Origin of the sequence: Vreelandella janggokensis (genome assembly GCF_031451615.1) — a bacterium.
Taxonomy (GTDB): Bacteria; Pseudomonadota; Gammaproteobacteria; order Pseudomonadales; family Halomonadaceae; genus Vreelandella; species Vreelandella janggokensis.
In genome coordinates, this window is record NZ_JARWAJ010000002.1 from 115,343 (window position 1) to 228,524 (window position 113,182).

Annotated in this window: 111 protein-coding genes and 1 pseudogene (2 of these 112 cut by a window edge); 68 read left to right on the forward strand and 44 right to left on the reverse strand. The window is 58.3% G+C overall.

Annotated features, from left to right (window positions below):
• Window positions 1-406, reverse strand: the 5' portion of a protein-coding gene (locus tag QC816_RS07270) for an extensin-like domain-containing protein (RefSeq protein WP_309781490.1). 290 nt of this gene lie to the left of the window's left edge; the window shows 406 of its 696 coding nt (coding positions 1-406); its start codon is at window positions 404-406; the stop codon falls past the left edge of the window.
• Window positions 407-522: 116 nt separating this feature from the next.
• Here QC816_RS07270 and gmk point away from each other — a divergent pair, with 116 nt between their 5' ends.
• The 4 genes from gmk to QC816_RS07290 all read left to right on the forward strand — a co-directional run bounded on the left by gmk (window position 523) and on the right by QC816_RS07290 (window position 4,152).
• Window positions 523-1,155, forward strand: a complete 633-nt coding sequence (gene gmk, locus QC816_RS07275; protein ID WP_309781491.1) for a guanylate kinase — start codon at window positions 523-525, stop codon at window positions 1,153-1,155.
• A gap of 90 nt (window positions 1,156-1,245) precedes the next feature.
• Window positions 1,246-1,506, forward strand: coding sequence for a DNA-directed RNA polymerase subunit omega (rpoZ, locus tag QC816_RS07280; RefSeq protein WP_230445492.1), 261 nt, complete (start codon window positions 1,246-1,248; stop codon window positions 1,504-1,506).
• A gap of 28 nt (window positions 1,507-1,534) precedes the next feature.
• Entirely contained in the window at window positions 1,535-3,664 is a 2,130-nt protein-coding gene (locus QC816_RS07285) for a RelA/SpoT family protein (protein WP_309781492.1), read from the forward strand.
• Window positions 3,665-3,762: 98 nt separating this feature from the next.
• The gene (locus QC816_RS07290; protein ID WP_085920016.1) at window positions 3,763-4,152 is read left to right on the forward strand and encodes a RidA family protein; all 390 of its coding nucleotides are present in this window, start codon (window positions 3,763-3,765) and stop codon (window positions 4,150-4,152) included.
• Between the two features lie 68 nt (window positions 4,153-4,220).
• Here the strand turns inward: QC816_RS07290 and QC816_RS07295 are convergent, their stop codons facing one another.
• Window positions 4,221-5,102, reverse strand: coding sequence for an SDR family oxidoreductase (locus tag QC816_RS07295; protein ID WP_085920017.1), 882 nt, complete (start codon window positions 5,100-5,102; stop codon window positions 4,221-4,223).
• A gap of 182 nt (window positions 5,103-5,284) precedes the next feature.
• On the opposite strand from QC816_RS07295, the gene QC816_RS07300 reads away from it, so the two are divergent.
• Together QC816_RS07300 and recG are read left to right on the forward strand one after the other, a co-directional pair.
• Window positions 5,285-6,214, forward strand: a complete 930-nt coding sequence (locus QC816_RS07300; RefSeq protein ID WP_085920018.1) for a hydrogen peroxide-inducible genes activator — start codon at window positions 5,285-5,287, stop codon at window positions 6,212-6,214.
• On the forward strand, window positions 6,211-8,289 hold the full coding sequence (gene recG, locus QC816_RS07305) for an ATP-dependent DNA helicase RecG (protein ID WP_268901820.1): 2,079 nt from the start codon (window positions 6,211-6,213) through the stop codon (window positions 8,287-8,289). The genes QC816_RS07300 and recG overlap by 4 nt, the downstream gene beginning before the upstream one ends.
• Here recG and yccS read toward each other — a convergent pair.
• From yccS to QC816_RS07325, 4 genes are all read right to left on the reverse strand, one after another.
• Window positions 8,286-10,484: a YccS family putative transporter gene (gene yccS, locus QC816_RS07310; RefSeq protein WP_309781493.1), complete on the reverse strand. Its 2,199-nt coding sequence runs from the start codon at window positions 10,482-10,484 to the stop codon at window positions 8,286-8,288. The genes recG and yccS overlap by 4 nt on opposite strands.
• 202 nt (window positions 10,485-10,686) lie before the next feature.
• Window positions 10,687-11,043, reverse strand: coding sequence for a hypothetical protein (locus tag QC816_RS07315; protein WP_085920021.1), 357 nt, complete (start codon window positions 11,041-11,043; stop codon window positions 10,687-10,689).
• On the reverse strand, window positions 11,043-11,354 hold the full coding sequence (locus QC816_RS07320) for an HU family DNA-binding protein (RefSeq protein ID WP_172822115.1): 312 nt from the start codon (window positions 11,352-11,354) through the stop codon (window positions 11,043-11,045). Before QC816_RS07320 ends, QC816_RS07315 begins: the two co-directional genes overlap by 1 nt.
• Before the next feature lie 69 nt (window positions 11,355-11,423).
• Window positions 11,424-12,593 carry an NAD(P)/FAD-dependent oxidoreductase gene (locus tag QC816_RS07325; RefSeq protein ID WP_309781494.1) on the reverse strand — a complete coding sequence of 390 codons (1,170 nt, stop codon included), beginning with the start codon at window positions 12,591-12,593 and terminating at the stop codon, window positions 11,424-11,426.
• Between the two features lie 156 nt (window positions 12,594-12,749).
• Between QC816_RS07325 and QC816_RS07330 the strand changes: the two genes are divergently transcribed.
• The 4 genes from QC816_RS07330 (at window position 12,750) to phoR (ending at window position 16,284) form a co-directional block, all read left to right on the forward strand.
• On the forward strand, window positions 12,750-13,247 hold the full coding sequence (locus QC816_RS07330; protein WP_422823735.1) for a chorismate--pyruvate lyase family protein: 498 nt from the start codon (window positions 12,750-12,752) through the stop codon (window positions 13,245-13,247).
• A 35-nt stretch (window positions 13,248-13,282) separates the two neighbouring features.
• Window positions 13,283-14,191: a 4-hydroxybenzoate octaprenyltransferase gene (gene ubiA / locus QC816_RS07335; RefSeq protein ID WP_309781496.1), complete on the forward strand. Its 909-nt coding sequence runs from the start codon at window positions 13,283-13,285 to the stop codon at window positions 14,189-14,191.
• A gap of 78 nt (window positions 14,192-14,269) precedes the next feature.
• Window positions 14,270-14,959, forward strand: coding sequence for a phosphate regulon transcriptional regulator PhoB (gene phoB, locus QC816_RS07340; RefSeq protein ID WP_085920025.1), 690 nt, complete (start codon window positions 14,270-14,272; stop codon window positions 14,957-14,959).
• Between the two features lie 2 nt (window positions 14,960-14,961).
• On the forward strand, window positions 14,962-16,284 hold the full coding sequence (phoR, locus tag QC816_RS07345; protein ID WP_309781497.1) for a phosphate regulon sensor histidine kinase PhoR: 1,323 nt from the start codon (window positions 14,962-14,964) through the stop codon (window positions 16,282-16,284).
• 520 nt (window positions 16,285-16,804) lie between these two features.
• Here phoR and cysZ read toward each other — a convergent pair.
• From cysZ to QC816_RS07375, 6 genes are all read right to left on the reverse strand, one after another.
• A complete protein-coding gene (gene cysZ, locus QC816_RS07350; protein WP_264824955.1) occupies window positions 16,805-17,539 on the reverse strand; it encodes a sulfate transporter CysZ in 735 nt (244 codons plus the stop codon).
• 82 nt (window positions 17,540-17,621) lie between these two features.
• On the reverse strand, window positions 17,622-18,350 hold the full coding sequence (phoU, locus tag QC816_RS07355; protein WP_085920028.1) for a phosphate signaling complex protein PhoU: 729 nt from the start codon (window positions 18,348-18,350) through the stop codon (window positions 17,622-17,624).
• A 28-nt stretch (window positions 18,351-18,378) separates the two neighbouring features.
• Window positions 18,379-19,194 carry a phosphate ABC transporter ATP-binding protein PstB gene (gene pstB, locus QC816_RS07360; RefSeq protein ID WP_085920029.1) on the reverse strand — a complete coding sequence of 272 codons (816 nt, stop codon included), beginning with the start codon at window positions 19,192-19,194 and terminating at the stop codon, window positions 18,379-18,381.
• A complete protein-coding gene (gene pstA, locus QC816_RS07365) occupies window positions 19,188-20,585 on the reverse strand; it encodes a phosphate ABC transporter permease PstA (protein WP_254902967.1) in 1,398 nt (465 codons plus the stop codon). The genes pstB and pstA overlap by 7 nt, the downstream gene beginning before the upstream one ends.
• Window positions 20,582-21,694 carry an ABC transporter permease subunit gene (locus tag QC816_RS07370; protein ID WP_309781498.1) on the reverse strand — a complete coding sequence of 371 codons (1,113 nt, stop codon included), beginning with the start codon at window positions 21,692-21,694 and terminating at the stop codon, window positions 20,582-20,584. Before QC816_RS07370 ends, pstA begins: the two co-directional genes overlap by 4 nt.
• Window positions 21,695-21,795: 101 nt before the next feature.
• Window positions 21,796-22,725: a PstS family phosphate ABC transporter substrate-binding protein gene (locus QC816_RS07375; protein ID WP_085920048.1), complete on the reverse strand. Its 930-nt coding sequence runs from the start codon at window positions 22,723-22,725 to the stop codon at window positions 21,796-21,798.
• 133 nt (window positions 22,726-22,858) lie between these two features.
• On the opposite strand from QC816_RS07375, the gene QC816_RS07380 reads away from it, so the two are divergent.
• Complete coding sequence (locus tag QC816_RS07380) at window positions 22,859-23,272, forward strand: acyl-CoA thioesterase (protein ID WP_085920031.1); 414 nt, start codon at window positions 22,859-22,861, stop codon at window positions 23,270-23,272.
• Between the two features lie 89 nt (window positions 23,273-23,361).
• On the opposite strand, the gene QC816_RS07385 is transcribed toward QC816_RS07380, so the two are convergent.
• From QC816_RS07385 to hexR, 4 genes are all read right to left on the reverse strand, one after another.
• Entirely contained in the window at window positions 23,362-24,456 is a 1,095-nt protein-coding gene (locus tag QC816_RS07385) for a TRAP transporter substrate-binding protein (protein WP_085920032.1), read from the reverse strand.
• Between the two features lie 107 nt (window positions 24,457-24,563).
• On the reverse strand, window positions 24,564-25,043 hold the full coding sequence (locus QC816_RS07390; protein WP_066316467.1) for a phosphate-starvation-inducible PsiE family protein: 480 nt from the start codon (window positions 25,041-25,043) through the stop codon (window positions 24,564-24,566).
• A 65-nt stretch (window positions 25,044-25,108) separates the two neighbouring features.
• On the reverse strand, window positions 25,109-27,307 hold the full coding sequence (gene uvrD, locus QC816_RS07395; protein ID WP_309781499.1) for a DNA helicase II: 2,199 nt from the start codon (window positions 27,305-27,307) through the stop codon (window positions 25,109-25,111).
• Window positions 27,308-27,372: 65 nt separating this feature from the next.
• A complete protein-coding gene (gene hexR, locus QC816_RS07400) occupies window positions 27,373-28,227 on the reverse strand; it encodes a transcriptional regulator HexR (protein ID WP_066316464.1) in 855 nt (284 codons plus the stop codon).
• 213 nt (window positions 28,228-28,440) lie between these two features.
• Here hexR and QC816_RS07405 point away from each other — a divergent pair, with 213 nt between their 5' ends.
• Entirely contained in the window at window positions 28,441-28,659 is a 219-nt protein-coding gene (locus tag QC816_RS07405) for a PA3496 family putative envelope integrity protein (RefSeq protein WP_085920034.1), read from the forward strand.
• Between the two features lie 115 nt (window positions 28,660-28,774).
• Here QC816_RS07405 and QC816_RS07410 read toward each other — a convergent pair whose 3' ends face one another.
• Both QC816_RS07410 and QC816_RS07415 read right to left on the reverse strand, forming a co-directional pair.
• Window positions 28,775-30,118, reverse strand: a complete 1,344-nt coding sequence (locus QC816_RS07410) for a sodium-dependent transporter (protein WP_085920035.1) — start codon at window positions 30,116-30,118, stop codon at window positions 28,775-28,777.
• 162 nt (window positions 30,119-30,280) lie between these two features.
• A complete protein-coding gene (locus QC816_RS07415; protein ID WP_085920036.1) occupies window positions 30,281-31,135 on the reverse strand; it encodes a DUF72 domain-containing protein in 855 nt (284 codons plus the stop codon).
• Between the two features lie 188 nt (window positions 31,136-31,323).
• Here QC816_RS07415 and hglS point away from each other — a divergent pair, with 188 nt between their 5' ends.
• Window positions 31,324-32,712 (forward strand): 2-oxoadipate dioxygenase/decarboxylase HglS, encoded by a 1,389-nt coding sequence (hglS, locus tag QC816_RS07420; protein ID WP_309781500.1) that lies wholly within the window; start codon window positions 31,324-31,326, stop codon window positions 32,710-32,712.
• On the opposite strand, the gene QC816_RS07425 is transcribed toward hglS, so the two are convergent.
• Entirely contained in the window at window positions 32,668-33,462 is a 795-nt protein-coding gene (locus QC816_RS07425) for an IclR family transcriptional regulator domain-containing protein (RefSeq protein WP_309781501.1), read from the reverse strand. The genes hglS and QC816_RS07425 overlap by 45 nt on opposite strands.
• A gap of 175 nt (window positions 33,463-33,637) precedes the next feature.
• Here QC816_RS07425 and aroQ point away from each other — a divergent pair, with 175 nt between their 5' ends.
• Window positions 33,638-34,081: a type II 3-dehydroquinate dehydratase gene (gene aroQ / locus QC816_RS07430; protein WP_066316454.1), complete on the forward strand. Its 444-nt coding sequence runs from the start codon at window positions 33,638-33,640 to the stop codon at window positions 34,079-34,081.
• Window positions 34,082-34,092: 11 nt separating this feature from the next.
• Here aroQ and QC816_RS07435 read toward each other — a convergent pair whose 3' ends face one another.
• From QC816_RS07435 to QC816_RS07460, 6 genes are all read right to left on the reverse strand, one after another.
• Complete coding sequence (locus tag QC816_RS07435; RefSeq protein ID WP_309781502.1) at window positions 34,093-35,043, reverse strand: AEC family transporter; 951 nt, start codon at window positions 35,041-35,043, stop codon at window positions 34,093-34,095.
• 66 nt (window positions 35,044-35,109) lie between these two features.
• Window positions 35,110-35,988: a shikimate dehydrogenase family protein gene (locus QC816_RS07440; RefSeq protein ID WP_309781503.1), complete on the reverse strand. Its 879-nt coding sequence runs from the start codon at window positions 35,986-35,988 to the stop codon at window positions 35,110-35,112.
• A complete protein-coding gene (locus QC816_RS07445) occupies window positions 35,985-37,871 on the reverse strand; it encodes a bifunctional sugar phosphate isomerase/epimerase/4-hydroxyphenylpyruvate dioxygenase family protein (protein WP_309781504.1) in 1,887 nt (628 codons plus the stop codon). Before QC816_RS07445 ends, QC816_RS07440 begins: the two co-directional genes overlap by 4 nt.
• A 28-nt stretch (window positions 37,872-37,899) precedes the next feature.
• A complete protein-coding gene (locus QC816_RS07450) occupies window positions 37,900-39,165 on the reverse strand; it encodes a TRAP transporter large permease (protein WP_309781505.1) in 1,266 nt (421 codons plus the stop codon).
• Window positions 39,162-39,659 carry a TRAP transporter small permease gene (locus tag QC816_RS07455; protein WP_066316440.1) on the reverse strand — a complete coding sequence of 166 codons (498 nt, stop codon included), beginning with the start codon at window positions 39,657-39,659 and terminating at the stop codon, window positions 39,162-39,164. Before QC816_RS07455 ends, QC816_RS07450 begins: the two co-directional genes overlap by 4 nt.
• An 88-nt stretch (window positions 39,660-39,747) precedes the next feature.
• The gene (locus QC816_RS07460; protein ID WP_309781506.1) at window positions 39,748-40,788 is read right to left on the reverse strand and encodes a DctP family TRAP transporter solute-binding subunit; all 1,041 of its coding nucleotides are present in this window, start codon (window positions 40,786-40,788) and stop codon (window positions 39,748-39,750) included.
• A 168-nt stretch (window positions 40,789-40,956) separates the two neighbouring features.
• Here QC816_RS07460 and QC816_RS07465 point away from each other — a divergent pair, with 168 nt between their 5' ends.
• The 9 genes from QC816_RS07465 to mscL all read left to right on the forward strand — a co-directional run bounded on the left by QC816_RS07465 (window position 40,957) and on the right by mscL (window position 49,326).
• Window positions 40,957-41,634 carry a TetR/AcrR family transcriptional regulator gene (locus QC816_RS07465; RefSeq protein ID WP_309781507.1) on the forward strand — a complete coding sequence of 226 codons (678 nt, stop codon included), beginning with the start codon at window positions 40,957-40,959 and terminating at the stop codon, window positions 41,632-41,634.
• 180 nt (window positions 41,635-41,814) lie between these two features.
• Window positions 41,815-43,152, forward strand: a complete 1,338-nt coding sequence (locus QC816_RS07470; RefSeq protein WP_199284308.1) for a class-II fumarase/aspartase family protein — start codon at window positions 41,815-41,817, stop codon at window positions 43,150-43,152.
• Window positions 43,153-43,330: 178 nt separating this feature from the next.
• On the forward strand, window positions 43,331-44,152 hold the full coding sequence (locus QC816_RS07475) for a CoA transferase subunit A (RefSeq protein WP_066316433.1): 822 nt from the start codon (window positions 43,331-43,333) through the stop codon (window positions 44,150-44,152).
• Window positions 44,149-44,922, forward strand: coding sequence for a CoA-transferase subunit beta (locus QC816_RS07480; protein WP_264824948.1), 774 nt, complete (start codon window positions 44,149-44,151; stop codon window positions 44,920-44,922). The genes QC816_RS07475 and QC816_RS07480 overlap by 4 nt, the downstream gene beginning before the upstream one ends.
• A gap of 25 nt (window positions 44,923-44,947) precedes the next feature.
• A complete protein-coding gene (gene pcaF, locus QC816_RS07485) occupies window positions 44,948-46,150 on the forward strand; it encodes a 3-oxoadipyl-CoA thiolase (protein ID WP_309781828.1) in 1,203 nt (400 codons plus the stop codon).
• Between the two features lie 11 nt (window positions 46,151-46,161).
• Entirely contained in the window at window positions 46,162-47,358 is a 1,197-nt protein-coding gene (locus QC816_RS07490; RefSeq protein WP_309781508.1) for an alpha/beta fold hydrolase, read from the forward strand.
• A gap of 33 nt (window positions 47,359-47,391) precedes the next feature.
• Window positions 47,392-48,114 (forward strand): protocatechuate 3,4-dioxygenase subunit beta, encoded by a 723-nt coding sequence (gene pcaH / locus QC816_RS07495; RefSeq protein WP_199284305.1) that lies wholly within the window; start codon window positions 47,392-47,394, stop codon window positions 48,112-48,114.
• Window positions 48,115-48,130: 16 nt separating this feature from the next.
• The gene (gene pcaG, locus QC816_RS07500) at window positions 48,131-48,775 is read left to right on the forward strand and encodes a protocatechuate 3,4-dioxygenase subunit alpha (protein WP_309781510.1); all 645 of its coding nucleotides are present in this window, start codon (window positions 48,131-48,133) and stop codon (window positions 48,773-48,775) included.
• 62 nt (window positions 48,776-48,837) lie between these two features.
• Window positions 48,838-49,326 carry a large conductance mechanosensitive channel protein MscL gene (gene mscL, locus QC816_RS07505; RefSeq protein ID WP_309781511.1) on the forward strand — a complete coding sequence of 163 codons (489 nt, stop codon included), beginning with the start codon at window positions 48,838-48,840 and terminating at the stop codon, window positions 49,324-49,326.
• Between the two features lie 61 nt (window positions 49,327-49,387).
• Here the strand turns inward: mscL and QC816_RS07510 are convergent, their stop codons facing one another.
• The 4 genes and pseudogenes from QC816_RS07510 to hemC all read right to left on the reverse strand — a co-directional run bounded on the left by QC816_RS07510 (window position 49,388) and on the right by hemC (window position 53,852).
• On the reverse strand, window positions 49,388-50,647 hold the full coding sequence (locus QC816_RS07510) for a heme biosynthesis HemY N-terminal domain-containing protein (RefSeq protein ID WP_264824945.1): 1,260 nt from the start codon (window positions 50,645-50,647) through the stop codon (window positions 49,388-49,390).
• Complete coding sequence (locus QC816_RS07515) at window positions 50,644-52,116, reverse strand: uroporphyrinogen-III C-methyltransferase (RefSeq protein WP_264824944.1); 1,473 nt, start codon at window positions 52,114-52,116, stop codon at window positions 50,644-50,646. Before QC816_RS07515 ends, QC816_RS07510 begins: the two co-directional genes overlap by 4 nt.
• Before the next feature lie 16 nt (window positions 52,117-52,132).
• Window positions 52,133-52,911: pseudogene (locus QC816_RS07520) on the reverse strand (uroporphyrinogen-III synthase).
• Window positions 52,908-53,852, reverse strand: a complete 945-nt coding sequence (hemC, locus tag QC816_RS07525) for a hydroxymethylbilane synthase (protein WP_085918070.1) — start codon at window positions 53,850-53,852, stop codon at window positions 52,908-52,910. The pseudogene QC816_RS07520 and the gene hemC overlap by 4 nt, the downstream one beginning before the upstream one ends.
• A 138-nt stretch (window positions 53,853-53,990) precedes the next feature.
• Between hemC and QC816_RS07530 the strand changes: the two genes are divergently transcribed.
• The 8 genes from QC816_RS07530 to QC816_RS07565 all read left to right on the forward strand — a co-directional run bounded on the left by QC816_RS07530 (window position 53,991) and on the right by QC816_RS07565 (window position 62,167).
• A complete protein-coding gene (locus QC816_RS07530) occupies window positions 53,991-56,042 on the forward strand; it encodes a putative bifunctional diguanylate cyclase/phosphodiesterase (protein ID WP_309781513.1) in 2,052 nt (683 codons plus the stop codon).
• Between the two features lie 104 nt (window positions 56,043-56,146).
• On the forward strand, window positions 56,147-57,553 hold the full coding sequence (gene argH, locus QC816_RS07535; protein ID WP_199284267.1) for an argininosuccinate lyase: 1,407 nt from the start codon (window positions 56,147-56,149) through the stop codon (window positions 57,551-57,553).
• Complete coding sequence (lptM, locus tag QC816_RS07540; protein WP_082925969.1) at window positions 57,550-57,660, forward strand: LPS translocon maturation chaperone LptM; 111 nt, start codon at window positions 57,550-57,552, stop codon at window positions 57,658-57,660. The genes argH and lptM overlap by 4 nt, the downstream gene beginning before the upstream one ends.
• Window positions 57,661-58,932 carry a diaminopimelate decarboxylase gene (gene lysA / locus QC816_RS07545; protein WP_309781514.1) on the forward strand — a complete coding sequence of 424 codons (1,272 nt, stop codon included), beginning with the start codon at window positions 57,661-57,663 and terminating at the stop codon, window positions 58,930-58,932.
• Window positions 58,932-59,765 (forward strand): diaminopimelate epimerase, encoded by an 834-nt coding sequence (gene dapF / locus QC816_RS07550; RefSeq protein WP_309781515.1) that lies wholly within the window; start codon window positions 58,932-58,934, stop codon window positions 59,763-59,765. The genes lysA and dapF overlap by 1 nt, the downstream gene beginning before the upstream one ends.
• 56 nt (window positions 59,766-59,821) lie before the next feature.
• Window positions 59,822-60,535 (forward strand): DUF484 family protein, encoded by a 714-nt coding sequence (locus QC816_RS07555; RefSeq protein WP_085918075.1) that lies wholly within the window; start codon window positions 59,822-59,824, stop codon window positions 60,533-60,535.
• On the forward strand, window positions 60,528-61,433 hold the full coding sequence (locus QC816_RS07560) for a tyrosine recombinase XerC (protein ID WP_309781516.1): 906 nt from the start codon (window positions 60,528-60,530) through the stop codon (window positions 61,431-61,433). Before QC816_RS07555 ends, QC816_RS07560 begins: the two co-directional genes overlap by 8 nt.
• Complete coding sequence (locus QC816_RS07565; RefSeq protein WP_085918077.1) at window positions 61,430-62,167, forward strand: HAD family hydrolase; 738 nt, start codon at window positions 61,430-61,432, stop codon at window positions 62,165-62,167. Before QC816_RS07560 ends, QC816_RS07565 begins: the two co-directional genes overlap by 4 nt.
• On the opposite strand, the gene yihA is transcribed toward QC816_RS07565, so the two are convergent.
• The gene (gene yihA / locus QC816_RS07570; RefSeq protein WP_085918078.1) at window positions 62,161-62,796 is read right to left on the reverse strand and encodes a ribosome biogenesis GTP-binding protein YihA/YsxC; all 636 of its coding nucleotides are present in this window, start codon (window positions 62,794-62,796) and stop codon (window positions 62,161-62,163) included. The two genes, QC816_RS07565 and yihA, sit on opposite strands and share 7 nt — an antisense overlap.
• A gap of 216 nt (window positions 62,797-63,012) precedes the next feature.
• Here yihA and QC816_RS07575 point away from each other — a divergent pair, with 216 nt between their 5' ends.
• From QC816_RS07575 to dtd, 10 genes are all read left to right on the forward strand, one after another.
• Window positions 63,013-63,633 (forward strand): c-type cytochrome, encoded by a 621-nt coding sequence (locus QC816_RS07575; protein WP_085918079.1) that lies wholly within the window; start codon window positions 63,013-63,015, stop codon window positions 63,631-63,633.
• Between the two features lie 108 nt (window positions 63,634-63,741).
• Complete coding sequence (locus tag QC816_RS07580; RefSeq protein ID WP_085918080.1) at window positions 63,742-64,374, forward strand: thiol:disulfide interchange protein DsbA/DsbL; 633 nt, start codon at window positions 63,742-63,744, stop codon at window positions 64,372-64,374.
• A gap of 35 nt (window positions 64,375-64,409) precedes the next feature.
• Complete coding sequence (locus QC816_RS07585; RefSeq protein WP_309781517.1) at window positions 64,410-65,216, forward strand: endonuclease/exonuclease/phosphatase family protein; 807 nt, start codon at window positions 64,410-64,412, stop codon at window positions 65,214-65,216.
• Window positions 65,217-65,319: 103 nt separating this feature from the next.
• A complete protein-coding gene (locus tag QC816_RS07590) occupies window positions 65,320-65,877 on the forward strand; it encodes a TRAP transporter small permease subunit (RefSeq protein ID WP_085918082.1) in 558 nt (185 codons plus the stop codon).
• A complete protein-coding gene (locus QC816_RS07595; protein ID WP_085918083.1) occupies window positions 65,877-67,286 on the forward strand; it encodes a TRAP transporter large permease in 1,410 nt (469 codons plus the stop codon). The genes QC816_RS07590 and QC816_RS07595 overlap by 1 nt, the downstream gene beginning before the upstream one ends.
• Window positions 67,287-67,463: 177 nt before the next feature.
• The gene (locus QC816_RS07600) at window positions 67,464-68,576 is read left to right on the forward strand and encodes a TRAP transporter substrate-binding protein (RefSeq protein WP_199284263.1); all 1,113 of its coding nucleotides are present in this window, start codon (window positions 67,464-67,466) and stop codon (window positions 68,574-68,576) included.
• Window positions 68,577-68,692: 116 nt separating this feature from the next.
• The gene (gene thiD, locus QC816_RS07605) at window positions 68,693-69,523 is read left to right on the forward strand and encodes a bifunctional hydroxymethylpyrimidine kinase/phosphomethylpyrimidine kinase (RefSeq protein WP_085918085.1); all 831 of its coding nucleotides are present in this window, start codon (window positions 68,693-68,695) and stop codon (window positions 69,521-69,523) included.
• Between the two features lie 103 nt (window positions 69,524-69,626).
• Entirely contained in the window at window positions 69,627-70,469 is an 843-nt protein-coding gene (locus QC816_RS07610) for a universal stress protein (protein WP_309781518.1), read from the forward strand.
• A 70-nt stretch (window positions 70,470-70,539) separates the two neighbouring features.
• Complete coding sequence (locus QC816_RS07615; RefSeq protein ID WP_199284262.1) at window positions 70,540-71,133, forward strand: chalcone isomerase family protein; 594 nt, start codon at window positions 70,540-70,542, stop codon at window positions 71,131-71,133.
• Window positions 71,134-71,184: 51 nt separating this feature from the next.
• On the forward strand, window positions 71,185-71,622 hold the full coding sequence (gene dtd / locus QC816_RS07620; RefSeq protein ID WP_199284261.1) for a D-aminoacyl-tRNA deacylase: 438 nt from the start codon (window positions 71,185-71,187) through the stop codon (window positions 71,620-71,622).
• Window positions 71,623-71,630: 8 nt separating this feature from the next.
• Here the strand turns inward: dtd and QC816_RS07625 are convergent, their stop codons facing one another.
• Window positions 71,631-73,577 carry an ABC-F family ATP-binding cassette domain-containing protein gene (locus QC816_RS07625; protein WP_309781519.1) on the reverse strand — a complete coding sequence of 649 codons (1,947 nt, stop codon included), beginning with the start codon at window positions 73,575-73,577 and terminating at the stop codon, window positions 71,631-71,633.
• A gap of 29 nt (window positions 73,578-73,606) precedes the next feature.
• On the opposite strand from QC816_RS07625, the gene QC816_RS07630 reads away from it, so the two are divergent.
• The 7 genes from QC816_RS07630 (at window position 73,607) to QC816_RS07660 (ending at window position 79,898) form a co-directional block, all read left to right on the forward strand.
• Window positions 73,607-74,194 carry a TIGR02444 family protein gene (locus QC816_RS07630; protein ID WP_309781520.1) on the forward strand — a complete coding sequence of 196 codons (588 nt, stop codon included), beginning with the start codon at window positions 73,607-73,609 and terminating at the stop codon, window positions 74,192-74,194.
• Window positions 74,195-74,364: 170 nt separating this feature from the next.
• On the forward strand, window positions 74,365-75,387 hold the full coding sequence (locus QC816_RS07635; protein ID WP_085918091.1) for a TRAP transporter substrate-binding protein: 1,023 nt from the start codon (window positions 74,365-74,367) through the stop codon (window positions 75,385-75,387).
• 257 nt (window positions 75,388-75,644) lie between these two features.
• A complete protein-coding gene (locus QC816_RS07640) occupies window positions 75,645-76,223 on the forward strand; it encodes a TRAP transporter small permease (RefSeq protein WP_085918092.1) in 579 nt (192 codons plus the stop codon).
• A 30-nt stretch (window positions 76,224-76,253) separates the two neighbouring features.
• The gene (locus tag QC816_RS07645) at window positions 76,254-77,537 is read left to right on the forward strand and encodes a TRAP transporter large permease (protein WP_085918093.1); all 1,284 of its coding nucleotides are present in this window, start codon (window positions 76,254-76,256) and stop codon (window positions 77,535-77,537) included.
• Between the two features lie 21 nt (window positions 77,538-77,558).
• Entirely contained in the window at window positions 77,559-78,002 is a 444-nt protein-coding gene (locus tag QC816_RS07650) for a universal stress protein (protein ID WP_066316329.1), read from the forward strand.
• 150 nt (window positions 78,003-78,152) lie between these two features.
• Entirely contained in the window at window positions 78,153-78,833 is a 681-nt protein-coding gene (locus QC816_RS07655; protein ID WP_309781521.1) for a BamJ family beta-barrel-assembly machinery protein, read from the forward strand.
• Between the two features lie 3 nt (window positions 78,834-78,836).
• Entirely contained in the window at window positions 78,837-79,898 is a 1,062-nt protein-coding gene (locus tag QC816_RS07660) for an alpha/beta fold hydrolase (protein WP_309781522.1), read from the forward strand.
• Here QC816_RS07660 and QC816_RS07665 read toward each other — a convergent pair.
• Window positions 79,895-80,488: an SCO family protein gene (locus tag QC816_RS07665; protein ID WP_085918096.1), complete on the reverse strand. Its 594-nt coding sequence runs from the start codon at window positions 80,486-80,488 to the stop codon at window positions 79,895-79,897. The genes QC816_RS07660 and QC816_RS07665 overlap by 4 nt on opposite strands.
• Before the next feature lie 116 nt (window positions 80,489-80,604).
• Between QC816_RS07665 and QC816_RS07670 the strand changes: the two genes are divergently transcribed.
• The 15 genes from QC816_RS07670 (at window position 80,605) to QC816_RS07740 (ending at window position 95,741) form a co-directional block, all read left to right on the forward strand.
• Window positions 80,605-81,522, forward strand: coding sequence for an AEC family transporter (locus QC816_RS07670; protein WP_199284258.1), 918 nt, complete (start codon window positions 80,605-80,607; stop codon window positions 81,520-81,522).
• Window positions 81,519-81,869 (forward strand): hypothetical protein, encoded by a 351-nt coding sequence (locus QC816_RS07675; RefSeq protein WP_309781523.1) that lies wholly within the window; start codon window positions 81,519-81,521, stop codon window positions 81,867-81,869. The genes QC816_RS07670 and QC816_RS07675 overlap by 4 nt, the downstream gene beginning before the upstream one ends.
• Window positions 81,821-82,807, forward strand: coding sequence for a 2-hydroxyacid dehydrogenase (locus QC816_RS07680; RefSeq protein WP_199284256.1), 987 nt, complete (start codon window positions 81,821-81,823; stop codon window positions 82,805-82,807). The genes QC816_RS07675 and QC816_RS07680 overlap by 49 nt, the downstream gene beginning before the upstream one ends.
• Window positions 82,808-83,374: 567 nt before the next feature.
• Window positions 83,375-84,298, forward strand: coding sequence for a 5-dehydro-4-deoxyglucarate dehydratase (gene kdgD, locus QC816_RS07685; protein WP_264825016.1), 924 nt, complete (start codon window positions 83,375-83,377; stop codon window positions 84,296-84,298).
• A 24-nt stretch (window positions 84,299-84,322) separates the two neighbouring features.
• Entirely contained in the window at window positions 84,323-85,315 is a 993-nt protein-coding gene (locus QC816_RS07690; protein ID WP_264824933.1) for a TRAP transporter substrate-binding protein, read from the forward strand.
• 52 nt (window positions 85,316-85,367) lie between these two features.
• Window positions 85,368-85,895, forward strand: coding sequence for a TRAP transporter small permease (locus QC816_RS07695; RefSeq protein WP_309781524.1), 528 nt, complete (start codon window positions 85,368-85,370; stop codon window positions 85,893-85,895).
• Window positions 85,896-85,904: 9 nt separating this feature from the next.
• Window positions 85,905-87,185, forward strand: a complete 1,281-nt coding sequence (locus tag QC816_RS07700; RefSeq protein WP_066316311.1) for a TRAP transporter large permease — start codon at window positions 85,905-85,907, stop codon at window positions 87,183-87,185.
• A gap of 40 nt (window positions 87,186-87,225) precedes the next feature.
• On the forward strand, window positions 87,226-88,362 hold the full coding sequence (locus tag QC816_RS07705) for a mandelate racemase/muconate lactonizing enzyme family protein (RefSeq protein WP_309781525.1): 1,137 nt from the start codon (window positions 87,226-87,228) through the stop codon (window positions 88,360-88,362).
• A 1-nt stretch (window position 88,363) separates the two neighbouring features.
• A complete protein-coding gene (locus QC816_RS07710; protein ID WP_309781526.1) occupies window positions 88,364-89,227 on the forward strand; it encodes an amidohydrolase family protein in 864 nt (287 codons plus the stop codon).
• Between the two features lie 54 nt (window positions 89,228-89,281).
• A complete protein-coding gene (locus tag QC816_RS07715; protein WP_309781527.1) occupies window positions 89,282-90,079 on the forward strand; it encodes an NAD-dependent epimerase/dehydratase family protein in 798 nt (265 codons plus the stop codon).
• A 30-nt stretch (window positions 90,080-90,109) separates the two neighbouring features.
• Window positions 90,110-91,126: an Ldh family oxidoreductase gene (locus tag QC816_RS07720; protein ID WP_309781528.1), complete on the forward strand. Its 1,017-nt coding sequence runs from the start codon at window positions 90,110-90,112 to the stop codon at window positions 91,124-91,126.
• Between the two features lie 98 nt (window positions 91,127-91,224).
• Window positions 91,225-92,550 carry an enolase C-terminal domain-like protein gene (locus QC816_RS07725; protein ID WP_309781529.1) on the forward strand — a complete coding sequence of 442 codons (1,326 nt, stop codon included), beginning with the start codon at window positions 91,225-91,227 and terminating at the stop codon, window positions 92,548-92,550.
• A 72-nt stretch (window positions 92,551-92,622) separates the two neighbouring features.
• The gene (locus tag QC816_RS07730; RefSeq protein ID WP_233337301.1) at window positions 92,623-93,363 is read left to right on the forward strand and encodes a FadR/GntR family transcriptional regulator; all 741 of its coding nucleotides are present in this window, start codon (window positions 92,623-92,625) and stop codon (window positions 93,361-93,363) included.
• Between the two features lie 49 nt (window positions 93,364-93,412).
• Complete coding sequence (locus tag QC816_RS07735) at window positions 93,413-94,990, forward strand: aldehyde dehydrogenase (NADP(+)) (protein WP_309781530.1); 1,578 nt, start codon at window positions 93,413-93,415, stop codon at window positions 94,988-94,990.
• Between the two features lie 148 nt (window positions 94,991-95,138).
• A complete protein-coding gene (locus QC816_RS07740; RefSeq protein ID WP_309781531.1) occupies window positions 95,139-95,741 on the forward strand; it encodes a glutathione S-transferase family protein in 603 nt (200 codons plus the stop codon).
• A 16-nt stretch (window positions 95,742-95,757) separates the two neighbouring features.
• Here the strand turns inward: QC816_RS07740 and trmB are convergent, their stop codons facing one another.
• From trmB to thiS, 3 genes are read right to left on the reverse strand one after another with little or no spacing between them, the layout of a single operon-like run.
• Complete coding sequence (trmB, locus tag QC816_RS07745; RefSeq protein WP_309781532.1) at window positions 95,758-96,486, reverse strand: tRNA (guanosine(46)-N7)-methyltransferase TrmB; 729 nt, start codon at window positions 96,484-96,486, stop codon at window positions 95,758-95,760.
• Window positions 96,487-96,498: 12 nt separating this feature from the next.
• On the reverse strand, window positions 96,499-97,293 hold the full coding sequence (locus QC816_RS07750; RefSeq protein ID WP_309781533.1) for a thiazole synthase: 795 nt from the start codon (window positions 97,291-97,293) through the stop codon (window positions 96,499-96,501).
• Between the two features lie 11 nt (window positions 97,294-97,304).
• Window positions 97,305-97,526: a sulfur carrier protein ThiS gene (thiS, locus tag QC816_RS07755; RefSeq protein WP_085919509.1), complete on the reverse strand. Its 222-nt coding sequence runs from the start codon at window positions 97,524-97,526 to the stop codon at window positions 97,305-97,307.
• Window positions 97,527-97,667: 141 nt separating this feature from the next.
• Here thiS and QC816_RS07760 point away from each other — a divergent pair, with 141 nt between their 5' ends.
• Window positions 97,668-98,078: a DUF423 domain-containing protein gene (locus tag QC816_RS07760; RefSeq protein WP_309781534.1), complete on the forward strand. Its 411-nt coding sequence runs from the start codon at window positions 97,668-97,670 to the stop codon at window positions 98,076-98,078.
• Here QC816_RS07760 and QC816_RS07765 read toward each other — a convergent pair.
• The 4 genes from QC816_RS07765 to QC816_RS07780 form a co-directional block, all read right to left on the reverse strand.
• On the reverse strand, window positions 98,029-99,771 hold the full coding sequence (locus tag QC816_RS07765) for an HD domain-containing phosphohydrolase (protein ID WP_309781535.1): 1,743 nt from the start codon (window positions 99,769-99,771) through the stop codon (window positions 98,029-98,031). The two genes, QC816_RS07760 and QC816_RS07765, sit on opposite strands and share 50 nt — an antisense overlap.
• Before the next feature lie 179 nt (window positions 99,772-99,950).
• A complete protein-coding gene (locus QC816_RS07770) occupies window positions 99,951-100,706 on the reverse strand; it encodes a glutaredoxin (protein WP_309781536.1) in 756 nt (251 codons plus the stop codon).
• A 190-nt stretch (window positions 100,707-100,896) separates the two neighbouring features.
• Window positions 100,897-102,399: a methyl-accepting chemotaxis protein gene (locus QC816_RS07775; protein ID WP_309781537.1), complete on the reverse strand. Its 1,503-nt coding sequence runs from the start codon at window positions 102,397-102,399 to the stop codon at window positions 100,897-100,899.
• 111 nt (window positions 102,400-102,510) lie between these two features.
• Window positions 102,511-105,021, reverse strand: coding sequence for a bifunctional diguanylate cyclase/phosphodiesterase (locus QC816_RS07780; RefSeq protein ID WP_309781538.1), 2,511 nt, complete (start codon window positions 105,019-105,021; stop codon window positions 102,511-102,513).
• Between the two features lie 261 nt (window positions 105,022-105,282).
• Between QC816_RS07780 and QC816_RS07785 the strand changes: the two genes are divergently transcribed.
• Window positions 105,283-105,432, forward strand: a complete 150-nt coding sequence (locus QC816_RS07785) for a hypothetical protein (protein ID WP_309781539.1) — start codon at window positions 105,283-105,285, stop codon at window positions 105,430-105,432.
• Window positions 105,429-105,872, forward strand: coding sequence for a DUF411 domain-containing protein (locus QC816_RS07790; RefSeq protein WP_085919480.1), 444 nt, complete (start codon window positions 105,429-105,431; stop codon window positions 105,870-105,872). Before QC816_RS07785 ends, QC816_RS07790 begins: the two co-directional genes overlap by 4 nt.
• 12 nt (window positions 105,873-105,884) lie before the next feature.
• On the opposite strand, the gene QC816_RS07795 is transcribed toward QC816_RS07790, so the two are convergent.
• Both QC816_RS07795 and QC816_RS07800 read right to left on the reverse strand, forming a co-directional pair.
• Window positions 105,885-106,301: a PaaI family thioesterase gene (locus QC816_RS07795; protein ID WP_085919479.1), complete on the reverse strand. Its 417-nt coding sequence runs from the start codon at window positions 106,299-106,301 to the stop codon at window positions 105,885-105,887.
• A 66-nt stretch (window positions 106,302-106,367) separates the two neighbouring features.
• Window positions 106,368-108,542, reverse strand: a complete 2,175-nt coding sequence (locus QC816_RS07800; RefSeq protein ID WP_199284241.1) for a malate synthase G — start codon at window positions 108,540-108,542, stop codon at window positions 106,368-106,370.
• 230 nt (window positions 108,543-108,772) lie between these two features.
• Here QC816_RS07800 and QC816_RS07805 point away from each other — a divergent pair, with 230 nt between their 5' ends.
• Both QC816_RS07805 and QC816_RS07810 read left to right on the forward strand, forming a co-directional pair.
• Window positions 108,773-109,804 (forward strand): alpha/beta hydrolase, encoded by a 1,032-nt coding sequence (locus tag QC816_RS07805; protein WP_085919477.1) that lies wholly within the window; start codon window positions 108,773-108,775, stop codon window positions 109,802-109,804.
• Between the two features lie 105 nt (window positions 109,805-109,909).
• Complete coding sequence (locus QC816_RS07810; RefSeq protein WP_085919476.1) at window positions 109,910-110,491, forward strand: NADPH-dependent FMN reductase; 582 nt, start codon at window positions 109,910-109,912, stop codon at window positions 110,489-110,491.
• A 101-nt stretch (window positions 110,492-110,592) separates the two neighbouring features.
• On the opposite strand, the gene QC816_RS07815 is transcribed toward QC816_RS07810, so the two are convergent.
• The 3 genes in view from QC816_RS07815 to QC816_RS07825 are tightly spaced (at most 51 nt apart) and all read right to left on the reverse strand, a layout consistent with a single transcriptional unit that may run on beyond the window.
• Window positions 110,593-110,853 (reverse strand): HigA family addiction module antitoxin, encoded by a 261-nt coding sequence (locus QC816_RS07815; protein WP_309781540.1) that lies wholly within the window; start codon window positions 110,851-110,853, stop codon window positions 110,593-110,595.
• 51 nt (window positions 110,854-110,904) lie between these two features.
• On the reverse strand, window positions 110,905-111,648 hold the full coding sequence (locus QC816_RS07820; protein ID WP_309781541.1) for a hypothetical protein: 744 nt from the start codon (window positions 111,646-111,648) through the stop codon (window positions 110,905-110,907).
• Window positions 111,636-113,182: the 3' portion of an HsdM family class I SAM-dependent methyltransferase gene (locus tag QC816_RS07825; RefSeq protein ID WP_309781542.1), read on the reverse strand. It continues 1,444 nt past the right edge of the window; only the last 1,547 of its 2,991 coding nucleotides appear in the window; its start codon lies off the right edge, out of view; its stop codon occupies window positions 111,636-111,638. The genes QC816_RS07820 and QC816_RS07825 overlap by 13 nt, the downstream gene beginning before the upstream one ends.

A 113,182-nucleotide genomic window follows, 5' to 3' on the forward strand; every position in this document is an offset into this window, starting at 1 on the left:
CTTGGCGTACCCGGGTGCCGAGAAGGGTCTCGGCGCTGGGTTGCAGCGCGTGGCGCTCGAACATCACCCAGGCAAGCGCCAAGGGGCAGCTGGCTACAAACGATTGGTTGAAGGCGACGCTGCTGTCTTCAAGGCGCACCACGTTCTCAAGCGGGCAGCTATCAACGGGGGTGTAGTCGGCCAGAGGGGAATAGCGCAGCGCATCATCCGGCACGCTGTCCAGTGCGGCCAGGCAGCCGTCACGGTCATGTTCCAGGCGGCGCAGTTTTAGCGACGTGACCGGTGTTATCGGGTCGTCGACGTATAGCGGTGCCCACGGTGACCAGTGGCGGGGAATGTCGATGACGCCCTTTTGCAGGGCAACGGCTAACGCGATCAGTGCCAGTATCAGCCAGCTACTTCGCATCGTGACCTCCCTGTTCTGCGAAACGCTACAGTCGTCGCGACGGGTGTGCGATACTGCGTCCCTTTTCTACACTGCTCTAATTGCATGAGTTTACCTCGCCAACAAGGGAAGCGCGTATGTCCCAAGGTACACTGTTTATCGTTTCTGCCCCATCGGGGGCGGGTAAAACCAGCCTGGTGCGCGAGCTGATCGAAAGCCTCGATGGCATTCAGGTGTCGGTATCGCACACCACCCGGGCCAAGCGCGAGGGGGAGGTCGATGGTGTGAATTACCACTTCACCGATGCGGCAACCTTTGAGGCGATGATTGCGCGTGGCGAGTTTTTTGAGTACGCCAAGGTTTTCGATAATTATTACGGTACCTCGCGCCTGGCCGTCCAAACGGTACTTGATGCCGGCCAGGACGTGATTCTCGAAATCGACTGGCAGGGCGCGCGCCAGGTGCGCGAACAAATGCCCGAGGCCGTGTCGATTTTTGTCCTGCCACCGTCGCGCACCGAGCTGGAGCGTCGCCTGGCCAGCCGGGGAACCGATGAGCACGCCATCATTGCGCGACGCATGCGTGATGCGATCAGCGAAATGTCGCACTACGACGAATACGACTACCTGGTAGTCAACGATGACTTCACCACTGCCCTGCAGGAATTGCAGTCGCTGGTTATTAGCCGCCGCCTGGCGCGCCCGTTAATGAGCGAACGCCACGCGCCCTTGCTGGCAACGCTCTTGTCACAGGCGCCCGGCGTCGAGTAATCTACACGGTTCTACTACCCTCTTTAGCTGGATCGACCCGTTTGACCCCTTACGGACGCGATCCAGCGTCGTTATTACAGGAAGGCACCCATGGCTCGCGTCACCGTTGAAGACTGTCTTGAAAATGTGGAAAACCGTTTCAAGCTCGTGATGATCTCCACCCAGCGTGCCCGTCAGCTGGCGCGGGGCACCCGTGATTCCCAACTGGCCTGGGAAAATGACAAGCCCACGGTCTTGGCACTGCGTGAAATTGCAGCGGGTCTGGTCGATCACACGATACTGGACGAACCGGTCGAAGCGCCCGTTCGCACGCGCCCGGCGATGGCTCCCAGCGCACAAATCGACGACTAGGGTTCACGACCGATTAGAGGCGCGGTGAATGTTTACCATTGATGACCTGGCCGACCGACTCGGCGGCTACTTACCCCCCGACGAGATTCAACAGGTCAAACGCGCCTTTTACTACGCCGAACAGGCCCATGATGGTCAGCGGCGGCGCTCCGGCGAGCCTTACGTCACCCACCCGCTGGCGGTGGCCAACATCCTCGCCAACATGCACATGGATCATCAGAGCCTGATGGCCGCCATGCTGCACGATGTCATTGAAGATACCGGGGTGTCGAAAAAAGCCCTCGGCGCCCAGTTCGGCGAGCCGGTGGCGGAACTGGTTGACGGGGTTTCCAAGCTGACCCAGATCACCTTCGAGGATAAAGCCGTCGCCCAGGCGGAAAATTTCCAGAAGATGGTCCTGGCGATGTCCCGGGATATCCGCGTGATTATCGTCAAGCTCGCTGACCGGCTGCATAACATGCGCACCCTGGGCGCGCTGCGCCCCGATAAAAAGCGCCGCATCGCCCGCGAAACCCTCGAAATCTATGCCCGCATCGCCGGACGGCTGGGGATCAACACCATCCGCGTCGAGCTCGAAGACCTTTCCTTTCAGGCGATTCATCCAATGCGCTCCGAGCGCATCAAGCGCGCCGTCTCCAACGCTCGGGGGCATCGGCGCAGTGCCATGCGGGAAGTCCAGGCGACGCTGCAACAAAGCGTCGACGACGAAGGCTTGAGCGGTACGGTCGTCGGCCGCCAAAAGCATCTGTTGTCGATTTATCGCAAGATGCGCGACCAGCGCAAACCCTTTGTCGAAATCATGGATGTGTTCGGTTTTCGCATCATTACCGACGATGTGGCCAGCTGCTACCGCATTCTGGGTGTGGTGCATAACCTATATAAGCCGGTGCCGGGCAGGTTCAAGGACTACATCGCGATTCCCAAGGCCAACGGCTACCAGAGTCTGCATACCACCCTGTTTGGCGCGCGGGGGATGCCGATAGAGGTGCAGATTCGCACCCGCGAAATGGAGGCCATGGCCAATAACGGCATTGCCGCCCACTGGTTGTATAAAGCCGGGCAAACCTCGCACCCGATCGCCGAAGGCAGCCACGCCCGCGCCCGCGCCTGGGTGAAAGGGCTTCTGGAGATGCAGCGCCACGCCGGGGATTCCCTGGAGTTTATCGAGCACGTCAAAAACGATCTGTTTCCCGACGATATCTACGTGTTTACCCCCAAGGGCGATATCATGGAGCTGCCCCAGGGCGCTACGGTGATCGACTTCGCCTATACGGTGCATACCGATATCGGCAACCACTGTATCGCCTGCCGTATTGATCGCCATCTGGCGCCGCTTTCCACGCGTCTGGAGAGCGGCCAGACGCTGGAAATTATCACGGCGCCGGGGGCGCGCCCCAATCTGGCGTGGCTGAACTTCGTCACCACGGCCAAGGCGCGCTCGGCCATTCGTCATGCCCTCAAGCATCAGCGGCATACCGAAGCGGTGATGCTCGGGCGGCGGTTGCTGAACAAGGCACTGGCCCCCTTCAATACCAGCCTGGAAGAGCTGGAACCGACGGTATTAAACCGCGCCTTCGAGCAACTCGACGTGGCGTCAGAAGAAGCGCTGCTGGAGTCGTTGGGCCTTGGCAACCGCGTTGCCCACGTCGTGGCACGACGGCTGGTGGATGTGGCGGACGGCCATCCCAACGAGCTGATCAATGAGGGCACCAGCCAAAAGGCGGTGGTGATAAGCGGCAGCGAGGGCATGGTGATTAACTTTGCCCGCTGCTGTCACCCGCTGCCCGGTGATAGCATTATTGGCCATCTTTCGATGGGTAAAGGGCTTGTGGTTCACCGGTCTGAATGTAAAAACCTGCTGGACAGAGACGACCCTGACAAAGTCTTTGCGCTGGAATGGTCAGAGAACATCGACGAAGACTTCCCGGTTGTCCTGCGCATTGAAATCGAAAGTCGCCGAGGGATCGTGGCGCAACTCGCCGGGCTGGTCACCGATGCGGATGCCAACATCGAGCGCATCGGGATTGAAGAGCGCGATGCGCGCCTTGCCACTGTGAACCTCACGCTTTCGGTAAAGGGCCGCGTTCACCTTGCCCGCATCATGAAACGTATTCGCAACCTGCCTAACGTCAGCAAAATAACCCGCATGGCCAATTAAGTGCCCGCTGTGGCAACCTGCTGGCCCATGGCTGGCAGCGTTAGCGATGGCGAGACCACCATGATCAACGTTGAGTGCACCAAGGAGCATGACATCCAATGAGCAACAAAGCTGTTATCAACACCGAGAAAGCCCCCGCCGCCATCGGCCCTTACTCTCAGGCGGTTAAAGCAGGCAATACCGTGTACCTGTCGGGCCAGATTCCGCTGGATCCGGCCACCATGGAAATCGTGTCAGACGATTTTGAAATGCAGGCTCGTCAAGTATTTACCAACCTTCAGGCGGTCTGCGAAGAAGCTGCCGGGACGCTTGGCGATATCGTCAAACTGAACCTGTACCTGGTCGAGCTGGATAACTTTGCGATCGTGAACAAGGTGATGGAAGAGTTTTTCGACATGCCGTTCCCGGCCCGCGCCGCGGTAGGGGTAAAAGCGCTGCCGAAGGGGAGCCAGGTGGAAGCCGAAGCCGTCATGGTCATTGGCGATTAAGGCAGAAAAAACACCTGCCATGAGCAAGCTGGAGACTCATGGCAGTGTTGTGAGCATGTGGCGGACGGTTAAGCCTTTTGCACGCGCCAGAAGCCACCTTTTTTCAATACCTGAGCGTAGCCCTCGCGGAACGTTGGGTAGCGGAATTGATACCCGGTTTCCAGGATACGCCGGTTATCGCAACGCTTGCTGGTGCGACGACGCAGCGGCGATTGCATCGTGTCAGTGGACGTGACTTTGAGTTGCTGGGCAATCCAGTCCATCACGTTGTGCATCGTGACCGGTTCGCAATCGCTGCCCAGATAGAGGTCCGCCAATGGCTGGCTGTTTTCCTGGCAGTGAATCAGATGGGCCAGAATGCCGGTACAGTCGTCGCGGTGAATGCGGTTGGAATAGATCACCGGGGTAACCGCGGCGATCCGACCTTCGGCGACCTGGTGGATAAGCCGGTCGCGGCCAGGACCGTAGATGCCTGAAAAACGCACCACGGTGCCGGGTAGCGGGTGGTTGATAAGCGCCTGCTCGGCTTCGCACATCAGGGTGCCGGAGAAGCTTGTCGGTTCGGTTGGGCTTTCCTCGTTGACCACCTCGCCTTCCTGCTGGCCGTAGACGCTGGTCGACGACACGAAAAACACGCGGCGGGGCGGCGTGGCGTGTTGTTCCATGACGCTCAATACCCGCTTCAAGCCCTCGGGGTAAGCACTCTGGTAGGCACTTTCTTCAAAGTGGTCGGCGCTTACCGTGTAAATGACGTAATCCGCCTCGGGGAGTGCCTTGGCGTCGGCGTCTTCGAGCTCATTGAGATCCAGTGCCAAGGGCTCGATACCGGTATCTTGTAGAGCATCGACATGGCGACGAACCCCAATCACGCGATGTCCTTCGCTAAGCAGTTCGCGACCGAGCGTTATGCCGATATCGCCACAGCCAATAATCAGTACGGTTAGCGTCACTTGCTCGCTCCTGTTGATAAATAATCCCTATTAGATACAAGGTCCCTGATCTACAATTCCTTATATATAGAAGCAATCGTAGAGACGACATCGTCAGCAGGGCTTGTTTGTCCGTTGCCTACCCGCTAACTGTCGCGATCGCTAGTCACAAGCTGCTACGAGAGGATGCCACTGGCACCACTATGACTTTAACAGAACTTCGCTACATCGTAACCCTTGCCCAGGAGCGCCACTTTGGCCGTGCCGCCGAGCGCTGCCATGTTTCCCAACCCACCTTGTCGGTGGCCGTCAAAAAGCTCGAGGATGAACTGGAAACGCCGTTGTTCGAGCGTTCCAAGGCGACGGTCCAGGTAACGCCGTTAGGTGAAAAGATCATTGCCCAGGCACAGCGTGTGCTTGAGCAGAGTAGTCTTATCTTTGATATGGCCAGTGCGGGTAAAGACCAGCTTGCCAATCCACTGCGGATCGGGGCCATTTACACCATCGGCCCCTATCTGTTTCCGCACCTGGTACCCGAGCTTGCCAAGGCTGCGCCGCAAATGCCCCTGTATATTGAAGAAGGGTTGACCGGCGGGCTACGCACCAAGCTGCGCAGCGGTGAGCTGGATGTCATCATCGTGGCGTTGCCGTTCACCGAGACCGACGTGGTGACCAAGCCGATTTACGATGAAACCTTTGAAGTCCTGCTGCCTGCCAAGCATCGCTGGGAAGCGCGGAAGGCGATCCATAAAGAAGAGCTATTGGAAGAGCGCCTATTGCTGCTGGGCGAGGGCCACTGCTTCCGCGACCAGTTGTTGGAAGCCTGTCCCGCGATCACGCAAAAGCTCAATAACCCCGATAACACGCTTATCGCCGAAGGTGGCTCGCTGGAGACAATCCGGCATATGGTGGCTTCCAAGCTGGGCATCACCGTACTGCCTCAGTCGGCGCTGGGTACCGACCAGTATGAAAACGCCATGCTGGTCAGTCGCCCCTTTGTCAGCCCCGCGCCTTCGCGAACGGTCGCGATTGCCTGGCGGGCCAGCTTTCCGCGCCCCAAAGCCATTGATGCGTTGATCAACGCCATCAATCATTGTCGTCAGCCAACCCAGGCGTCGACGGTTGCCTCATGACGGCGCTTTCGGCACCGGTCACCGCCCTTAAAGGCGTTGGTGAAGCACTGGCGCTGAAGCTCGGCCGCCTGGGGATCGAGCAGGTCAGCGACTTGCTGTTTCATTTGCCATTGCGCTACCAGGACCGCACCCGGCTGACACCTATCGGCGAGCTACGCGCGGGCAGCGAGGCGGTCATCGAGGGCGAGGTCACCGCCTGCGATGTGGTCAAAGGGCGCCGACGCAGCCTGCTGGTGAGGCTGCGCGATAATAGCGGCATTTTAAGCCTGCGTTTTTTTCATTTCTCCCCCGCCCAGCAGCAACAACTTAGGCCCGGGGCCACCGTACGAGCTTTTGGCGAAGCGCGCGCCGGGGCGACGGGTCTGGAAATCTATCACCCCGAATATAGGCTGAGCGGTGGCAGCGAAACGCCGGTCGACGAGTACTTTACGCCGATTTATCCCACCACCGAAGGGTTGCATCAAACGCGCCTGCGCGCGTTGACCCAGCAGGCGCTGGGACTGCTGGAAAATCAGCCCAAGGCGCTGCCCGACGTTATTCCCGACGCCCTGCGCCAGCGCTTTCAGCTACCCGGACTGCACGCCAGCCTGAAGCTTCTCCACCAGCCGCCGCCGGATGCCGACCTGGAGCAACTCACCCACGGCCAGCACCCGGCGACGCGGCGTCTGGCGTTGGAAGAGCTATTGGCTCACCAGCTAAGCCTGCGCGAGGTACGTTTGCGCATTCAGTCAGATGGCGCCCCTGAGTTACCTTCCGGGCGAAGCCTTCAGGCGCGTTTTCTTGCCCAACTGCCTTTCGCCCTGACGGGTGCCCAGGGGCGGGTGCTGGAAGAAATTGCTCTGGACCTTGCCCGTCCTGCCCCCATGTTGCGATTGGTACAAGGCGATGTGGGCTCGGGCAAGACCGTGGTCGCCGCCATGGCGGCGTTGTCGGCGTTGGCAGGGAACTGCCAGGCGGCCATCATGGCACCCACTGAAATCCTCGCCGAGCAGCACTACCGCTCGTTTAAAGCCTGGTTTGAGCCACTGGGCATCGAAGTGGCCTGGCTGGCGGGAAAGCTCAAAGGCAAAGCGCGGCTGGATACCAAGGCGGCGATTGCCGATGGCCGTGCGCGCATGGTGGTGGGTACCCATGCGCTGTTTCAGGACGATGTGCATTTCCAATGCCTGGGGCTGGCGATTATCGACGAGCAGCACCGTTTTGGCGTGCACCAGCGCCTGGCGCTGCGTGAAAAAGGCGAAGCGGGCGGGCTGACACCCCATCAGTTGATCATGACCGCCACGCCCATTCCCCGCACGCTGGCCATGAGTGCCTACGCGGACCTGGATGTCTCGGTGATCGACGAACTGCCTCCCGGCCGCACGCCGGTAAAGACCGTGGTGGTCTCCGACGAGCGCCGCCCGGAAGTGGTCGAGCGTATCCGGCGCGCCTGCAGCGAAGGCCGCCAGGCCTACTGGGTGTGCACACTGATCGAAGAGTCCGAAGCGCTGCAGTGCCAGGCGGCGGAAGTCACCCGCGACGAGCTTACCGAGGCGCTGCCGGAGCTTGCCATTGGCCTGGTGCACGGGCGCATGAAGTCCAGCGAAAAAGCCGAGGTGATGGCGGCGTTTAAAGAAGGCGAGCTGGACCTTCTGGTCGCCACGACCGTGATCGAGGTGGGCGTGGACGTCCCCAACGCCAGCCTGATGATTATCGAAAACCCCGAACGCCTGGGGCTTTCCCAGTTGCACCAGCTGCGCGGCCGCGTGGGGCGCGGCAGTACCGAGAGTTTCTGCGTGCTGCTCTACCACCCGCCGCTGTCCAAAACCTCCCGTCAGCGTTTGGCGGTGATGCGCGAAACCGCCGATGGTTTCCGCATCGCCGAGAAAGACCTGGAAATTCGTGGCCCCGGCGAAGTCCTCGGCACCCGCCAGACCGGCCTGGCGCAGATGAAAATTGCCGACCTGGAACGCGATGCTGACCTGCTGGACCAGGTCACGGCGCTGGCCCAGGCGCTGCAAGGCAACAAGGACATCACCACCGTGCTGGTGCGCCGCTGGCTGGGCGAAGCCGCCGGGCGCTATGGGCAGGTTTAACTCAAGCCAGGGTCGTCAGTTCCGTTAGTGCTGATAAGACGACTCGCCGCGTCGCTCAGCGGTGCCAACTGGTTCGCAATCAGGCGCAGTTGGCTCTGGATCGGCCGGTAACGTGTGACGGCGTTTTCCTCTTTGGGCGGGCCTTGCTCATCGAGCTGCGCGATCAGCGCCTCGGCCTGGGCCGACAGCGGGGTTATTGGCTGGCGGTTTTGTAGCTGCTCGGCGAGTTGGTCGAGCAGTTCGCACATGCGCTTGGCGGCGGGCACGGACGCGCTGTCGTCCTCGTCGTCGGCTAGCTGGTGGCGATGGGCGCCGAGGGCCGAAAGGTGGCTCAGCAGGGTGTTGGAAAGCACCAGAAAGCGCAGCCCGTTGTCGGCATCCTGCTTACGGTAATGCCCCGGCTCGTGAAGCATATTGGTCAGCAGCGTGGACAACGCCGCATCGGTATTATGCGCATTGCGTCGTGCCAGGCGATACGCTAAATCGTCCTGCTTGCCTTCTTCGTACTGGTGAATGATTTCTTCCAGGTAGCGGCGATGGTTGGTCAGCGCATGTGCAGCCTCACGGTTAAGCCGGCGCCCTTGCCAATCGGGCAGAATAAAGAACACCGCCAGGCCGGCTATCAGGGCGCCAATCAGCGTATCGAACAGGCGCGGCCAGATAAGATCGAAGCCGTCACCTACCTGATTGAAACTACACAGCACCAGCAGGGTGATCGAGGCGGTGGCGATCACGTAGTGCTTTTCACGATTGGCAAAAAACGACACCCCCGCCGCCACCGCGATCATGCTTTGCACCAGCGGGTGGGGAAACAGGCTGATGGATGCCCAGCCGACGACTAACCCCAACACCGTGCCGATGATCCGCTGAGAAAGAAACCGTCGTGTGGTGGCAAAGTTGGGTCGGCAGACAAACAGCGTGGTCAAGAGGATCCAGAAACCCTGCTCCGGATCAAGCCAGTGCAGTAGCCCATAGCCTGCCACGAGCGCGGTACTCAGCCTGACGGCGTGGCGAAAGGTGGGCGAGCCCAGGGTAAAGTTGAGCCGCACTCGTCTCCAGGCTTCCAGCAGGCTAGAGGGTGAGCGGTCGTAAAGCGCGCTGTCACGGCGTTCGCTGCCGGTGTCCGGGTTGTGGGCGCTGGCAATCTGCGCTTCCAGGGTGGTCAGGTTATCCGCCAGGGCGTTGAGCGGGCGCATAAGCGGTTGCCACTCGGGTTTCCCTTGGTCGCCCAGGTTATCGATCGAGGCGCGCAAGTCGGCCAGTGCCTGTTCGCTCTGTTCGTGGCCGAACGGGCGGTTGAGTAGCAGCGACTTGGCTAACTGACGGCAGGCACGACCCTGTTGATCGAGCAGCCGCTGGCAGCGAAACAGCACGTCATGGTGAAAGAACGCATCGGTCAGGGCGCTATACGGGTAGTGGGTTGAGCTTGCCCGTTCGTGGATATCCTGGGCGATAAAGTAGATGCGTAGATACCGGTTGAGCTTCTGGTCACCCCGCTGGCCTTCCAGGCGGCGAAAGATCATCTCCTTGGCCTGATTAAGCGCGGTAACGACCTTACCGTTCTGGCGTGCCAGCGCCACGCGGCGGGCTTCGACATCCACACCCCGGACCGGCTCGAACAAGGCCGACTTCAAGATCAGAAATTCGCCCAGTGCCTTGTATACCCTCGCCATGCTCTGCTTGACCGGCTGGCGCGAAAAAAGCGCGCACCAGATGACCGAAATGACGCCGTACCAGGCAGCACCCGCCAGGAGCAGAAGCTGGCGGTAGGCGACGTCTTCATCCACCCCGCCATGCTGTTCAATGTTGATCATCGAATAGATCGACAGAATCAGCGTACCCGAGGCGATGGTGGCGTAGCGTTGGCCAATGGCCCCGAGCATGATCAGGGTAAACGTCGAAATCGCCAGCCCCAGGGCAAACAGCCACGGCCACGGGAACAGCCACTGCACGATGAACGACGCCGAGGCAAAGCAGGCAAGTGTGACCAGCAGGGCCTGGAAACGGCCCTCCCAGCTGTCGTCGGTTTCCGACAGTGCGCAGGCGATAATGCCCAGAAACAGCGGGATGACCAAGGCGACATCGCCCAGCAGCGCGCTGAGCAGTAGCGCACCGCTGAAGGCGATAAACACGCGCACGCTGTAGGCGAACTTATCCAGCGTCCAGAGGCGGCGCAGCGGTAATGCAATGGGCATAGGGTCTCTTGGTGGTCGCTTTTATTAGACTTTAGTCGAGACCATAGTATAGAGGGTTTGGGTAGCGCCTGTCTGCAACGCTGATCTATCAGTGACCGGCGAGGGGGTAACCTAGCAGCGGGGTGGGCGAGTCACCGGCGGTATCCGGACAGGGTGACGTGACTGGCCCCTCGAGCGCTAGCAGTGCTGTCGGGGCCGCAAACTACAAATGCTTGAGCAGTTTCTGTAGCTTGTTCATATCGGCAGAGTCGCCTACCAGGCGGACCTCGCCGTTGATCATGCCGTCGAGGAAGGCTTGCTGCGTGGGCTTCTTGAGGATGCGTAAAGCGGCCTCGTCGTCGCGAAAGCGCAGTTCAAGGTCCAGGTCGACCGGCAACCCTTTACCACTGGTAACGCTGGTTGGCGTCATCCGGTAGTAACGGGCAGTACTCAAATCTTCTGTGGCAATGCCCCAGTCCAGGCCGCGCATGCGTTCCAGCTGTTCGCGAAAGCGCGGCTTGCGGCGCAGGGCACGTTTGAGCAAGAAGCCCAATAGCCACAGCGTCAGTTTGAGCTTCATCAGGAAACAGCGTCCTTGAGCGCTTTACCCGGCTTGAAGGCGACATTTTTGCTGGCCGGAATCTGCAGCGGCGCACCGGTCTGTGGGTTTTTGCCGGTACGCGCAGCGCGTTCGCGGACGGTAAAGGTGCCAAAACCGATCAGGGCAACGTCTTCGCCTTTGGACACGCTGTTGGTAATTTCATCAAGAATGACGTTGAGGACTTGGCCCGCTTTATCTTTGGACAGATCAGCATTTTCCGCAATGGCGGCTGCAAGTTCAGGTTTACGCATAAGGAAACTCCCTTTGTTTAATGATCGTGCAAGATACACTGTCGTGTTGTTGGTAAGGACACTGTAGGCGCGGCCGTCGTTTCAGCCAAGCCGCGAGCGCCGCGGAATTCAGCCTAGCAGCGTAGGGGCTGCTCTGGAAAGCTCCACTTTCCTTCTCACGCAGTTGCCTGTCAATGCAAAACCAATCAAACGTCTGTCTTTATCTTCAGCGATTGCCGTCATATCAACGCCTTCGCCTTCGATCCGCCAACGTTCAGGGGCCTCGACCGGTGGGTAGGCAACCACCGGTAGCAGGGGCGTTTTGACGATCACCGGCCAGGCCCCGAAGCTGACCTGTGTGGGTGTGCCGACCAGGGTGGCGGCGAGCGCCTGGGCGCTGGCTTGCAGGGGCTGAACGTACATGGCGTTGATGCCGTCGACGCAGGCAACGTCGCCCAGCGCATCGATATCCGGGTGAGAGGTGCGCAGTTGCCGGTTCACCAGGATACCGCTGGCGGAAACCGTGAGCCCTGCTGTCTCAGCCAGAGCGGTACGCGGGGTCAACCCCGTCGCCATCAAGATGACATCGACGTTGAACGTGTCGTCGTTATCCAGCGTCAGCGTCACGCCGGGGTCATCATTAAGGGCCATGGTCTTGATGGTTCTGCCCAGGGCAAGGTGGATGCCTGCGTCAACAAACGCCTTGCCGAGTGCTCGGCCCAGGGGGCCAGGCAGCAAGCGGGAAAGCGGTGTGGCATCGGGGGCAATAACGGTGACGTCATGACCGCCCGCGTGCAGATCATTGGCAAACTCGCAGCCGACGAGGCCTGCGCCGATCACCGCCACGCGAGCAGGCGCTGTCCCCAGCGCACGATGAAAACGGCGATAGTCGTCAAGATCGTTGACGGTAAAGCAATGCGCTTTGACGGAATCGGGTATCGCCATGGGCACCCTTGGTTCGGCGCCGGTGGCTAACACCAGGCGGTCGTAGCCAAGCGCTTGGTCATCTTCCAGCCGCAGCGAGCGGTTAGCCACGTCAATCTGGCGGACAGGGGTGTGGGTGATCACTCGAGCGTCAAGTGATTCGGCAAGCGCCGCGGCGTTGCGCTGTGCGAGCTTTTCGGGCGGGAGGCGTTTGGCGAAGCCGGTAGACAGCAGTGGTTTGGTATAATCGTCGCCGCTATCGGCGCTGATCAAGTGCAGGGTGCGCGTATCGCCTTTGCGGCGCAGCGCACGGGCAAGACCAACGCCCGCCATGCCAGTGCCAACGATAACGAGCTCAGCGTGTGATGAGGGCATCCGGGTATCCAGTGGTCAGTGGGACAAAAGCCTGTAAAGCCCACATGTTACACTAGGTGATCGTTTAATTGCCTGGAGGCTCTGGTGTCGCGTCACTGTGTTGAAACTGCCCCTGACTTGCCATGTTGGCGTCCCATTAGAGCGCTGCGTCCGGCGATGAGCGCGCCGTGGTGGCAATGGGTTGCCTCCACGGACTCACTCACGGCGCGTATTGTGTCCGCAGGGGGCGAGCGGCCTTTCCGCGTGCGTCTGTTACGCCAGGGGGTTGGCTTTCCACAGCCGCATGAGGCCCTGGCGCTGGGTATGGCCGCCCGGCGCTATGCGTGGCGCCGGGAGGTCGCCCTGTGTGTGGATGAAACACCATGGGTAGTGGCGCGTTCGGTGGCTCCCCTCAAGGCGCTCAGAGGCCAGTGTCTGGAAAACCTGGGTGAGCGTTCATTGGGCAGCTGGCTGTTTCGCCAGCCGGACCTGGTGCGTGGCCCGCTGTACGCCACGCGTCATGCGCCTGGTTTTACCTTCCCTGGCGATGCCAGCAGCCTGTGGGGGCGCCGCTCGGTATTTCAGCACGGCTGTAAGCACGGCGGGTTATCGCTGCTGGTACAGGAATACTTTTTATCGACCATGGCGGATGATCTTGCGCTGCCTTCGCGCTAGGCTAACGCTGCGTCTCTTGGATGGGTGAGGTAAGCATGGATCGTTCTTTATTACGGCCAACCGGGTTGAGTCGGCTGGCGGATTTTATACAGCTGATGCGTCTGGATCGGCCGATCGGTACCTGGCTGCTGATGTGGCCAACGTTGTGGGCCTTATGGGTCGCCGGCGAAGGGGTACCCGGGCGCAACGTACTGCTCATCTTTATCGCCGGGGTATACGTCATGCGCGCAGCGGGCTGCGTGGTCAATGATTATGCCGATCGTCACGTCGATGGCCACGTCAAACGTACCCGACAGCGCCCGCTGGCAACCGGGCGGATCAGTGAAACCGAGGCCCAGCTGCTGTTTATCGGGCTGGTGACGGCGGCCTTCATGCTGGTGCTGTTGACCAATTGGTTTACCGTGTTGCTGTCGGTGGGTGGCGTGGTATTGGCGTTTATCTACCCGTTCATGAAGCGCTACACGCATTTTCCCCAGGTAGTGCTAGGGGCGGCGTTTTCCTGGGCGATTCCGATGGCGTTCGGTGCGGTCCTTGGCCATGTGCCGGTAGAGGCATGGCTGCTGTTCTTTGCCAATGTGCTGTGGACAGTTGCTTATGATACCCAGTACGCCATGGTTGATCGTGATGACGATATCAAGATTGGCATTAAATCGACGGCCGTGTTGCTGGGTAATTCCGACCGGCTGGTGATCGGGCTGCTTCAGCTGGCCACGCTGGCATTGCTGGCCTGGGTGGGCGCGCGCCTCGGGCTGGGCGGTTTTTTCTGGCTCGGCCTGGCGGGGATGGCGGCGACGTTTATTCACCAGCAGCGCTTGATCCGTCACCGTGAGCGGGATGCCTGTTTTCAGGCGTTTCTGAATAATCACTGGTCGGGCCTGCTGGTGTTTGCCGGTATTGCGCTGAGTTGGTGGCCAACGGCTGGCGAATCTCTGTCAATGTCATAGAATTGTCATCAAGTCATGGTGTGATCGTCATGTACCTGTCACTGGATTACTTTCTATCGGACACCGTGAGGCTCTGGAATGACCGCCAAGACCGTCTTGATCGTCGATGATGAAGCATCCATTCGCGAGATGATCGCGGTGGCGCTGGAAATGGCCGACTACCGTGTTCTTGAAGCGGACAACGCTCAGGATGCCCACGCCATGGTCGTTGATCATCAGCCTGACCTGCTATTGCTCGACTGGATGATGCCCGGTACCAGCGGCATCGAGTTGGCTCGGCGCCTCAAGCGCGAGGAAACCACCGCCGAACTGCCGATCATCATGCTCACCGCCAAGGGTGAAGAAGACAATAAGATACAGGGGCTTGAAGCGGGGGCCGACGATTATATCACCAAGCCGTTTTCGCCCCGTGAACTCGTGGCACGCCTCAAGGCCGTGCTGCGTCGTGCGACCCCACGTGGCGTGGAAGATCCCATCGAAATTAATGGGTTGCTGCTTGATCCGGTGGGCCACCGGGTAAGTGCCTACGGTAAAGCGCTGGATATGGGGCCGACCGAATACCGGCTGTTGCAATTCTTCATGACCCATCAGGAAAGGGCCTACACACGTAGCCAGTTACTCGACCAGGTGTGGGGCGGTAATGTTTACGTGGAAGAGCGCACCGTGGATGTTCATATTCGTCGGCTACGCAAAGCCCTGGGCGACGGACATCAGAACTTGATCCAAACGGTACGCGGTACGGGCTACCGCTTCTCCGCTCGAGCTTAACCGTGCGTTTGTGGAGCCGTGAGCTTTGGCGTTTGCTAGGTTGGGCGGCACTCGGCATCTGCCTGGGATGGCTACTTGGTCTGCCGGGCCTGGGGTTGGCCGGTGGCTTCGCGATGTGTCTGGTCTACCACTTGCGGCAATTGCGCGCCGCTTACCGCTGGCTGACGCAACGCCCGCAGGATGAACCGCCGGCCGCAGGAGGACTTTGGGGCGAATTGTTTGATCGTTTGTACCGATATCAGAAAAGCCAACGGATTACCCAGGGCCGTCTCCGCTCGACGCTTTCCCGCATTCAAGAGTCCTCGGAAGCCATGCGCGATAGCGTGGTGATGCTCGACCGTCACGGCGACCTGGAGTGGTGGAACAGCGCTGCCAGCAATATGCTGGGGCTACAAACCGCTCACGACCGCGGACAACATATTACCAATCTGCTTCGCGATCCGCGTTTTATCAGCTATTTCAATGCCCGTGACTACAGTGAGCCGTTGACGCTCACGTCGCCGATCGATGAGCGTCGCATTTTGCAGTACCAGATTACCCTTTATGGTGACGACGAGCGCCTGGTCATGGCGCGCGATATTACGCGCTTGCATCAGCTAGAGCAGATGCGCCGCGACTTCGTTGCCAACGTCTCCCATGAGCTGCGCACACCGTTAACCGTGTTATCGGGCTATCTCGAAACCTATGGCGAGATGGCTGATCAGCTTCCACCCCGATTGGGGCGCAGCATTGGGCAGATGCAGGCTCAGACACAGCGCATGCAAAATCTGGTCAACGACCTGTTGCTGCTGTCGCGATTGGAAATTGATCAGGGCGGACAGGATCATCAGCCAATGGACGTGACGTCCCTGCTAAACAGTGTCGGGGCCGATGCGCTGGCGCTTTCCGAGCATCAGCACACGCTCACCATTGAAGGCGACTACCCCACGCAGTTGGTGGGCAGCGAGCAGGAAATCCGCAGTGCCATTTCTAATCTGGCTTTCAATGCGGTGCGCTATACGTCTGCTGGCAGCGAGATTACGCTGCGCTGGAAAGCGTTTGGCCAAGGTGCCTGTATCGAAGTGTGTGACGATGGTGAAGGGATAGACCCTGTGCATATTCCCCGCCTCACCGAACGGTTTTATCGCGTCGATAAAGGCCGCAGTACCGCTACCGGGGGCACCGGGCTGGGCCTTGCGATTGTTAAGCATGTGCTGTTGCGCCACGATGCTCAGTTGCAAATCGACTCGCATCCGGGTGAAGGTGCCCGTTTCCGCTGTGTCTTCCCGGCGGCCCGCCTTAGCACGCCTTCCACGCCCCCGCGTAGTGTCTCTTCGGTTACATAGCTGGCTGTGTCGCTGAGTAACGGCGTCACATGTGCCATTGCGACACATATCCAGCGTATCCAAATGACACCTCCTGGCGATCAAGCGGCATCGTTAATGTTATTTAACTCATTGTTATTGATATATAATAAGTGAAATAACGAATAGCTGGCATAGAGGGTGCTTCTCTATAGGCAAGACAGTCTCTGGCATTGTAAGATGCAAAGAACTGTTGATACTTTTCTTTACGAAGTGAAGAAAAGTAACTACGCTTAGACAGTAGCCCAATGCAGGGCAAGGATGTCCTGCATTAGCAGGGATGATTAGAGATTCATTGGATGAGTCTAGAAGGCGGTCACACTGTCAGTCAGGGTAACGTCCACGGTTGGAGTCCCGCAAAAGGATTGGAAGCTGATAAGTACCACCGCCTAAAATGATCACTGTCGAAGACCCTGCCAAGGCAGGGTCTTGTTTTTGTTAGCCTTTCAACAACGTCAGCTTTCCCTTCTTCCAGCCTCCATATACTGGCCTTGCGTACACCTCAAGAGCGCTGGGTCACCGACTGAACATGGCGATAATGGTAATCCCACATCAGTACGGCACCTGCCACAGCGCCCGGGATCAGGAACAGATTGGCCAGCGGAATCCACGTCAACAGCGTGACCAAGCCGCCGTAGCTTAAGCTTTGCCACCAGCGAGCCGATAGGCGGCCACGCATATCGCGAAACGCTACCTTATTGTTATCCATCGGGTAATCCAGGTAGGTGATGGCCATCACCCAGGCGGAAAACAGCGCCCATAGCAGGGGCGCCAACAGATTAAGCCCTGGAATCCAGCCAATCACGAACAGCAGCGCGGCACGGGGCAGGATATAACCCAGCTTGACCATTTCGCGGCCCAGCGCATCAACGGTCGTTTTGGCCAGCCCCCGGTCATCCTGAGGTTCGCGACCGGTGACTTGAACTTCAACTTTAGCGGCCAAGAAACCGTAAAAGGGGGCTGCAATCAAGCTGGTCACCAGCGTGAAGGTAAAAAACACCACGACCAACAGGCTAAGCACGAAAAGGGGCCAGATAAGCCACGACAGCCAATCAAGCCAGTTGGGTATCATGCCCATCCAGTGAGCCAGCCAGCCATCAAAGCGGTTTAGCACAAAGCTGAACATGCTGACGTAGACCAGCAGGTTGACCAGAATGGGTAAAAAGACATAACGCCTCAGTCCAGGCTTATAGACACAACGTGTACCCCGGCTGATGGCAGTGAATGCATCTAGCATGAAAACATGTGACTCCTCAAAGATGACAATGCCCTGGCTGCCGTGCAGCCAGGGCGTATTGCATGAGGAATCGGGGGGCAGGTCAAGACTTTTTCGGTGCTGCCTGCTGGTCCAGTGTCTCAGGGTCGGTATGGCGAATATCCAGCCCCTTGACAAGGTAGACGACATGCTCGGCCAGGTTATTGGCGTGGTCACCCACCCGCTCCAGCGCGCGCAGAACCCACATGATGCTGAGTACCGAGGTGATCGAGCGCGAATCTTCCATCATGAACGTCATCAAGGAGCGCATGGCGCTGCCGTATTCACTATCGACATACTCATCCTCACGCACGACCTGCATGGCAAGCTCGGTATCGAAGCGGGCAAACGCCGTCAGCGAATCGCGCAGCATCTTGCGGACGTGCTCGCTGATGTGGCGCACTTCCACCAGCCCGCGAAGGGGGTTGCTGCTCTCGCTCAGGCTTAGCGCATTGCGGGCAATTTTGCTGGCTTCATCGCCAATCCGCTCCAGGTCGGAGGTGGCGCGGATGACGGCGAGCACCAGACGCAAATCCGAAGCGGCCGGTTGACGACGCGCTAGAATACGCGTGCACTCGTCATCAATCTGCAGTTGAAGATCATTCACCTGACGGTCGTTATCGCGGACTTTCTCGGCCAGCCGCGAGTCACTTTCCAGTAGCGCAAAGACGGCGTCCTGCACCTGTTTTTCCACCATGCCGCCCATGGCCATCAGGTGGGTTTTGAGTTCTTCCAACTCATGGTTGAATTGGCGCGAGATATGCTGGCTGTGGGTATCGCTGGTAATGTCCATGGAGCCCTCCTGACGGGGTTGCTTCAACCTAGGCCATACGGCCGGTTATATAGTTTTCGGTTCGTTGTAAACGAGGGTTAGTGAAAACGTGGTCGGTGGGGCCGTACTCCACAAGCTCACCCTGCTGCAAGAAGGCGGTGTAATCGGACACCCGGGCCGCCTGCTGCATATTGTGAGTCACCAACACTAACGTTAGCTGAGATTTCAGGTTACGAATCAACTCTTCGATCTTGAGCGTCGAAATCGGGTCGAGCGCCGATGCCGGCTCGTCGAGCAACAGCACGTCGGGCTGTACCGCCAACGTTCGTGCAATCACCAGGCGTTGCTGTTGCCCGCCTGACAGCTGCCAGGCGGAGCGATGCAAGCGGTCCTTGACTTCATCCCACAGGGCCGCCGAAGTGAGCGCCCACTCGATGATGTCATCCCGCTGGCGCTTGGCGAGCCGCTTCTGCAAGCGCAGGCCAAAAGCGACATTTTCGTAGATCGACATCGGAAAGGGGTTAGGTGTCTGGAATACCATGCCCACCCGACGGCGCAGCTCGGTTACGTTCATTTCCGGCGCATGAATGTTATGTCCCTCAAGGCTGATCTCACCGCTGTGGCTGACCGATTCATTAAGGTCATGCAAGCGATTGATCGCTCTCAAGAAGGTCGACTTGCCACACCCGGAAGGGCCAATGAAGGCCGTGACCCGATGGCGCGGCACCTGCAGCGTGAGCTGCTGCAAGGCTGGTTTCCCTGCGTAGGCCAGGCTGAACTGGTTGATGTCCAGACAGCACTGATCTGCTGGGAAATGCGCCACATGTGCTTGCGTGGCGTGGTCGACGTGTCGAGATGCTAGCATTCGCTTCCTCGCTGACGACGTAGATGATGACGCAATAATATGGCAGTTAGGTTAAGCACCAACACAATCAGCACCAATAACAGCGCTGTGGCATAGACCAACGGGATCGCTGCCTGGACGTCCTCGCCGTGAAAGGCGGTGTCAAACAGATGATAGCCAAGGTGCATAAACTTGCGTTCCAGATGCAGGTAGGGGAATTCTCCGTCGAGGGGCATCTGTGGTGCGAGCTTGGCGACCCCGACCAGCATCAACGGCGCGACTTCACCAGCGGCCCGGGCCACGGCCAAAATGACCCCGGTCAACATCGCCGGGGTGGCCATGGGTAATACGATACGCGTCAACATTTCAAACCGGGTGGCGCCAAGGGCCACCGCACCTTCACGTTGGGCATCGGGAATGCGCGCCAGCCCTTCTTCGGTCGCGACAATCACGACCGGCAGCGTCAGCAGGGCAAGGGTCAGCGATGCCCATAACAGGCCACCGGTACCAAAGGTGGGCGACGGCAAGGCGTCGTCGAAGAACCACGCATCCAGCGTGCCACCAATGCCATAGACAAACACGCCCAGCCCGAAGACGCCGTAGACAATGGACGGTACCCCCGCGAGATTGCGGACGCCAATGCGTACCAGGCGGGTGAGGGGTCCCTGATGGGCAATCTCATTGAGATAGATGGCGGCCAGCACGCCAAAAGGCGTGACGATCACCGACATTAGAATCACCATCAGCATGGTACCGAAAATAGCCGGCCACACCCCCCCATCGGTATTGGCGGCACGCGGTCCCTGGCTTAAAAACTGCCAGACGTCCGTTGCCCAGCGCTGCACTTTTTGGCCAACGTGCATGGCATTGGGCGCTTCAATGCTCAGCACGGTGGCAAGCGGCTGGCGCAGGGTTTGCCCCTGGGGCGTACGCAAGGTGAGCTGATAGCGAGCGCGCTCGGGCGCGGACAGCTGGAGCGCCTGCTTTGCTTGCTGCAGGGCAGTATGGCCGCTAAAGCGCTCGCCGTTTACCTCAATGGCTTCCAGATAGCCGATAAAGTCGCCCCAGGTGCGCCGTTTCAGACGCAGCAGTGCCGCGGGCTGGGTCTGTTGTGCAATGGTGTCAATCGCCACCCAGCGCCAGCGGGCGTCGTCGATGTCACGATTGCCCGTAAAGTAGAGGCGTTCGCTACCTGCCCGGTTGGGAAGCGGCATATCGCGGACTGCCTCGCCTGCCACCACATCGCCATTGTGCAGGGTGATTTCGTCCAGTGTTGCCGGCCAGAAATGGCCCAGGCCACGTGTCAGCAGTAACGCCAGCAAGGCGCCCAGCATGAGCAAGGAGAGGGCTACACAGCCCGCGCACAGCCACGGCCAGATGCCCTGCTGTACGGCACTTTTCAGCCACTTCACGAAGCCCCCCCCAGTCGCTGGTAGCGACGGCGCAGCCGTTGGCGAACCAGCTCGGCCAGGGTGTTGACTAAAAAGGTGAACAGGAACAGCAACAGGGCTGCGAGCACCAGCATGCGATATGGAGTACTCCCCGCAGTGGCTTCGGGCAGCTCAATGGCGATAGCGGCGGCCATGGTACGCATGCCTTCGAAGGGACTGGCGCTGAGCAGTGCCGTATTGCTGCTGGCCATCAGTACGATCATGGTTTCCCCCACCGCTCGGCCTGCGCCGATCATGATGGCTGAAAACAGCCCCGGCCCAGCTGCGGAAAGCGCGACTTTAACGACCGCTTGCCAGCGGCTGGCGCCGAGCGCCTGAGCGCCTTCCATCAGCGGGCGAGGCACCTCGGTGAGCGCATCTTCGGCCAGCGAATAGACGCTGGGAATCACGGCGAAGCCCATTGCCAGGCCGACAATCAGGGCATTACGGGTGACGTAATCGAGTCCAAACACGGCATAAAGATGCTGGCGAAGGTCGCCATCCCAAAAGGTCTGCTCCACCAGTGGCGTTAACCACAGGGCGAGGATGAACATGACAATGAGCCACGGAATCAGCCACAGAGCTGCCCACGAAAGCGGCAGACGACGCTGCCAGCGGCGGCTTGCCAGGTGCCAGACCAGACCGGCGAGCCCGGCACTAAGCGGCAGCCAGACGATGACCACCAGGGTGCTGGCCAAGTGGCGCTCGACCCAGGGGGCGAGCAGCATACCGGCGATAAAGCCGATGACCACCCCAGGGATGGCTTCCATCATTTCCAGGGTTGGTTTGATGCGGCTGCGTAGTCGGGTCGACATGAAAAACGCTGAATAGGCGGCCGCCCCCAGTGCGAGCGGCAACGCAAACAGTAATGCCATCAGGGCGGCTTTCAGCGTTCCCCACGCCAGCGGCGAGAGCATGGCAAGCGAGGCGTTCTCGCCATCCAGCAACAAGGGGGCTGCTTCCCAGACCAAAAATACCCCAATACCCAATATCGCCAGCAACACACCGATACCACCGGCGGTGATAAGTCCGGTGGCGATGCGGTCCTGCAAGTGGCGAAGCGGCTGATGAAAGAGCCGAGCGCGAGTCATTTGACGATCATGGGCAAGTCAGCGGTAGGGTCAGCGTTTGGGGGTACATGGATGCTCCTTACGTTACGTGACCAATGTGACAATTAAATGACAAATTCCGGCTACCATGCCCGCTGAGCCTCCAGATCGTCCAGGGGCAGGGGGACGAAACCCGACGCCCGGGTAATTTTCTGACCTTCAGTCGACATGATGAGATCCAGAAACGCCCGCTCGGCGGCAGGTAGCGATTCGTCAGGCGGCAGGTTGACGTAGATATACAGGTAGCGGGAAAGCGGATAGTCGCCGCTTTGAATGGCGGTTTCGCTGGGCGGCACGGCGTTACCCTGCGTAGTGGTCAGTGAGAGTGCCTTTACCGATGGCGTCAAGTGGTTATGACCAGAATAGCCCATTGCTCTATAGGACTCGCCCACGGCCGCGACGACCGCCGACGCGCCCATGTACTCGCTGATATCGGGGCGGAACTCACCGTCACACAGCGCGCGTTGACGAAACAGGCCGTAGGTGCCCGAGGCCATATTCCGTCCGTGCAAGGCGATGCGACCGCTTGGCGCCGTCGCGTCCTGGGTCAATGTTTCCCAGCGAGTGATCGATTGTTCGCCACCACAGGCCTGGGTGGTCGAAAAAACCGCATCCACGTCCTGACGTGAGATCGCCGACAGTGGGTTGTGACGATGTACAATCACGATAAGCGCATCGCGTGCCACGCGCAGTTCCAGCGGTGGGTAGCCATAACGCTCGATAAAGGCGTTGCGTTCCTCGTGGGTCATGCGCCGGGACATGGGGCCGATGCGGGTAGTGCCCGCCAACAAAGCCGGTGGTGCGCTGGCAGAGCCGCTGGCTTGAAATTGCACGTTGATTTCCGGATATTGAGTGGTAAGCGCTTCGCCCCAGCGCAGCATCAATCCGGCCATGGTGTCGGACCCAACGGCGCCCAGGGTGCCGCTCACGGAAGGCTGCTGGGGCTGTGCCCAGCCAACAAGCGGCAAACTCAAGAGCAGCCAGGCCAGGCCCAGTGCCGCGCGATATTTCATGCGAAAAGCGAAACCGTTACTATTCAATCGGAAGCTCTCTTGTGATTAACTCGTTATTTATTGCAATGCAGCAAGGCGCGCCTCAGATGGCGACCTGATTTTCACAATAATAAACCGACAAAGCGACCGACACATGACACTGCTGGATACCGATTTGGACGATGTGCCTGCCCCCCAAGGGCAATTGACCCTCAAATTACTGGCTTCGCGCCAGGATACCAATGTTTACGGTGACATTTCCGGCGGATGGCTGGTGAACCAGATGGATCAGGCGGCCGAGCTGGCGGCTGGCCGTGAAGCCGGCGGGCGAACCGCCACCGTGGCCATTGAGGCAATGGATTTTTTAAGCCCGGTGCGGGTCGGGTCGATGGTGAGCGTGTACACCCAGCTTCAAGAGGTGGGGCATAGCTCGATGAAGATCGATGTGGAGGTGTGGGTACGTGCCCTACACGAACAGCATCTGGACGAGCGCCAAAAGGTGACCGAGGCACGCTTTGTGATGGTGGCGCTGGACGACAATGGCCGCATCCGCGCGGTGCATGACTAAACAGGCCCTATAGCGACTCTAGAAACATGACTCTAAACATAAAGGGCGCTTGAGTCAGCGCCCTTTATGCCTGTCTGCGATCTAAACGCCTATGAACCTACGTTATCACGGCTTTTCAAATAGGCGTATTCGCCAACATCGCTGAAGGGACGGACGATTTTCTGGAACGCCGAATAGGACTCATACACCCGGCGTGATGCTTCGTCGTCTTCGACCTGACGCTGGATGGCTTTCTGAGAGCTTTCATAGAGCGCCGCCATGACCTCCTCGGGGAAGGTGCGTAACTGTACATCGTGTTCGTCCACCAGGGCTTCCAGGGCCTGGGCGTTACGAAAGGCAAACTCGCTGTACATCGCCAGATTTGAGGCGCGTGCGGCTTCGGTGACGACGGCTTTCAGGTCGTCGGGCAGCGCGTTCCAGGCGTCGAGATTGATGGTGCCCTCAAGCGCGGCTGTTGGCTCATTCCACACCGAGGTGTAGTAGTAGTCCGCCACCTGATGCAAGCCGAAGGCCAGGTCGTTATAGGGGCCGACCCAGTCGGCGGCATCCAGTACGCCGGTTTGCAGCGAGGTGAAGATCTCCGACCCCGGCATGTTGACGGTGCTCACGCCGATGCCGTTCATGGCTTCACCAGCTAGTCCCGGCAAGCGCAGCTTGAGGCCCTGCATATCGTCCAGCGAGTTGATCTCTTTCTTGAACCAGCCCGCCATTTGCGGCCCGGTATTGCCGACAGCAAAGGGCTTCAGGTTGTGCTGAGCGTAAATCTCATCCCACAGCGCCTGGCCATCACCGTGGTAAAGCCAGGCGTTCATTTCGGTGGTGGTCATGCCGAAGGGCACGGCCGTGAAAAACTGCGAAGCGGCGACTTTTCCACGCCAGTAATATGACGCCGAGTGGCCCATTTCCGCAGTGCCCGCCGCCACAGCATCGAAGACTTCAAGCGCAGGTACCAACTCGCCCGCGCCGTGGACGGTAATTGTCATGCGGCCGTTGGAAAGCTGCTCCACCCGACGGGCGAAGTCATTGGCACCGGTGCCTAGCGCAGGAAAGTTTTTCGGCCAGGAGGTGACCATGTCCCAGTTGTAGGTTTCGTTGGCGTGGGCCTGGGAGGTGGACACGAAAGGGGCGGCGGCGGCCCCTGCGACGCCAAGGCTGGCGGTTTTGAGAAAGTGACGGCGTTGCATGATGAGCAAGACTCCAAACGTAATGTTGCTATTTTTTATGGGGCGCACGGGCACCGATTCCGCCCGTCAGTATGCGTGAGGGCGAATTTTGCCCGCAAGTTTTCCGATCAATCGTCGCTGGCATCTTTCATGCGGTTGGCATGGCGAACCAGCCAGTAGCAGCCCCCAAGCGCCAGCACTGCCGCGGCCAGCGAGGCAATCTGCCAGGGATCGATGGTTTCCATGTCCAGCACCATGAACTTGCGCACCAGTGCCATGATGGCAATCAGCACGACAATCTCGACATGGATAAAGCCTTTGCCACTGGTCATCGTCCGTACAATGGAGTTGTTGAACTCCATGGCAATCAGCACGGTAAGAATCATGTCGAATAGCGCTTGAAACACGCGGTAGTCAAAGGGGTCACGGCTTTGAATGAATAACAGCTGGACTACGTGAATGACCAGGTAGTACATGGCAACCAGTACGGCCCCGGCGATGGCCAGGGTCAGTATCAACGAGATGATGCGTTCAAAACGGTGGTAGCCGCTCAAGGCTGACCAGCCGTTGCACACTTCGGGAAAGAGGCGTTTCAAGCGTTGTTTCATAAGGTTCTCTGTGGGGCAGTCGGTGCGCGCACGCAAAGATGCGTCAGTAATGCGTCGCGAGTCGTTTAAAGCGGTGTCAGCTTGGCGAAACCTAACACCAGCCATTTAACACCCTCGCCTTCAAAGCTGACCTGGACCCGGGCGCGGGCGCCTTCACCTTCCGCGTTAAGGATTATCCCTTCACCGAAGACCGGGTGTTCTACCCCCTGGCCAACATGCAGGCTGGGCAGGTCGTCGCTGGCCTCGACACTTTGTTGTGCGAAGGACGTGCGCGAGGCGGTGACCGGGCGGGAAATATGTCCGCGCAGGCGCACTTCTTCGAGCAGGTGCGGCGGCAGTTCGCGCAGAAAGCGCGACGGACGTGGAAACACCTCTTTGCCATGCAGGCGGCGGGTTTCGGCGTGGGTGAGGTAAAGTTTCTGCATCGCGCGGGTCACGCCGACGTAACACAGGCGACGTTCTTCCTCGAGCCTTCCCGGCTCCTCCAGTGACATCTTGTGGGGGAACAGGCCTTCTTCGACGCCCGCAATAAATACCACGGGGAATTCCAGGCCCTTCGCCGAGTGCAGCGTCATCAGCTGCACGCTGTCCTCGAACTCTTCGGCCTCGTGATCCCCGGCATTGAGGGCGGCTTCTGACAGGAACGCCTCCAGTGCCGCCATGCCTTCGCCGGCTTCCGGCGTTTCAAAGGCATCGCCGTGGGTGAAGGCCCGCGCGGCGTTGACCAGCTCCTCGAGGTTTTCCACCCGCGCCTGGCCTTTCTCGCCACGTTCGCTCTTGTGGTGTTCGATCAGGCCGGTACGCACGGTCACGTGGTCGATGATCTCGTGCAGTGGGAGCCCGGAGGCGTCGTTATCCAACTGCTCGATCAGGTTGGCAAAGGCCTGCACCGCGTTGCCCGCGCGGCCTTTCAGCGTGCCGTCGTGAATCGCGTCGTGCAGTGCCTGCCACAGCGGGATGTTTTGCTCGCGGGCGCGCAGGCGAACGATTTCCACCGTACGGGTGCCAATGCCCCGCGTCGGCACGTTGATCACCCTTTCCAGAGAAGCGTCGTCGTCGCGGTTGAGCAATAGTCGCAGGTAGGCCAGGGCGTTCTTGATTTCCAGCCGTTCGTAGAAGCGGTGGCCGCCGTAGATACGGTAGGGCATTCCCTGGCGGATCAACGTCTCTTCCAGCAGACGCGATTGCGCGTTGGAACGGTAGAGAATCGCCATATCGCGGCGGTTGAGGCCTTCATCGACTTTTTCCTTGATGGTGTCGACGATAAAGCGCGCTTCTTCGAGGTCGTTAAAACCTGCGTAGACGGATATAGGGTCACCCTCGACGCCGTCGGTCCACAGCTGTTTGCCCATGCGTTCGCTGTTGTGGCTGATCAAGGCGTTGGCCGCATCGAGAATCGCGCTGGTGGAGCGGTAGTTCTGCTCAAGGCGGACTGTGTGCGTCTGGGGGAACTCCTGCTCGAAACGGCGGATGTTTTCGACCTTGGCCCCGCGCCAGCCGTAGATCGACTGGTCGTCGTCGCCGACCACGGTCATGGGCGTCTGCATGCCGGTGAGCAGCTTCAGCCAGGCGTACTGGAGCGTGTTGGTGTCCTGAAATTCGTCGACCAACAGGTGGCCGAAGCGCTCGCGGTAATGGGCCAGCAGTGCGGGGTTGTCGCGCAGCAGTTCAAGGCTTCTGAGCAGGAGCTCGCCGAAATCGACCAGCCCGCCGCGTTCACAGGTCAACTGGTAGCGTTCGTAGAGCTCGACCATCTGCCCCATATAGGCATCGCCGTCCACGTTGACCTGATGCGGGCGTAGGCCTTCTTCCTTACAGCCGGAAATGAAATGCTGTACCTGGCGGGGTGGGTAGCGTTCGTCGTCGATGGAGTAGTCTTTCAGCAGGCGTTTTACAAGCCGTAGCTGGTCGTCGGCGTCAATGATCTGAAAGTGCTGTGGCAGCCGCGCATCCTGCCAGTGGGTGCGCAGCAGGCGATGGGAGATCGAGTGGAAGGTGCCCACCCAGACATGGCGCAACGACAGCCCCAGCAGCGCTTCCAGACGGGTGCGCATTTCTCGCGCGGCCTTGTTGGTAAAGGTCACGGCCAGCAGCGCATAGGGGGACAGGCCCTCGGCCTGCATCAGCCAGGCAATGCGGTGCACCAGCACGCGGGTTTTGCCCGAGCCGGCACCCGCCAGTACCAACAGATTGCCTTGAGGGGCGCTGACCGCTTCGCGCTGGTCGGAGTTAAGCTGATCGAGTATCGCCGTGACGTCGTCCATATAAGCCGCTGCCGGGTCGAAAAATGGGCCGTCAGTTTAGCACAGCCACAACGATAACTTGGCGTTCACGAGTCTTCCGGGAAACGCAGTGAGTTAAGGCTCTTCTTCACTGACTTGAGCTGCTCGGCGAGTTTCGGGCCACGGGTCTTGGCGACGCCCACCGCCAGCACGTCGACCAGTACCAGGTGGGCGATGCGCGAACTCATTGGCGTGTAGATTTCGGTGTCTTCGTGCACATCGATATACAGCGGCAGTGTCACCTCTTCTGCCAGCGGTGAGTCGCTGGGGCACAGGCCAATCACCGTTGCACCCGCCTCCCGGGCCAGGCGGACGCTGGCGACCAGCGCCTTGGTGCGCCCGGTTTGCGAAATCGCTACTACCACATCGCCTTCCTTTAGCGTCACCGCGGACATGTTCTGCATGTGGGGGTCGGCATAGGCGGAGGTGGAAATCTGCAAACGAAAAAATTTGTGCTGGGCGTCGAAAGCCACGGCCCCTGACGCGCCGAAACCGTAAAACTCGACCCGATTGGCCATCGCCAGAGCATTGACTGCGCGGCCCAGGGCATCGTTATCCAGGCGATCCCGTACCGATAGCAAGGTGCCCACCGTCGAATCGAAAATGCTGTGCGAGAACTCGGCGACGGAATCGCTATCGTTCATCGAGAACTGGGCAAACTGGCTGCCGGTGGCCAGCATCTGGGCGAGCTGGAGTTTAAAGTCCTGGAAGCCATTGCAGCCCAGAGCGCGGCAGAAGCGCACCACGGTGGGCTCGCTGACCTTTGCCTCGGTGGCAAGGTCGACGATCCGCATATGGATGACTTCCTCGGGATTGCGCAGTACAAACCGCGCCACTTTCTGCTCGGAGCGGCGAAAGTGCTCCATGCGGCGTCTCATTTCATCGAACAGGGCGCGACTCACGTTTAGCTCCTTAAAATAAAGCCGAGTAGCTCACTATATGGGCAAGCAAAGCATGCGGCCACCGTTGGGGTGACGTTAGGCGGTTCTTTTTTCTAAGTGGTCATCATTTTGTCAAGTAGGTTATAGTAAAAACTGAAGTGCCGCACTGCATCATCTATCAGTCGTCACGGATGCAGGTGGACGTAGGCATATTCACCTGGAGGAACGTCGATCATGCGTAATGTCGAACGCATCACCTCGGTCAAGAGCGAATTGCTCGATATCTTCATGAGCATGGAAGTGGATGAACATGTCCAGCGTCGGCGTAGTGCCGCGCAACGCAACCTACGAGCACGGCGGGGAATCGAACTGCATCGGGAATTTCAAGCGTTATCGCGGGATATTGCTCCCTTACCGGACGAAGACGAACGGCAAGAGAGCGAACTGCACTGAGAAGCTAATTTCACCAGGAGAGGTGCTCAACGGCGATGCTTGACGTGAGTCTCGCCGTATAAAGCACGGTCATGGGCGTTTGGCTCTGCTAAGCGCAGAGCCAACTTAACCCGACTTAAAGGATACCCGCGAGGAACACCACAATAACGCCAATCGGCGCGATAAAGCGCGCGATGATGTTCCACACGCTGAGCCCTGTGCCGGACAGCGCCAGCTCCTGCTCGACGCTCTTGCGATCCAGGCACCACGCGACAAACACGACGGCACCGAGGCCGGTGAGCGGCAGCAGAATCTTCGCGGTGAAGGTGTCAAGCAAGTCGAAGATATTCAGCCCGAAGAACAAGACATCCGACCACAGGTTGAACGACAGCAGCGCTGCGACACCCAATAGCCAAACCACAATACCGCTGACCAGCGTCGCGGGGACCCGTGACAGCGAGGTGCGTTCTTCAAGCATCTCCACAGTGGGTTCGAGCAACGAAATTGCCGAGGTCAGCGCGGCAAAGGTCAGCAACAGGAAGAACATCAGCCCCAGAATGACACCGCCGGTCATGTTGCCGAACGCAATAGGCAGGGTAACGAAGATCAGCCCCGGCCCTTCGCCAGCGCTCAAGCCATTGGCAAACACGATGGGGAAAATGGCCAAACCGGCCAGCAACGCAATGGCGGTATCAATAATGATGACCGTGCGCGCTGTGCTCAGCAGGTTGACGTCTTCGCCCAGGTAGGAGCCGTAGGCCATCATGATGCCCATGCCCAACGACAGCGTGAAGAACGCCTGGCCCATGGCGGCCAGCACCACACCGCCATTCAACGCACTCCAGTCCGGGCTGAACATGAACGCCAGGGTTTCGCCGAAGTGGCCGGTGGTCATCCCATAACCCACCAGAATCAGCATTAAAATGACCAGCGCGGGCATCAGCGAGCGCACGGCGCTCTCAAGCCCTTTGGTCACGCCGCGGGCCACGATGCCGATGACCAGCAGCATAAAGGCGCTGTGCCAGAGCAGTAGCGTGCCGGGGCTGGCCAGCATGCCATTAAAGATCGCGCCAATGCTGTCGGCATTCTGACCGCTGAAGGTGCCAATCACTGAACTCAGCGTATAGTTGAGCGACCAGCCGCCAATCACGCTATAGAACGACAGGATCAGGAAGCCTGCCAGGACACCGCTGATACCCACCAGTGCCCATCCCTTGGACTTGCCGCTTTGGCTGGCCAATTCTTTCATGCTGTCGATGGGATTTTTCTGCCCGCGTCGGCCGATCATCCACTCGGAAAGTAGAATGGGCACGCCGACCAATGCCACGCAGGCAAGGTAGACCAGCACGAAGGCCGCACCACCGCTTTCGCCGACCAGATATGAGAAGCGCCAAATATTACCCAGGCCTACTGCCGAGCCGGCGGCTGCCAGCACAAAGGCCATTTTCGATGACCACTGTGCATGTGCAAGTTTTGCCATACATCACCTGTTGATTAATTGATTGTAATAAGTCGTTGTCGGCGCGTTGCACCGTTATTCGAAAAAGGACTGACAGAAGATTGCCAGCGTCGTTTTTCGAAAGTATGCGCAATTTATCCGATCAGTGACCTGCATGCCAGTCAGCACCGCTAAAAAACCAGGTTAAAACAGTTGGCTCTGCTTTTCATTGGCAAACGGACCAAGCGGCGGTAGTGCCGTCATGTTTTGAAGGTCGTTATAGAACATGCGGGCGAGCATCGGGGACTCCCGATTATCCGCGGTATGCACAAATAAGAAAGGGGTTTTCCCCTGATTTATCCACAGGGCTAGGCGTGACTTCCAGGCACTGAAATAGTCAATATTAATGGCTTTGTCAACATGGCCAATAAAGCGAATGACAGGATGATTCGCTGTTGAAAGCACGTGTAATGGGAGTTTCGGCTTTTCTTGCTGGGCGTGGGCCAGGCCTGGGTGGTCATTTGCCGGGGTCGAGAACAGCGGGCGCACATCGAGCATCACACGGTTTGCCCGATAAGTTATCAACAACCGGTTAAGGGCCTTCTCGGCCGCGCCCTTGTGGAAAAAGTCATGGTGACGCACTTCAACCGCGCAGGGTAAATGCGTGGGCCAGCCTGCCAGCAAGGTTTCCAACCGGGGGAGTTCATCAGGGCCAAAATCGCGAGGCAACTGGACCATGGTGGGCCCCAATCGGTGGTGAAGTGGGGCGAGGGCATCTAAAAAGGCCCAGGCCTCGTCCAGGCGTGTCAGGCGCTGGTCGTGAGTAACGCTTGCAGGGAGTTTGAAGCAAAAACGGAAATGGGCAGGCGCCTGGCGTGCCCAGCCCGCGACTGTTTCCGGTTTCGGCGCACCGCTGTAAAACGTGGTATTGCCCTCGACGCTGGAAAACACCGCCGCATAATCGCTGAGCAGGTCGGTTTTGGCGTAACGCGGATAGAGCGTGCCCGACCAATCCTGATTGGACCACATGGGCAAGCCGATATAGAGCGGGCACGTCATGGCGTGGCGTTAACCTCAAGAAATATGGCCATTAATGTAACAGCCGGACAAGTGACGCTGCCAATGCTAGTTGGAGCGCCTGGCAGGTGCGGGTGGTATTTTGATGAAGCTAAGGGAAGAAAATATGCAATTGTCGGCGTAACAGGCGCGTTACTATCTATCCAGGCTTTATGATCAAGGAGCGCACGATGAGCGCAGCGCACGTCAGCAGCGATGATATTCGCGACCAATTTTCCAAGGCCATGTCGGCCATGTACCAGCAGGAAGTGCCTCAATACAGTGCCCTGCTGTCGTTGGTCGCGGCGGTTAATGAAGAGGTGCTGGCGGCGTCGCCGGCGCTGCGTGAGACGCTCGCCGCCAATAATGCTCTGGAGCGCCTTGACGTGGAGCGTCACGGGGCGATTCGCGTCGGCACGCCCGAGGAGCTCGCGCTGCTGTGGCGCATGTTCGCGGTGATGGGCATGCTGCCCGTCGGCTACTACGATCTGGCACCTGCCGGCGTGCCGGTTCACTCCACGGCGTTCCGCCCGGTCGACGATGCAGCGCTGTCGCGCAATCCCTTTCGGATTTTCACGTCGCTGCTGCGCCTGGAACTGATCGAGGATACCGAGCTGCGTCAGCAGGCTCGCGAGATTCTGGATGCACGGCGTATCGTGACCCCGCAGGCCGAGGCGTTGATTGAAACCTTCGAGCGCCAGGGCGGGCTGACTGCCGATCAGGCGGCGCAGTTTGTCGATCAGGCGCTGGAAACATTTCGCTGGCACGACCAGGCCACGGTCGACCTGGTCACCTATCAGCGCCTGCAGCAGGAGCACCGCCTGATTGCCGATGTAGTTTGCTTCAAGGGGCCGCATATCAACCACCTGACCCCGCGCACCCTGGACATCGATGAAGTGCAGCGGCGCATGCCACAGGTAGGCATCGACCCCAAGGCGATTATCGAAGGGCCACCGCGCCGTCGGTGCCCTATTCTGCTGCGCCAGACCAGCTTCAAGGCCCTGGAAGAGCCGATTGCGTTTGCCGATGCCGCCCAGGGACACCACACGGCGCGCTTTGGCGAAATCGAGCAGCGCGGCATCGCGCTCACCCACACAGGCCGTGCGCTATACGACCGCTTGCTTGGCGAGGCGAAACAGGCTGCGGAGGCGGAAAACGCCGCTCACCAGGCCCGCTTGGCGGCGGTGTTTGAGGCCTTTCCGGATGACGAAGCAACGCTGCGGCGCGAAGGATTGGCGTTTTTCCACTACCACGCGATACCCGGTGCGCAAGTGGCGGCGCCGGTCGATGAAGGTGACGTGGAACGGTTATTGGCGCAAGGCGCGCTGACCGCCACGCCGATGACCTACGAGGACTTTCTGCCGGTTAGCGCGGCGGGCATTTTCCAGTCGAACCTGGGTGACAACGGCCAAAGCGGCTACGCTCAGGATGCCAACCAGCAGCAATTCGAGCAGGCGCTCGGCGTGCCGGTCACCGATGAAGTCGCCCTCTACGCCAAGCGCCAGCAGGCATCGCTCGATCAGGCGCTGGCGCAGTTAACTGGAAATGGTGGTGCGAATGAGCCGGGCTTTTTCCAGTAGCAGCGGTAAGTGTCGTTCCATCAGCGTTTCAAGGTCGACCCGAGCGGCATTGGTGCTGATGTTGATGGCGCCCAGGAGTTTGTCGTTGGCATCGAAGGCGGGCACGGCCAATGACCGCAGGCCCGGATCGAGCTCCTGATCGGCAATGGCGTAGCCTTGCTCACGCACCTTGCCAATGCACTGCTTGAGGTCGTCTTTTTGGGTAATGGTCTTGTCGGTGTAGCGGGTTAACGTCAGCCGTTCGAGGTAGGCGTCGAGTTCGGCGTCGGGAAGCTGAGCAAGCAAAACCCGACCCATCGACGTATGCGCGGCGGGTAGCCGTGTGCCCACCGACAGGGTAATGCCCATCAGGCGATGCGGGGCGGCAGAGCGGGCGACGTAGGTGATATCGTCGCCATCCAGGACGGCAAGCGAAGAGGACTCACCGCTTTCCTGAGTAATATCTTCCAGATACTGCTGAATGACGCTGCGGTAGTCATTGGCCGACAAAAAGGCATAGCCAAGCTGCAGCACGCGCGGCGCCAGCTCGAAATAGCGCTGCTGCTTGCGTACGTAGCCCAACGCGTGCAGCGTCAGTAGAAAGCGTCGTGCCGTGGCGCGATTCATGCCGGTGCGCGAGGCCACTTCGCTCAATGTCATCCGCGGGTGCGCATCGTCAAACGCCAGGATGACATCCAGGCCGCTGGCAAGCGCGGTGACAAAATCGCGGTCATCGGGATCGAGTTTGTCTTCCTGAGCCGTTGCGTCCATGGGGTCGATAGGCCATTTAGAGGGATTTAACTGAGCAATATAACACGCTGTTCGAATAACGAACAAATGCGCATTTTTGTGTACTTTCAGCTCATTACGATGCATTGATAACACGTTATAATGATGCACCGAGCTTACACATGATGACGACCCAGCGCTGAGAGGATATCAATCAATGAGTCAGCCAAAAGTAACGGTACTTCATGGCCCCAACCTGAACCTTCTAGGGGTTCGTCAGCCCGATGTGTACGGGTATGAAACGCTTGAAGATGTGAACAACGCTTTGCGCAAGACCGCGATAATGGCGGGCTGGGAAATCAACTGTTTCCAGAGCAATCATGAAGGCGAACTGATCGACGCGATTCATGCGGCACGTCTCGATGGAACCCTGGCCATCATCATCAACCCGGCTGCCTATACCCATACGTCCGTTGCTATCCTGGATGCGCTCAATGCCTTTGAAGGCAAGGTGATCGAGGTGCACATCTCCAATGTCCATCAGCGTGAAAGCTTTCGGCATCATTCCTATGTCTCGCTGCGTGCCGATGGGGTCATTGCGGGGCTCGGCACCCAGGGCTATCAAGCAGCGCTCGACGCTATTCTGGCAGCAAACGATTAAGCGTTGACGCCCTACACGGCGAGCAATCCCGCAAGTGTCATCCCCCCGATGATCAAGCTAAGCGTAAAGAAGGACGCCACCGTCGCCACCAGCATGGCGGTGGCGCTGATGCCACCGAGACCGTAGCGCTGACCGAAGAGTGGATAAATGCTGATCATCGGCGCGGCGGCGAACAGCAGCGCACCGGCAACGTAAATTGGCTCGATATCGGGGATCATAAGAAACGCCATCAATACTGCCAGGGGATGAAGGATAAGTTTGCCGATCACAATTTGGCCCACGTCGCGCACCATGCCCTTAACGTGAAGCCCAAACAGCGACCCACCAATCACAAACAGCGCTGCAGGCCCTGCCGCTTCAGCGAGCATATTGATCGCTTTATCAATGGGAGTGGGAATGACCAGTCCGGTTAGCGCGATCAATATGCCTACCGAGAGGCCGATCAATACCGGGTTTTTGGCCAGGTTCAGCGCCGTCTGCCGAGCGGTTTGCCACGGGCTGGCGCCGTGTTGGTTGCCCATTTCAGCAAGGATCAGTGCTGCCGGAATAATCAGAAGATTTTCAATCAGCATATTCAGTGCCAAGAGCACCGCGGCGGGTGAGCCGATGACCATGGCGGCCACCGGGTAGCCAACGAAACCGCTATTGGCCGCGGCCATACCCAGTGCCTGCATGGCGCTGACGTTGAGCGGTTGGCGCTGGAGCCGGTAGCAAAGCCACAACCCTGCGCTGAAAACGACGATGGAGCTCAAGCCGTAAGCGATCAGGTAGTCGAGCCTAAGTATTTCTTCCAGCGGCTGCTGGGTTAACGCACGAATCACGAGCGCCGGTAGCGAGCAGTAGAGCACGAATACGCCCACTCCCTGCAGCTGCTCGCGCTGGATAATGCCGCTCCATCTCGCTGCGTAGCCTACGCCAATCAGCAGGAATATGGGGGTGGTGATTCCCAGTATCGCGAGCATGGCAGCCCCTTGACGCATGAAGGCAGGTTCAAATAGCGAATAATTGTACGCTATTTCGCTGGCGCTTCATGGTATGGAGTGAGCAGAGGAAGCGACAAGCTGCTCTATATAGTGTGTACGCAGCGGTATCACATGCGGGTCGATCTGGTTGGCGGGGATACGCCCGGCAGTGAAGAAACGAAAGGCATCCACGCCCTGAAACACGAACAGATCAACGCCGGAAAGCGTTTTGGCGCCAGCCTGATAGGCGGCATTCAACAGCTCGGTATGGGCGGGGATGTACACCGCATCAAAAACCCAGTGCTGCACGCCCAGCCCGGCGGTATCGATGGGGCAGCCGGGGTGGTTGATATGGCCAATCGGCGAGCAGTTGACCACGCCCTGCCAATGGGGCAGTGCCTGCGGTACCTGCGCTGACGTGATGCACGTCGCGTGAATACCCATGGCGTTGAGGTCACGGCTGAGGTTTTCTGCCCGGGCGCTGTCATGCTCAAGAATGTGGATACAGCTGACCGCGAGTTCACCCAGCGCGCAGGCCACCGCACGACCTACCCCCCCGGCACCGATCAATAGCACATCGCCCGCTGGCCGATCGCCGAAAGAGTGGCGGTAGGCGCTGATGAAGCCGGTGTAGTCGGTGTTTTCAGCGCGCAGGCCGTCTTCATCGAAAAGTAGCGTATTGGCGGTGCCGACCCGGCGCACGCCCTCGCCGCGAATATCGGCCAATTGCGCGGCTTTTTCCTTGAACGGGAAGGTCACATTGGTGCCCCGGTAGCCCTCAGCGCGCAAGGTGTGTATGGCATCGGGAAAGTCAAAATCCTCGACGCCCCGGCTATCGACCAGGTCGTAGCGTACCGGCTCGCCCAGTGACGCACCCAGGCGCTCATGCAAATCCGGGGATTGCGATTTGGCAATGCCCTCGCCTACCAGTCCGAGTTTGATCATGCTTGGGGGTCTCCCGACGTGTGGTCTGCTGTGTCTTGGGCAATGCCGTCAATTTCCGCTTCCAGGCGCTGCTGCGCGGTGACGCGCACAAAGGCATTCGGCGCGCCCAGCCCCTGATACCCCTCACGCTGCACCAGTTCGAAGAAGAACGCCTGACGGCCGGGCCGGGTATACAGCTGATGAAAGTCGCCGTCGTTGTCCTGGTCAAAGAGGATATGATGATCCTTCATCCACTCAAGAGTTTGCGCCGGCAGGTCGAACCGCGCGGCCAGGTCACGGTAGTAGTTACCCGGAATCGGCAGTACCGGCGTGCCTGCCTGCTGGAGCGCTGCGCTGGTTTCACGCATGGAGCTAGTGCGCAGGGCGACGTGATGGATCCCCGAGCCGCCGTACTGGCGGACGAAGCGGTTGCTGGCAGTATCCGGCGAGGCGCTGGCGTTAAGCGCCAGGCGAAAGCGGCCGTTATGGTTCTGCAGCACCTGGCTCTGGATCAGCCCGCGGGGGTCGGTGACATCGAAGGAGGGCGTTGGTGCCAGCTGGAAAATAGCGCGGTACTGCAGCATCAGCGAGAGGTAGTCGTGGTAGGAGAGCGCCACGCTGATATGGTCGATATCCACCAGCGACCCCTGAGGAACCGGCTGTACATCGACAGGGAACTCGCGGTCCCAGGTGCGGCTAAGCTGCGAGTCGTCGATGATATAGGAGAGGCTGCCATCCACATTGCGCAGCGCGCTCATGCGGTGGCTGGCGCCCACTTCTTCAGGCTCGACAATGTCGTAGCCAAGCTTGTCTGCCCGCTTGAACGCTTCGTAGGCGTTGCCCACGCGCAAGCCGATGGCGGTGACAGCGGAGGCATCACGACCTGGTACACGGCCGGTGAAGCTCGCTTCGGTGTTGAGCACCAGATTAACGTCACCCGCCGCCCAGCGTTCGGCGTTAAGCGAGTGGTGACGGCCCACGCAGGCCATGCCCAGCGCGGTAAGCAGCTCGCGTAGCGAGGCTAGATCGTCAGGCTCGACGGCGATCTCCAGAAAGGCGACCGACTCGATCGGCTGTGGTGCGGGAATCCCGCTGTCGGCCTGCATGCTGCGCAGCAGGTTGTAGGAACGCAGCCCGTCCCGGGCCGTCTGGTCGCTGTGGCCCATGCGGAACACATCGTTGAAGATCTCGTGGGAGAGCGGGCCGTCGTAGCGGGTCTCTTCCAGCATGGCCATGAACTTATCCATCTGTAGCTCACCCTGGCCGGGGAAGCAGCGATAGTGGCGGCTCCACGACAGGTGATCCATGGAGAGACGCGGCGCATCGGCGGTCTGTACCAGGAAGATGCGATCCCCCGGAATACGGCCGACGGTGCCAAGCTCGGTCTGGCGCGAGAAGATATGGAAGGTATCCAGCACCAGGCCGACATTGGGGTGCGCGGCGCGGCGCACCACTTCCCAGCTGTCGCGGTAGTCGTGAATGTGCCGGCCCCAGGCCAGTGCTTCATAAGCCACGCGCAGATTACGTCGTGCAGCACGCTCGCCCAGCGCATGGAAATCGTCGGCGGCGCGGCTCAAGCCCGGTAGCGAATCGGGATGAACGGTACTGCATACCATCAACAGGTCCGTGCCGAGTTCTTCCATCAGGTCAAACTTGTGCTCGGCGCGGTCAAACGCCCGCTCCCGCGCGCGCCCCTGGAGACCTTCAAAGTCGCGAAACGGCTGCAGGGTGACCAGCTTGAGCCCGCGGGCACGAATCAGCTCGCCCGCTTCTCGCGGCGTGCCGGGAAACGCTGTGAGGTCGTTTTCAAACAGCTCAAGCCCCTCGAAGCCGGCCTGGGCAATGGCGTCGACCTTCTCTTCCAGCGAGCCGCTCAGGCAAACCGTGGCGATGGATGAGTACATGGCATCACGCTCCTTTGATTGATGAACATCAGTAGCCCGCCAGGCGCGGCAGGAAGGTGACCAGCTCGGGCACGAAGGTAATCAGCAGCAGGATCAGGAACTGCACGGCCAGCATGGGCAGAATGCGCCGGATAATGGGGCCCATCCCTACCCCCGAAACTGAGTCGGCCACAAACAGGCAGAGCCCCATGGGGGGTGTGATCAGGCCCATCATCAGGTTGAAGATCACCACGATGCCGAAGTGCAGCGGGTCGATACCCAGTGCTATGGCAATGGGGTGCAGAATCGGCACCAGCACCAGAATGGCGGCGATGCCTTCCAGAAACAGTCCCACCACCAGCAGTAGCAGTATGACGGCGATCAGGAAGGTCCATTGGGTGTCGATGCTCATCAGCGCCCACTCGGTGAGCATGTTGGGCACGCGTTCGAAGGTGAGCACCCAGTTGGCCGCCGCGACGGCGCCCATGATGACCATGATCACCGCGCTGTCACGCATGGCACGGGCGAAGATGCCGGGCAGATCCACCAGCTTGATATTGCGGTAGAGCACCACACCCAGAATCAGCGCGTACACCACGGCAAAGGCCGCCGCCTCGGTGGGCGTGACGATACCAGCGAGAATCGACCCGACCACAAACACCGGCATGAGCGCGGGCAGCAGTCCGTGGAGGAACGCATGGCGGCGTGACGGCTGTTCTGAACGAGTGGCGCCCAGGTCGCCGGCGAAAAAGTAGACGTAGATGGAAAGGCCCAGCGCCAGCAATAGCCCGGGTACGATACCCGCCAAAAACAGCCCCGGTACCGAGACACCCGACACCGTAAGCGCATAGATGATGACCGGAATGCTCGGCGGAATAATCGGGCCGATCACCGACGAGGCCGCTGTGAGTGCAGCGGAGAAATCGCGGGGGTAGCCTTCTTTCTCCATCGCGGGGACGAAGACCCGCCCCAGCGCCGAGGTGTCGGCAATTGCTGACCCCGAGAGGCCGGCAAAAATCACCGACGCCCAGATGTTGACGTGCGCCAGTCCCGCTTTCAGACGGCCGACAATGGCAGTGGCCAGGTTGATAATGCGATGGGTAATGCCCGCTTCGTTCATCAGCTCGCCGGCCAGAATGAACAGCGGTATCGCCAGTAGCGGGAAAGACTCCATACCGCCGAAGAACTGCTGCGCGACGATACGGATGTGGTAAGGCAAGTCACCGGTACCCATCAGCACCGTCAGCGTGCCGAGGATGGCAAAGGCAAACGGCACCCCAAGCAGGATGAGCGCCAAGAGCAATATAAATATCACGATGCTGCCTCCTCATCGGCGTGCCTGGTCAAACGGCGTGCGCCCATTACCAGGGCAGAGACACTGAGCAGCCCGCCGCCAACCAACATGGAGGCTTGAAATAGCCACATCGGCATCCCGGTGCTCGACGATGTACGCCCACCTCGGGAAGCGATGAACTCAACCGCCGACATCATCAGGCCGATGCCGATCACCAGTACCGCCAGGTCGACGGCGACGGCCTGCCAGCGCACCCAGCGCGGCGGCAGCAGGCGGCGAATCAGGTCAAAGCCGATGTGCCTGTCCTGCAGGTAGGCCCAGGACATGCCGAACATCAGGCCATAGATCATCAGGTAGATGGCGGTGTCTTCTCCCCAGGTAATGGAAGCACCGACGGTATAGCGCGCAAAGGCATTGCCTGCGACCAGTAGAAAAATCAGGATCATGGCAAGCCCGGCCAGGCTGCCATTGAACAGGATCAGGCCACGATGTAGCCGGGCAAGAAGATGAGACATGAAAGCACCTTCGATCGTTAGTCAGGTACGCAGGGTCGCGGGTGAGCCCTGAAGGGCCCACCCGCAAAGCGCTTTGGTCAAGCGGGGGTTAGAAGCGTGCGGCCGCATCTTCCACGGCGGAAGAAAGACGCTCGATCCACTCGGCATCATCGCCCAGCTCATCGCGCAGGTATGCCTGAACCGGTGGCTGAGCCGCTTCGCGGAAAGCCTCCATCTGCTCGGCAGTGGGCTGGGTGATTTCCATGCCCTCGGCTTCCAGCTTGGCGATACCCTCTGCCGAGTTGAACTGCTGAATGGCACGGCCGGTAGTGCCGGCGACCACAGCGGCGCGCTTCACGGCGGCCTGTTCTTCTGCGCTGAGCGACTGGAAGATCTCATCGTTGATCAGGATGTGATCCACGCCGTAGACGTGGCGGTCAAGCGTGAGGTAATCCTGAAACTCGTAGAAATTGTTGCCGTAAATCACCGAGATAGGATTCTCCTGGCCGTCGACCACGCCGGTGGCAAGCGCCGTCGGCACCTCACCCCAGGCGATACCCTGCGGTTCAGCGCCCAGTCCCTCTACCATTTCCTGATAGAGCGGAATGGTTTGCACGCGGAATTTCAGGCCTTCCATATCGTCCGGTGAGTGGATCGGGCGCACGGAGTTGGTGAAGTGACGAAAGCCCGTCTCGCCGTAGGCCAGCGTACGCAGGCCGGTCTCTTCCAGGCAGTGCTCGGCCAGGGCGGTGCCGAATTCGCCGTCCATCACTTCCCAGGCCACCGGCGCAGACGGGAAGGTATAAGGAATATCGGTAACGGCGACGGCTTCGCAGAAATTGGCGTAGGCGCCGGAAACCATTGAGATGGTGATGGTGCCATCCTGAGTACCTTCAATCAGCTCGGTCTCACCGCCCAGCGAGCCCGCGGGGTAAAGCTCCACGGTAAGGTCGGTTTCGGCTTCCACCAGGTTTTTGAACACCTGCCCGGCGGCGCCTTTTTTCGAGGTCGTCCAGTCGTCCGGGTCCACGTGGGCAAAGCGCAGCGTCTGTGCGGAGGCATGCGCCGCGCCGATGAGCGTGGCAGTGGCGATGGCAGCGGTCAGCGTGCGTTTCATGGACACGTTGGTGGTAGCGAGTGGTAAAGACATTGTTGTTGTCCTCTTGTCGGGCCGTTGTCATGGGGAGTGAAAAAGCCTTGAGCAAAGGCGTGCCAGGCCAATTCATTCTGTCCTTTTGAACAATGTACGAAATGGTACGTTCAGTCAAGCTGTGGCATACTAGACGAAAGACGACCACGACAATAAAAGGCATGCTCCATGACAGCGACTTCGGCTACGGCCAGCCCTAGAGACACACGGCGTCGGCGCAAGAATGACCCCGAATCCGTGCGCGCCGATATCCTCGCGGTAGCCACCCGTGAATTTTCCGAAAAGGGCCTTTCGGGGGCGCGGATCGATGAAATCGCCGAGAAGACCCGCGCCTCCAAGCGCATGATTTATTATTATTTCAGCGATAAAGAGACGCTCTACCTGCACACGCTGGAGGCCGCCTACCAGAAGGTGCGCCTGCAGGAAGCCGAGCTTGATCTGGATCACCTGGCCCCGCTCGAGGCGCTCTGTCGACTGGTGAGGTTCACGTTCTGCCATCACGCCAAGAATCCTGACTTTATTCGCCTGGTGATGATCGAAAATATTCACCACGGCCGGTTTCTGGCGCAGTCCGAACTGATTCAGTCGCTCAACGCAGGTGTGATTGATGTGCTTGGTGATGTCTATTCGCGGGGTGTTGCAACGGGCTGTTTTCGCGAGGGTCTGGACCCGAGGGAGCTGCACTGGCTGATCAGCGCGCTGTCATTCTTCAATGTCTCAAACCAGCACACCTTCTCGCGTATTTTTGACTGGCAGCAGACGGCGCCGGAGAACCAGCAGAAACTGGAAGACCACGTTACCGATATGGTGCTGCGCTACATACGGGTCGACCGGGAAGCGCCCTGATCGATGACGTAGGTCACCGATCATGACGATGGCGGGCACGTCAGTGATTGCAAGTTAGCGTCTGCCTATTTAGCGTATAGTTCGAATCGCGAACATCTGTGCAAATTCGTTCCTGCCGAGTCGTGACTTTGTGAACGGTGCCGCGGGTTCTGAACAACGCTAACAGGAGGCTTGACGCCCATGCCGGCCGGATTTTTAAAGCACCCCTTCATGAGCCAGCGCGCCGTCGCTGAATGTGACGACGACGCCATGGTTCGCGCCATGCTGACCGTTGAGTTGGCCCTGGCCGAGGTTCAGGAAGCCAGTGGCGCCATCCCGCATGGCGTGAGCCAGCAAATGCGAGAACAGCTTGCGCGTGCCGACCTTGATGCCTCAGAGATTGCCCAAGGCATTGCCAGCGGCGGCAACGCGGCGATTCCCTTCGTCAAGCAGGGCCGTGCGCTGCTCACCGATGATCTCAAGCGCTACTGGCATCAGGGGGCGACCAGCCAGGACGTAGTCGACTCCGCGCTGATGCTGCTGCTCAAGCCACGCCTGGCAGCACTCGATGAGTTGCTCTTGCGCTGTCGTTCGGCCGCGCTGGCGCTGATGGAGGCACACATCGACACGCCCATGGTGGGGCGCACCCTGATGCAGCAGGCGCTGCCGATGACCTTCGGGGTGAAGGTGGCTCACTGGGCTATCGGTCTGGAGCAGGCGCGCCGCCGTTTATTCGCCGTCGAGCTTCCCGTGCAGTTGGGTGGGGCGGTCGGCGTTCACTCGGGGTGGGATACCCTCGGGCTTGAGTGGATGGACGCCTTGGCCGGGCGGCTAGGCCTGGCGGTGCCGGTGTTGCCCTGGCATACCGATCGCTACCCGATCCATGCCCTTGGCACGGCGCTGGATGCAGTTGCCGGGGCAGCCGAGAAAATCGCCCTGGATGTGTCGCTGCTCACCCAGACCGAAGTCGGCGAAGTCGCGGAACCCACCGCGCCGGGGATGGGGGAGTCATCCTCGATGCCCCACAAGCGCAATCCGGTACGCAGCGCGCTGATTCGCGGCGCGGCGCGGCAAGTGCATGGTCATACCAGTGTGTTGGTCAACGCCACTGCCCAACCGCTTGAGCGGGGACTAGGCGAATGGCATGCGGAGTGGGCGCCGCTTACCGAGAGCGCGCTGCTGGTCGAAGGCGCACTGGAGCAAGTGGCGGTGTTGCTTGAAGGGTTGGAGGTGAACCCTGCCAACATGCACCGCAACCTCGCGGCAACCGGCGGCGGCATCATGGCCGAGCCGGTGGCGCGGCTGCTGGCTCCCACGCTGGGCGTGGAGCAAGCCAAAGCGATCAGCGCGGAAGCAGCTGAAACTTCACGCCGGGAAGCACGCCCCTATTCAGAGGTACTGGCCGAGCATCCTGATGTGAAAGGGGCCGTTAATCCCGATGCGCTGCGTGAAGCCTGCGACCCCGCTTTATACCTTGGTAGCAGCGCCGCCCAGGTCATGCGCACCAGGAAATGGCTCGCGTCCTCGTCAGCGCATTGAAAAACAAAGCGTTAAGTTCGGCTGTGGACGGGACGATGGATCCGGGCGCGCGGTTGGTGGGTGCCGCCGGGTTTGACCCAATGAGCATTCGGCAGTAACTTGTTCGTATGAAGAATCTATGTTCGCCTAACGAACAATTACCGATGAGTCAGTAATGTCCAGCTAAGAGGCACCCATCATGGCCGAGTTTCTCAGCCTGCATGACGCGGTAGCGCGCTTCGTCGAAGACGGCGCCACCGTGGCCATGGAAGGCTTTACCCATCTGATTCCTTTTGCGGCGGGCCACGAAGTCATCCGCCAGGAAAAGCGTGATCTGACGCTGATCCGCATGACCCCCGATATCATCTACGATCAGTTGATTGGCGCAGGCTGCGCCAAAAAGGTGATCTTCTCCTGGGGCGGCAACCCCGGCGTGGGCTCGCTGCACCGCCTGCGCGATGCGGTCGAGAAAGGCTGGCCGCATAAGGTCGAGATTCTGGAGCATAGCCACGCCGCCATGGCCTGCGCCTTTGAGGCAGGCGCGGCGGGATTGCCGCTGGCGGTTTTTCGCGGCTACATCGGCAGCGAGCTGCCCAGCGTCAACGACCAGATCAAGTTCATCGAGTGCCCGTTTACCGGGGAGCGCCTGGCCGCCGTGCCGTCGGTGCGCCCGGATGTGTCGATCATCCACGCCCAGCGGGCGGATCGGCAGGGCAATGTGCTGGTGGAAGGCATTGTCGGCGTCCAGAAGGAGGCGGTACTGGCGGCCACGCACAGCATCGTCACGGTGGAAGAGATCGTCGATGACCTTGATGCACACCCCAATGCCTGCGTGATTCCTGGCTGGGCCATCAGCGCTATTGCTGTCGCCGAGAAAGGCGCGCTGCCCTCCTACACCCACGGCTATTACGGCCGCAGCAACCGCTTCTATAAAGAGTGGGATGCCATCGCTCGCGATCGTGACACCTTCACCCGTTGGCTCGACGACAACGTTTACAGTGTAGGGGAGAACAGCAAATGACTCTCGAATATACCTCTTCTGAAATGATGTCGGTGACCGCCGCACGGGCGCTGGAAAACGGCATGACCTGCTTTGTGGGCATCGGTCTGCCCTCGGAAGCCGCCAACCTGGCACGGCTGACCCATGCCCCCGATGTGGTGCTGATCTACGAATCCGGCACGCTGCAGACCAAGCCCGATATTCTGCCGTTATCTATTGGCGATGGCGAGCTGTGCGAATCGGCGCTGACCACCGTGGCGGTACCGGAGATGTTCCGCTACTGGCTACAGGGCGGCAAAGTCGACGTGGGCTTTTTGGGCACCGCGCAGATCGACCGCTTTGCAAACCTCAACACGACGTTGATCGGCGATTACAAAGCGCCCAAGGTACGCCTGCCGGGCGGTGGCGGCGCGCCGGAAATCGCCACCAACGCCGGTGAAGTCTTTATCACCCTGAAGCACTCCAAGCGCGCCTTTGTGAAAGATGTCGACTTTGTCACCACCCTAGGCTTTGGCCGCGACGGCAAGGGGCGCGACAACGTGCCCAATATCGGTAAAGGCCCCACCCGCGTCATCACCGACCTGTGCGTGATGAAACCCGACCCGGCCACCAACGAGCTGGTCGTGGTGTCATTGCACCCAGGCGTCAGCCGTGAAGACGTGATTGACGCCACCGGCTGGGAAGTGCGCTTTGCCGAACAGCTCGCAAGCACGCCAGAACCCAGCGACAACGAGCTTGAGATCTTGCGTGAGCTCAAAGCACGCACCGAGCGGGCCCACGGGGGCGAATAAGGAGCTTGTCATGAGCAATGTCGAAATGAACGACGTCTATCTCTGTCACCCGCGTCGTACGGCTGTCGGTCGCTTTGGCGGTACGCTTGCCAGCGTGCGCCCGGATGATTTTGCCGCGACGATTTTCAAGGCCGTACTGGCGGAAGCGCCGACTCTCGATCCCGCAGCGATCGAAGAAGTCTTCATGGGCTGTGCCAACCAGGCCGGTGAAGATAACCGCAACGTGGCGCGGATGTCGTCGCTGCTGGCGGGCATTCCTGCCTCGGTGCCCGGTACCACCATGAACCGCCTGTGCGGCTCGGGGATGGACGCGGTGGGTACCGCGTTTCGCGCCATTAAAGCCGGTGAGATGGGGCTGGCGCTGGCAGGCGGCGTGGAGTCCATGTCCCGCGCGCCCTACGTCATGGGCAAGGCCGATAGCGCCTTTGCCCGAGGACAGAAGATTGAAGACACCACCATCGGCTGGCGCTTCATCAACCCGCTGATGAAGAACGCCTTCGGCGTCGAGTCCATGCCGGAGACCGCCGAGAACGTCGCCGAGCAGTTCGACATTTCCCGGGAAGACCAGGACGCCTTTGCGCTGCGCTCCCAGCAGAAAGCCGCCGCGGCACAACAGGGCGGACGTTTCGCGCAGGAAATTACCGCCATCGAGATCCCCCGCCGCAAGCAGGAACCGCTGATCTTCGATCAGGACGAGCACCTGCGGGAAACCACCCTCGAGAAACTCGCTGGCCTGCCCACGCCCTTCCGCGATGGAGGCAGTGTCACGGCGGGTAACGCCTCGGGCGTCAACGACGGCGCCGCCGCCATGCTGGTGGCCAGCGGCGCGGCGGTCAAACAGCACGGCCTTGCCCCGATGGCCAGAATCATCGGCATGGCCACGGCAGGCGTCGAGCCGCGCATCATGGGCTACGGGCCGGTCCCAGCCGTCAACCGGCTGCTGGAACGCACCGGTGTACGCCTCGATGACATCGATATTATCGAACTCAACGAAGCCTTTGCCGCCCAGGCACTGGCGTGTATGCGCGACCTGGGGCTGGCCGACGATGATCCTCGCGTCAACCCGAACGGCGGCGCGATTGCCCTGGGGCACCCGCTGGGCATGTCCGGAGCCCGCCTATTGCTGACCGCCGCCCATGAGCTGCAAAACAGCGGCAAGCGCTATGCGCTGTGCACCATGTGCGTAGGCGTGGGTCAGGGTATCGCGACGTTGATTGAACGCGTTTAACGGAGACCGTCATGGCATTTCATAGCATCAATGGCCGCAGCGTCGCGTACCGGCTGCTCGGCGCAGAAGTAAACCCGCTGGTTGTGCTGGCGCACCCGCTGGGCATGAGCCAGGCGGTATGGGACGACGTGATTCCCGCGCTGCTGCCCCGCTACCGGGTGCTGACCTGGGATCTGCCCGGTCACGGTGCCAGCCAGGCGGTCAGCGGCGAGCAGATCACGCCCGCTGATTTAGCCGCTGAGGCGCTGGCATTGGCAGAGCTGGCGGGCGCTGAGCGCTTTCACTTTGCCGGTACCTCCATTGGCGGTGTCGTCGGCCAGCAGTTGATTGCTGCGCATGGCGACCGCCTGCTCTCCGCGACGCTGACCAACACCGGCGCGGTGATCGGCAACCCGGAACTGTGGAACACCCGTGCAGGCCGCGTGCGCCAGGAGGGCCTGGCGGCGATGTCTGAAGAAATCGTGCCGCGCTGGTTTGCGCCAAAGGCGTTTGAGGCAAGCCCGGCGCTGAAAGCGGGCTGGTGCACCCAGATGGGCCGTGGCGACGATGAGTCCTACGCTCAGCTGTGTGAGATGCTTGGCCGCGATACGTTCACTGGAAAGCTCTCGGGTAAGAGCGCCCTTCATAAGGTCGTTCCTAATAAGGTCAAAGTACAGCTGTTTGGCGGAAGCGAAGATCTGGCCACGCCGCCCGCGACGCTGGAAGCCCTGGCGGCAGAGCTCGATGACGCACCGCTGGAGATTTTTGACAGTGTCGGCCATGTACCCTCGGTAGAAGCCCCGGCGCTGTTCGCGCAAAAGCTCCTCGGGGTGCTGGCAACGGATCTGGGCGACGTGGCCAACCACGGCGTGGCGTACGCGACCGGCCTGGAAACCCGCAAGCAGGTGTTGGGCGACGCACACGTTGAGCGTTCCACCGCCAATGCGAACAGCTTGGATGCCCCCTTCCAGCAGATGATTACCCGCCTGGCCTGGGGCGAGCTGTGGAGCAACGATGATTTAACCCGCCGTGAGCGCAGCATGATCACCACCGGGATTCTTGCCGCGCTAGGGCGCGAAGAGCTCACACTGCACTTGAAAACCGCCCAGCGTATTGGCCTAACGGAGGCGGAGCTGCGCCAGGTGCTGATGCACGTGGCGATTTACGGCGGCGTGCCAGCCGCCAATCACGCCTTTGCCCTCGCTAAAGAGTTGGGTTGGGGTGAATAGGCGAGACATGTTAACGAACGAGAGGTAAGGGTGATGAGCCACGACAACAAACGCTTTGTAGCACGTGACCGAGATTGGCATCCGCCTGCCTACGCCCCGGGCTATAAAACCTCGGTGCCGCGCTCGCCGCAGCAGGCGCTGGTGAGCATGCAGCAACCCACCGTGTCTGAACTGACTGGCCCCGATTTCAGCCATCTGCGCATGGGGCCCCACGATAACGACCTGCTGATGAACTTTTCCCAGGGGGAGGGGCTGCCCCAGGGGGAGCGGATCATCATGCATGGTCGCGTCGTCGATCAGTTCGGCAAGCCCGTACCGCATACCCTGGTCGAGATGTGGCAGGCCAATGCCGGCGGCCGCTATCGGCATAAAAAGGACGCCTATCTGGCGCCTTTGGATCCCCATTTCGGCGGTGTCGGGCGCTGCTTGACCGACGATCAGGGGGGGTACCGTTTCCGCACCATCAAGCCCGGCCCCTATCCCTGGCCCAACGATGTGAATAGCTGGCGCCCGGCCCATATCCATGTCTCGGTGACCGGGCCTTCAATCTCTACTCGTTTGATTACGCAGATGTATTTTGAAGGTGATCCGCTGATTCCGCTTTGCCCCATTGTGCATACGCTCAGCGATCCTGAGGCAGTGGACACCATGATCGGCCGACTCGATATGGCGCACAGTAAACCGATGGACTGCCTGGCCTACCGCTTTGACATCGTGGTGCGCGGCGAGCTGCAAACCTACTTCGAAAACCAGTAAGGCCAGGGGGATCATCATGCAACAACCCGCTATTCAACCCAACACCCAGCCAGCCAGCGAGCTGATGCTGCGCGAAACGGCGTCGCAAACCGCCGGCCCCTATGTGCATATTGGTCTGGCGCTCGCCGCAGCCGGCAACCCCGTTCGGGATGAAGAGGTCTGGAACGAGATGGCCAAGCCCGACGCCGAGGGTGAGCCTATCGAGATCGTGGGCACCGTGATTGACGGCAATGGCGACCTGGTGCGCGATGCGTTTCTAGAAGCCTGGCAGGCCGATGCCAACGGCAACTACCAGACCGATTACGACCTCGGCAAGCCGTTCAACAGCTTCGGCCGGACCGCTACCACCTTTGATCACGGCAGCGAGTGGTCGCTGACCACCATCAAGCCCGGCGCGGTGAAACACCCCAGCGGGCAACTGATGGCGCCGCACATTAACCTGGCGGTCTTTGCCCGGGGGGTCAATATTCACCTGCAAACACGGCTTTACTTCGATGATGAGGTTGAAGCGAACGCCCAGTGCCCGGTGCTTACGCGTATCGAATCGCCGACGCGCCGCCAGACCCTGATCGCCAGGCGCGAAGAGGTGGACGGCAAGGTGCGTTATCGCTTTGATATCCGCCTGCAGGGCGAAGGCGAGACGGTATTTTTTGATTTTTAGCTTTGTTACGGACGAGCGTGTACCCTCAAGCAAGTAGCTTTATTAATTCACCGAGCAGCGCAATGGCAAAGATTTTCAAGGAATTCCGAGAGTTTGCTGTTAAAGGCAACGTTGTGGATATGGCCGTTGGGATTATCATCGGCAGCGCGTTTACGCTGATTGTGCAAAGCCTGGTGGCCGACGTGATGAACCCGCTGATCGGTTTGCTGGTGGGCGGCATCGATTTTTCGAACCTGTTTATTGTTCTGCGCCAGGGGGTCACCGAAGGCCCTTATGCAACGCTTGGCGAGGCCCAGGCAGCGGGGGCCGTGACCTTGAACATCGGGCTGTTTATTAACGCAGTAGTCAGTTTTGCGATCGTCGCCTTAGTGGTGTTCCTACTGGTGCGTACCATCAACCGCTTGAAACGTGAAGAAGCGCTGGCTCCGGCGAGCCCTATAGAAGAGCCCTGCCCTTATTGCCTGATGATCATTCCCATCAAGGCCACGCGCTGCGGCCATTGCACGGCGACGCTGCCTGGCGGCGTCGTTGAGCATCAGGCCGAAAGCTGAGCGTTTGCCAGCCATAAAAAAGGTGCCCGCAGGCACCTTTTCCAGTGGCTGCCGCGTGACGCTAGGCGCGCTTGGCGGCTTTCTTGCTGCTCGGCTGGCTATCGCTGGCATCGCTTGGCTGGGGCAGCGAAGGCAGAGACTTGGCCAGCATTTCCACGCTGTGGCGGTAGTAAAGCTGGCTTTTGTTATGCTCGCCGAGACTGGCGTAGAGGCGAGCAAGCTCGGCGCAGACCACACCGCTGGGGCGTTGGCGTTGGCTGGCCTCAAAGTACTCTTGTGCTTTGGTCCATTTACCGGTGCGTAGTGACAATCGCCCGCAGGCAAGCAGCAGCTCGGGGTCGTTAGGCCGTTCCTGAAGCCATTTTTCCGCTTTGACGAGCTGGCGTGACGGATCGACATTGAGCAATCCGTAACGCTTCACAAGCCGGGCATCCCAGTGGTGATCGAGAGAGTGATTCAGCAACCGTTCGGCAATGGTGTCTTCGTTGGCCTGTAGCAGGGCCTCGGCGTACAGCACGATGAGCTCGGTCTTGCCGCGCAGGTAGTCGGGCATGTCTGCCCAGAGGCTGCGAACACGCTCGATATCGCTCGGATTTTTGGCCTCGAAGATAATCAGCTCACGGTATGCTTTGAACTCGAGTTCTTCGCGCTCCTGCTGTGAAATCAGCTTTTGCGCGGCTAACCGGGGGATCAGCCGGCGTAATCCTTCCCAGTCGTTGACGCTCAGGAAGACCTGCTTGAGAAGCTTGAGTACTTGCGGGTGATTAGACAGCTGCTTGTCCAAGCGGTTAAGAATTGCCAACGCTTCTTCAGGCTGCTGGCGGTCGATCAGTAATTGCGCCTGCATCAAGCCAATGGCGGTATCAGCACCTTCCGTCGTCAGTTGGGCTTGATTGATGTGCTCTTGGGATTGGGTGTAGTTGCCTTGATAGTGTGCCGCCAGGGCTGCCGATAGGTAGTTCACCAGCGGCGTGCTGGAATCATCGGCCGCTTTCACCAGCGTTTTTTCTGCGCGTTTCCAGCGCCCTTCGGTCATGGCCACCAGCCCCCGCACAGTGCGCTTCATGGCACGGCGGTTGCGGGCGCGGCTATTCCAGGTGCGAAATCGGCCTACCGGGCGAATCATGCCGCTTAGCAGGCGCAGTATAAAATGCAGCACCAGAAAGGCGGCCAACAGCAGTACAAGGCCAAACCAGAAGGAGGTTTGCACCGAGGTGTCACCGACGCGTATCAGCCAGTAGCCGGGCACTGACATCATCAGGTGGCCAAACAGCGCCCCAACGGCGAGCCCGGCAACAATCAGCAGGATGAGCTTTCTCATGACTCACCTCCCTCTTGTTGCTGGCGCGACTCGTGGCGGTTGTCGATAAATTCCGCCATGGCCTGTTGCGATCCGCTGATATCCGGCAGTTCGGGCTCGACGGTCACCTCCTTGAGTTCTTCAAGGCGCTCGATCACGCGCTGGGTTTCTTCCCGAGAGGTGTCATAGTAACCGTTGATCAGTTCCAACGCCTTGTCGATACTCGCTTCGTAAAGCGACTGCTCTTCTTTGAGCAAGGCTAACTGGGATTGCTCAAGTATCAGCCGCAGACTTTGGCGCAGGTATGATTCCTGCTCCGGCGTGACCAGCGCTTCCAGGGCTTCGTCATGGTGGCGAATCATCACCAGGTCTTTCAGTTCTTCGCCGAAGCGGGCCAGTTGGCGCTCGAAGGTGCCTGTGGGCGGCTGCTCGATGCTCGAGGTCACCGCACGCTCTTCCACTGCCTGGGAAAGGCGCAACCCGGCGACGCGTTCCTGTTGCGCATTCAGCGCCAGATAGACCCCGGTGCGGTCCAGGCGCGGGACAGCATCAAGGGCGGCCAGTTCGTTGGCGATTTCCCGCCGGACGGATGTCAAGGCAGGGTTGTCGGCATCTTCCAGGCGCGCATCGGCGGTGCGCAGCAGCGCAGTGGCACCTTCAACATCACCTTCCAACTGCAGACGCTGGTTGGCGAGGCGCAATAAATAAGCGGCTTCGGCATGCAGCCAGTCGCGCTCATCGGTTTCCTGCTCTTGAGATAGTTGCGCCAGTACGTCGTCCAGGGTGTCGTCGACGTTGCTGCGATAGTTGGCAAACTCATCGCGCAGCTCGCTGATGGTGCTGTCAAACTGTTGCTCGCGCTGGGCTTGAGCGTTTTCAAGCTGCGCGGCAAGGTCGTCAACGGCCTGTTGCGTCGCACTGCTTTCACTGAGTTCATTAAGTCGCTGCTGCTGGGCTTCCAAGCGTAGCCAGCCCTGCCAGGCGACCACGCCCACCGCTATCGCCAGTAGCAGTACCAACACAATGGCAAACCCGCCTTTGCCTTTGCCGCCGCCAGTGGGCGGCGTGGATTGGGACGGCGGGCTTTGCTTGTTGCCGGATGAAGGCGTTGACGACGAAGCAGGACTTTTTGCGCTGCTGGAAGAGGTATCCTGTGAAGAGCCACTCTTCTTGGGATCGCTGGACGCAGAGGCTTGTTGCCCGTCGCTTGATTGATTGGCGCCTTGGTTCTTTGGCTGGGTTGTATCCTGAGCGGCGTTTTTGGCGCTTTTCTGGCGTCGCCGTGAGCGCTGACCACTGGATGAGGAAGCAGGCGTCTGCGACGACGCTGAGGTGTTTGTCGAGGGGCTGGAATCGTCGCCATGACTACCAGGGGCGCCATTAGGAGGGGAGCCGGTTGTGGAGGATGACGACGGCGCCGCCTTGTCCTCACCAGCGGTATTCGCCGCGTTTTTCTGGGTGTCGTCCTGATCGCTTGTTTGTTTGCTCATCTGTCGCTAGCCCTTGTTAAGTTCCTTGATCGACATCGGCACCCGCTGGGTCTAGGTCCGAGCCAACGCGGCGATTAACGCCGGTGGTGTGGCCCCTGACGCCACAATGGGGGCGCAAAACCCCAGTCTTTCAGCCAGTGTAGCCAAACGGCGACTGGAAACGATTAGCGGTTGGTTCAACGCTGCCGGTTGGCACCATTTTGCCAGATGTTCTAAGAGTTCGCCGCTGGTGACGATCAACGCCCGGTAATTACCCGTTGCGAGCCGCGCTTTTACGGGGCTCGATGGTGTCAGCAAGCGGCGTCGGTAGACGGCCAAAGCGGTCACCTGCGAGCCGCGTTCGGCAAGCGTATCCGCTAATAGCGGTCGACCGCCTTCACCTGCGACTATCAATACGCGCTGGTGGGATAGCCTTTGCAGTGATGCCAAGCGCAGCAGCGCTTCGCTGGTATCCTCACTCTCACGCGGCGGCGGGACATGCACGCGCACGCCTAACTGGTCGTAAAGCAAGGCCGCTGTACTTTGACCAACGCTATAGTAGTCAATGCCGACCGGTAGCTGTGGCCAGTAGCGATCAAGCGCCTCGCTCAAGCAGCCAGCGGCAAAGGGACTCACAACAACGATCTTATGGTACTGATCAATATTTAGCCAAACCTGGCGCATGGTCGTGTCTTCGGGCAGCGCCTGAAGCTGCATCACGTCCAGTGTCTCAGCGTTGACGCCCTCGCGGCGCAGTGCCTCTGCAAGCACTGTCCCTCGAGTACCAGGCCGGGTGATCAGTACCGGTAGCGTCATATCTCGTTGCCGTATACCTCGGCCAGAATCTTGCCTGCTCCCTGGTCAAGCAGCTCCTCAGCGATGCGAATACCCAACGCTTCGGGTTCGTGCATCGAGCCGTGGCCCTCCGCGCGGAGCACTTCGGTGCCTTCCGGGTTGCCGACCAGCCCACGCAGCCACATCGTCTCGTTATCAAGGTCCAGCACCGCATGACCGGCAATGGGCACTTGGCAGCCGCCTTCCAGGCGCGTATTCATCGCCCTTTCCGCGCGAACGCGTGTGGCAGTATCAGCATCGTCCAACGGCGCTAGAAGTGCAATTAATTCAGGATCGTGCAGTCGGCACTCAATGCCAAGGGCGCCCTGCCCGCAGGCGGGTAGGCAGATTTCAGGCGGCATCGCCTGGGTAATGCGGTCGTCCAGGCCAAGCCGCTTGAGGCCGGAGGTGGCCAGGATGATCGCCTCGAATTCACCGCTATCCAGCTTGCCCAGGCGGGTCTGGACATTGCCGCGCAGGTTCAGAATGCTGAGATCAGGACGCGCCTCGCGCATCTGTAGTCCCCGTCGCAGGCTGGCCGTGCCAATGCGAGCCCCCTCCGGCAGCTCGTCAAGGCTGCGGTAATGGTTCGAGACAAAGGCGTCGGTGGGGTCGGCGCCTTCGAGAATTATCGACAGGCCCAGGCCTTCGGGGAAATGCATGGGGACATCTTTCATGGAATGCACCGCGATGTCGGCGCGACCGTCCAGCATGGCCTCTTCCAATTCCTTGACAAATAATGCTTTGCCACCAATTTTGGAAAGCGGTGTATCGGTGATCTTGTCGCCTCGCGTGGACAGCGGCACAAGTTCAACCTCAAGTCCGCTGTGCGCCGCCATCAGGCGGTCGCGAACATGCTCCGCTTGCCACATCGCCAGTTGGCTTTTCCGCGTGGCGATGCGTAGTTTGGTGATAGATGCCACGTTATTCTCCTTTTGCCGCTGACACGGCGCGTCAAATTATGATAGTTCTCATCATAAAGCACCCGGCTACCCAGTAAAAATAACCAATACCGCAAGTGATCTTGAATGCGTCCCAAGTTGCTTGCCTCAGGATACCCTATGACGCCCTCTGCACCGTATGGACAGCTGGATCAATTTTTCCTGCTTTCCCATGATTTATTTTTCTGTATTGACCTGGAAGGGCGGTTTTTGCAGGTAAACCCTGCGTTTGAGAACCTGCTGGGTTATTCAGCGGACGCACTCGTGGGTAGGCATTGTGGCAAGGTGGTTGACGTGCGGGACCACCTTCTCATCGAGACAATGTTTGAGCGCTTGATCCAGGGGCACGATGTTCCCATCTTCGAGGTGCGGGCCCGCTCGTCCTCACAGGCGCTTCACTGGTTAGAGGTCGATCCTTCGCTGGGCGACGGGGTGGCCTATGTCATCGCGCGGGTGGTGTCGGATCGCAAAGCCACCGAAAGCCGACTGAAGCTCCTCGAACGCAGCGTCGAGTCAAGTACCAATGGCATGATCATTGCGGATGCGGCCCATGCTGACTTGCCTATCGTGTACGTTAATACCGCCTTTGAGCGGATCACTGGATATACCCGCGAGGAAGCGCTTGGCCGCAACTGCCGTTTTTTGCAAGGCGACGATACCGATCCCAATACAGTCAAGCAGCTACGCCGGGGTGTCGCTGATGGTATAGAAGTGCATGTGGTGATTCGCAACTATCGGCGCAATGGCAGGCCTTTCTGGAACGATTTATACGTTGCTCCGGTGCGCGATACGTTGGGGCAAGTGACCCATTTCATCGGCGTGCAAAACGATATCTCTGAACAGCGCGAGTACCAGGCACAGTTGGCTTATAACGCCAGCCATGATGCGCTGACGGGGTTGCCCAACCGGACGCTGCTGACCCAGCGCCTGGATCAGGGATGCCTGGTGGCGCGCCGCTACCAGCGTCATCTCGCCGTGCTGTTTATCGACCTGGACGAATTCAAGCCGATCAATGACACCCTTGGGCATGAAGTCGGTGACTTTATTCTGATGGAGGTCGCCAAGCGGCTTGAAGAGGAACTGCGCCCCTGGGATACCGTAGCGCGTTTCGGCAGTGATGAATTTGTGGTCCTCCTGCCGGATCTGGCTCATCACAGCGACGTGATTCAAGTGGTTGAGCGGATTCTCAAACGATTGGCGACACCCTACTGGCATCAAGGCAGCGAGTTGCGCATTACCGCAAGTATCGGTGGGGCGATGAGCGACGGTACCCTCAGTGACCCTTCCCAGTTGATCCAGCAGGCTGACTTGGCCATGTACAAGGCCAAGCGTCGCGGGCGTAATACCTGCCAATGGTATACCGAGGATCTCAACCGCAAGGTCAGCGAACGGGTCAGCCTGCGCAATGCGATGCAGTATGCGATTGAGCAGCAGCAGTTCGAGCTGTATTTCCAGCCGCAAATGCACGGGCCCAGTGGCAGGGTGGTGGGCGTGGAAGCCCTGATCCGCTGGCCGCACCCTGAACGTGGCTTCATTCCGCCCGGGGATTTTATTGGCCTGGCGGAAGACACCGGGCAAATCATCCCGATCAGCGACTGGGTGCTCGCCACTGCCTGCCGCGTTGCCAAGCAACTGAACGAGCTGGGCCTGGGGCGAATCACCATGGCGGTGAATGTTTCGCCGATGCATTTCCAGCGCCCCGGTTTTCTGGAAACGGTTGAACGGTTGCTTGAGGAAAGCGGCCTGGCGCCGGAACTGCTTGAACTGGAACTGACCGAAGGCGTATTGATGGATAGCGCGGAGCAGGCCATTCAAGCGCTGCAGCGCATACGGCAGTTGGGCGTTCACATTGCCATGGATGACTTTGGCACCGGTTTTTCCAGCTTGAGCTACCTTAAACGCCTTCCCATTAACAGAATCAAAATTGATCGTTCATTTGTGCGTGATGTGATTACCGATCGCCACGATGCCGCCATCATTGATGGCGTTGTTGCCATGGCGGGAAAGATGGAGCTAGAGGTGCTGGTCGAGGGCGTGGAAACCGCTGAGCAGTTTGCCTACCTTGCCCAACGTCACTGCGACTACTTGCAGGGCTACTACTTCGCGCGCCCCATGCCATTGAACGCCCTGCTTGATTTCTTAGCGTCGCCCCCGACGTTGTCGACGCCCTAGGCATTGATGCCGTCGTGATAAAAACGGCGTGCCGCTCCCGAGGGCGACTCTGTTACACTTTCCGCTATCGACTCTAATTGTTTTGTCAGCAGGATATGCCTCCGATGAGCCAAGCTACGAACCAGTCTTGGGGCGGTCGCTTCAGCGAGCCCACCGACGCCTTTGTTGAACGCTTTACCGCGTCCGTCAATTTTGATCAACGCCTGGCGCGCCAGGATATCCAGGGATCTATCGCCCACGCCACGATGCTGGCGCGCGTCGGCGTGCTGACCGACGACGAGCGTGACGCGATTATCAACGGCCTGAGTGAGATCAAGGGCGAAATCGAGCGCGATGAGTTTGAGTGGTCGGTGCCGCTGGAAGACGTGCACATGAACATCGAAGCCCGGCTGACCGACAAGATCGGTATTACCGGCAAAAAGCTTCACACCGGGCGTTCGCGCAATGATCAGGTGGCCACTGATATTCGCTTGTTCATGCGCGACGCCATCGACGTCATAGAAGCCGAGCTTGTCCGCCTGCGCGAGGGAATGATCGAGCTTGCTGACCGCGAAGCCGATACCATCATGCCCGGTTTTACCCACTTGCAGACCGCCCAGCCGGTGACTTTTGGCCACCACTTGCTGGCCTGGCAAGAGATGGTCGCCCGTGACCACGAGCGCCTGCTGGACTGCCGCAAGCGGATCAACGTGATGCCCCTCGGTGCTGCGGCGCTGGCCGGTACCACCTACCCGATCGATCGTCACGTGACCGCCGAACTGCTGGGCTTTGAGCGCCCGGCGGAAAACTCGCTGGACGCCGTGTCCGATCGCGACTTCGCCATCGAATTCACCAGCTTCGCCAGTATCCTGTTGATGCACCTGTCGCGCATGAGCGAAGAACTGGTGCTGTGGACCAGCGCCCAGTTCGATTTTATCGATTTGCCCGACCGCTTCTGTACCGGCTCGTCGATCATGCCGCAGAAGAAAAACCCCGATGTGCCTGAGCTGGTGCGTGGCAAGACGGGCCGCATCTATGGCCACTTGATGAGCCTGCTGACCCTGATGAAGTCCCAGCCGCTGGCCTATAACAAGGACAATCAGGAAGACAAGGAACCCCTGTTTGACGCCGTGGATACCGTGCGTGATTGCCTGAAAGCGTTCGCCGACATGGTGCCGGCCATCGAGCCGAAAAAAGCCAGCATGTTTGAAGCGGCGCGCAAAGGCTTTTCCACGGCCACCGACCTGGCTGACTATCTGGTGCGCAAAGGGGTGGCCTTCCGTGATGCCCATGAGATCGTCGGTCAGTCGGTGGCCTATGGCCTGAGGACTGAAAAAGACCTTTCAGAAATGACGCTAGATGAACTCAAGCAGTTCTCGGCCACTATTGAGCAGGATGTATTCGAGGTGCTGACGCTGGAGGGCTCTGTGGCCGCGCGCAATCACATCGGCGGAACGGCCCCCGACCAGGTGCGTGCCGCCGCCCAGCGTGCCCGCGAGGCACTGGCAACCTTGAAAGGGGGGGCACTATGAAAAAAATTGCCTTACTCGCCGTGGTGGCCCTGTTGCTGGTCGGCTGTGGACAAAAAGGGCCGCTCTACCTGCCCGATGACGATAATGTCGATCAGCAGGAGGGTTAAATGGATCATTTTAACGACCGTGACGGCCTGCTTTTTGCTGAAGATGTCCCGCTTGACCGTATCGCCGAGACATACGGCACGCCTTGTTATGTCTATTCAAAGGCAACACTGACGCGCCATTTCCGCGCCTACACCGAAGCGTTGGGCGGCCATCCACACCTGATTTGCTACGCGGTAAAGGCAAACTCCAATCTCGCCGTGCTGGGGCTGTTGGCCAAGCTGGGAGCGGGTTTTGACATTGTGTCGGTGGGCGAGCTTGAGCGCGTGCTCAAGGCGGGCGGTGACCCGGACAAGGTCGTGTTTTCCGGCGTGGCCAAGCAGCCCCATGAAATGGCCCGGGCACTTGAAGTGGGCATCAAATGTTTCAACGTCGAGTCACGCCCCGAGCTCGAGCGGCTGAACGCCGTGGCGGGTGAGCTTGGCAAGGTGGCCCCGGTGTCGCTGCGGGTCAATCCCGATGTGGACGCGGGTACCCACCCATACATTTCCACTGGCCTTAAGGACAACAAGTTCGGCATTCCCGTCGACGATGCCCTGACGGTGTACGAACTGGCCGCAAGTCTGCCCAACCTGCAGGTCAAGGGCCTGGATTGCCATATTGGTTCGCAGCTTACCGAAACCGCGCCGTTTCTGGATGCGCTGGAGCGTTTACTGGTGCTCATGGAGCGCCTGCGCGAGCGTGGCATCGAGATCGACCATCTGGACCTGGGCGGCGGCCTTGGCGTGCCCTACCGGGATGAAACCCCGCCGCACCCGTTTGACTACGCAAGCCAGCTACTCTCGCGCCTGTCGCATTGGGAAGGCGGCGAGCAACTGACGCTGCTGTTCGAACCCGGTCGTTCGATTGCCGCCAATGCGGGGATCATGCTCACCCGTGTGGAGTTTTTAAAACCTGGCGAAACCAAGAACTTTGCCATCGTGGATGCCGCCATGAACGATCTGATACGCCCGGCGCTGTATCAGGCATGGCAGGCCATTGTCCCGGTGGATACGCGATCAGCGCGCGAAACCTCAATCTACGATGTGGTGGGGCCGGTCTGTGAAACGGGCGACTTTTTGGGTCAAGAACGCGAGTTGGCGATTGCCGCGGGCGACCTGCTGGCCGTGCGGTCCGCCGGCGCCTATGGGTTTGTCATGGCCTCCAACTACAACAGCCGCCCGCGCCCCGCTGAAGTGATGGTAGACGGCGAACGTTGTCATCTGGTCCGCGCCCGTGAAACGCTGGAAAGCCTGTGGTCCGGTGAAGCCTTGCTGCCCGAAGGAGGCTGCTAATGCTTTTGCACTTCACCAAAATGCACGGCCTCGGCAACGACTTTATGGTGGTCGACCTGGTCACCCAGCGCGCCCGCCTGCGCGACGAGCAAATACGCCAACTGGCGGATCGGCGTTTTGGCATCGGTTTTGACCAACTGCTGATCGTGGAGCCGCCCCGCGACCCTGATATGGACTTTCGCTACCGGATTTACAACGCTGATGGCAGCGAAGTCGAAAACTGCGGTAATGGGGCGCGCTGCTTTGCGCGCTTTGTCCGTGAACAGCGTCTGACCCACAAGCACGAAATTCGTGTTGAAACCGCTGGCGGACCGCTGGTGTTGAATGTTCAGCACGACGGCCTGGTGCGTGTCGACATGGGTCAGCCGCGCTTTAATCCGGCAGCCGTGCCGTTCGACGCCCCGGGCGACCAGCCGCTGCACGATGTCGAGGTGGATGGTGAAACGCTGCAACTGGGTGTGGTATCGATGGGCAACCCCCATGCGGTGCTTCAGGTCGATGACATTGATACCGCTCCCGTCGCGCGTTTGGGTCCGCTGCTCGAAGCGCATCAGCGTTTTCCTCAGCGAGTGAACGTGGGGTTCATGCAGGTGCTGTCGGCAAGCGAAATCCGGCTACGGGTATTTGAACGCGGTAGTGGCGAAACGCTAGCCTGTGGTACCGGGGCCTGCGCCGCCGTTGCCAGTGGTATCCGCCAGGGGCTGTTAAAAAGCCCGGTGCGCGTCCATTTACTCGGCGGCGAATTGAGTGTCGAGTGGTCGTCACCCGAGTCACCCCTGATCATGGTGGGGCCGGCGACGCATGTCTTCGACGGCCGGGTAGCGATTTACTAGCGCTTTTGAACAACCGATAGAGCAAGCAGTCTTTGACTAACCCAAGGAGAACGGCGATGTCCCAAGCCCCAGAACCGCGCAAAACGCTCGACCCCGATCAAGTCGCGTTTTGGCTGGCGCGTCATCCCGATTTTTTCGTGGGGCGGGAAGGGCTGCTGCAGCAGTTGCAGGTTCCTCATCCGCATATTGAAGGGGCGGTGTCGCTCCTCGAGCGCCTGGTGATCGACTTACGCCAGCGCGCCGAGACCGCCGAAGGGCGTCTTGAGCATTTGCTGGAAACCGCTCGCCATAACGAGGCCCAGTACCGACGGCTGCGCGAAACGTTGCTGGCGCTGGTGGAGGCCGACACGCGTGACGCTTTGGCCCAGGCGTTGGCCACGCAGCTTAGTGAGCGCTTCAACACCCCCGCCATGGCGCTATGGTGCCCCGCGACATTAAGCGACGACGAACCCTCACTCCCGCAGCCGCCCCGGCATGTGCTGGATCAGCATGCCAGTGCCCGGTTGGCGGCGTTGCTCGATGGCCGCACCAGTCGTTGCGCCAAACTCAGCGTCAGCGACTGGAAGTGCTTGTTACCCCACGTCAAAGCGCCACGCAAGGCGGGGTCATGCGCCATTTCGCGGCTTTCTGCGGGTGAGCCGCTGGGGTACTTGCTGATTGCCAGCCCCGATGCCGATCAGTACCGCGCCAGTATGGATACGCTGTTTACCGAGTACCTTGGCGATATCGTGGCACGGCTGCTGATTCGCCTGACGCCCACCCATGAATGACGACGCTACCCGCCAGCACGCTGAGGCGTTTCTCGCCTCGCTCGCACGCCACGCAAGCGAGGCGACGGTGGCTGCTTACCGCCAGGATATTGGCGCGCTGTGCGGGTTTATTGAGCGCCAGGACGACGATGCCGCCGCGTTCGACCAGCATCTGCTGCGCGCGTTTTTGGGGGAAGAGCGCCGCCGGGGGCTTGCGCCACGCAGCCTTGCCAGGCGCCGCGCGGCGTTATCGCGCTTCGCCGATTACCTGGTGAAGCAGGGCGTCATCGCCGATAACCCGCTGGATCTGGTCCGTACACCCAAGCAACCCCAGCACTTACCGCGCCCGGTGGATGTCGATACGCTGGCGCGCTTTCTGGATACGCCCCACGATGACTCGCCACTGGCGCGCCGCGATCAGGCAATGCTGGAACTGCTCTATTCGAGTGGGTTGCGCTTGGCGGAGCTGGCGTCACTCGACCTTGAGGCTCTTCAGGACCATCGCGTACGCGTGCTGGGAAAAGGCGGCAAGCCCCGCCAGGTGCCGGTGGGGCGTCGAGCCCGGCAGGCGCTGGCGGCCTGGTTGAGCGTACGCTCCCATTGGGCGCCTGACGCTGAAAAAGCGCTGTTTGTCGGCCAGCGTGGGGCACGCCTGGGGCATCGGGCGATCCAGAAGCGCCTGGCATTGCTTGCCATTGAGCGTGGGCTACCCGAGCATTTGCATCCTCACCGGCTGCGCCATTCATTCGCCAGCCATTTGCTCGAATCCAGCCAGGACCTGCGTGCGGTGCAAGAGTTGCTGGGGCATGCCAACCTTTCGACCACCCAGGTCTATACGCGGCTGGACTGGCAGCACCTGGCAACCAGCTATGACGCCGCGCACCCTCGCGCAAAACGCCGCCCACGGAGCGAGCCATGACCTCACTCAAAGCGATTACCTTTGATCTGGACGATACCCTCTGGGATAACAGCGGCGTGATGGCGCGAACGGAAACCGGGCATTACGGCTGGCTGCGTGAAAACCTCGCCGCTTGGTTGGCCGAACGTTGCTGGCCGTCGTGGGGGCTAGGGTTTGATCAAGGGCTTGAGGATTATCTGCAACGCCGAAAGCGATTGGCCTTGGAAGTGCCCGAACGACGTGGCGACTTTACCTGGCTGCGTTTACGTGCCCTGGAAGCGCAGCTCGAGACCCAAGGCTTGCCGCGCAGCGCTGCAACGCTGTGGGCCGCCGCTGCCATGAACGAATTCCATCGTTTGCGCGTACAGGTGACGCCGCACCCCGAAGCCGCCGAGTTATTGTCAGACCTTGGGCAACGCTATCGGCTGGCGGCCATTACCAACGGTAATATCCACCTCAAACGTCAACCGTTGGCGGGTTACTTTGAAGTGGCGATCGCCGCCGGTGAACTATTGGCCCCCAAGCCCGACCCCACGGCGTTTCTGGCCGCGCTTGAACGCTTCGAGGTCGCGCCGCACAACGCCATGCACGTGGGCGATTCCTGGGAAGAAGACATAGTCCCGGCCCTGCGGTTGGGCATGCACGCTGTGTGGATCAGCGAGGAGCGTCACGACGCGCTGCCCAAGGGCGTCCATCAGATTGGCCATGTGAGAGAGCTGCGCGGCGTGCTGGCGGCGTTGAAGACGCCCTATTGAGGCGTCTTCAACCACTGGTCCAGACGCTGTGCGAGGGTGTCGACCCCGTCACGCTTGAGCGACGAGAACAGTTGAACCGATACCAGGTCCTCCCACTCCTTCAGGCGTGATCGCACTTGCTGCAACGCCGCGTTGGCCGGGCCCTTTTTCAGCTTGTCGGCCTTGGTGAGCAGAATATGCACCGGCATGTCACGCTGGTCGGCGAACCCCAGCATCATCTGGTCAAACTCGGTGAGCGGATGGCGTACATCCATCAACAGCACCAACCCGCGCAGGCTGAAGCGGCCGCGCAGGTAGTCAGACATGTGCTGCTGCCATTCCAGCTTGACCGTTTCGGGGACTTTGGCGTAACCATATCCGGGGAGATCGACCAGGCGGTATGCCTCATCATTCATGACGCTAAAGAAGTTGATTAACTGGGTGCGCCCCGGCGTACGCGAGGTGCGGGCCAGCGCTTTCTGCTGGGTAAGGGCATTGATCGCACTGGATTTCCCGGCGTTCGAGCGCCCGGCAAACGCGACTTCGGCACCGGTATCGTCCGGGCAGAGGGCGAGTGTAGGCGCGCTGGTCATAAATTGCGCGGTGGGGTAATTAAGTCGCACAGCTGAACTATCATGGGGGGTAGGCATGGCATTAATCCTGACAAACAAAGATAAAAACAATCAATAAGGTGACCAACAATGCGCGACAAGATTTCTGCAATTTGGAGGCTTCGCTATACTGCACACAAATGGGTTTCTATGGCCCGCGGGTAGTGTAACACCGTGCTCTGCCGGGCAGCGACCAACGTGTCAGCTTGTGTGTCGTGCGGAGGCTTTGATAACACCAACCATAATGGAATTGCGATGAGAACATTACTGGCAAGCCTGGCCATTTCCCTGGGTGCCGCGGGGAGCGCTGCGGCAGATCCTCGGTCGGAGGCTGACGCGGCCGCCGGTGAAACCCTGGCAACGCCCTGTGCGGCTTGTCACGGGCAAGCTGGTATCAGCCCTACACCGACATTTCCTCATTTGGCGGGCCAGCAGATGTCGTACCTTGCCAAACAAATCATGGATATTCGTGATGGCCGCCGTGAGGTGCCGCAGATGGCGGGTCAGGTGGATAATTTTGATGACCAGGACGCCTGGGACGTGGCCGCTTTTTACGCCGGGCAGGAGCCTCATCTTGGCCAGGCGGATGATGACGAAGCGCTGTTGGCCCGTGGTGAAGAGCTGTACCGGGCCGGTGACAGGGAGAATGGCATTCCGGCCTGCAGTGCCTGCCATACGCCGACCGGCCGGGGAATAGGCAGTGCGGCTTATCCAGCACTCTCGGGGCTGCAAATCGATTACACGGTCAGCACCCTGCAGGACTTTGCCGCCGGCGACAGGGACAACGACCCTAACGGCGTGATGCGTGATATCGCGACAAAAATGAGCGATGACGACATGCAGGCGGTAGCTAATTATCTGCTGGGTTTGAATTAAACGACCGCCCTCAATAAGCTCATGTTATTAATCACTTGTTTTGCCAAGCGTGGAACCCCAGCCGAACGCTGGGGTCACAAGGTCGCTTTCCCACGGAGAAAAGTCACTATGTTGAAAACGTTAATGGTTGCGGTTGCCGGACTAAGCTTGTCAGCGGCGGTCAGTGCCCAAGAGTTGGTTGAAGGACAGCACTACGAAGTGCTCGACGAGCCGGTTGAGACGCAGGTTGAGGAGGGGCAAATAGAAGTGCTGGAGGTATTCTGGTTTGGCTGCCCGCACTGCTATCGCCTGCAATCACATGTTAATGAGTGGTACGAAACCCTCGATGATGACGTGACGGTTGAAAAAATGCCGGCGACCATGGGCGGCGACTGGAATACCCATGCCAACGCCTTCTACGCCGCGAAAGAACTCGGTATTGAAGAGGACCTGCACGCGGATTTTTTCGACGCCATCCACCAGGACGAGCGTTCTCTGACCGATGAAGACGAGATCGCCGCCTTTTTCACCGATTATGGCGTTAGCGAAGAGGAAGCCAAGGAAGCCCTCACGGCCTTTAACGTTCGTAGCAACGTGAACAAAGCCAATAGCCGCATGCGCGATATGCGCCTGATGGGTGTGCCCGCGCTGGTGGTCGATGGTCGCTATGTCGTGACGCCAAGCAGCGCCGGTAGCCTTGAAAACATGCCCAATATCGCCGACGCCCTGGTTGATCAGGTCCGTGAAGCGCGCCAAGAGTAACGCTTTGTGACGCTGCATTCACCACGGGGTTTTGCATGAACGAGCTGGAGGCACACGCGCCGCTGCTGAGCAGCGGCCACTTGCGTCTGTTAACGTTTAATCTCCAGGTCGGTATTCAGACCTCGGCGTATCATCACTACGTAACGCGCAGCTGGCAGCATCTTCTGCCCCATCCCCAACGCTTGCAGCGGCTGGCATTGATGGCCGAGGTGATGGGCAGGTTCGATGTGGTCGGGCTTCAGGAAGTCGATGGCGGCAGCTTTCGCTCCAGCCGCGTTAACCAGGTCGAATACCTGTCCGCCAAGTCGGGATTGCCCCACCATTTCCAGCAGTTGAACCGCAATCTGGGCCGTATTGCTCAGCACAGCAACGGGCTGCTGTCGCGGATGGTTCCCAGTCAGATAGAGGAGCATCGTTTGCCAGGCGCAATGCCGGGGCGGGGTGCCATCCACGCGCGCTTTGGTGAGGGGCCGGATGCGCTGCATATCTTTGTCGCGCATCTGGCGCTGAGCCATCGCGGTCGCGTGCGGCAGCTCAACTACCTCAGTGAAATCATCCAGCCGCTGCGCCATGTGGTGGTAATGGGGGATCTGAACTGCACACCGGATCAGTTGCATGCCCACGAGCGCTTCAATGACGCCCTGCCGCTACACCCGGTAAAACCCCTGCTGAGCTACCCATCCTGGCAGCCGCGGCGAGCGCTGGACCATATTCTGCTCTCCCAGTCTCTCGAGGTGGTGGATGTGCAGGTACTGGATCATCTGTTCTCTGACCATCTGCCCATTGCCGTCGATTTGCCGCTTCCTGAAGCCTGTCTAGCGGCGATTCGCGCAAGCGTTTAATAGATAAGCGCGTCTCGCTGTTAAGGGACGCTGCAATGTCTGCGTATTTGCGCTATTGTCTGGGGCGCTGACTCCTCTTAGCCGTTTTACGCGAGACACTTCCATGTCGGACACAACAAAACTACCTGCGTTGATAGGTGCGCTGGACCGCGCTTCAGAGTGGTTCGGGCGATCCCTTGCGTGGCTGATCATCATCATGATGCTGATTCAGTTCGCGATTGTACTGCTCCGCTATGCGTTCAGCGTGAACAGTATCTTTATGCAAGAGCTGGTGATGTACATGCATGCCAGCGTCTTTATGCTTGCCGCGGCTTATACCTTTCGGCACGACGGTCATGTGCGGGTCGACATCTTCTACCGGGGAATGTCGCCACGCCGTCAGGCCCTTATCAATGTGGTGGGCATTGTGACGTTATTGATGCCGGTGATGGTGTTCATCATTGCATCGAGCATGGGTTACGTGGCCAATTCCTGGCGCATCCTCGAAAGCTCCCCTGATCACGGCGGCATTCCGGCCGTGTTCGCACTGAAAACCCTGATACCGCTATTTGCATTGCTGATGATCGTTCAAGGCGTCATTGAAGTTGTACGCAATGGTTATGTGCTGGCCGGACGGATAGCGCCCGCCGAAGATGATGACCATCATGAGGAGCGCCTTTGATGCTGGAATTCATGCCGATTGTTTTATTTGCCGTCATCTGTATTGTCCTGATGTTCGGCTTTCCCGTGGCGCTCTCGCTGGCGGGCACGGCGCTGCTGTTTGCCGGTATGGGGCTGGGCCTCCAAGCCATGGGAATCGATGCCAATTTCGATGGTGGCTATCTTGCCGCGCTGCCCAACCGACTATACGGCATCATGACCAACCAGACGCTGTTGGCGGTGCCGCTATTTGTCTTGATGGGGGTTTTGCTCGAGAAATCCAAAGTCGCCGAAACGCTGCTCGATGCCATGGCACTGCTGTTTGGTGCCATGCGCGGTGGCTTGGGTATCTCGGTGACGCTGGTAGGCATGCTGATGGCCGCATCCACAGGCATCGTGGGGGCAACCGTGGTCACCATGGGCCTGATGTCGTTGCCGACGATGTTGAAGCGTGGCTACAGCACCTCGCTTGCGACGGGGACGATTTGTGCCACCGGCACGCTGGGTCAGATTATTCCCCCTTCCATCGCGCTGGTACTACTGGGTGACGTTTTGTCATCGGCGTATCAGCAAGCGCAGCTGGATATGGGGATTTTTAGCCCGAAAACGGTATCGGTGGGTGATCTCTTCATGGGCGCACTGGTGCCGGGTTTAATCCTCGTGGTCATGTACATGGTTTACGTAGCGCTCATCGCATGGTGGCGCCCGAGCATGGCCCCCGCCGCTGATCGAAAGGAGTTGATGGAAGAGCTTGGTCACACCTCGGGGCTTGGCATGTTGCTGCTCAAAGGTCTGGTGCCACCCGTGGTGCTGATTGTGGCGGTGCTTGGGTCGATCCTCAGTGGCTTTGCGACACCTACCGAAGCGTCCGCCGTGGGCGCCTTTGGCGCCCTGGTGTTGGCGCTAGCCTATCGCCAGTTGGATATGGCGACCCTGAAAGACGTTCTGCGTTCGACGACCAACGTCACCACCATGGTGTTTCTGATTCTGATCGGGGCGGCGCTGTTTTCGCTGGTATTCCGGGCTTATGGTGGCGAGCACATGGTCACCGAGCTGTTTGAAGGTATGCCCGGCGGCGTGGTGGGCGCAACGATCATCGTGATGCTGGTTATCTTCCTGCTGGGTTTCATTCTCGACTTTATCGAAATTACCTTCGTGGTGGTGCCCATCGTCGGCCCGATTCTGCTCGCCATGGGGCTTGATCCGATCTGGCTCGGCATCATGATTGCGATTAACCTACAAACGTCGTTCTTGACGCCACCGTTCGGCTTTGCTCTCTTTTATCTGCGTGGGGTGGCGCCGCCGTCAGTGCCGACTTCGGCGATCTATCGCGGGGTGATTCCGTTTATCCTGATGCAGTTGGGCATGTTGCTGATGCTGACGTTCTTTCCGCAGTTGGCAACGTGGCTGCCCGCGCAGTTCGGCGGCTAGCAATAAGTTGAAAGTCGACGCTGCTATCAACGCAAGGACGTGACAACCTAGTACTTACGCAGTTAAATAACTCATTAACCATTTGCAGCAAGCCGCTTGGTCCAACGCCTGAAGCACATGGCTGAGCGGTGTTTTCCTACCCATAACAGTAATAATAGAAAGCTAGAGGGTTCATTTATGAAAGTAAAAACACTCCCCGTCGCCATTGCCATGACGACCGCCATGTCCGCCAGTTTGCTGGCGGTGTCGAGCATTGATAATCACGCCCAGGCTCAAGAAGAAGAATTCCGCTGGAAGATGGTCACATCCTGGCCGAAAAACTTCCCGGGTGTCGGCCAAGGCCCCGAGCGTCTTGCCGAGCTTGTGGATGAAATGTCGGATGGCCGCCTGACCATCGAAGTCTTTGGTGCCGGTCAGCTGGTGCCAGGGTTTGAGGTATTTGACGCCGTTTCCGACGGTACCGCTGAGCTTGGTCATTCCGCTTCCTATTACTGGAAGGGCAAAGCCCCCGCTGCCCAGTTCTTTGCCGCTGTGCCGTTTGGCATGAACGCTCAGGAAATGAACGCCTGGCTACACTTCGGTGGCGGGATGGAGCTGTGGAACGAGCTTTACGATGAATTTGGCGTCGACGTATTGGTGGCCGGTGCCTCAGGCGTGCAAATGGGCGGCTGGTACAACAAGGAGATCAACTCGGTTGATGACCTGGATGGCCTGAAAATGCGTATGCCAGGCCTGGGCGGTGAAGTCATGAACCGCATGGGCGTGGCGATCGTGAACATGCCGGGCGGTGAGATTTTTACCTCGCTGCAGTCGGGCGCGATCGACGCAACCGAGTGGATTGGTCCTTATAACGACCTGGCCTTTGGCCTGCACCAGGCGGCGGATTACTACTACTATCCGGGCTGGCACGAGCCGACCGTGATGTTCGAGGCGATCGTCAACGAAGAGGCAATGGCCGAACTTCCGGCGGATCTGCAAGCGATCCTGAAAACCGCGGTACGCGACGTCAATGCCAACGTGCTGGACGAGTACACCGCGCGTAACAATGATGCGCTGGAAACACTGGTCAACGAGCATGATGTCGAGCTGCGACGCATTCCTGATGACGTATTAGCGCAGGCACGTGAACACTCGGCAGATGTCGTTGCAGAGCTGGCAGAATCCAGCGAGATGGCAACGCGGATTTACGAGTCCTATCAGGCTTTCCAGGAGAAGGTCGAGGACTATCACGCGATCTCCGAACAGGCATACTACAACGCGCGTAACCCTGAAGGCGACAGCGCCGAATAATACGCTGAGCCTTGCATGAAATGGCCGCCTTCGGGCGGCCATTTGCGTTTTTAAGGCAGCACAAACGCCTCGGCTTGGGTATCCTAGCTGAATACTGTTTTTATCCGAGGATCCTCATGTCTACTGATTCCCGCCTGCGCAATGTGCTTACCATCGCCGGCTCCGACCCGTCCGGTGGCGCTGGGCTGCAGGGCGATTTGAAAACCTTCTCGGCACTCGGGGTCTACGGTACCAATGTGATTACGGCGGTGATCGCCCAGAATACCTGCGGTGTCGCCTCGGTATATCCGGTGTCGCCCCAGGCGATTCGCGAGCAGTTGGAGAACCTGCTCGACGATGTCGAGATCGATGCCGTCAAGATCGGTATGGTCGCCAGCCGCGACGTGGCCGAGGTGATCGCCGAGGTGCTGGGTCGGCGACGGCCACGCTGGATCGTGCTCGACCCGGTAATGGTGGCCAAAAGCGGCGATATTCTGGTCGATAATGAAGGTATCCGGGCGGTGCGCGATATCCTGGTGCCACTGGCGGACGTGATTACCCCCAACCTGCCCGAGGCCGCTGTTCTGCTCGACGCACCATCGCCCACCGGACTGGATGAGATGGAAGCGATGCTGCCGGGCTTGACGCAGCTTGGCGCGCCCTATGTGGTGCTCAAAGGGGGCCACCTGCGGGGCGAGACCTGCCCCGATTTGCTGGCGACGCCCAATGAGCACCGCTGGCTGCCAGCGTCACGGATCGCCACGGAAAACCTGCACGGCACCGGCTGCGCGCTTTCGTCAGCTATTGCGGCCTGCCTCGCCAAGCTCCCGGCAGGTGCTGAAAATGACGCCCCGGTTGCTGCGATTGCCGAGGCCAAGCAATGGCTGCATGCCGGTTTGGAGGCCAGTGTCAGGCTGAATGTGGGTAACGGGCGCGGCCCGGTGCATCACTTTCACGCCTGGTGGTAAAGCACAGCGCTGCTCGCCGGGGTGGCGTCACCGTTTAGCTTGCGCAATGGACCGTTGCGCACCATGCTGAAGGGTGTTGCTAGCAGGCCGAGGAGCGTTTGCGATGACCCGTACCCTACTGTTTGCCACTGACCTCTCTGCCGAAAACCGCGCCGCCTTTGCCAGAGCGCTGCGCCTGGCTTACGCCGACGGCGCGCAGCTCGATATCGTCCATGTGCTCGATCCCTACCTGCCCCGTCGCGTCTTTCACGAGGTTGAAGCGGCGGTGGTAGACGATATCGCCGCCACTCTCAAAGATGTCCGTGAAGATTACGCCCTCGAAGAACCCAAGACGCTGATCCAGACGGTGGCTGGCGCGCCTTACGTTGAAATTATCCGCGAGGCCCATGAGCGCCAGGCCGACCTGGTCGTAGTGGGTATGCATCGCAAGCGCGGACAGAAAGACCTGCTTGCGGGGACTACCCTGATGCGCATTATCCGCAGTGCGCCTTGCCCTGTGGTGGTTGCCTCGCAGCCGCCTACCCAGCCGTGGGGGGCGATACTGGTGCCCGTCGATTTCTCTCTGACGGCTCGGCACAGTCTGCGGGAAGCGTTGCAGCGTTTTCCTGATGCATCACTGACGTTATTGCATGCCTGGAGCTTGCCGGGCGAGCGTGAACTTGGCTCGCACCCTTACTATGCGCAATGGCGAGATCACGAGGTGACGCGGCTGCGCGAACGGCTCGCTCAGGAAATTGACAGTTTGATGGACGAGCTGGCGGGCGTTCCCGACGTTGAGCTGGTGCTGGAGCACGGCTCCCCGTGTGAGGTCTTGAATGCTTACATCAAGCGCCACACCCCTGATTTGGTGGTGATCGGCAGCCGCGACCAACCGCACCATGCGAGCCAGATGACCGATATGCTGTTGAGTGAGCCTCACTGTGACGTGATGCTATGCAGGGCGTAATTATACGGAACTTTTATTTGGTTTTTATGTAGTATAGGTACTGTCTTGCAACAATAAGAGGTGCCTTGCTATGTCGTTACATGTCGGTTTTCTCAAGCCTTGCGGGTATCGCGTTGGTGTATGGCTGGCGGGCGCGTTGCTGCTGTTTGGGTCTTCAGACCTTTGGGCGCAGACGGTCAGCGAAAAAGGTGAGCGCTTCGAGCGAACCCTGGAAGAGAACGGCCAGCGCTATGCGCTTATCGGCAGCGGCGTTTTTACCTACATGATCTGGACCGCCTATGCCGGGGCGTATTACCAGGCAGAAGGCGAGACTGATCCCCAGCCGCAAAGCGATATACCCCGCCGCCTCGAGTTAGCTTACTTCCATGATATCGAGGCCGAAGAGTTTGCCGACGCCACCACAGAAACGCTGCAAAAAAACCTGACCGCCTATGAGTACTCGCAGCTGGAAGCCGATATTAATACCTTTAACCAACGTTATCAGGATGTCGAGCCACAGGACCGCTATGTCTTGAGCTGGGACGGCGATACGCTGCGCTTGGCATTGAATGGCGAGATTCTATTCGAGGGCGGTAATGCAGAACTGGCCAGTGCTCTCTTTGGTATCTGGCTAGGCGAACGTCCTCTGGGTGAAGACTTCCGCGATGCGCTGCTAGGGCGGTAATCAGGTATTGGCAAGCGCGTTATACTGGCGCTTTTGCGAGCGAGGCATAGCGTGAAAGCATTGATTCAGCGGGTAACCCGGGCAAGCGTTGATATCGAGGGTGATACCGTGGGCGCCATTGACCACGGGCTGTTGGCGTTGGTGGGCATTGAAAAGGGCGATAGCCAGGCGGATGCCGACAAGTTGTTGCACAAGTTGCTGAACTACCGTGTGTTCAGCGATGCCAATGGCAAGATGAATCTGAATGTGCAACAGGCCGAGGGCGGCCTGCTACTGGTGTCACAGTTCACTCTGGCCGCTGATACCCATAAAGGCCTGCGGCCCAGTTTTTCCAGCGCCGCGCCCCCCGATGAAGGCGAGCAGCTGTTTAACTATCTGGTGGCCCAGGCGCAATCCGCCTGGCAGAACGTCGCTACCGGCGAGTTTGGCGGCAACATGCAGGTCTCGCTGGTGAACGACGGGCCGGTGACCTTCTTGCTGGAGAGCTGAGCGGGTCTTCAGGCGTTCTCGCTGGCCACTAACTCAGCTTCCATGGCTTCCAGTGCCTCCTCGGCGGCCAGCCACTCGGCTTCGGCGTCGTTCAAGCGTGCCTTGATATCAGCTTGGCGGGCCAGGGCATCGGTCAATTCAGCTTTTCGAGCGTTGTCGGTGTAAAGCTCAGGGTCGGCCAGTATTTCCTCGACCTTTTCCAGTGACTGCTGGGTTTTCTCCATCGCTTTTTCCGCCTGGTCACGCTGCTTTTTCAGTGGACGCAACTTCTCACGTAATTCAGCGGCTGCTTTGCGAGCCGCCTTGCGATCACCGCTGGGCTGTTGGGCCTGGCGTTCGTTTTTCTCGCTGCGGCTGTCGCGGCGGCTTTCTTCAAGGCGTGCTTTCAGCCACGCTCGGTAGTCGTCCAGGTCGCCGTCAAAAGGCTCGACGCGATGGTCGGCGACCCGCCAGAACTCATCCACCGTGGCGCGCAGCAGGTGACGGTCGTGGGATACCAGGATGACGGTGCCTTCGAAGCTGGCCAGCGCCTGGGTCAGTGCCTCACGCATTTCCAGGTCCAGGTGGTTGGTGGGCTCATCCAGCAGCAGCAGGTTGGGTTTTTGCCACGCCACCAGGGCCAGCGCCAAACGCGCCTTCTCGCCGCCTGAAAAGGTGGCTACCTGACCAAAGGCGTCGTCGCCTTTAAAGCCGAACCCACCCAGGAAGTTGCGGATTTCCTGGTCGCTGACGGTGGGCGATAGCCGCTGTACATGCACGAATGGGGTGGTGGTCACGTCGAGCCCTTCCAACTGATGCTGGGCAAAGTAACCAATCGCCAAGTGCTCGCCGGGCACCCGCTTGCCATTCAGCAATTCGAGCTCGCCAGTGAGTGATTTGATCAGCGTTGATTTACCCGCCCCGTTGGGGCCTAGCAGACCGATCCGACTACCCGGCAGGAGGGTAACATTGACCTTGTCTAGCTGGACGATATCGCCCGCATCGCCGCGATAACCCAGCGTGGCCTGGTCGAGCACCAGTAGCGGGTGAGAGGTTTTATCCGAGGCGGGCAGGGTGAAATGAAAGGGCGAATCGACATGGGCGACGGCAATATCTTCCATGCGCTCCAGCATCTTGACGCGGCTTTGGGCCTGCTTGGCCTTGGTGGCCTGGGCACGGAAACGCGCGATAAAGCGCTCGATTTCCTCGCGTCGTGCCTGCTGCTTGGCGGCTTCTGCCCGCTGGAGGGCAAGCTTTTCGGCGCGGGTGCGCTCAAAAAGTGAATAGTTGCCGCGGTAAAGTTCCATCGTTTGGTGATGCATATGCACAATGTGATCGCAGACGGCATCAAGAAAATCGCGGTCGTGGGAAATCAACAGCAATGTGCCGGGATAGCGGGTGAGCCATTGCTCCAGCCACAGCAACGCATCAAGGTCCAGGTGGTTGGTGGGCTCATCGAGCAGTAGCAGGTCGGAGGGCATGAACAGCGTGCGGGCCAGGTTGACGCGCATCCGCCAGCCCCCGGAAAACGCCGAAAGCGGTCGATCGAGGTCCGCCTGAAAAAAGCCGAGCCCGACCAGCAGCTGTGCTGCGCGGGATTCGGCGCGATAACCGTCGAGGGTTTCAATCAAGCCGTGCAGTTCAGCCTCCCGGTGGGCATGCCCTGAATCTCTGGCGGCCTGTAGGTCCATTTCGGCCTGGCGAAGGGCGATGTCGCCATCCAGTACATACTCGATAATCGGCCGGTCCAGCGCATCGACCTCCTGAGCCATGTGAGCGATACGCTGTCCACCGCTCAGTTCGACGTCGCCCTGGTCCGGGCCGAGTTCGCCCAGGAGTAGTTTAAAGAGGCTCGACTTGCCTGCACCGTTAGCCCCGATAATCCCCGCTTTCACCCCGTCGGGTAGGGTGAGGTCGGCGTTGTCGAGTAACGTTTGCGTGCCGCGTTGCAGGGCGACTTGGCGCAGTGCGATCATGCGTTCTCCCGAATAAGGTGGGTCATACAATGCCAGATTCTAGTGCGCTTGATTCTACCCGATTCGCGGCGCTTCAGCAGACACCGCTGTGGGATTTCGCGCTAACCTTTTATAGTCGCCCCGGCGTCGAGCAGGCGTGCCTGACGCTACAGGACGACGCAGGCGTGGATGTCTGCGAGCTGTTGTTTCATGGCTGGCTGTATGTGCATGGACTCGAGGCGTTACCAGAGTCGCTTGAAGCGCTGCGCCAGGCGCGCCGTGATTGGCAGACTGGGGTGACAGAAGTGCTGCGCGGGCTAAGGCGCGATTTAAAGCATCACGATGCCCCAAGTGAGACCGTTACCGCCCTGCGTGAGCGGATCAAACAGGCAGAGCTGCTCGCCGAGCGTGAAAACCTTCAACGTTGGCAAACGTGGGCATTGGACAACGAGCAGCCCACTGCACGCCTGAGAAATGTGCCAGTTAGCTCGCAAGATACGGGAAGATGGCTGCAAGAAAACGTTTTATTGCCACAAGATGCGAAAATGGAAGGTTGTGGGTCAAAAACACGACAGGCCCTTCAACACGCCTTTAGCGTGCTAGGTCAGCAACTTGACCCCTTACGGCGGGCGCGCTAGCCTGAAAATTAGCTGCTTTTGAATAACTAACGGTTATTCGGCCTATGAGATGTGCAGCGCCATTCAGCGATTGCACAGTGGCCACAACACTGCGCGTTGTGAGACGCGCCGATCAAAGCAGATTCCTGCGCACTCGTACAGCGCGCTTACCACTGCAAGGGGAACACCGCATGAAGGCAAGCAAGTTAGTAACGACGGCGAGCGTCAGTGCACTGTTGGTTGGTATGTCGGGCGTCGCTCAGGCAGACAACTGGCGTTACGCGCACGAAGAATATGAAGGTGATGTTCAGGACGTTTTCGCCTATGCGTTCAAAGAGCACATCGAAGACAATTCCGATCATACCGTCCAGGTCTATCGCTTTGGCGAGCTGGGCGAGTCCGATGACATCATGGAGCAGACCCAGAACGGTATTCTCCAGTTCGTCAACCAGTCGCCTGGTTTCACCGGCTCGCTCATCCCTGAAGCACAAATCTTTTTCATTCCCTACCTGCTTCCCACCGACGAAGAAACCGTACTTGAGTTCTTCGACGAGAGCGAAGCCATCAACGAGATGTTCCCAGAGCTTTATGCTGAGCAAGGCTTAGAGCTACTGCAAATGTATCCGGAAGGTGAGATGGTCGTGACGACCAACGAGCCGTTCACCTCTCCCGAGGGGCTGGATAACAAGAAAATCCGTACCATGACCAACCCGCTGTTGTCGGAAACCTACGACGCGTTCGGGGCTACGCCAACGCCGTTGCCCTGGGGTGAAGTCTATGGTGGCCTACAGACCGGCGTTATCGACGGTCAAGAAAACCCGATTTTCTGGATCGAGTCCGGCGGTCTTTATGAAGTGTCTCCGCACCTGACCTTTACCGGTCACGGCTGGTTTACCACTGCGATGATGGCCAACCAGGACTTCTACGAAGGTCTTTCCGAAGAAGATCAGCAACTCGTCCAGGAAGCCTCTGAAGTGGCTTATGATCATACCATCGAGCATATCCAGGGCTTAGCCGAAGAATCGCTTGCCAAAATTCAGGAAGCCTCTGACGAAGTCACCGTCACGCGTTTGAATGAAGAGCAGATTCAGGCCTTCCGCGAACGTGCGCCTCAGGTTGAGGAAGCATTTCTGGAAATGACCGGTGAGCGCGGCGAAGAGTTGCTCAATCAGTTCAAGGAAGACTTGGAAGAAGTCTCCAGCGACGAAGAATAAGCAGCCCTCGCCATACAAGGTGCTGCAACGGAAGGACCAAAGGGGCGGCCAGCGGCTGCCCCTTTCTCATATGATCAATAGCAATATCAATTCGCTTGTTGGAAAGTAATTCGTTCATCCAGCGTTGAACCAGTAACGTTGGGTTACCGCTAGGCTAATTATGTTAGCCGTGGATGGCACAACAATTTCCGGCATTTAGATCGGTGTGGAAAGGTGAAATCGCTAGCGCAAGGCTGCGTGATAAAAGGAGTCCGGCCATGACCGAAGAAGAGTCTGAGAAAAGCTACCGCTCTGGCTTGCCCGGTTTTTTAGGGGTGATTGATACAGCTATCAGCAAATTAGAAGCCGTCATTTTGGCGATGGGTGTTTTGCTCATGGCGCTGAATACGGTCACTAACGTGGTTACACGCTTTGTGTTCGGCCACAGCATCATGTTTACAGGTGAGATTAACCGTATCCTGATTATCATGATTACGTTTGCCGGTATTGGCTACGCCGCCCGGCACGGTCGGCATATTCGCATGTCGGCCATCTACGATGCCCTCCCCACTGGAGGTCGCAAATTACTGATGATCGTCATTGCCTTGTTTACCTCGATGGTCATGTTCTTTTTGCTTTACTACTCGGTGTTTTACATCATCGATTTGTATAGCAAAGGGCGCGTGCTGCCATCCTTGGGGCTACCCATCTGGATCATTTATCTCTGGGTACCGATGGGCTTTTTGATTACCGGCATTCAATACCTGCTAACGGCAATTAAGAACATGACCTCCCGGGATGTGTACCTCTCCACCGGGGTGGTGGATGGTTATAAAGATACCGAAACGGAAGTCTAACGCAGGGCAACGCTGCCTAGGGGAACCGCTATGACGACAATAATGGTCACTACGATGATTGCCCTGCTGTTGCTGGGCTTTCCGATGATGATCCCGTTGATCACCGCCTCGGCCATTGGCTTTTACATGATGTTCAACGGGCTGGGGCAGATGGAAACCCTGATTCAGCAGATGATGGCGGGGATACGTCCCGCATCGCTGATCGCGGTACCGATGTTTATTCTGGCCGCCGATATCATGACCCGGGGCCAGTCAGCCAGTCGGCTGATCGACATGGTCATGTCGTTTATCGGCCATGTGAAAGGCGGCCTGGCCGTCAGCACGGCCGCTTCGTGTACGCTGTTCGGGGCAGTGTCGGGATCGACGCAGGCCACGGTGGTGGCCGTTGGTTCGCCGTTGCGGCCGCGTATGTTGAAAGCGGGGTATTCGGATTCGTTCACTCTGGCGTTGATTATCAACTCCAGTGATATTGCCTTTTTGATTCCGCCGAGTATCGGCATGATTATCTACGGGGTCATTTCAGGTACGTCTATTGGTGAGCTGTTTATTGCCGGGATCGGACCTGGCTTGATGATTCTGATGATGTTCGCTGCCTACAGCATGATTTATGCGACGGTGAAAAACGTCCCTACCGAGCCAAAGTCGACCTGGGGAGAGCGCGGTAGGGCCGTGCGCATGGCGCTTTGGCCGCTGGGTTTCCCGGTCATTATCGTTGGTGGTATTTATGGCGGTATTTTCAGCCCCACTGAAGCTGCTGCGGCCTGTGTGCTGTATGCCGTCTTCCTCGAGTTCCTGGTATTCCGTTCGCTGAAAGTGAATGATATTTACGCCATTGCCAAATCGACGGGCTTGATTACCGCCGTGGTGTTTATTCTCGTGGCCGTGGGTAACAGCTTTTCGTGGATCATCTCGTTTGCGCAGATTCCCCAGGCGATTCTGGAGGCAGTGGGCGTCAATGAAGCAGGCCCCACCGGCGTGCTGATTGCCATTTGTATCGCGTTCTTCGTGGCATGCATGTTTGTCGACCCGATTGTGGTGATCCTGGTACTGACACCCATCTTTGCGCCAGCAATTGCCTCCACCGGGCTGGATCCTGTTTTGGTCGGGATTTTGATTACCCTGCAGGTGGCCATCGGCTCGGCGACGCCGCCCTTTGGGTGCGATATCTTTACCGCCATTGCAATCTTCAAGCGCCCGTATTGGGATGTGATCAAGGGCACCCCGCCGTTTATCTTTATGTTGATTCTGGCGGCCGTGCTCCTGATCATGTTCCCGCAAATTGCCCTGTTCCTGCGCGATATAGCGTTTCGCTAAGTCGTCACAAGGAGAACGCCAATGTTCAACCGCATTTTAGTGCCGGTGGATGGCTCCAAGGGCGCCCTCAAGGCGCTTGAGAAAGCCGTAGGCCTGCACATGCTGACCGGCGCAGAGCTGTACTTGCTATGTGTGTTCAAGCACCACAGCCTGCTTGAGGCATCGCTTTCCATGGTGCGGCCCAGCAAGCTGGACATTCCTGACGATGCGTTGAAGGAATACGCCACGGAAATCGCGGTACACGCCAAGTCCCATGCGATAGAGATGGGGGCTGATAGCGGTAGCGTGCGGGCCTTCGTCAAGGGAGGTCGACCATCGCGAACCATCGTTCGCTTTGCCCGCAAACGTGAGTGTGACTTGATCGTTATCGGTGCCCAAGGCACCAACGGCGATAAAAACCTTTTGTTGGGCAGTGTTTCCCAGCGAGTGGCAGGCTCAGCTCACTGCCCCACGATGGTGGTGTAACGCTCTTCCCCGGAGATATCGCAGGGTAATAACACCCGCCGCCTCGGCAGATGCAGCCTGGGGCGGCGGGTGTTACTCTTTTAAGTGTCCTTTCAATACGCATCCATTACCCTCATAACGGTGCTTCGCACCACGCAAAAAAGGTGTTCTATGAACGTAGCGATTTCCTCAACGGCCCTGGTTGGCTTACTACTGGTGGCTCCCTTGGCCGCTGCGGCGCCGGAAACAGAAGAAGAGCGTTTGGCCTATAGCCTGGGCGTTACGCTGGGTGAAAGCATGCAGGCCGATGTCGAAGACCTGGATATCGACACCTTTACCGACGGCATACGCGATGTGTTTGAAGGTAATGATCTGGCGCTTGATGAAGCGCAAATGAGCGAAGCATTGATGGCTTTTCAGGAGCAATCCATGGCGGCCCGCCAAGAGGAAGCGGCGCAAGCCAGTGAAGCGAACCGTGAAGCCGGTGAAGCCTTCCTCGCCGAAAACGCCGAGCGCGATGAGGTGACCGTCACCGAGTCAGGCCTCCAGTACGAAGTGCTTGAGTCGGGCGAGGGCGAGTCGCCTGGCCCCGAAGACACCGTCGAGGTGGATTACGAAGGCATGCTGCTGGATGGCACGGTCTTTGATAGTTCCTATGAACGCGGCGAGTCGGTCAGCTTCCAGGTCAATCAGGTAATCGAAGGTTGGCAAGAAGCCCTTCAAGCAATGAGTGTGGGCGACAGCTGGATGCTGTATATCCCTTCCGACCTAGCCTACGGTGAAAGTGGCCAGGGCCCGATTGGTCCCAACGAGGTGCTTACCTTCCGTGTAGAACTGTTGGACGTTGAATAAGTGATGCCATTGCCGTCGTGTCTATCTCCGCGCTGTTGGATCAGTGGGTTGCTGTTTATCGGTGGCTTGGAGGGAGCGACGGTTGTTCAGGCAGCGCCCGAGCCGTTAGCCGCGCTAGGCGCTGACAAGAGGGCTGTCAGCGTCGTGGGTATTTCGTCCGGTGGGTACATGGCCACGCAGTTGGCCGTGGCCTTTCCTGAGCGCTTCAGTGCAGTGGGCGTATTGGCGGCGGGCCCTTGGGGATGTGCGGAAGGCTCGTTAAGCCGGGCGCTGAATACCTGCATGACGACATCGGGCGGCGAGCCATCCCTCGACAGGCTTGAAAATCGCCGTCGCCGCTACGAGGCGGCAGGTCAGGTGGGGCCGCGGGAAACGCTCAGTCAATTAAGGGTGTTTTTGTGGCACGGCGAGGATGACGATGTCGTGGATCCTGATTTGGGCGATTTATTGGCAGCCCAATGGGAGCGCTGGCTGTCCGGTGCCGATCAGCTGCGCGTCGTTCGGCGCGAAGACACCGGCCATGGCTGGCCGGTCAGGCTGGACGATGAGTTGCCGCCTCCACGAGCCTTGGGCGACTGTCAGCAGGGGGGTGGCAGCTACCTGCTTGCCTGCGATGACGATGTCGCTGGCGCCATGATGCGCTTTCTGTACCCCGAGCGCGGAAGGAACGATGAGGGCCAGGGTCACTTAAGCGCCTTTGATCAGTCCGACTTCGCCGTGGCCGGGCTGGCCGATAGCGGCTTTGTTTTTATACCCGAAGTTTGCGAACAGGTCGGATGTCAGGTCACGGTGGCACTTCACGGCTGTCAGATGAATGAAGACGCGATTGGCGATGCATTTGTACGCCACAGCGGGCTCAATGACTGGGCAGCGTTGCATCAGCAGGTCGTGCTTTATCCCCAGGCGGAGAGCAGCATGATGAACCCTCAAGGCTGCTGGGACTGGTGGGGTTATGCCGAGCGTTCCTCACAGTTAGCCCCGATGCACGATACCCGTGAAGGCGTGCAGGTCCAGGCACTAGTGGCCATGCTGGAACGACTGCAAGCAACGCCTGGGCAGGATTAACGACCCAGTTCATGCGATAGGGCAGCCGTAAGCCCTTGCGGCGTTGGCGAATACAGTACACGTTGCAAGATATCGCCGTCGCGGTCGACCAGGTAGAGTGATGAGCTATGGTCAATGGTGTACTCGATGGCGGAGTCGGGCGCCTCAACGCGCCGCGTAATGACTCCGTAACGGGACATCACGTCATTCAGTTCGGCCTGGTTGCCGCTGGCCCCGATAAAGTCCTCGCCGAAAAACGCCAGGTACTCTTCGAGCCGTTTCAGGGTATCGCGCTGGGGGTCGACGGTGACCATGACAGGCACCACTTTTTCACGTTGCGAGGCTGAAAGCTCAGCCAGCGCCTGGCGCTTGACCGACTGCGTCATAGGGCATACGTCAGGGCAATAGGTATAGCCGAACGACAGCAGCGCAATCTGGTCATCAGCAAGCTGGGACAGCGAAAAGTCGCCTCGGGTGGACGGCAGTTCAATCTCACCGCCAGGCGGCATGTCGCTTTGCGGCGTCAGCGTGGCCTTGTAGAACACGGCACCACTCGCCACAACCAGTGCGGCGGCAGCGCCGACACCAAGCCATAGTTTCGGATAGGCCATGGTATCTCCCTGCAGGCGATGAACTCGACCCTATTGACGACTGGGTAGCTATGTTCATAGTAACAGTAAACCCGCACCTGTCACGGCGTGGGCCAACAAAAGGATAAGGACGTCCAATGGCAAGCATTAGCGGTGCCCTCGGCCCCCTGTTTCTATTGATCTTGCTGGGCGCTGCGCTGGGCGTCAAACGCTGGCCCAGCGATACGTTCTGGCCGCACATGGAGAGGCTGATCTACTTTGTGCTTTTCCCGGCCATGCTGGTGGCGACGCTGGCAACAGCGGATGTCAGCCAGGTGCCGGTGACCCGCCTGGCGCTGGTGCTGCTCGGCGCGATGGCCGCGTTTGGGCTGCTGCTCTGGCGGCTGCGCGCAAGATTGAAGCTGACGCCGGCGGCATTCACCTCGGTGTTTCAGGGCGCGGTGCGTTTCAATACCTATGTGGGCGTTGCCGGGGCGGCGGCCCTGCACGGCAGCGCCGGCGCCACCACCGCCGCCGTGGCGGTGGCGCTGATGGTGCCAGTGGTCAATATCATGTGCGTGGCCAGCTTTGTTGCCGCCGGCACGCTCGGCAACGCCAGCATTGGCAAAAGCATCATGGCACTGATCAAGAACCCCCTGATTCTGGCGTGCTTGCTGGGTATTGTGTTGAATCTTTCCGGCATAGGGCTGCCGGGCTGGAGCCACGATACCGTCGATCTACTAGGCCGTGCTGCCTTGCCGCTTGGGCTGGTTGCTGTGGGGGTGGCATTGCGCCCGGCAGCGCTGCTGCGCGTTGATCGTGGCGTGCTGGCGACGAACAGCGTCAAGCTGTTGCTGATGCCTGCGTTAGTGCTGGGGCTTGCGTGGCTGGTTGGCCTGGATACGGTGAGTCGCGACGTCGCGCTGTTGTTTGCCGCACTGCCCACGGCGACGTCAGCGTATATTCTGGCTCGCCAGCTGGGTGGCGATGCCGAATTGATGGCTGCGATCATCACCGGTCAGACGCTACTGGCGATGCTGACGCTACCGGTTTGGCTTCAATTGGCGAGCGGATGAAAAAGCAAATAAAAAATATTCGTATTTGTGTTGACGAGGTAAATGAGAACTATTACATTGTGATTGTGGCGTTTGATGAGACGCCACAGGCCACGACAGATTTGGCAATCATTACCACTTTCCTGTCATGGTTTCTCCCTCTCATTGCTAGTCACGGTCTTTTGCCGCTCCTCTGGAGCGGCTTTCTTTTTTCTAATAACCACTTTCTTGATCCTTGCCAACAACGCCCTGCGCTGTTCAGGCAGATAATAGGCGCTTTGCCTATGCTGACCTTGAAACCTCGACAGGAGCAACCGCCATGCGCATCGCTGTGTTTAGCGCTAAGCCTTATGACCAAACCTTTCTGACCCTTGCCAATGAGGACAAGCATCACGAGCTGAGTTTTTTTGACGTGCGTCTAAACGCTGATACGGCGATGCTGGCGAGAGGCTATGAAGGGGTCTGCGTGTTTGTGAACGACCATCTGGATTCCACCGTTCTACACCTTCTTCACGACAGCGGAACACGGCTTGTGGCGTTGCGCTCGGCGGGGTTCAATCATGTCGACTTAGCGACCGCCGAACAATTGGGCATGACCGTCGTACGTGTGCCCGCCTATTCACCCCATGCAGTCGCGGAGCACGCGGTAGCCCTGGTGCTAAGTCTTAATCGAATGACTTACCGTGCCTACAACCGAGTGCGCGAGGGTAACTTTTCCCTGGACGGCTTGTTGGGGTTTGACCTGCATGGCAAAACCGTAGGCGTGATCGGAACTGGCAATATTGGGTTGATCTTTGCCGATATCATGCATGGCTTTGGCTGCCGTATTCTGGCCAGCGATCCTTTTCCAAACCCAGACGCCAAAGCGTTTGTGGAGTATGTCCCTCGGGAAATACTCTTTGCGCATGCCGATATTATCTCACTGCACTGCCCGTTGACGCCTGACACTGATCACCTGATCAATGAAAAAGCGATAGACCAAATGAAGCCCGGGGTTATGCTGATAAACACAGGGCGAGGACGCGTGGTTGATACTCAAGCGGTGATCGCCGGGTTAAAAAGCGGCAAAATTGGCCGCTTGGGGTTGGATGTCTACGAAGAAGAAGAGCAGCTGTTCTTCGAAGACTTGTCCCAGGGCGTGATCGATGACGATCAGTTTATGCGACTTACGACCTTCCATAACGTGCTGATTACCGGTCATCAGGCATTTTTTACCGACGAAGCGCTCACCAATATTGCAGAGACGACGCTCGAGAATATTGATGCCTTTGAAAGTGGAAATGGCACATTGCATCGGCTGGTATAACCGAACCGACGTTATGCTGCCGAATCATTGATAAAGGGTTTTCTGTGATTTTAAATAAAAAGCATTCGCATTTTACTTGACGGTGTAAATGAGAACTATTACATTGTGATTGTGGCGTTTGATGAGACGCCACAGACCACGACAGAGTTGGCAATCATTGCCAGTTGACTGTCATGGTTTCTCCCTCTCATTGCTAGTCACGGTCTTTTGCCGCTCCCCTGGAGCGGCTTTCTTTTTTGGGCCTTGGTCACCCAACTGACCCACACCGCTGCCTCCGCCCGGCGTTGTGAGCAAGTTCTCTTATCCCGCTATACAACCTCGTCTTTTCTCACTAAGTCACTATCAATTCAGATGTTTATCCGTGCGATAGGCTTAAGTGGGGTACCCGAAGCGTAAGCGATCAGCCTTCAACTTTGGTTGTATTTTGTGCCATGTGCCTTGCCTGATTGGATCATGAGGCTTAACTTCTCATTTGTACGATGTATGACAACTAGACGGTTGTCACGATTTAGAGCCTCGCGAATGGGTGTTGGCACACTTCAACGAGGGAAGCATGAGGATGGTGGCGTGAAGTTTTCCAAACAAGACGTAATACAAGCGATCGGTGATGGCCTGCTCTCGTTCCCGATAACTGACTTCGATGACAACGGCCAGTTTGATGAAGCCAGCTACCGTGAGCGGCTAGCCTGGTTTATTAGCCATGATATTTCCGCCGTGTTTGTGGCGGGCGGCACCGGTGAGTTTTTCAACCTATCGCTGGAAGAGTACCGCCGTATCGTTCAGGTGGCGGTTGAGGTCATTGACGGCAAGCTTCCCGTGATTGCCAGCGCCGGTTTGAGCGTGGCGACAGGTAAAGCCTTTGCCAGTGCCGCGGAAGAGGCCGGCGCCGATGGCATTTTGCTGATGCCGCCCTACCTGACCGAGTGTCCGCAAGACGGCCTGGTCGATTACGCCCGGCAAATTTGTGACTCAACGGCAATTAACGTTATCTACTACAACCGCGGTAACGGCATTCTCAATGCGACGTCTGTTCAGGCGCTGGCGGATGCCTGCCCGAATCTGATTGGCCTGAAGGACGGCAAAGGCGATATTCAAGCGCTGAACAAGATCGTCAAGACCGTGGGCGACCGCCTGACCTATATCGGTGGCGTGCCTACCGCCGAGATTTTCGCCGAAGCGTATCTTTCCATCGGTGTTAATACCTATTCCTCGGCCGTTTTCAATTTTGTTCCCGATATGGCGGTGGCTTTCTATCGAGCCCTCCGCGCAGGGGACAGCCGTGTCGTTAAGCAAATTACCCAGGACTTTTTTATCCCGTTTATCGATTTGCGTGATCAAAAAGCCGGGTATGCCGTGAGCCTGATCAAAGCCGGTGCCGATATTATTGGCCGCCCGGCGGGAAAGGTTCGCGCGCCTTTAACGATGCCCACGTTGGAAGAATGCGAACACCTTTCGCGTTTAATTGAGCAACAAAAACACAATAACTTATAACTTTTCCTGTAAGAGGAGAGCGTCATGTACAACTACAAGATCAACGTTTCACTAGCCACTATCGCGACGGCAAGTGTTTTGAGCGCACTATCGTTTTCAGCACAAGCCGCTGAGTGGCGGGGCTGGAATATCCATCCTGAGGGTTACCCTAACTCTGATGCGCTGGAGTCGTTTGCTGAAAAAGTGGCGGAAAGAACTGAAAACCGCATTGAACCACGCCTCTACCACAACGCCGTATTAGGCGATCAACCTGATGCGATCGAGCAAACGCGTAATGGTGCCCTCGATTTTGCTAACTTCAACATGGGGCCGATGGGTCCGATCGTAAAAGAGACCAACGTGCTCTCGCTGCCTTTTCTGTTCAACAATCGCGAGCATATGTATGAAGTGATGGATGGTGAGATCGGTGATCGGTTTGCTGCTGCGTTGGAAGATGAGGGGTTGGTGGCGCTTTCCTGGTTCGAGTCCGGCGCGCGCAGCCTGTACAACACTGAAAGGCCGGTTGAAACACCTGAGGATGTAGAAGGCTTAAAAATTCGAGTAATGAACAACGACCTCTATGTCGAAATGATTGAGGCAATGGGTGGCAACGCAACCCCCATGTCGTACGGTGAGGTTTATCAATCGCTGAAAACAGGCGTACTTGATGGGGCGGAAAATAACTTCCCATCGTTTGAATCAAGCAACCATTACGAGGTTTCACAATATTACTCGTTAACTGAGCATCTGATTATTCCAGAGTGTTTGTGTGTTGCTAAATCAACGTGGGATTCGCTATCTGAGGAAGATAAAACCATTGTTGAAGAAGAGGCTTTGGCAGCAGCGGAGCTACAACGTGAGCTTTGGTCAGAAGGGTCGAAGGAAAGCCGAAAAATCGTCGAAGAAGCAGGCGTTGCAATTAATGAAGTGGAAGACAAGCAGGTTTTTCAGGATATGATGCAGCCTCTTTACGATGCGTTCATCGAAGAAAACCCGGATCTTGAATCATTAATCACGGATATCCGAGAAACCATCTGACGATCCGAATACGCTCCCTGTTCTCTTGGGCAGGGAGTAGTAGGAGATAACTGTGAACGCCAACTCTGATACTCATCAGGACCCGAACGATAAACAAACCAGTTTTCTAGACAGAGTGCTAGATAGTGCAGCTGTGGGTTGTTTGATCATTGCAGGCATTTTATTAGTGCTGCTAATTATTTTATTTGGGTGGCTTGTGTTTGGGCGCTATGTGCTAAATGACACGCCTACCTGGGTAGAGCAGGCATCGCTATTAATTGTCGTGTACATCACTTTTCTAGGGGCAGCGGCAGGTGTAAGGAATCATAGCCACTTAAGTATCGATTTTATTCGCGAGGGGCTGCCCGACTTTTGGAACAAGCTTTTCCACGGCATCGCTGATTTTTTTGTTATTGGGTTTGGCATTTTTATGACGTATCAGGGGGCGCTATTAGTGCTTAACAATCTGGAGCGTGCCATCCCAATGATTGGTTTGTCGGAAAGCTGGAGAGCTGCGCCTTTAGTGATTTGTGGTGTGCTGATAGTCGTGTTTTCTGTTGCCGACATGATAGGAAAAATCACTAATAGCCGTCTTAAATAAGGAATTATCATGGGTCTCGCTATTCTCTTCGGGCTGTTTTTTCTGGGCCTTATTGTCGGTGCCCCCGTGGCATTCGCGGTGGGTCTGGCAGCGGTAGTTACCTTTATTTATGAGGGCCTGCCTCTATTTGTGGCCTTCCAGCGCATCTTGTCGGGGATCTCGGTATTTTCACTGCTGGCGATACCGTTCTTTATCTTCGCGGGCGAGTTGATGCTTCAGGGCGGCATTTCAGCGCGCCTTGTTCGTCTAGCATCTGCCATGGTGGGTAAAGTCAGAGGTGGCTTAGGCCTGGTGAACGTGAGCTCGTCAATGCTGTTTGGGGGAATTTCTGGCTCGGCGGTGGCGGATACGTCCGCACTGGGTTCATTGCTGATCCCGGTAATGAAAGAGAAAGGCTACGACGCTGACTACGCAGTCAATGTCACGGTGACCTCTTCTGTCGCCGGTGTCGTGATTCCGCCTAGCCACAACATGATTTTATACGCTGTGGCGGCGGGTGGTGGCATCTCGGTCACTCAGCTATTCATTGCCGGTATTGTGCCGGGGATATTGATGTGCCTTTCACTGGCGGTAGCCGCCTACATCGTGGCGGTTAAGCGTGGCTATAAAGGGGAAGAGTTTCCCGGCTGGCAAGCTCTGTTGTTTAGCCTTGTCGCTGCTGTGCCTGGCTTATTGACGGCCGTCATCATTGTGGGAGGCGTACTCTCGGGCGTTCTGACAGTGACCGAGTCGGGTGCTTTTGGTGCTATCTACGCTATTTTAGTGACGGCATTTGTATATCGTGAGTTGCGTTGGGAATCGTTTAAAGCGGCAGTGTATCAAGCGGTTAAAACTACGGCACTGGTGATGATCTTGGTCGGTTGCGCATCGGCATTTTCCTACCTGCTGGCGCTTTATAACGTTCCTGAACTCCTGATGGGGGCGTTAACGACCATTTCCGATAACCCCATCGTCATTCTGTTGATGCTCAACCTGATTTTGCTCGGGCTAGGCATGATCATGGACATGGCGGCGCTGATTTTGATATGTACGCCAATTTTCCTGCCGGTGGCAACGCAGTCAGGTATGGACCCTATCCAGTTTGGCGTGATGCTAATGATGAACTTAGGGCTTGGACTATGTACGCCGCCAGTAGGAACCTGCCTATATGTCGGATGTGTGGTCGGGAAAATCCGTATTGAAAAAGCGGTACGCACGATTTGGCCCTTCTATTTAGCCTTGTTTGTGGCATTGATGCTGGTGACTTATGTCCCCGCTGTCTCGCTGACATTGCCCGGCTTTTTTGAGTAGCTGTGCCATTTATTACCGCTTTTGATAAGGAGTCTGCGCTATGAAGGTGCAATCTGTTCACACACATTTACTAGATTATGCTTTAGATACCCCGTTTGAAAGTGCCTCCATGCAATTTTCCAGACGCCAGCACTGTTTAGTCGAGGTCATATGTGACGATGGCACTGTTGGGTGGGGTGAGTGCCTGGGCCCGGCCAAACTCAACGCGGCTGTCGTGGCTGCTTATGCGCAAAGCCTAATAGGGCAGGACCCGTTACAAACAGAACGGCTCTGGTTAACGCTTTATAACCAGCTGCGTGATCAAGGGCAGCGCGGGCTCACCGTGACAGCGCTTAGCGGTATTGACATCGCTCTTTGGGATATTAAAGGCAAACACTTTGGTGTGCCTATTTCCACCCTGCTGGGCGGCAGAGTGCGGGAGAGTGTAAGCGCTTACGCGACCGGCTCATTCCGGCGTGACGGGGTTGATCGTGTATCGGACGTGGCTGAAGAGGTAGCGGGTTATCGTCGCGAGGGTTTTCACGCGGTGAAGGTGAAAATTGGTTTTGACGTTGAGGAAGACCTGGCGGTGATTGCCGCCGTGCGTGAAGCCATCGGCCCTGATATGCGTTTGATGATTGATGCCAACCATGGCTACGACGTGTTGGAGGCTTTGGAGGTGGGTAAACGCGCTGCTCAATGGGGCGTCGACTGGTTCGAAGAGCCGGTGCTACCTGAGCAGCTGTCAGCGTACCGCGCCGTGAAAGCAGGTCAGCCTATCCCGGTAGCTGGCGGCGAAACCTGGCATGGTCGCTACGCGATGCAAGCGCCGCTTGAAACGCGGGCGGTGGACATCGTTCAGCCAGATATCTGTGGTGTTGGCGGTTTTACCGAGATACGCCGCGTAGCCGATATGGCGGATTTGCATGGTGTGCGTCTTATCCCGCACGTGTGGGGTACGGCGGTTTGTATTGCCGCCAGCCTGCAATTTATGGCGGCATTATTACCGAACCCGCCGCGGCGAGAGCCACGCCCACCCATTCTCGAATTTGACCGTACGGAAAACCCTTTCCGGCAAGCCGTGGTGAAAACCCCGATTGAACACCACCAAGGCATTGTGAAAATACCCGACGGCCCAGGGTTGGGCATCGAGATTGATCGTCAGGCACTTGAAACCTATGCCATGAAGGAGGTGTAAGTTGGCCCTCATTCCAGATAATACACGCCCCCTCGACGGCCCTCAGCCAGCGTTAGCGACGCCGCCGGGTGCAACCGACTGCCATATCCATCTTTATCTCCCGGGCTATGAGGCACAGCCCGGCGGTCCTCAAATACCAGAGCTTGCCACCGTAGAGCACTACCGGCGCGTGCAAGAGCGTTTGGACCTTGAGCGCGTTGTTGTGACCCAGCCGAATGCTTATCAATTGGATAATAGTGCACTGCTTGAGAGCCTGAAAATACTTGGCTCAAGTGTGGCGCGAGGCGTTGCCGTGGTAAGCCCCGATACACCCGTACAGAAGCTTGAGGAGTGGCATGCGGCGGGGGTTCGCGGTGCGCGCATTATGAACTTGCCCGGTGGGGCGGTGACAACCGAACAGATGCACACGGTAGAGCGGCTTATTCGCCCGTTCGGGTGGCACTTAATGGTGCAATTCAATGGCGTTCAACTTGACGATTACCTGGATGGCCTCCATCAGATCGAAAGCGATTACATCATCGATCATATTGGCAAGTTTATGCCACCGGTGCCCGCTGACGACCGCCGTGTCGATGAGATCCTGCGCCTTCTGGACCGTGGCAATGCGTGGTTCAAGATTTGTGCAGGCTATGAGGCGAGTGTCACCGGAGGCCCTCATTATGAGGATATCGGGGCGATTGCCAAGCGTGTTATAGCCCACGCGCCCGAGCGCATCATCTGGGGTAGCAACTGGCCGCATGTAGGGGTACCCCGAGAGCAGTATCCCGACGATGCCGAGCAGCTCGATGTTCTTTTACCCTGGGCAAGCGAGCCTGTCCGGCAAAAGATATTGGCCGAAAATCCGGCCCGACTTTATGGATTCTAGAGAATTTATCGCAGTTTTGTAGTGTGATTTATTATTTTATTCAAGGAGAACAACATGCTTGAACGTCTTTTAGTGACCGGTGCAGCGGGGGGGTTAGGCAGCAGCTTGCGTCCCCATCTGGCAACACTAGCCAAGCGGGTAAGGCTTTCAGATATTGCAGATTTGGGTACCGCTGATGCGCACGAAGAAGTCGTGCAGGCCGATTTATCTGACCCCCAGGCAGTTAACGCATTGGTAGACGGCTGCGATGGCATTATTCACTTAGGCGGCATGTCGGTAGAGAGTCCTTGGGAGGCCATTCTCAACGCCAATATTATAGGCACCTACCATCTTTATGAGGCGGCAAGAAAGCAGGGAAAGCCACGCATTGTATTTGCCAGCTCTAACCATGCCATCGGCTTTTATCCACGCACCACACGAATTGATACCGACGCTGCGCACCGCCCCGATTCTCTATATGGCGTCTCTAAGTGCTTTGGCGAAGACCTGGCCAGCCTATATTTCCACAAGTTCAATATTGAAACCCTGAGTGTGCGCATTGGTTCATGTTTCCCTGAGCCTGCCGACGCGCGAATGATGACTACCTGGATGAGTGTCGAGGACTTTATGAGCCTACTTGAACGCGCCTTTGTCGCGCCCAAGCTAGGTAACACCATCATCTATGGTGCATCCGCCAACCATGAATCATGGTGGGATAACAGCAAGGTGGCGTTTCTGGGTTGGGTACCGAAGGACAGTTCCGAACCATGGCGCGGTAAAATCAACCAACAGCCTGCTCAGGATCCGGATGATCCGGCGGTTGTGTATCAGGGTGGCAAGTTCGTCGCCGCTGGTCACCCTGATGATGCCTAAGAATGACGGGCAACTAGGCTAGGAATGGATATGCAAAAAATGGCAAAACTCTCGCTTGATGAGGCCTGGACCTTGAGCGTCAACCTTCTCGAGGGTAATGGGTTTGCGGCTGCTCACGCTGAGGCGATTGCGCGCAGCGTGGTGGCTGCCCAACGCGACGAGTGCCACTCACATGGCTTATATCGGCTTATCGATTGCGTGCGCACCCTAAAACAGGGAGGTGTTGAGCCAAACGCTGTTCCCGAAATCATTGATCAGGCACCTAGCGTGATCCGGGTTGATGCTAAAAGAGGGTCTTCCCTACTCGCGTTCGAATACGGGCGTCACCACTTGGTAGAAAAAACGCGTGCTAGCGGTGTGGCGATACTGGCTGTCAACAATGCGTTCCATTTTTCGGCGCTGTGGCCAGAGGTGGAAGCATTGGCTGAGCAAGGTTTGGTGAGCTTGGCGATGACACCGAGCCACGCCTACGTTGCCCCTGCCGGTGGGGATTCACCTCTGTTGGGGACGAACCCGATTGCCTTCTCATGGCCTCGGCCCGAGGGTCCGCCCTTTACGTTCGATTTTGCTACCAGCGTGGTTGCAAGGGGGGAAGTCGAGCTTCATCGCCGCGCCGGAAAATCACTTCCTGCGGGTTGGGCGCTGGATAATAACGGACAGCCAACCACCGACCCAACGAACGCGCTCGCCGGGGCATTGCTGCCGTTTGGCGGCCATAAAGGCTCTGCGTTATCGATCATGATCGAGTTACTTGCCGGGCCGTTGATTGGCGATCAGTTAGGGCACCAAACACGCCCAGCGGATGGCAGCCGAGAAGGGGGGCCGCAACACGGTGAGTTTATATTGGCGATAGATCCTGCTCGTCTGCTTGGCCCTGAGGCAGAGGCGCGCCTGGCCCAGGCCGAGGTACTGTTCGGGGGGATTATCGACCAAGGAGCTCGCCTACCGTCACAGCGTCGTCACGAAGCAAGGCGTCGCAGCCAGCTTGAAGGCGTCGAAATTCCGGCTGAACTCTATCAAGAGCTGACTGAGCTAATGACTGGTTAGGCATTCATAACGACCTAGTCCTTTTTAAACCAGCCTTAATGACCGGATCTCAGTAGGCCGTTATTTCGCAGTATCAATGCTTTAAGAGGTAAAAGTGCATGTTTCCTTCTATCAAGACGATGCGTGTTGTGCCGGTGGCTGGCTACGATGGTTTTTTGCTCAACCTGAGCGGCGGCCATGCCCCCTGGTTCATCCGCTGCGTGCTGATTCTAGAAGATGACGCTGGCAATAAAGGGGTCGGGGAAATCCCGTCCAGCGACGGTATCATCAAGGGGTTGGAGCAGTGCCGCTCCCTTGTTGAAGGCTCGCAAGTCAACAATGTCAAGCAGACGCTGAACCAGGCGCGCCAGATCCTGGCCCAAAATGGACGTGAAGAGCGTGGCCGCCAGACCTTCGATCTACGCGTTGCGGTTCACGTTATTACCGCTATTGAATCGGCATTGTTCGACCTGTTCGGTCAGGCGCTGGGTATGCCGGTGGCAGATTTGCTGGGGCAGTACGGGCGCCAGCGCGACGAAGTCGAAGCGCTTGGGTATCTCTTTCTGCTGGGTGACCCTGAAAAGACGGACCTGCCGTACCCCAAGGCCGAGAATCCCAAAGATACCTGGGACGAGGTGCGCTACAAAGAGGCGCTCACCCCAGATGCGGTCGCTAACTTGGCAAAGGCCGCCTATGATCGCTACGGCTTCAAGGACTTCAAGCTCAAGGGTGGCGTACTGCGCGGCGAGGAAGAGGCCGACTGCATCCGCGCACTCCATGAAGCTTTCCCGGAAGCCCGTTTGACCCTCGACCCCAACGGCGCCTGGAAGCTCGACGAAGCGGTACGCGTGCTTGATCCGGTCAAGCACTTGCTAAGCTATGCTGAAGATCCCTGTGGTCAGGAAGAGAGTTACTCCGGTCGCGAGACCATGGCCGAGTTCAAAAAGCGCACCGGTCTGCCTACAGCAACCAACATGATCGCGACCGATTTCAAGCAATTGCAGTATGCCGTGCAGCTTAATTCCGTCGATATTCCGCTGGCGGACTGCCATTTCTGGACCATGCAGGGCGCTGTGATGGTCGGCGAGCTGTGCAACGAGTGGGGCATGACCTGGGGCTCGCATAGCAACAACCACTTCGACATTTCCCTGGCGATGATGACCCACGTAGCGGCCGCTTGCCCTGGCGAGATCACCGCCATCGATACCCACTGGATCTGGCAGGATGGCCAACGTATCACCAAAGAGCCGTTCCAGATCCGTGATGGCAAGCTGACCGTGCCTAAAACCCCAGGCCTCGGCGTCGAGCTGGATGAAGAGAAGCTGAAAGAGGCACATGCGCTTTACAAGAGCCTCGACGTGACTCAGCGCAATGACGCCATGGCCATGCAGTTCTTGATTCCGGGATGGGAGTTCGATCCCAAGCGTCCTGCGCTTGTGAGGTAAGAGCAGCAAGGCTCTGATATGATGTATATCATCATACTTTAGGCGAAGGTGTTTATGGTCAAGGAAAGCGAAATGACATCGGTTCAAGCTCCCCTCAACGTAAGCAAAGTCGCGAAGCAGGGCAGTCTCTCCAAGCATGTTGCTACGCAGTTGGAGGCCTTGATCGTGCAGGGCACAGTGGCGGTGGGCAATAAGTTGCCCACCGAAAACAGCTTGTGCGACTCGTTCGGCGTCAGCCGCACTGTGGTGCGAGAGGCCATTACCCACCTGAAGTCCCTGGGGCTGGTAGAGACGCGCCGGGGAGTGGGCACCACAGTGCTGCGAGCCAAGGCAGAGGAGCCAAGACCCGCGCAGCATATCAACCCCACGACCGTTGCCGATATTCTGCACTTGCTCGAACTGAGGTTAACCCTGGAGCCTGCCGCGGCGGAGCTGGCGGCGCTGCGCCATGACGACGCCGACCGAGAGCTCCTGAGGGCCCAGCATAACGCCTTCATCAAGGCTCACGCCGAGAAACGGCTGGCGCGGCAAGAGGATTACCTTTTTCACTTTGCGATTGCAAAGGCGACCAAGAATCCCTTCTTTGCATCCTTTTACGAGCAGTGGAGCAAGAGTGTCATTCCCCGTGCCAAGCTGCTCAGTATCGAAATCGATCCCAAATCATCCGACCGTTACCTGGAGCGTGTTCAGGCCGAGCATGACGAGATCATCGAAGCGATTTTGTCGCGTGACGCACAAAAAGCCCGCGACATGATGTTCAAGCATCTTGATCGAGCCAAGAACATGTATGCCCAGTACCGGGACCAAACGTAGCACCATCGGGCATCCAAAGCGCCCGATAAACTAAGCAAAGGAGGAATCTATGACGATCCGTGGTGAAATGCTGATCGGTCAGCAAGCCGTTAGTGGCAATCAAGCCGACATTCATGCGGTTAACCCCGCTACCGGCGAGACGATGGAGCCGACCTACGTGGGAGGTAGCAAGGCAGAAGTTGAAAGTGCCTGCGAACTCGCCGAAACCGCCTTCGCCAGCTACCGCGAGACCGGCCTTGAAGCACGCGCCACCTTCCTCGAAACCATTGCCTCCGAAATCGAGGGTATTGGCGATGAGCTCATCGAGCGTGCCATGGCCGAGACCGGCCTGCCTCGCCCACGCCTGGAAGGCGAGCGTGGCCGTACCTGCGGTCAGCTGCGGTTGTTCGCTTCCGTCGTACGTGCCGGTGAGTGGCTCGACGTGCGCATTGACCCGGCACTGCCAGACCGTTCGCCCATGCCGCGGACTGACCTTCGTCAGCGCCATATCGGTCTTGGCCCGGTCGCCGTTTTCGGCGCCTCAAACTTTCCGCTGGCGTTCTCCGTGGCCGGTGGTGATACCGCTTCAGCGCTTGCCGCTGGCTGCCCGGTCGTGGTCAAGGGCCACTCCGCCCACCCTGGTACGTCCGAACTGGTGGGCCGCGCCGTTCAGCGCGCCGTGGCCAAGTGCAACCTGCCTGATGGTGTCTTCTCGCTGCTGTTCGGCTCGGGTAAAGAGATCGGCCAGGCACTGGTCAACGACCCGCGCATCCAGGCCGTTGGCTTCACCGGCTCGCGCAGTGGCGGCACGGCGCTGATGGCCACGGCCCAGGCGCGCCCGCAGCCGATCCCGGTCTACGCGGAGATGAGCAGCATCAACCCCGTGTTCCTGTTGCCGGAGGCCCTGGAAGCGCGTGGCGAGAAGATCGCCGAAGGCTTTGTCGGGTCACTCAACATGGGGGCCGGTCAGTTCTGTACCAATCCAGGGCTTGTGATTGCGGTTAAAGGCAAGGCGCTGGACGCCTTTATCGACGCCGCTGGCGACGGCGTTAAAGCGAGTATCAGCCAGACCATGCTCTCCCCGGGCATTCATCAGGCCTATGAGCAGGGTGTTAACGCCCTCTCCTCGCATGCCAAGGTACGCGAAGTGGCGCGTGGTCAGGTTGGTGAAGGCGCTAACCAGTGCTGCGCGGGCTTGTTCGTTGCCTCTGCTGCCGACTTCCTGACCGATGAGACCCTGCAGGCCGAGGTATTTGGTGCCAGCTCGCTGGTTGTTGAGTGCGCCGATCAGGCTGAAATGATGCGCGTGGCTGCCGAACTTGAGGGTCAGTTGACCATCACCCTGCAAATGGATGATGGCGATGTGGACGCTGCCAAAGCACTGCTGCCGACCCTGGAGCGCAAAGCGGGCCGTATCCTGGCCAACGGCTGGCCGACCGGTGTCGAGGTGTGCCACGCCATGGTTCACGGTGGCCCTTACCCGGCAACATCGGATAGCCGTACGACCTCGGTGGGCAGCGCGGCGATCCATCGCTTCCTGCGCCCTGTTTGCTACCAGGCACTGCCGGAAGCGCTGCTTCCGGATGCCCTGCAAGATGCCAATCCAGAGGGTGTGAGCCGCTTGGTGGATGGTAAACGCGAAGCCTGAGTCAGAAGGTTGTCAACCGTAAACAGACGGTTATATAAGTACTTAACTAAGCGGCCTACGGGCCGCTTTTTTTTGACCTATCGACCTATTGCGTTGCGCGCGTTAGCCACGCAAGCTGCGGTAAACGTGCCCTTCCAAGGAGACTCCCATGCAACTCTACCTGAACGCGACCTCCCCCTATGCCCGCGTGGCGCGGGTTTGCCTGTATGAAAAGCAGTTGATCGAGCGCACTGAGCTTTGTTGGTGTGACCCCTGGGCGGCGGATAGCGAACTTTTACAGATTACCCCGCTTAGTCGCATTCCGACGCTGGTCACCGACGACGGTGATGTACTGACCGAGTCGCTTTTGATAGCGCTCTACTTGGATGCTCAAGGCGAAGGGGAGTCGCTTTTGCCACACAAGACATATGCGGAAACCCTGGCGCTGGCCGGGCTTGGCCATGGCTTGACGGACGCGGCGTTCAATGTGGTGATTGGCCGCAAGCACAATGGCCATGAGGTTGATACAACGGTATTGGGCAGCCGCCGCTTGAAAGCCATCGAGCGCACGCTGGCAACGCTTGATGCGCACCCCAGCGTGCTGGCGGGCAATGTGGAGCGTACGCTGGGGGCGATTACCGTTGCCGTGGCACTTTGCTATCTCAGCTTTCGCTTACCGGCCTTTGATTGGCCTAACCGTTTTCCGACGCTTCAGGCCTGGCATGCCAAGGTGGTGGAGTGTGAAAGCTTTGCGATGACGGCGTTTGAGTAGCGGCTAAGACAAGCAGCTAGTCTTCCCGCTGGTAAATCAAATCCCACACCCCATGGCCAAGCTTTTCGCCGCGGGCTTCAAACTTGGTCAGTGGGCGGAAGGCGGGGCGGGGCACGTAGGGAGCGGTGTCAGCGCCAGCCGTATTGGCATAGCCGGGCGCGTCTTCCATCACGTCTGCCATCCATTCGGCATAGGCTTCCCAGTCGGTGGCTAGATGAAAGGTGCCACCGGGCTTAAGACGGGTGCGAATCAGCTCAACAAACGCAGGCTGAACAATGCGCCGCTTGTGGTGCTTCTTTTTTGGCCAAGGGTCAGGGAAGAACAGCTGAACAGTGGTCAGTGAGCCTTCCGGTAGACACTGTTCCAATACTGCCAGGGCGTCTTCGCGGTAAACGCGCAGGTTGGTGAGGCCGCGTTTATCCGCTTCATCGAGCAGTTTGCCCACGCCGGGGGCGTGCACTTCAATGCCGATAAAATCGGTTTCCGGATGGGTTTCGGCCTGCTCAATCAATGAGTTGCCCATGCCAAACCCGATCTCGACGACGCGAGGCGCCTGGCGGCCAAACAGGGCATCTAGATCTTGGCGGCCGTCGGCGATTGTCAGCCCCAGGCGTGGCCAAACGTCCTCTAATCCACGCGTTTGTGCGGGGGTCATACGCCCGGCACGAATCACATAGCTTTTGATGCCCCGTCGGTGCAGTGGGGCGTCGGCGTTTTCGGGGGCGGTGTCTTTCGTATCGGTCATGGTGTCTCTGTATCAGCCGTTAATCCGGCCAGCAAAAGGCGAAGAGGGGTCGGCGGTCTGGCGGCGCGGCATGCGGCCTGACAAGAAAGCGTCTCGGCCTGCCTGCACGGCAAGCTTCATGGCGTTGGCCATGCGCAGCGGGTCGCGGGCATGGGCAATCGCGCTGTTCAGCAGTACGCCGTCGCAGCCCAGCTCCATGGCCATGGCGGCATCGGAAGCAGTGCCAATGCCTGCATCCACCAGCACCGGCACTTGGCTTTGTTCAATGATCAGGCGCACATTGTGCGGATTTTGAATGCCGTGGCCAGAGCCGATCAGCGAGCCCAGCGGCATGATGGCGCAGCAGCCCATGGCTTCCAGCTCGCGTGCCACAATGGGGTCGTCGCTGGTGTAGACCATGACGTCGAAACCGTCGGCGAGCAGCGTTTCGGCGGCCTTGAGCGTTTCGACCACATTCGGGTAGAGGGTGGTCTCGTCACCCAGCACTTCCAGTTTGACCAGGTTATGGCCATCAAGCAGTTCGCGGGCCAGCCGGCAGGTGCGCACAGCGTCTTTGGCGGTGTAGCAGCCTGCGGTGTTGGGCAGCAGGGTGTAGCGCTTGGGCGAAATCACATCCAGCAGGTTGGGGGCCTCGGCATCCTGGCCGAGGTTGGTGCGGCGCACCGCAAAGGTGACGATTTCAGCGCCGCTTTGGGCAATCGCCGCGCCGGTTTCGTCGACGTCTTTGTACTTGCCGGTGCCTACCAAAAGGCGAGAGCTGAAGTCGCGTCCGGCAACGGTAAACGGTGTGTCAGTGAGTGGCGTCATCATGGATTCCTTTAGCCGCCGCCAATAGCATGGACGACCTCAATATGGTCGCCATCGGCCAGGCGGGTGTCGGCAAGCTGGCTTTTGGGCACGATTTCTTCGTTGATCTCAACGGCAATACGGCGGCCACTGAGCCCTAGTTCTTCCACAAGGTCTGCCGCCGTCGCACCCGCGGCGAGGGAGCGTGGATCACCGTTGAGGGTAAGTTTTATCGACTCATTAGAGGTAGACATAAACTGGGCGCGTCCCATTGTGTGCAACAAAACGTGTGAGTGTAGACACCCTCCATTGTAGCGGTTTCGCGCCGCGCAAGGTATGTGGCAGCGTTAAACTGCACAATGAAAACCGATCAATCGGTAGATAAGGAGAGCAAGGTGCAGCGAACAGATAAAGTGTGGTGGCTTGGGGTAGCGTTTTCAGGCGCGTTGATGGTGTTGTTGGGGGCCTATGCGGCCCATGGCCTCGAGACACGTGCCAGCGCCGAACTTATCAGTGCTGTGGAGACCGGGGTACGCTACCAGGCCTGGCATACGCTGGCCATGCTGGCAGTACTGGTATGGCGCAGCAGCTGCCCAGTAGCGGGGCAGCACTGGGTGCTGGTGCTTTGGAGTCTGGGTATTGCGTGTTTTTCTGGCTCGCTTTATCTGATGGCACTGGCGGGGCTTAATCTGGGTATTGTGACCCCCATCGGCGGGCTGCTGCTGGTGGCAGGCTGGCTGGTGCTGGGTGGGGTGGCTATAGGGGCTGATTTTTCAGCACGCCCACCCCATAATCCAGGGGGTTGACGATGCCTTCTAGCTTGCCGATCTGCGATAAGTCACCATGGGTGATGACGCTGCTGATGTTGGTGTCAGGAAAGCGCAGGTTCTTGACCACGTGAACCTGGCTCGGCATGCCCTTGCCGTTGATGTCCATGACCCAGGCAAGGAAGCCACCCGAGAACTTGGCCAAGCTACCAATCGGGTACAGGCCATAGGTTTGGATATATTCCACCAGAACGGTTTTGTCGTAGGCGGCGTCTGTTTCATGAATCCTACGGTAGGCATCAATGGGCGCTCGTGGTGGGACACCGTTACGCGTATGAAGCAGTTTGTTAATCGCCTTGATGACGGATACGAGCCTAACCGTTTCCGATAGCTGTTCACCTCGCTTGCCCGCCGGGTAGCCGGAACCGTCCAGGCGCTCGTTGGCATTCTCGATCACATCGCGGCAGATGGGGCTGGGGGTCCAGTTCAGCTCATGCAGCTTATCAAGTAGCTGCTGGACATGGCCGCTGAGAATATCCTTCTGTGCCGGGGTCATGTTCACCTTGAGCGACGGCAACTGCTCGCTGATCAGCAGTGGCTTGCCCATGGCGTGCAGCAAAGCACCCAGTGCAGCCCCTCGCACCTGGGGGGCATGCGGGTCGCGAATCACCAGCATATCGATGAGTTGACCGGTCACCTGCACGGCGTGTCTAACCCAGTCTGGCTCATTGCGCAAAAACGCCAGGGCATAAAGGAAGGTCTTGCGATCCTGTTCGACAAGATAACGCAGGGTATCGACGCAATCGTAGAAGATTTCAGCCGGAAACATCTGGCGGGTGTTCATGTACATCAGGCCCACTTGCAGCTGATGAGAGACGTCCATTACACCGCGCTCCATGGGCGACTGGTGAGCGTGCTTATGCCGTTCTTGAGCTTCGCGTTGCTGGATCTTCTTCTCCTTCGTACCTGGAATAAACAAGGGGGAGTGATAGACCATTTTGTCGTTCGTACCGGTACGGTAGGCGACCTCTCGTTCTGACTCATTCACGTAGTGGAACAGGGATTCCGTCTGGGACGTCGATAGATGGGTGAACTGAATACCGATCACTGCATAGCCGTGGTGGCCGAAGGGGCGTATATGGCGGATATTGCCTTCGCTAAAAAAGCTATCGCCGTTGGGAAACGAAAGCGTTACCCCGGGTATTGCTTGATCAACGCCCATGGCGATACTGTCTGCCAGATCAATGTCGACCATGCAGCCCCCGATAGACAGGTTACGTAGCCTGCCTGGCACATTGAGTTCATGCGAATAGACCTCAATGCCAACACGGGTTTGCATGCCCAGAATAAAGGGAATTCGAACGGCGCCCCGGTTTTCTTTAACGAAAACTGTTTCCGGTAGCTGGCACTCCAGGCAATACAGCGTACTGTCTGTTTTGAGCAGCTTGACGGCAACATTACTGAGGCTATAGGTCTCGCGCTCAGTGGCATGGGGCCCTTTCAGCGCTTCCAGGTCAAAGCTTAGGCTGTCGCTGGTTAGGTAGCGCTCAATATCTGATCCAGCGTATTCCACCTCCAGTACCATGCGCCCATTACCCAGGTTCAACTCAATAACCTCTGCCTTCAAGACATAGGGCATGTCACTGGAATATATAGATAGCTCATGGGCATGCTGAAGCAGTGAACGAATCACGCTTGCCGAGGGATTTTCGTGCAGGGTAGGAGCCACCATGTGAAATGCCTCAGTTATTAATTATTATTCGCCTATTTTCACGATATAGGTCTTTTTCTTTATATAACTAAGACTATATAGACTTTGATTAGCGGGGCAATCACCCCAACGGTAAATTTTTGTCCCTCATCGCGGCTGTAGGCACTTGGGGGTGGCCCCTTTTAGGCTTGAAACCGACCCTACCCCGCTAGCATACGCAGCGGCATCCACAGCCCCATGGCGATCATCACCAGGTTTTCGGTGAGCGAGACAAAGCCCAGCGGTACATTACTGTTGCCGCCCACGCAGGCACATTTCAGCTCGCGTTTGTCGATGTAGACCGCCTTGAACACCGATACTGCCCCGACGGTGCCGACAAACAGCGCGAGCGGCGCGGCCAGCCAGATAAGTGCGCCCGCCAGCATCAGAAGACCCGCCAGCGTTTCGGCGTAGGGGTAAAAATAGCTGTAGGGGACATAGCGCTGGGCCAGCAGGTCGTAATTCAAGAACATGCTGCTGAAACTTTCGACATCCTGAAGCTTTTGCAGGCCCAGCAATACCATGGCGGTGGCAACTGCGTATTCCGGCATGCGCGCCGTGATTAACGAACCCTGGGCGGCCCAGCTAATAGCCAAGCCAATCAGCAGTGCTGTGGCGAAAATCGCCAGCACCGGCCGGTAAGTCGTACCTTTGGCGTTGGGAACGCTCATCCCCAAATGCTCACGCAGCTCTTCGTAGCCGCCGATACGTTGATCACCGATGTATACCTGAGGCGTGGTGTCGACGTTCTCTTGGGCTTTAAAGGCGTCAATCTCATCGCGGGATGTCAGCGTATGGTCGTCAACCTCAAAGCCTTTGCGTTTGAGTAAATCAACCGTCTTCAAGCCGAACGGACACATGTGCTCGGCGGTTTTCATCCGGTAAACCCGCGCGATTGGGTGTGTTGATGATGGCATGGCAACCTCCTTATTTTTGCCTGAACAGGGCGATAGGCATAGCGTCTAAAAACCATAGCTCTTGTAAACCCTGGCTCTTATAAACATAGCCCTTGGGGTTGCCTTCAGGTCAAGCCTTTGAGGCATACTTGACCGCTCAACAGCCCGATAAGGGCCGTCGAAAGGCTAAGTAGCTAAATACGATTGGCGGTTAGGCCGCGGCAGGCGCGATAAGCATTTGCTTGTTGGTCAGTGAGGAAGGGGACGGAAGTGTGAAACCACTCACTGCTTGCATCATGGTGTCTGCCGTATCGGAGAGCTGTTCTGCCATGCGATGCGAGTTATCCACCGCTTCGCGGGAAAGCTCCAATGCATTATAAATTTCGTTAACACTTTGCTCTAACTCTTCAACGCCCTGGTGCTGCTGCTGGACGGCGTTATCCATATTGGTCAAGCGAATTGCTACTTGCTCGAAGCCTTGTATAAGTGACTGGGTGGTATTGGCGATGGTGGATGTTTGGTCAACGCCTTGTGAGACCTGATTAGTGGTGTCGGCGATAGTCTGGCGTATCCGAGACGCGGTGTTCTGGGTATTCTTCGACAGCGTACGAACTTCGTTAGCCACCACGGCGAAGCCTCGCCCGTGCTCACCCGCTCGAGCAGCTTCCACGGAGGCATTCAATGCCAGAAGGTTGGTCTGGAAGGTAATGTTATCAATTTCGCTCAGCATTTCGTGAATGTTGCTTGCGTGGTGCTTTAGCAGGCGCATCATTTCGCGCATCTCTTCAACTTGCTCGCCGTTTTGGCGCGCGACCTTTTCAGCATGAGTGGCCAGTTTGCGAATTTGCTGTGATTCTTCGGCGGTTTCGCGTGTCGTCGCAGCGAGTTCTGCGGTACTGGTGGAGATACGCTCAGTTTGACTGCTGTTGCGTGCTGTTTGCGTGCGTAGTTGTTCTTGGGCAACAAAAAGCTGCTGACTGTAGTCAGTGACGTGGCTGGCCGTCGCTTGGGTTTTGCGCAAACTCTCAGCAACCTGGTCGCGCATATTAACGACGGCGGCAACTGCGGGTAACTTCTGTTGTTGGTCGCTAAAGGCCATATCCAAATTGCCGGCACCAGCGGCGACGGCAAAGCGGCTGACGTAAAGCCCTTCTTTCACCATGCTTTCCAGCACCTTGGCCAGGTAGCCGAGAATGACCACCTGAACCACGACGGCACCGCCATGCATTAGCAAGCAGTAGAGTAAATCTGCAAAGCCGTGACTGCTACTCCCCTCTGTCATGCTTTGCATGTCGCCCATACTGGTATATAGCTGAACCACCCCCTGGTATTGAAGCCAGGTAAACAAGGTGTGATGTAGCGCGATCACCAGTCCACCAAAGGCAATAACCCGCCAGTCGCTGTAAAGAATCAAGACGGCAAGCAAGATAAAGATACTGAAGTGGGCTTCGATTAACCCACCACTTTGCTCGATCAGTACGGCCGACCAGGTCATCATTACAGCGGCTTTGACGAACCCATTAAGAAGGTGACCGTGCCATCGGTGTTGGACAATGTACGTCAGCGGTAGGGTAATCAAGCCTGCAATGAAAGTAAGTAACAGGGTTTGGGTGAAAATACCCACCACCACGCATAACAAAACGATAAAGCCTAGTGGCAACCACATGAGCCTGTCGGTGCGTGCTATATGGTTGGAAAGGGATGCATCTGCCATTGTTATAGTGTCCTTGCCTATTATGAGAAGCGCCTGTGACTGTTAAATATAAACAGTTATTGTACATTAATTGTACAAATTGTATTTGCAACAATGAGAAAAGTACAATGATTAATTATTGAGCAAGGTTGGCGTGGCCTGCTGACCGTCTTCGAGTATGGCGCTTGATAGAGCTGCCGCCGTGCAGGGGCGTCCAAACAGAAAGCCCTGATAGATATGGCAGCCCAGTTGAGCGAGCACCAAGCGTTGGTCATCGGTTTCCACGCCTTCGGCCACCACCCTGAGCCCCAGGCTTTGTGCAAGGGCGATGATGGTCGCGGCAATCGGCGTGGCTTGCATCCCCAGGGCCAGATCTCTGACGAAGGCAATGTCGATTTTAAGCGTATCGAGGGGCAATACCTTGAGGTAGGCCAGCGATGAATACCCCGTGCCGAAGTCATCCAGAGCAAAGCTGACACCCTCATGTTGTAGCTGCTGCATCTTTTTGATGGTGCCCTCGGGGTCGCTTAATAGCAGTGATTCGGTAAGCTCCAGTGTCAATCGTTCGGAGGGCACATCATGTTGTTGAATGACCGACAGCACCTGGTCGGCAAAGTCAGGCTGCTGGAACTGACGCACGCTGACATTCAATGATAGCTGAAGCCCTTGAAGCCCGGGGACATGACGCCACTCGCCCAGCAATCGGCAGCCTTCCTGCAATACCCAGTGCCCCAATGGCAGAATAAGCCCGGTCTCCTCGGCGATGGGGATAAAGTGCCCTGGTGAAATCATGCCGCGCTCAGGGTGCTGCCAGCGAACCAGGGCTTCAGCGCCAATCACTTGCCTGTCGGCATCGACCTGAGGTTGGAGATAAAGGCATAGCTCATTGTGGTCAATCGCGTGTCGCAGTTCGCGCTCAAGGCTTAAGCGCTCTTCCAACTCGTCTTCCTGTGCTTGTTGAAAGAGTCTGGGTTTCCCATCCCGCTGGCGTTTGGCTTCCAGCAGGGCCAGACCGGCTCGTTTGAACAGCTGCGGTGTCGGTTCCCGGTCGAGGGGCTGGAAGATAAGCACGCCAACATTAAGCTTGCACGGATAGGGATGGCCTTTTAGCAGGTAGCCAGCGGTCAGCGACGCCACTATCTCATCAATGAGACGCATCATTTCCTGCTCGGCGTTGGGAGCTTCTCGGCAGGCAAGTGTTCCCACCAGGGCAAACTCGTTGCCGTCCAGCCTGGCGACCTGCCACTCAGCCTCTACCCATTGTTGAAGGCGCTCGCCCAGTTGGCGTAGCAGCTCATCGCCAATGTCTTGCCCCAGACTGTCGTTGAGTACCTTGAAGCGGTCAATATCAAACAGCGCCAAAAAAGCGTACGGGTGGGTAGGCGTCCTTGACGTGCCTATCTCGGCGAGGCGCTCCTGCAGCGCCCGACGGTTGGGAAGCTCTGTCAGTATGTCGTGATAGGCGAGGTGGCGAATACGCTCCTGGGCCTGCTGTTCGTTCGAGCGGTCGCTGAGCAGCGCGACGTAGTCACGGTCGTTACTGTCGGCATAGGTGACGCGGCTAACGCTCAGCCAGGCGGGAAAGCCTTCACCGTTGGCATCCAGGGCGGTGATCATGCCGCCCCATTCGCCCTTTTTTGCCAATGCTTGGCGTATGTGTTGGCTGAGTGCGTGGCTGTCTTCGGCATAGTCGAGTTGTGATACCGACATGCCTTCAAGCTGATGACTGCTGAGGCCTGCCAGCCGCTCAAACGCCGCGTTGCACAGGCGAATTCGGGCCTGTTCATCGAGCAGTATCACGCTATCCTGTAGTGCTGAAATGACTTCGAGCAGACGCGTCTGTGTCATGTGTTCATGGCGCTCGCTGGCTTGAAGCCGCCGCTGTACCCGGGTAGCCACTAACGTCAGCAAGGCGGTTAATACCGCGACGCCACCAATCAGATAAATAATCCAGTGGGAAGCGGGTGATACCGAAGGCGACACGGCATCGGGGGTAGGTACAAACCAGGCCGCGTGCATGGCGACGTAATGCATCCCGCACACGGCGGTGGAGAAACACAGCGCCGCGATAAAGGCGCAGGTTCTGGCGCGTTTTATGCCCCATTCATGCTGGCAAAGACGGTAGGCGTAGACGCATGCTATGCCCAAGCTAACTGCGACCAGCAGCGATAACAGGAATAGGACCAGGGAGTGATGTAACTCGGCGGGCATACGCATGGCCGCCATGCCGGTGTAGTGCATTAGACCAATGCCAGCACCAAGGCCGACACCTGCCAGTAGAAGTAAACGGTGGGGTGGGTTATCGCGGGAAAGTACGGCCATGGCGCCAAAGCTCCCCAGAATGGCGGGCACAATGGACGTCAGGGTAAGCCCCGGTGCATGGCTTACCGGAAAATCAAGCTGATAGGCGTGCATGCCAATAAAGTGCATGCTCCAAATGCCAAGCCCCATGGCGCTGGCCCCGGCGAAAAGCCAACCCAGGCGCCACCAAGGGTTAGATCCCTTTCTCACCAGCTTGATGATATCCAGGCCAGCGTATGAAGCGGCCAGGGCAACCAGCCATGAAACCAGTACCAAGAGATTATCGTGTTCTCCCTGAACCGCATTTAAGGCGCCAGGGTCTGACAAAAAATTGATTAACATTTATAGACCGCCGACCCTTTAACTAGTGGTAATACGGTTAATATCGACACATGACCTTTAATCTGTAATAGATTTGTTCAATAGCGTTTGAAACGATGACCTTGGTGCAAACGGTCTACGTTAACATGAACAAAGCGTGATCGGCGTCATGTCGATCAAACGGTAAGAACTGGCGAGTGGGCAGATCGCAACGAGCGCTTGACCTTGGGGTAACCCCAGGGTTGTAAGCTTGGGCTGTGCCCACTTGTCAGGAAATTTGCCATGATGAACGCAGATTGTTTTGCTTTGATGAGCTCCATGGGTTGGTTTGGTTGGTGGATGCCGCTGGCTTTTCTGCTGCTGGTAGGCTTGAGTATCGCCGCGCTGGCAAAATATTTGTTTAGCCGTACCTCAAAGGGAGATCCCTCATGAACCGTTTAACTGCCTCGCTGCTATCCAGCGCATTGCTTCTCGGTGCCACCTCGGCCCAGGCCGCGCTGCCCGATGAAGCCACGCTCTACAAAAACCCCCAGTGCGGTTGCTGCGATGAGTACGCGCGCCACCTGGAAGAACAGGGCGTTGACGTCACCATTGTCGATGATGCTCAACTCGGCGAGATCAAGCAGCAGGCGGGCGTGCCCTATGGACTTGGCGCCTGCCACACCATCGAGATGGGTGAGTACTGGATTGAGGGCCATGTGCCGATGGAAGCCGTCACCAAGCTGTTTGACGAGCAGCCTGACGTCGGTGGTATCGGCCTGGCCGGTATGCCCATCGGCACGCCGGGCATGCCAGGGCCTCAGAGCGAACCCTATGAGGTGTATACCTTTACCGACCAGGAAGACGCACCCTTTATGACGCTTGAGCCGTGATTGAAGGTCGCGTCACGGTTTATCCGGCAGCACATAGCTGGCGGTAACGTGGATGACCGGTTTGGTTTCATCGGCAGTGGAGACGATCTGTACCTCGCCCACCGCCAGGCGGCGGCCGAGCTTGATCAGCTTGGCGTGGGCAATGATGTCATGGTCGCCGGAGGCGGCGCGCAGAAAGTGACAGTTCAGGTCGCTGGTCACGGCCATCGGCTCCGGGCCAATCTGCGCCAGAATGGCCACATACATGGCCACATCGGCAAAGCCCATCATGGTAGGGCCGGAAACGCGTGGGCCCGGTCGCAGGTGCTCGTTACCAATCGTCAGGCGCATCGTAGCGCTCATCTCTCCCACGCTTTCAATCCTACCCATGCGCTGGGGAAAGACCTCATCGAGAAAGTGTTCGATCTGTTCGACGGTCATGACGGTCATTGTTGTTTTCCTTCATAAAAAAGCCCCGAGGCAAACGCCCCGGGGCTGATCGTACCTTTAGCGAGTTTACTTCGCCTTATGCACCTGGCGCCACTCGTGGAGTAGCGGTTCGGTGTAGCCCGACGGCTGGACGCGGCCTTTGAAGATCAGGTCAGACGCCGCCTTGAACGCGGTAGAATCTTCGAAGTTGTCGCTCATGGCGGTGTAGGTGGGGTCCCCGGCGTTCTGCTCGTCGACCACCTTGGCCATGCGCTTGAGCGTCTCTTCGACCCGTGGAGCATCGACAATGCCATGGTGCAGCCAGTTGGCAATGTGCTGGCTGGAGATGCGCAGCGTGGCGCGGTCTTCCATCAAGCCGACGTTGTGTATATCCGGCACCTTGGAGCAGCCCACGCCGTGCTCAACCCAGCGCACCACGTAGCCCAGAATGCCCTGGCAGTTGTTGTCCAGCTCCTGCTGCTTTTCCTCGTCGGACCAGTTGGCGTTTTCGGCAACCGGTACAGTGAGCAGGTCATCCAGGAAGTCTGGCTCGCCCTGGGCTTCAAGCTCGCGCTGCACGTCGGTGACGTTGACCTGATGGTAGTGCAGTGCGTGCAGTGCCGCGGCGGTGGGCGAGGGCACCCAGGCGGTGTTGGCACCCGCTTTCGGATGGCCGATTTTCTGCTCCAGCATGTTGTGCATCAAGTCGGGCATTGCCCACATGCCCTTGCCGATCTGGGCGCGACCGCGCAGACCACAGGCGAGACCGACCTGAACGTTGCTCTTCTCGTAGGCCTGAATCCAGGCGGCGCTCTTCATGTCGCCCTTGCGCACCATGGGGCCCGCTTCCATGGCGGTGTGCATTTCGTCGCCGGTACGGTCAAGGAAGCCGGTGTTGATAAACACCACGCGTGATGTGGCTTCGGCAATGCATGCCTTGAGGTTGACCGTGGTGCGGCGCTCTTCGTCCATGATGCCCATTTTCAGGGTATCGCGGTTCATGCCCAGAATGTCTTCCACGCGGCCGAACAGCTCGTTGGCAAACGCGACTTCTTTGGGGCCGTGCATCTTCGGCTTGACGATATACACCGAGCCCGCACGCGAGTTGCGCGGCTGGTCAGCGTCTTTCTTCAGGTCGTGCAGCGCCAATAATGAGGTGACGACGGCATCGAGGATGCCTTCCGGCAGTTCGTTGCCGTTCTCGTCGAGAACCGCCGGGGTGGTCATCAGGTGGCCGACGTTGCGCACGAACATCAGCGAGCGGCCTGGAAGCGTCACGCTGCTACCATCGGTGGTTTGCCAGGTCCGGTCGGCGTTCAGCTTGCGAGTAAAGGTCTTGTCGCCTTTCTCGATTTTCTCTTCCAGGTCGCCCTTCATCAGGCCGAGCCAGTTGCTGTAGACGCCCACCTTATCTTCCGAGTCGACGGCGGCCACGGAGTCTTCGCAGTCCATGATCGCGGTCAGCGCGGCTTCAGCCACCACGTCCTTGACACCTGCCGGGTCGGTTTTACCGATGGCGTCGTTGGCGTCGATCTGGATTTCCAGATGCAGGCCGTTGTTGCCCAGCAGGATGGCGTCAGGCGCGGCGGCATCGCCGCTAAAGCCGATCAGCTTACCCGCGTCCTTCAGGCCGGTTTCGCGTCCGCCCTCCAGCGTGACGACCAGGTGCTCATCGCGAATCGCGTAGTTCACCGCATCACGGTGAGAACCAGTCGCCAGCGGCGCCGCGCGGTCGAGGACGCCGCGGGCGTAGGCAATGACCTTTGCGCCGCGCTTGGGATTAAAACTGGTGCCCTTTTCCGCGCCGTCTTCTTCCGAAATTACGTCGGTGCCGTAGAGCGCGTCGTACAGGCTGCCCCAGCGGGCGTTGGCGGCGTTGAGCGCGTAGCGCGCGTTGCTCATCGGTACGACCAGCTGCGGGCCCGCCTGAACGGCGACTTCACGGTCAACGTTGGCCGTGGTGGCGGTGACGTTGGCGGGCGCGTCGACCAGGTAACCGACGTCTTTCAAGAAGCGACGGTAGGCGGGCATGTCCGCGACCGGGCCGGGGTTTTCGCGATGCCAGGCATCAAGCTTCTCTTGAAGAACATCACGTTCTTCTAGCAGTTGACGGTTTTTGGGGGTTAAATCGTGAAATAGAGCATCGACGCCTGCCCAGAAGGCGCTTTCGTCGACGCCGGTGCCGGGCAGGGCCTGCTCGCTGATAAAACGATCCAGGTCGGCTGCCACCTGTAAACGGTGACGCGTGATACGCTCGCTCATGGAGACTCTCCTGTTAAGGTGGCTGTGACGCCGTTTTGCTCGGCTGATGCCCCGTCACAGTCAGATGAAAACGCATTTAAAAACTATTTATGGAAAATAATTCCACATCTGTGTGGGCATGTAAACAGCATAGACGCTAAAGCGCTATCATGCTCGACCAAAAGATAAGGAATGACGCCATGGGTGATTGACTGACCGGTGGCGAAAGAGCGGTTTAAGGAGAGGTGCGAATGCGCGAGTTCGATCATTTAGAGGCATTGTTTCGCCGCCACGCTGGCGACTCAGCACTCTCCCGCTTGGTGCCTGGTGACGTCCTTGCCATGGCGATGAATGACTATTTTCAGCACTACGGCCTGGAGGCGCTGCGCCTTGACACCCGGGACGTATACGCAGGGTTTATCGATACCGGGCGTTTTTCGCTGTGGTGCCAGGTATGGAGCCCGCCTGCACCAAAAGGCACCGCCTTTGTCGTCCACGGCTATTTCGACCACCTGGGGCTTTATCGCCACCTGCTTGAACGCTTGTTGGATAAAGGCTGGCGCGTTGTTCTGTGGGATTTGCCCGGTCATGGGCTTTCCAGCGGTGCGCGTGCTGCCATTGATGACTTTGACGACTATCAGCACTGCCTCACGCATGTGCAAACCATTCTGGCCCAGCAGTCCATGGCGCCTGCCCCTTGGATGGGCATCGGGCAAAGTACCGGTGGGGCGATCCTGGCGACCGACGCGCTGAGCCGCCGCCATGCAGCGGGGTGGGATGGCCTGGTGCTATTGGCGCCGCTGGTTCGCCCCTGGGGCTGGAGCCAGGCAAGCTGGCTGCACCTGATCGCCAGTCCCTTCGTTAAAGCGCTGCCGCGCAAGTATCGGCCCAACTCGACTGACGAAGAATTTACCGAGTTTCTACGCGATCACGACCCGTTGCAGCCCAATCAGCTGAGCGTGGCCTGGGTCACCGCCATGCGCCGCTGGATACCCAGGCTATTGGCCCGCGACCCGCTGGATTTGCGAGTGATGATTTTACAGGGCGAGCAGGACGTTACTGTTGACTGGGAATGGAACCTGGCGATTCTGCAGGATAAATTCCCCGGCGCGCAGATCTATCGGCATCCGGATGCCAGGCACCACCTGGTGAATGAAGCGGAGCCGATTCGCCGTGCACTGTTCGATGCCCTGGACGCGTTCATCGATCAAGTGGCGGCGTCCAGGACAGAAACGTCACCCAGGAAGCCGCCCTCATCGTCAACGATGGATGATAACCTTTGACTATTGGCTCCTTTATATGAGTGGGGGTTAATGCTATCACCAGATGCTTGTGCGAAACTCGCAATGACCTACTTACGTTAGCCCATTTTCAATCAGGATCGTGCGATGACATCTAACACACCGAAAGTACTGGTATTTGCGGGTAGTGCCCGCGAAGGTTCACTGAATAAGCAGCTCGCCCAACTCGCCGCCAAGCGAATCGAGGCACTGGGTGGCCAAGCCACCTTTATCGATTTAAAGGATTATCCCTGCCCGTTATTTGACCAGGACATTGAGGCGCAAGGCATGCCGGACAATGTGCTGAAACTGCGCGCCATTCTTGCCGAGCATCAGGCGGTGTTTATTGCCTCGCCGGAATACAACGGTTTCATCACGCCGCTGCTCAAAAATACCCTGGACTGGCTATCCCGGCCCTATGAAGACACCCCAGGCCTGGGGCTCTTTGCGGGCAAGTGGGCGGCTCTGGTGGCAGCATCACCCGGCGGGTTGGGCGGCATCCGCGCGATGCCCCTGGCGCAGCAGCTACTTGCCAACCTTAGTCTGACGGTACTGCCGCAGCCGCTATCGCTTCCCCAGGCAGGTAGTGCATTCAACGACAGTGGCGCGCTACATGATGAAGCCACCGGCCAAAAGCTTGATGCGCTCTGCCAGCGCCTGGTCGATTCGCTGGCCAAAACCCACGGCTGAGCCCCCTTCAACAGCCTATCCAACTGCCGGTAGCCGATGGCTTCGATCAAGGGTTTGAACTGACCCCAAATAGTTGGGGTTGCTGTTATAAAGGCGGTTGGTCAGGCTACCTGATGGCGGCGGGCTTCTTCCAGGTCGTAGGCGTTTTGCAGGCGCAGCCAGTAACCCTCGCTGGTGCCAAGAATGCGTGCCAGGCACAGATCGGTGTCTGCGGTAATCGCGCGGCGACCCAAGGTAATTTCCCCGCTCCGGGTGGCCGGCACGCCCATCTGCCGGGCTAAGGCATTCTTGCTTAATCCCATTGGCTGCATGAAGTCCTCATAGAGAACTTCGCCGGGATGGATATTAGGTAGTTTGGCCATTTTGACCTCCTGCCCGCTTAGTGATAGTAGACAGCTACAAACCACTCTTACCTAAACCTTACATCGAGTATGCTCGCAGGGTTTTTCGGGTTTTAACCAAAGATGGTGAAGGGTAATCGGTTGGCTTGTTGTAGGGGCTGATGGTGCTGTACTTTCACGCTGGTGAACACTGCAATACACCTCGTCCCCATGTTCCGTCTTACTTAAATAGGCTAGCTCTTCATAAACTCGATAGTTTGCTTTGCCAGCATCGCTGCCCAGTACATACGCTAAACCTTCGGGCAGAGGACAGATATTACGAACATACCCAAGCATGATGGCGCGATCTACCGCCCAAGCATAATCTTCCCTGACAAACCGGCTAATACCTGCCTTGCAATAGGTGCTACCAATCGGATGAGCCGAATCGATGGGCTTGCACTCGACGAAGATGGCTGCCATCGCACTGCTTCGTGTATTCAATTGGCCTCTTAGCGGACGGAAGGCGAGATCGGGCTGGTTATCGATCTTGTCCCCTGCCCGGTTGGCCAAATTGCCTTCCCGAACCGGGAGTTGAAACTGTGTAAACCCTTGAATGGTATCCGGCTCATTGGTGTAGAGATCATCCAGAATCATGTAGAGCCGTTCGGTGATCGTATCTTCCTCTTCCCCACAGATGGCAAATTGTCCTTCAGCGATCTGCTCAAGCAGGATGCGCCAAGCGTGGGCAAGGGCATTCTGGGCCACTCCCATCAGGGACATGGGAATCGCGCAAGAACTTCCGGTCGCTCCATGCCCTGTCATCAATCCTCGCATGGCTGACTGAGCTCCTCTAAGCGCGCCCCAAATTCCCAGATCAGTTCCGATGCCAACAGCCGAGCCTGACTTTGCGTCCAGAAGCGGTAGCGGTTGAGCAAGCCCACGATCAAGCTGGGCTGGCCTGCGTTCAGCAAGGTGATTCGGCTAACACCGAGGTCACCCGCCTGATCGATCCACTGCACGGGAAGTTCAAGCGTCGGGGTGGCACCTTCCAAAGTGATCGAGAAGAAGCGCCAAGGCAGAGCCTCACTTGCGCTGTTTAGCACTTGCACCCGCACATTATGCCCACCAACTTCGAAGACAGCGGCCAGCTCTTTTTCCAGATTAGCGATGAATGTTTGGGCTTGCTGTTCCGTAATACGAGCTAATCCTCTGTCGCGAGCTGAGGCGTAGGGGGCATTGATCGCCAGGGTATCGGACACGATTTGCTGATTAGCCGATGACAACCCATAGAGTTTCGCCACGGTACGATCCAGCACTGGCCAGTCAGGTTCATTGTCGATCAACTGCTGAGCGCAAGTTGCGATGGACTGTCGCTGCTCGTTTGACAGGGTCTCCGGTGGAATAAATGGAAACCGGTCAATATCTAACACCTGAAAGGCTTCACGCTCGACACCGAATTTTCCACTGGTCATCAGCGCAGCGTATTCAAATAATTGGCTATGGATCACGACCAAAAGATATCGAATCAGAAAATGGCCTTGTGGATGCTCTGCCCCCGAATATCCGCAGAACGACGCCGAGTAAGCAAGATCAGAGTCGCTTATCAAGGCTCGACCACGCGCGCGATCTTGTCGACCACCTTCTCTAACAAGCAATAATGGCGCTTTATAGATTCCAGGGGCTCTCGTGCGGTGCAGTCCGCGCGGAATATAGCCATACAGTGTCTGGTCGAGCACCGAAAATGGGTGCCGTTTGTAATCTGCCTGCAACTCAGGCTTTCCTTCAAGGAAGGAGTCATCTTGGGATCGGCTGGCCACCTGAAAGCCCTGCCCCTTGTTAAGTCCGGCATTCTCCTTCCAATAATCGCCTATCGTAGACTTCGCATGCTGCTTGATCTTGTTGACAATGGCCACATCCAGCACCGTGCCGCGATACAGGGTCTTCAGTGCAGTTGGAGTGCTCGTCACCAGATGAAAAGCCACTGGGTTAGCATCACTGGCATCGACCCTTAACAGCCCCTTATCATTCAAGTCCGGCTCATAGTGCGGGCTTACGAAGACGAATTGGTCATTCGGCTCAGGCAATTCATTGTCGGCAAACAGCAAGCAAAACGGCTGATCCACACTGGGCCATACCTGAGTTTGCCGCAAGGCGGCGCCGTTGAGTATGCCCGTTACCTTCAGTGCTTCGAACAATGCATTGCGGGCGGCAATGCCCTTTGGAGACTGCTTGAACAGCCAGCGCCCAGCCAATGCCAAGGCAATGCGACCACCAGGCTTGGCCCACGCCATGGCTCCCCACACAAAAGGCAGGTCAGGTACACGATCCGGATTATGGTAACTGGCGGCAATCTCCTCCAAACCGCGCA

What these genes read in the sequence shown, in the direction of transcription:
- QC816_RS07750 (WP_309781533.1), bottom strand. Translation starts at nt 97,293, where the DNA reads ATGACGCCACTCACTGACACACCGTTTACCGTTGCCGGACGCGACTTC.
- QC816_RS07790 (WP_085919480.1), top strand. Translation starts at nt 105,429, where the DNA reads ATGAACCGTTTAACTGCCTCGCTGCTATCCAGCGCATTGCTTCTCGGT.
- QC816_RS07730 (WP_233337301.1), top strand. Translation starts at nt 92,623, where the DNA reads ATGACATCGGTTCAAGCTCCCCTCAACGTAAGCAAAGTCGCGAAGCAG.
- QC816_RS07765 (WP_309781535.1), bottom strand. Translation starts at nt 99,771, where the DNA reads ATGGTGGCTCCTACCCTGCACGAAAATCCCTCGGCAAGCGTGATTCGT.
- pstB (WP_085920029.1), bottom strand. Translation starts at nt 19,194, where the DNA reads ATGCTAGCATCTCGACACGTCGACCACGCCACGCAAGCACATGTGGCG.
- QC816_RS07775 (WP_309781537.1), bottom strand. Translation starts at nt 102,399, where the DNA reads ATGGCAGATGCATCCCTTTCCAACCATATAGCACGCACCGACAGGCTC.
- QC816_RS07735 (WP_309781530.1), top strand. Translation starts at nt 93,413, where the DNA reads ATGACGATCCGTGGTGAAATGCTGATCGGTCAGCAAGCCGTTAGTGGC.
- QC816_RS07385 (WP_085920032.1), bottom strand. Translation starts at nt 24,456, where the DNA reads ATGCAACGCCGTCACTTTCTCAAAACCGCCAGCCTTGGCGTCGCAGGG.
- QC816_RS07530 (WP_309781513.1), top strand. Translation starts at nt 53,991, where the DNA reads ATGACGCCCTCTGCACCGTATGGACAGCTGGATCAATTTTTCCTGCTT.
- QC816_RS07440 (WP_309781503.1), bottom strand. Translation starts at nt 35,988, where the DNA reads ATGATCAAACTCGGACTGGTAGGCGAGGGCATTGCCAAATCGCAATCC.
- QC816_RS07600 (WP_199284263.1), top strand. Translation starts at nt 67,464, where the DNA reads ATGAAAGTAAAAACACTCCCCGTCGCCATTGCCATGACGACCGCCATG.
- QC816_RS07810 (WP_085919476.1), top strand. Translation starts at nt 109,910, where the DNA reads ATGACATCTAACACACCGAAAGTACTGGTATTTGCGGGTAGTGCCCGC.
- QC816_RS07675 (WP_309781523.1), top strand. Translation starts at nt 81,519, where the DNA reads ATGAAAAAGCAAATAAAAAATATTCGTATTTGTGTTGACGAGGTAAAT.
- QC816_RS07290 (WP_085920016.1), top strand. Translation starts at nt 3,763, where the DNA reads ATGAGCAACAAAGCTGTTATCAACACCGAGAAAGCCCCCGCCGCCATC.
- yccS (WP_309781493.1), bottom strand. Translation starts at nt 10,484, where the DNA reads ATGCCCATTGCATTACCGCTGCGCCGCCTCTGGACGCTGGATAAGTTC.
- QC816_RS07770 (WP_309781536.1), bottom strand. Translation starts at nt 100,706, where the DNA reads ATGCCATCATCAACACACCCAATCGCGCGGGTTTACCGGATGAAAACC.
- uvrD (WP_309781499.1), bottom strand. Translation starts at nt 27,307, where the DNA reads ATGGACGACGTCACGGCGATACTCGATCAGCTTAACTCCGACCAGCGC.
- thiD (WP_085918085.1), top strand. Translation starts at nt 68,693, where the DNA reads ATGTCTACTGATTCCCGCCTGCGCAATGTGCTTACCATCGCCGGCTCC.
- QC816_RS07370 (WP_309781498.1), bottom strand. Translation starts at nt 21,694, where the DNA reads ATGACTCGCGCTCGGCTCTTTCATCAGCCGCTTCGCCACTTGCAGGAC.
- QC816_RS07455 (WP_066316440.1), bottom strand. Translation starts at nt 39,659, where the DNA reads ATGTCTCATCTTCTTGCCCGGCTACATCGTGGCCTGATCCTGTTCAAT.
- cysZ (WP_264824955.1), bottom strand. Translation starts at nt 17,539, where the DNA reads ATGCTAGATGCATTCACTGCCATCAGCCGGGGTACACGTTGTGTCTAT.
- QC816_RS07610 (WP_309781518.1), top strand. Translation starts at nt 69,627, where the DNA reads ATGACCCGTACCCTACTGTTTGCCACTGACCTCTCTGCCGAAAACCGC.
- QC816_RS07390 (WP_066316467.1), bottom strand. Translation starts at nt 25,043, where the DNA reads ATGAAACAACGCTTGAAACGCCTCTTTCCCGAAGTGTGCAACGGCTGG.
- QC816_RS07515 (WP_264824944.1), bottom strand. Translation starts at nt 52,116, where the DNA reads ATGAGCAAACAAACAAGCGATCAGGACGACACCCAGAAAAACGCGGCG.
- pcaH (WP_199284305.1), top strand. Translation starts at nt 47,392, where the DNA reads ATGAGCCACGACAACAAACGCTTTGTAGCACGTGACCGAGATTGGCAT.
- QC816_RS07635 (WP_085918091.1), top strand. Translation starts at nt 74,365, where the DNA reads ATGAAGGCAAGCAAGTTAGTAACGACGGCGAGCGTCAGTGCACTGTTG.
- recG (WP_268901820.1), top strand. Translation starts at nt 6,211, where the DNA reads ATGACGGCGCTTTCGGCACCGGTCACCGCCCTTAAAGGCGTTGGTGAA.
- QC816_RS07375 (WP_085920048.1), bottom strand. Translation starts at nt 22,725, where the DNA reads ATGAAATATCGCGCGGCACTGGGCCTGGCCTGGCTGCTCTTGAGTTTG.
- QC816_RS07725 (WP_309781529.1), top strand. Translation starts at nt 91,225, where the DNA reads ATGTTTCCTTCTATCAAGACGATGCGTGTTGTGCCGGTGGCTGGCTAC.
- QC816_RS07700 (WP_066316311.1), top strand. Translation starts at nt 85,905, where the DNA reads ATGGGTCTCGCTATTCTCTTCGGGCTGTTTTTTCTGGGCCTTATTGTC.
- QC816_RS07590 (WP_085918082.1), top strand. Translation starts at nt 65,320, where the DNA reads ATGTCGGACACAACAAAACTACCTGCGTTGATAGGTGCGCTGGACCGC.
- QC816_RS07690 (WP_264824933.1), top strand. Translation starts at nt 84,323, where the DNA reads ATGTACAACTACAAGATCAACGTTTCACTAGCCACTATCGCGACGGCA.
- QC816_RS07405 (WP_085920034.1), top strand. Translation starts at nt 28,441, where the DNA reads ATGCGTAATGTCGAACGCATCACCTCGGTCAAGAGCGAATTGCTCGAT.
- QC816_RS07595 (WP_085918083.1), top strand. Translation starts at nt 65,877, where the DNA reads ATGCTGGAATTCATGCCGATTGTTTTATTTGCCGTCATCTGTATTGTC.
- aroQ (WP_066316454.1), top strand. Translation starts at nt 33,638, where the DNA reads ATGAGTCAGCCAAAAGTAACGGTACTTCATGGCCCCAACCTGAACCTT.
- QC816_RS07315 (WP_085920021.1), bottom strand. Translation starts at nt 11,043, where the DNA reads ATGAAGCTCAAACTGACGCTGTGGCTATTGGGCTTCTTGCTCAAACGT.
- QC816_RS07460 (WP_309781506.1), bottom strand. Translation starts at nt 40,788, where the DNA reads ATGTCTTTACCACTCGCTACCACCAACGTGTCCATGAAACGCACGCTG.
- QC816_RS07615 (WP_199284262.1), top strand. Translation starts at nt 70,540, where the DNA reads ATGTCGTTACATGTCGGTTTTCTCAAGCCTTGCGGGTATCGCGTTGGT.
- QC816_RS07820 (WP_309781541.1), bottom strand. Translation starts at nt 111,648, where the DNA reads ATGCGAGGATTGATGACAGGGCATGGAGCGACCGGAAGTTCTTGCGCG.
- gmk (WP_309781491.1), top strand. Translation starts at nt 523, where the DNA reads ATGTCCCAAGGTACACTGTTTATCGTTTCTGCCCCATCGGGGGCGGGT.
- trmB (WP_309781532.1), bottom strand. Translation starts at nt 96,486, where the DNA reads ATGACCGATACGAAAGACACCGCCCCCGAAAACGCCGACGCCCCACTG.
- QC816_RS07720 (WP_309781528.1), top strand. Translation starts at nt 90,110, where the DNA reads ATGCAAAAAATGGCAAAACTCTCGCTTGATGAGGCCTGGACCTTGAGC.
- thiS (WP_085919509.1), bottom strand. Translation starts at nt 97,526, where the DNA reads ATGTCTACCTCTAATGAGTCGATAAAACTTACCCTCAACGGTGATCCA.
- QC816_RS07465 (WP_309781507.1), top strand. Translation starts at nt 40,957, where the DNA reads ATGACAGCGACTTCGGCTACGGCCAGCCCTAGAGACACACGGCGTCGG.
- QC816_RS07555 (WP_085918075.1), top strand. Translation starts at nt 59,822, where the DNA reads ATGTCCCAAGCCCCAGAACCGCGCAAAACGCTCGACCCCGATCAAGTC.
- QC816_RS07640 (WP_085918092.1), top strand. Translation starts at nt 75,645, where the DNA reads ATGACCGAAGAAGAGTCTGAGAAAAGCTACCGCTCTGGCTTGCCCGGT.
- QC816_RS07445 (WP_309781504.1), bottom strand. Translation starts at nt 37,871, where the DNA reads ATGTACTCATCCATCGCCACGGTTTGCCTGAGCGGCTCGCTGGAAGAG.
- QC816_RS07795 (WP_085919479.1), bottom strand. Translation starts at nt 106,301, where the DNA reads ATGACCGTCATGACCGTCGAACAGATCGAACACTTTCTCGATGAGGTC.
- QC816_RS07780 (WP_309781538.1), bottom strand. Translation starts at nt 105,021, where the DNA reads ATGTTAATCAATTTTTTGTCAGACCCTGGCGCCTTAAATGCGGTTCAG.
- pcaG (WP_309781510.1), top strand. Translation starts at nt 48,131, where the DNA reads ATGCAACAACCCGCTATTCAACCCAACACCCAGCCAGCCAGCGAGCTG.
- QC816_RS07630 (WP_309781520.1), top strand. Translation starts at nt 73,607, where the DNA reads ATGCCAGATTCTAGTGCGCTTGATTCTACCCGATTCGCGGCGCTTCAG.
- argH (WP_199284267.1), top strand. Translation starts at nt 56,147, where the DNA reads ATGAGCCAAGCTACGAACCAGTCTTGGGGCGGTCGCTTCAGCGAGCCC.
- pcaF (WP_309781828.1), top strand. Translation starts at nt 44,948, where the DNA reads ATGAACGACGTCTATCTCTGTCACCCGCGTCGTACGGCTGTCGGTCGC.
- QC816_RS07645 (WP_085918093.1), top strand. Translation starts at nt 76,254, where the DNA reads ATGACGACAATAATGGTCACTACGATGATTGCCCTGCTGTTGCTGGGC.
- QC816_RS07665 (WP_085918096.1), bottom strand. Translation starts at nt 80,488, where the DNA reads ATGGCCTATCCGAAACTATGGCTTGGTGTCGGCGCTGCCGCCGCACTG.
- QC816_RS07330 (WP_422823735.1), top strand. Translation starts at nt 12,750, where the DNA reads ATGAGCGCGCCGTGGTGGCAATGGGTTGCCTCCACGGACTCACTCACG.
- QC816_RS07510 (WP_264824945.1), bottom strand. Translation starts at nt 50,647, where the DNA reads ATGAGAAAGCTCATCCTGCTGATTGTTGCCGGGCTCGCCGTTGGGGCG.
- hglS (WP_309781500.1), top strand. Translation starts at nt 31,324, where the DNA reads ATGAGCGCAGCGCACGTCAGCAGCGATGATATTCGCGACCAATTTTCC.
- QC816_RS07680 (WP_199284256.1), top strand. Translation starts at nt 81,821, where the DNA reads ATGCGCATCGCTGTGTTTAGCGCTAAGCCTTATGACCAAACCTTTCTG.
- rpoZ (WP_230445492.1), top strand. Translation starts at nt 1,246, where the DNA reads ATGGCTCGCGTCACCGTTGAAGACTGTCTTGAAAATGTGGAAAACCGT.
- QC816_RS07425 (WP_309781501.1), bottom strand. Translation starts at nt 33,462, where the DNA reads ATGGACGCAACGGCTCAGGAAGACAAACTCGATCCCGATGACCGCGAT.
- QC816_RS07300 (WP_085920018.1), top strand. Translation starts at nt 5,285, where the DNA reads ATGACTTTAACAGAACTTCGCTACATCGTAACCCTTGCCCAGGAGCGC.
- QC816_RS07800 (WP_199284241.1), bottom strand. Translation starts at nt 108,542, where the DNA reads ATGAGCGAGCGTATCACGCGTCACCGTTTACAGGTGGCAGCCGACCTG.
- QC816_RS07670 (WP_199284258.1), top strand. Translation starts at nt 80,605, where the DNA reads ATGGCAAGCATTAGCGGTGCCCTCGGCCCCCTGTTTCTATTGATCTTG.
- QC816_RS07490 (WP_309781508.1), top strand. Translation starts at nt 46,162, where the DNA reads ATGGCATTTCATAGCATCAATGGCCGCAGCGTCGCGTACCGGCTGCTC.
- QC816_RS07470 (WP_199284308.1), top strand. Translation starts at nt 41,815, where the DNA reads ATGCCGGCCGGATTTTTAAAGCACCCCTTCATGAGCCAGCGCGCCGTC.
- QC816_RS07285 (WP_309781492.1), top strand. Translation starts at nt 1,535, where the DNA reads ATGTTTACCATTGATGACCTGGCCGACCGACTCGGCGGCTACTTACCC.
- QC816_RS07380 (WP_085920031.1), top strand. Translation starts at nt 22,859, where the DNA reads ATGACACTGCTGGATACCGATTTGGACGATGTGCCTGCCCCCCAAGGG.
- phoB (WP_085920025.1), top strand. Translation starts at nt 14,270, where the DNA reads ATGACCGCCAAGACCGTCTTGATCGTCGATGATGAAGCATCCATTCGC.
- QC816_RS07580 (WP_085918080.1), top strand. Translation starts at nt 63,742, where the DNA reads ATGTTGAAAACGTTAATGGTTGCGGTTGCCGGACTAAGCTTGTCAGCG.
- mscL (WP_309781511.1), top strand. Translation starts at nt 48,838, where the DNA reads ATGGCAAAGATTTTCAAGGAATTCCGAGAGTTTGCTGTTAAAGGCAAC.
- QC816_RS07325 (WP_309781494.1), bottom strand. Translation starts at nt 12,593, where the DNA reads ATGCCCTCATCACACGCTGAGCTCGTTATCGTTGGCACTGGCATGGCG.
- QC816_RS07785 (WP_309781539.1), top strand. Translation starts at nt 105,283, where the DNA reads ATGATGAACGCAGATTGTTTTGCTTTGATGAGCTCCATGGGTTGGTTT.
- lysA (WP_309781514.1), top strand. Translation starts at nt 57,661, where the DNA reads ATGGATCATTTTAACGACCGTGACGGCCTGCTTTTTGCTGAAGATGTC.
- QC816_RS07625 (WP_309781519.1), bottom strand. Translation starts at nt 73,577, where the DNA reads ATGATCGCACTGCGCCAAGTCGCCCTGCAACGCGGCACGCAAACGTTA.
- QC816_RS07480 (WP_264824948.1), top strand. Translation starts at nt 44,149, where the DNA reads ATGACTCTCGAATATACCTCTTCTGAAATGATGTCGGTGACCGCCGCA.
- dapF (WP_309781515.1), top strand. Translation starts at nt 58,932, where the DNA reads ATGCTTTTGCACTTCACCAAAATGCACGGCCTCGGCAACGACTTTATG.
- QC816_RS07705 (WP_309781525.1), top strand. Translation starts at nt 87,226, where the DNA reads ATGAAGGTGCAATCTGTTCACACACATTTACTAGATTATGCTTTAGAT.
- QC816_RS07575 (WP_085918079.1), top strand. Translation starts at nt 63,013, where the DNA reads ATGAGAACATTACTGGCAAGCCTGGCCATTTCCCTGGGTGCCGCGGGG.
- QC816_RS07435 (WP_309781502.1), bottom strand. Translation starts at nt 35,043, where the DNA reads ATGCTCGCGATACTGGGAATCACCACCCCCATATTCCTGCTGATTGGC.
- ubiA (WP_309781496.1), top strand. Translation starts at nt 13,283, where the DNA reads ATGGATCGTTCTTTATTACGGCCAACCGGGTTGAGTCGGCTGGCGGAT.
- QC816_RS07415 (WP_085920036.1), bottom strand. Translation starts at nt 31,135, where the DNA reads ATGACGTGCCCGCTCTATATCGGCTTGCCCATGTGGTCCAATCAGGAT.
- QC816_RS07740 (WP_309781531.1), top strand. Translation starts at nt 95,139, where the DNA reads ATGCAACTCTACCTGAACGCGACCTCCCCCTATGCCCGCGTGGCGCGG.
- QC816_RS07815 (WP_309781540.1), bottom strand. Translation starts at nt 110,853, where the DNA reads ATGGCCAAACTACCTAATATCCATCCCGGCGAAGTTCTCTATGAGGAC.
- QC816_RS07475 (WP_066316433.1), top strand. Translation starts at nt 43,331, where the DNA reads ATGGCCGAGTTTCTCAGCCTGCATGACGCGGTAGCGCGCTTCGTCGAA.
- QC816_RS07660 (WP_309781522.1), top strand. Translation starts at nt 78,837, where the DNA reads ATGCCATTGCCGTCGTGTCTATCTCCGCGCTGTTGGATCAGTGGGTTG.
- QC816_RS07805 (WP_085919477.1), top strand. Translation starts at nt 108,773, where the DNA reads ATGCGCGAGTTCGATCATTTAGAGGCATTGTTTCGCCGCCACGCTGGC.
- QC816_RS07715 (WP_309781527.1), top strand. Translation starts at nt 89,282, where the DNA reads ATGCTTGAACGTCTTTTAGTGACCGGTGCAGCGGGGGGGTTAGGCAGC.
- QC816_RS07650 (WP_066316329.1), top strand. Translation starts at nt 77,559, where the DNA reads ATGTTCAACCGCATTTTAGTGCCGGTGGATGGCTCCAAGGGCGCCCTC.
- QC816_RS07560 (WP_309781516.1), top strand. Translation starts at nt 60,528, where the DNA reads ATGAATGACGACGCTACCCGCCAGCACGCTGAGGCGTTTCTCGCCTCG.
- QC816_RS07410 (WP_085920035.1), bottom strand. Translation starts at nt 30,118, where the DNA reads ATGGCAAAACTTGCACATGCACAGTGGTCATCGAAAATGGCCTTTGTG.
- phoU (WP_085920028.1), bottom strand. Translation starts at nt 18,350, where the DNA reads ATGGACATTACCAGCGATACCCACAGCCAGCATATCTCGCGCCAATTC.
- lptM (WP_082925969.1), top strand. Translation starts at nt 57,550, where the DNA reads ATGAAAAAAATTGCCTTACTCGCCGTGGTGGCCCTGTTGCTGGTCGGC.
- QC816_RS07655 (WP_309781521.1), top strand. Translation starts at nt 78,153, where the DNA reads ATGAACGTAGCGATTTCCTCAACGGCCCTGGTTGGCTTACTACTGGTG.
- yihA (WP_085918078.1), bottom strand. Translation starts at nt 62,796, where the DNA reads ATGCCTACCCCCCATGATAGTTCAGCTGTGCGACTTAATTACCCCACC.
- QC816_RS07585 (WP_309781517.1), top strand. Translation starts at nt 64,410, where the DNA reads ATGAACGAGCTGGAGGCACACGCGCCGCTGCTGAGCAGCGGCCACTTG.
- QC816_RS07565 (WP_085918077.1), top strand. Translation starts at nt 61,430, where the DNA reads ATGACCTCACTCAAAGCGATTACCTTTGATCTGGACGATACCCTCTGG.